Below are 115,343 nucleotides of genomic sequence, written 5' to 3'. Positions count from 1 at the left end.
CGTTCGCGGTCATTTTCGTAAGCTTGCTCGCTTTAGGCGTCAATAACGCCTTCGCGATTGCGCTGCTCGCCGGCATTCTCGACGTGCTGCCTCTGCTCGGCGTCAATACGCTGTTCATTCCATGGGTCATCTATTTATTTATCGTCGGGGACACCTCGCTGGCGATATGGCTAACGGGGTTGCTTGTCTTCGTTACCCTTACGCGGCAAATTCTAGAGCCCCGGATAACCGGCCAGACGATCGGCGTGTCCGCCTTTACGATGCTTGCCTTCATGATGGTCTCCTTGTCGTTGTTCGGAGTCGCGGGACTCATTCTCGCTCCGATCCTGATGATTCTGCTGAAGGCATTGTACGATCAAGGCTACTTCCACCGTTGGATCCGGTATCCGAAGGAAGAATTCACCGTCGCTCCGTTCGAGCCTCAGCCTGCTCGTCCCGATCTCGAAGAGAATCCATAATATCGCCGAACAAAGCCGAGGCGCGATTGCGCAAGCCGGCCGGCTGGTTTTCAATAAGCACGGCAACCGCATAGCGGGGAGTCCCTTCCGCAGGCCCGTAACCGATGAACCAATGATCGTTGCGGGCCTTAAGCTTGCCTGCGAGCTCCGCCGTTCCCGACTTGCCCGCCAAAGGCCATTTAGCGTTGCCGAGCGCGCTCTCCGCCGTCCCGTCCGTTACAACCGCCCTCATTTGTTTCAGTACGGCCGCCGCTGTCTCGGGACGTATGGCTCCATACGAGGACGGAGCGGATTGCGGGGGCAACGCGGCGAACAAAGCCCCGTCGCCATAACGGATTTCCGATACGATCCGCGGAGAAGCGACTTTACCTCCATGCAGGAGCGTGACGACGAGGTTAGCCGCTTGGAGCGGCGTCAAGCGTACGTCCCGTTGCCCGATACCCGTTCCGGTTCTCACGCCTCCGTCTTCCGCCGCCTTGCGGCTGGAGAATATTTTTCCGCTCTCCTCTTCCCCCAATAGACGAAGCGGCTTTCCATCCTTGAAAGCCTCCGAATTCCACCCGATTTGCCTGCCCAGTCCCAATCTATCCGCCGTAATTTGCAGCCAAGCGGGATCCAGATGCTCCGCTAGCATCGCAAAGGCGACATTGCATGATTGAGCGTATGCCTCGGCCAGCGTCAATACCCCATGCCCGCCCTGAAGCCAGCATTTGAGTCCGTAGCGGTCGAATTCCCCGTCGCAACGAAACAAATCGTCCAGCTTCGCCGTACCCGAATCGAGGGCAGCCGCCAACGTAACCGTTTTGAACACCGAGCCGGGCGGAAAAGCGGTCAGGGCATGATTCCGTTCATCCGTCCCTTCCGCGCCGATTCGATACGGATTGAGCTTCGGGAGAGAAACCATGGTCAATATATCCGCTTGACGGACGTCCAGAACGACCGCCGCCCCTTGCTTAACACCCGCTTTCTCCATGAGCGCAGCAACGGCCTCCTGCATGCCATGGTCGAGGGTCGTATGAACCTGCAGAGGAAAATGGGCATTGTCGGGAGTCGTTAGACGTACGCCCAAGCCGGAGAGAGGTCTTCGTTGCGCATCGGTAAGCCTTACCGCCTCCGTCGGACCGATGCCCCGTATGAGCCTATCGAGCGACTTCTCAAGACCTGAGCCCCCGATCCCGTCTGTCTCCTTGATTTGATTTCGTGCTAATTGGCTCGCATATAACCGGCTAAGCCGTTCCGGATGCTGCGATACGTAACCGATGGCATGGAGCGGCTCGGAGCCGTCCGGATATCTATTGCGGTACGGTAGCGCGAATACGCCGTTCAAGCCTGCGGACGCAACGGCGCTCGCCTGTTTGTCCGTCAGGTTCGCCGCGACAGGGGACTTGTGCGCCCTCCACATCGCGGGCTCTTTCAAACTATCCAACCAATTGGATAAGCTCTCGCCCGTCGTTCCCAAAGCAGCGGCCAATTGATTGATCGAAGCCTCCGAGCCTCTTGGCATTCCGCCAGTTGGAAAAGCAACCAGCCCGTTTACCGTCCGGTCCGTCAGCAAATACCCGTTCCGGTCCAGAAATCTTCCTCTACCCGTATCGATCACGAGCTCATCGGAATGCTCCAGCACCGCCTGACGGGCGATCGACGCGCTTGGTTCCGCTCTCCCCCGACCCGATCCCAGTTGAACCCAAGCCAGTCGAAGCGCCGCGATGGCGAACAAGCAGACGAGAATCAGCAACATTTGAAAAGCGCGATAGGCAAACCGATTCGACATTTTGCTTCCCTCCGTCCATTCCTCCTTTTCTCATTGTTGCCGTATTTCGGGGATTCCAAAATATACAGGGTCCGGCAGATAACACGCGCTACTCCTCTTCCGACGCGACCATTGAGCATGGGATGCCTCTCTTTCGGCGACTGGCGGAGGGCGGACTCTCATCAGTGGGACGCGCGGTACCATTCTTTCGGCGATTGGTGGGGACGGACTCTCAACAGTGGGAAGAGGTACCTTACTTTCGATGAATAGCGGGGGTGGATGATCAACAGTGGGACGAGGTACCATTCTTTCGGCGATTGGCGGGGACGGACGCTCATCAGTGGGACGCGGTACCATTCTTTCGACGATTGGCGGGGACGGACTCTCATCAGTGGGACGAGGTACCATTCTTTCGGCGATTGGCGGGGACGGACGCTTAACAGTGGGACAAGGTACCATTCTTTCGGCGAATAACGGGGACGGGCTCTCAACAGTGGGACGAGGTACCATTCTTTCGACGAATAGCGGGGGCGCATGCTCAACAGTGGGACGAGGTACCATTCTTTCGACGAATAGCGGGGGCAGATGCTCAACAGTGGGACGAGGTACCATTCTTTCGACGAATAGCGGGGGCGCATGCTCAACAGTGGGACGAGGTACCATTCTTTCGACGAATAGCGGGGGCAGATGCTCAACAGTGGGACGAGGTACCATTCTTTCGACGATTGGCGAGGACGGACTCTCATCAGTGGGACGCGGTACCATTCTTTCGACGAATAACGGGGACGGACTCTCAACAGTGGGACGAGGTACCATTCTTTCGACGAATAGCGGGGGCGCATGCTCAACAGTGGGACGCGGTACCATTCTTTCGACGATTGGCGAGGACGGACTCTCAACAGTGGGACGAGGTACCATTCTTTCGACGAATAACGGGGACGGACTCTCAACAGTGGGACGAGGTACCATTCTTTCGGCGATTGGCGAGGACGGACACTCATCAGTGGGACGCGGTACCATTCTTTCGACGATTGGCGAGGACGGACTCTCATCAGTGGGACGCGGTACCATTCTTTCGGCGATTGGTGGGGACGGACGCTCAACAGTGGGACGCGGTACCATTCTTTCGACGATTGGCGAGGACGGACTCTCATCAGTGGGACGCGGTACCATTCTTTCGGCGATTGGCGGGGACGGACTCTCAACAGTGGGACGCGGTACCATACTTTCGACGAATAACAGGGACGGACTCTCAACAGTGGGACCAGGTACCATTCTTTCGGCGATTGGCGAGGACGGACTCTCATCAGTGGGACGAGGTACCATTCTTTCGACGACTGGCGGGGACGGACGCTCAACAGTGGGACGAGGTACCATTCTTTCGACGAATAGCGGGGGCAGATGCTCAACAGTGGGACGAGGTACCATTCTTTCGACGATTGGCGAGGCCGGACTCTCATCAGTGGGACGCGGTACCATTCTTTCGACGACTGGCGGGGACGGACGCTCAACAGTGGGACGAGGTACCATTCTTTCGACGAATAGCGGGGGCAGATGCTCAACAGTGGGACGAGGTACCATTCTTTCGACGATTGGCGAGGACGGACTCTCATCAGTGGGACGCGGTACCATTCTTTCGACGAATAGTGGGGGCGCATGCTCAACAGCGGGACGAGGTACCACTCTTTAGGCAAACAGCTCCGGCGGCTCTTCGTAACCTACAAATAAAGGAGCTGCCTCAAGGCTACCAAGCCTTGAGGCAGCTCCTGCATTCAGAGCGCACCTATCTATTAAGTTACCGTAAATCGGGAGAGCGACTCGCGAAGCTGGGTCGATACCGATTCCAATCGATTGGACAGCTGCACCAAGCCGTCGCTGATGCCAAGCTGCTCATTGCTGAGCGAAGCGACCTGCTCCGAAGTAGCGGACGCTTCCTCGGCGACAGCGCTCACGTTGCTCATTGCCAGCGAAAGCGTCGATTGAGCGGATTCCAGCTGCCTGACCGAGACGGTCGCCGAATCCAACCGGCCTACGAAGCTCGACATGTTGTCTTGAACAGCGACGAAAATCTGATTCGCTTCGCGCACCGATTCGATCTGCTCTTGGAAAATCGGATATGCCAGAGACAGTACGGCTACCGTCTCGTCGATTTCGCGCTGAATCGTTTCGACGATTTCGCCGACGACTCCGATCGACTGACGGGATTGGTCCGCCAGCTTGCGTATCTCGTCCGCAACGACCATGAAGCCTTTTCCGGCCGTACCCGCGCGGGCCGCCTCGATTGTGGCGTTCAACGACAAGATGTTCGTCTGCTTCGTCATATTGCCGAGCACATCGAGAATTTTTCGGATCGAACGCGTACTGTCCTTCAGCTTGTCCACCTTTTCAACCATGGAGCGAGTCATTTCTTCCGTCTGACCCGTCTTGTTGATCAGAGTGTCCATGTAATCCGAACCGCGGCGTGAAGCTTCCTCCACTTCGTTGGCCGAATTGCCCATCTCGACGTTGGAGGCGATGACCGTCTGAACCTGGGTACCGATTTCGGACGTCATATCCGTCCCCTTCTCGGACTCGAAGGCGAGATTCGTTGCGCCGTTGGCGATTTCTTCCGTAGCGATGGCGATTTCCTTAGCCGCTTCGGCCGTCTTGCGCGAAGCGTCCGTAAGCGAGGTTGCCGTATCGAGAACTTCTTTCGCCGAGCTGTTCGTCTGACGAACCAAGGTCGTAATCTCTTCCATCATACGATTGAAGCTGTCCGCCACTTGACCGATTTCGTCTTTTTTGCGAATGGTCGAACGAACGGTCAAGTTTCCTTTTTCCCCTCGTTCATGAGCGTGCGAAGCTGTACGAGCGGTCTGCCAACCGTCCGAAGCACGATCAAGCCGATAGCCGCAGCTATAAGCGCCGCAAGCAACGACATCAGCCACGTCAAGTTGCTGATCGCCTTCGCGTCCTTCACAAGGCTCGATACCGGAATATTGCCAAGCAGAGTCCAATCGCTCGTATCCATCGTTCCGGCGGTAGACAGCATTTCTTGGTCGTTCTCTTTAATCGTAGCCGTACCGGATTCCCCCGGCAGCTCGAACGAATATTTTGTGCCCAGCTTCCCATTGTCGGGCCCGTATACGATGCACCGTCCTGCGAGACGATGTAGCTCGAGCTTCCTTCGCCGAATTGAACGGTTTGCATGAGCGAATCGAGTACCGCTGCTTGATTTCGATGAGGAGGTAATATTGTTTCCCGAGACTCAGGTAGCGTCCGACCGCAAACGTCGGAAAGGTGCGAGATCCGTCGACCCCTTTTGTCATCGTCGGAATCCATACCGCTTTTCCGCTGCCCTCCTTGATTTTCTCCAGAATAGGCGTGCTCGTAAGACCTTCTCTACGCAACGTGCCTCCCGTTGTCATAGTCTGGTCCTTCTCATTAACCGGCACGAGGGAGATCGATTCGAGCGTGCTGTCCGACATAGCCATTCCGCTCATCTTCTCGGTCAGCTTGCGAGACATATCGAACTTCTCGTAATCGTCGTTCGCGGCGGCGAGCGTATTAATCAAATCGGTAAAGCCGCTATCCGTAATAAATTGCAGTGACAGCCGCTCGTACCCGTCAAACAGCAACGAGAACTTGCCTGCCGCTTGCTCGGCAGTCTGCCGGCTCGCTTCCGCCACCTTATTTTTAATGATTGAGCTGGATTTCGAATAGGAGAAAATACCTAGTGTAACGACGCACGCCAAAATACTGCAAAAAATAAGCAAAAACAGCTTCATTCCAACCGAGCGAACCGGATTCTCAAATCTCTTCCCCTTCAACTTCCCCCCAATACGCTGAGTTAAACCACTTGCAGATTTGGTTTTGGCTTTCCAATTGTCTGTCTTAGTCAGATCACGCCACGACTTCTTCATACACTGTTACACCTCCGGTACCAAAGTGAAGACTGTCGGCGGCAACAAAAAAACTGTCGAAAGTCCCAAGAAAGCGTGTCGTTGGCCGCCTTTCAGACAACGATTTTGCTTACTTTGACTACATTCGACAGCTGGAATGAAAATCCTTTGCACTAAAGTCCTATTTTGTGCACAAAGTTTCCCTGTTTAGCCGATTCTTTTTCGCATAATATCCAACGGAGCTACTGGATGTTCCGTGCGAAAGCGGATTAATTGAAGCGGATGACGTGCGACCTCAAGACTGTTTCCTTCGACATCCGTCATATCGCCGACCCTCTGAACGAACCGGCGGCCACGGGACCGAAAAACTCCACTTCCATTCCAGGGCGGAAAAAGTTGCGCTGCTGGACGGTCGCGATTCCGGTATCCTCGTCGTATTCGGTTACGACGGCCGCAAAATCGAACGGAGCCGCCTTCTCTTCCGGCTCGTAAATATGCTCCTCCGCTCCGGGAGTTGTATAGAAAAAGCCGGTGTTCAGCGGGCGGTTCGCCGCCTTGCCGATATCCTCCAGCCATTCCGACCTAAGAGCGTAGCCTTCGGGATTGTCCATATACGAATCGATTGCCTGCCGGTAGGCATTCACGACCGAAGCGACATAATGGATGCTTTTCATCCGTCCTTCGATTTTGAAGCTGTCCACTCCGGCATCGATCAAGTCGGGCAAATGGTCGATCATGCACAGATCCTTGGAGCTCATCGTGAACAGGTTCATCTCCGGATCGGCTACGCTGCGTTCGTCCGCTTTCAAATCGTACTTCCAGCGACACGACTGCAGCAGCCGCCCCGATTGGAATCGCGGTCGGTAAAATGATTGGATAGAACGCATCGTCCCGATACCGAGGAGCACATCGCGCCGTGGATAAAAACCTCCAGCTCGATATCGACGCGTCGCTTCATTTCGCGAATTTCGTCCATCGACGTCTCGCGGGCGAGAACGACGCGCGGAAGCCCTTCTTCCTTCAAAAACGAACCGCTTGCCAATTCATCGTCGACTGCTGGTGCTTAGATGGACCTCCAGCTTCGGAGCAACCTGCTGAGCCGTCTCAACGATAGCGGATCGGCGGCGATAATGGCGGAAATACCGCATTTTCAAGCTCCTTCAAGTAATCGGCCACACCGGCCAGATCCTCTTGATGGCGTAAATATTCGTGGCGACGAACACTTTGGCTCCGTATTTGGCGGCGAACTCGACGCCTTCCCGCATCTCATCGAAGCTGAAGTTGTCCGCGTTGGAGCGAAGGCCATATTGTTGTCCGCCGATATAGACGGCATCGGCTCCGTAATGAACAGCGAACTTAAGCTTTTCCAAGCTGCCTGCGGGAGCAAGCAATTCAGGCTTCGCAAGTCTGGCACGGGTTCCCGCGAGCCTTGGCTGATCGTGTGAGAGAACGGATGACATCGGTTCTTCTCTCCTTTTCATTCTTGAATCAATACACCTGTTCCTTATACAAAAATCCGAAACCGAGCTCCTCTCCGGATGCTGCAAGCCCGAATCCGATTCAAACGCGTTCGTCGAACTTATAGCTGTCGGATTTGCGACGAGACGATCGATTGCTCTCGGTAAGCTCGAAGAACGGTTTCGTTTATACTCTTCGTCTTAAGCAGCGCTTCGACATACAGGCTGGTCCACTCGGCCTGCATACAGCTCGGGCAGAGCTTCCAGCAGACAAATATCGTCCGGCTCATCACATGAGTGCCGTTGCATCCTCATAGACGGGGAATCTCTCGTCCGGCCTTTCCATTTCGACCAGAAACAGTCTTGTCCGCGCTCTCTCCACCAGAGTCGCTCGCGCCGATATGCTGCAAACGGCACTCATGTGATGAGTCGGACGATATTTTGTTGCTGGAAGCTCTGCCCGAGCTGTATGCAGCCGGGAGTGGACAGCTGTATGTCGAAGCGCTGCTTAAGACGGAAGAGTATAACGAGACCGTTCTTCGAGCTTACCGAGAGGCAATCGATCGTCTCGTCGCAAATCCGGACAGCTATAAGTTCGACGAACGCGGTTTGAATCGGATTCGGGCTTGCAGCATCGGAGAGGGAGCTCGGTTTCGGATTTTTGTATAAGGAAAGGTGTATTGATTCAAGAATGAAAAGGAGAGAAGAACGATGTCATCCGTTCTCTCACACGATCAGCCAAGGCTCGCGGAAACCGTGCAGACTTGCGAAGCCTGAATTGCTTGCTCCGCAGGCAGCTTGGAAAGCTTACGTTCGCTGTTCATTACGGAGCCGATGCGTTATATTCGGCGGACAAATATGGCCTTCGCTCAACGCGGACAACTTCAGCTTCGATGAATGCGGGAAGGCGTCGAGTTCGCCGCCAAATACGGAGCCAAAGTGTTCGTCGCCACGAATATTTACGCCCAAGAGGATCTGGCGGTGTGGCGATTACTTGAAGGAGCTTGAAATGCCGGTATTTCCGCCATTATCGCCGCGATCCCGCTATCGTTGAGACGGCTCAGCAGGTTGCTCGAAGCTGGAGGTCATCTAAGCACCAGCAGTCGACGATGAATTGGCAGCGGTTCGTTTTTGAAGGAAGAAGGGCTTCCGCGCGTCGTTCTCGCCCGCGAGACGTCGATGGACGAAATTCGCGAAATGAAGCGACGCGTCGATATCGAGCTGGAGGTTTTTATCCACGGCGCGATGTGCTCCTCGGTATCGGGACGATGCGTTCTATCCAATCATTTTACCGACCGCGATTCCAATCGGGGCGGCTGCTGCAGTCGTGTCGCTGGAAGTACGATTTGAAAGCGGACGAACGCAGCGTAGCCGATCCGGAGATGAACCTGTTCACGATGAGCTCCAAGGATCTGTGCATGATCGACCATTTGCCCGACTTGATCGATGCCGGAGTGGACAGCTTCAAAATCGAAGGACGGATGAAAAGCATCCATTATGTCGCTTCGGTCGTGAATGCTACCGGCAGGCAATCGATTCGTATATGGACAATCCCGAAGGCTACGCTCTTAGGTCGGAATGGCTGGAGGATATCGGCAAGGCGGCGAACCGCCCGCTGAACACCGGCTTTTTTCTATACAACTCCCGGAGCGAGGAGCATATTTACGAGCCGGAAGAGAAGGCGGCTCCGTTCGATTTTGCGGCCGTCGTAACCGAATACGACGAGGATACCGGAATCGCGACCGTCCAGCAGCGCAACTTTTTCCGCCCTGGAATGGAAGTGGAGTTTTTCGGTCCCGGTGGCCGCCGGTTCGTTCAGAGGGTCGGCGATATGACGGATGTCGAAGGAAACAGTCTTGAGGTCGCACGTCATCCGCTTCAATTAATCCGCTTTCGCACGGAACATCCAGTAGCTCCGTTGGATATTATGCGAAAAAGAATCGGCTAAACAGGGAAACTTTGTGCACAAAATAGGACTTTAGTGCAAAGGATTTTCATTCCAGCTGTCGAATGTAGTCAAAGTAAGCAAAATCGTTGTCTGAAAGGCGGCCAACGACACGCTTTCTTGGGACTTTCGACAGTTTTTTTGTTGCCGCCGACAGTCTTCACTTTGGTACCGGAGGGTGTAACAGTGTATGAAGAAGTCGTGGCGTGATCTGACTAAGACAGACAATTGGAAAGCCAAAACCAAATCTGCAAGTGGTTTAACTCAGCGTATTGGGGGGAAGTTGAAGGGGAAGAGATTTGAGAATCCGGTTCGCTCGGTTGGAATGAAGCTGTTTTTGCTTATTTTTTGCAGTATTTGGCGTGCGTCGTTACACTAGGTATTTTCTCCTATTCGAAATCCAGCTCAATCATTAAAAATAAGGTGGCGAAGCGAGCCGGCAGACTGCCGAGCAAGCGGCAGGCAAGTTCTCGTTGCTGTTTGACGGGTACGAGCGGCTGCACTGCAATTTATTACGATAGCGCTTTACCGATTTGATTAATACGCTCGCCGCCGCGAACGACGATTACGAGAAGTTCGATATGTCTCGCAAGCTGACCGAGAAGATGAGCGGAATGGCTATGTCGGACAGCACGCTCGAATCGATCTCCCTCGTGCCGGTTAATGAGAAGACCAGACTATGACAACGGAGGCACGTTGCGTAGAGAAGTCTTACGAGCACGCCTATTCTGGAGAAAATCAAGGAGGGCAGCGGAAAAGCGTATGGATTCCGACGATGACAAAAGGGGTCGACGGATCTCGCACCTTCCGACGTTTGCGTCGGACGCTACCTGAGTCTCGGGAAACAATATTACCTCCTCATCGAAATCAAGCAGCGTACTCGATTCGCTCATGCAAACCGTTCAATTCGGCGAAGGAAGCTCGAGCTACATCGTCTCGCAGGACGGTGGCATCGTATACGGGCCGACAATGGAAGCTGGGCACAAAATATTCGTTCGAGCTGCCGGGGAATCCCGTACGGCTACGATTAAAGAGAACGACCAAGAAATGCTGTCTACCGCCCGAACGATGGATACGAGCGATTGGACTCTGCTTGGCAATATTCCGGTATCGAGCCTTGTGAAGGACGCGAAGGCGATCAGCAACTTGACGTGGCTGATGTCGTTGCTTGCGGGCTTATAGCTGCGCTATCGGCTTGATCGTGCTTCGGACGGTTGGCAGACCGCTCGTACAGCTTCGCACGCTCATGAACGAGGGGAAAAAGGAAACTTGACCGTTCGTTCGACCATTCGCAAAAAAGACGAAATCGGTCAAGTGGCGGACAGCTTCAATCGATGAGAAGAGATTACGACCTTGGTTCGTCAGACGAACAGCTCGGCGAAAGAAGTTCTCGATACGGCAACCTCGCTTACGGACGCTTCGCGCAAGACGCCGAAGCGGCTAAGAAATCGCCATCGCTACGAAGAAATCGCCAACGGCGCAACGAATCTCGCCTTCGAGTCCGAGAAGGGGACGGATATGACGTCCGAAATCGGTACCCAGGTTCAGACGGTCATCGCCTCCAACGTCGAGATGGGCAATTCGGCCAACGAAGTGGAGGAAGCTTCACGCCGCGGTTCGGATTACATGGACACTCTGATCAACAAGACGGGTCAGACGGAAGAAATGACTCGCTCCATGGTTGAAAAGGTGGACAAGCTGAAGGACAGTACGCGTTCGATCCGAAAAAATTCTCGATGTGCTCGGCAATATGACGAAGCAGACGAACATCTTGTCGTTGAACGCCACAATCGAGCGGGCCCGCGCGGGTACGCCGGAAAAGGCTTCATGGTCGTTGCGGACGAGATACGCAAGCTGGCGGACCAATCCCGTCAGTCGATCGGAGTCGTCGCGAAATCGTCGAAACGATTCAGCGCGAAATCGACGAGACGGTAGCCGTACTGTCTCTGGCATATCCGATTTTCCAAGAGCAGATCGAATCGGTGCGCGAAGCGAATCAGATTTTCGTCGCTGTTCAAGACAACATGTCGAGCTTCGTAGGCCGTTGATTCGGCGACCGTCTCGGTCAGGCAGCTGGAATCCGCTCAATCGACGCTTTCGCTGGCAATGAGCAACGTGAGCGCTGTCGCCGAGGAAGCGTCCGCTACTTCGGAGCAGTCGCTTCGCTCAGCAATGAGCAGCTTGGCATCAGCGACGGCTTGGTGCAGCTGTCCAATCGATTGGAATCGGTATCGACCCAGCTTCGCGAGTCGCTCTCCCGATTTACGGTAACTTAATAGATAGGTGCGCTCTGAATGCAGGAGCTGCCTCAAGGCTTGGTAGCCTTGAGGCAGCTCCTTTATTTGTAGGTTACGAAGAGCCGCCGGAGCTGTTTGCCTAAAGAGTGGTACCTCGTCCCGCTGTTGAGCATGCGCCCCCACTATTCGTCGAAAGAATGGTACCGCGTCCCACTGATGAGAGTCCGTCCTCGCCAATCGTCGAAAGAATGGTACCTCGTCCCACTGTTGAGCATCTGCCCCGCTATTCGTCGAAAGAATGGTACCTCGTCCCACTGTTGAGCGTCCGTCCCCGCCAGTCGTCGAAAGAATGGTACCGCGTCCCACTGATGAGAGTCCGCCTCGCCAATCGTCGAAAGAATGGTACCTCGTCCCACTGTTGAGCATCTGCCCCCGCTATTCGTCGAAAGAATGGTACCTCGTCCCACTGTTGAGCGTCCGTCCCCGCCAGTCGTCGAAAGAATGGTACCTCGTCCCACTGATGAGAGTCCGTCCTCGCCAATCGCCGAAAGAATGGTACCTGGTCCCACTGTTGAGAGTCCGTCCCTGTTATTCGTCGAAAGTATGGTACCGCGTCCCACTGTTGAGAGTCCGTCCCCGCCAATCGCCGAAAGAATGGTACCGCGTCCCACTGATGAGAGTCCGTCCTCGCCAATCGTCGAAAGAATGGTACCGCGTCCCACTGTTGAGCGTCCGTCCCCACCAATCGCCGAAAGAATGGTACCGCGTCCCACTGATGAGAGTCCGTCCTCGCCAATCGTCGAAAGAATGGTACCGCGTCCCACTGATGAGTGTCCGTCCTCGCCAATCGCCGAAAGAATGGTACCTCGTCCCACTGTTGAGAGTCCGTCCCCGTTATTCGTCGAAAGAATGGTACCTCGTCCCACTGTTGAGAGTCCGTCCTCGCCAATCGTCGAAAGAATGTACCGCGTCCCACTGTTGAGCATGCGCCCCCGCTATTCGTCGAAAGAATGTACCTCGTCCCACTGTTGAGAGTCCGTCCCCGTTATTCGTCGAAAGAATGGTACCGCGTCCCACTGATGAGAGTCCGTCCTCGCCAATCGTCGAAAGAATGGTACCTCGTCCCACTGTTGAGCATCTGCCCCCGCTATTCGTCGAAAGAATGGTACCTCGTCCCACTGTTGAGCATGCGCCCCCGCTATTCGTCGAAAGAATGGTACCTCGTCCCACTGTTGAGCATCTGCCCCCGCTATTCGTCGAAAGAATGGTACCTCGTCCCACTGTTGAGCATGCGCCCCCGCTATTCGTCGAAAGAATGGTACCTCGTCCCACTGTTGAGAGCCCGTCCCCGTTATTCGCCGAAAGAATGGTACCTTGTCCCACTGTTAAGCGTCCGTCCCGCCAATCGCCGAAAGAATGGTACCTCGTCCCACTGATGAGAGTCCGTCCCGCCAATTCGTCGAAAGAATGGTACCGCGTCCCACTGATGAGCGTCCGTCCCCGCCAATCGCCGAAAGAATGGTACCTCGTCCCACTGTTGATCATCCACCCCCGCTATTCATCGAAAGTAAGTACCTCTTCCCACTGTTGAGAGTCCGTCCCCACCAATCGCCGAAAGAATGGTACCGCGCGTCCCACTGATGAGAGTCCGCCCTCCGCCAGTCGCCGAAAGAGAGGCATCCCATGCTCAATGTCGCGTCGGAAGAGGAGTAGCGCGTGTTATCTGCCGGACCCTGTATATTTTGGAATCCCCGAAATACGGCAACAATGAGAAAAGGAGGAATGGACGGAGGAAGCAAAATGTCGAATCGGTTTGCCTATCGCGTTTTCAAATGTTGCTGATTCTCGTCTGCTTGTTCGCCATCGCGGCGCTTCGACTGGCTTGGGTCAACGATCGGTCGGGGGAGAGCGAACCAGCGCGTCGATCGCCCGTCAGCGGTGCTGGAGCATTCCGATGAGCTCGTGATCGATACGGTAGAGAAGATTTCTGGACCGAACGGGTATTTGCTGACGACCGGACGGTAAACGGCTGGTTGCTTCCAACTGGCGGAATGCCAAGAGGCTCGGAGGCTTCGATCAATCAATTGGCCGCTGCTTTGGAACGACGGCGAGAGCTTATCCAATTGGTTGGATAGTTTGAAAGAGCCCGCGATGAGGGCGCACAAGTCCCCTGTCGCGGCGAACCTGACGGACAAAACAGGCGAGCGCCGTTGCGTCCGCAGGCTTGAACGGCGTATTCGCGCTACCGTACCGCAATAGATATCCGGACGGCTCCGAGCCCCTCCATGCCATCGTTACGTATCGCAGCATCCGGAACGGCTTAGCCCGTTATATGCGAGCCAATTAGCACGAAATCAAATCAAGGAGACAGACGGATCGGGGCTCAGGTCTTGAGAAGTTGCGCATCGGTAAGCCTTACGCCTCCGTCGGACCGAGTGGCCCGAATGAGCCTATCGAGCGACTTCTCAAGAACCTGAGCCCCCGATCCCGTCTGTCTCCTTGATTTGATTCGTGCAATTGCTCGCATATAACCGCTAAGCCGTTCCGGATGCTGCGATACGTAACCGATGCATGGAGCGGCTCGGAGCCGTCCGATATCTATTGCGGTACGGTAGCGCGAATACGCCGTTCAAGCCTGCGACGCAACGGCGCTCGCCTGTTTGTCCGTCAGGTTCGCCGCGACAGGGACTTGTGCGCCCTCCACATCGCGGGCTCTTCAAACTATCCAACCAATTGGATAAGCTCTCGCCCGTCGTTCCCAAAGCAGCGCCAATTGATTGATCGAAGCCTCCGAGCCTCTTGCATTCCGCCAGTTGGAAAAGCAACCAGCCCGTTTACCGTCCGGTCCGTCAGCAAATACCCGTTCCGGTCCAGAAATCTTCCTCTACCCGTATCGATCACGAGCTCATCGGAATGCTCCAGCACCGCCTGACGGGCGATCGACGCGCTTGGTTCCGCTCTCCCCCGACCCGATCCCAGTTGAACCCAAGCCAGTCGAAGCGCCGCGATGGCGAACAAGCAGACGAGAATCAGCAACATTTGAAAAGCGCGATAGGCAAACCGATTCGACATTTTGCTTCCCTCCGTCCATTCCTCCTTTTCTCATTGTTGCCGTATTTCGGGGATTCCAAAATATACAGGGTCCGGCAGATAACACGCGCTACTCCTCTTCCGACGCGACCATTGAGCATGGGATGCCTCTCTTTCGGCGACTGGCGGAGGGCGGACTCTCATCAGTGGGACGCGCGTACCATTCTTTCGGCGATTGGTGGGGACGGACTCTCAACAGTGGAAGAGGTACCTTACTTTCGATGAATAGCGGGGTGGATGATCAACAGTGGGACGAGGTACCATTCTTTCGGCGATTGGCGGGACGGACGCTCATCAGTGGACGCGGTACCATTCTTTCGACGATTGCGGGACGGACTCTCATCAGGGACGCTCATCGACAGTGGACCAGGTACCATTCTTCGGCGATTGGCGGGACGGACGCTTAACAGTGGGACAAGGTACCATTCTTTCGGCGAATAACGGGGACGGGCTCTCAACAGTGGGACGAGGTACCATTCTTTCGACGAATAGCGGGGGCGCATGCTCAACAGTGGGACGAGGTACCATTCTTTCGACGAATAGCGGGGCAGATGCTCAACAGTGGGACGAGGTACCATTCTTTCGACGAATAGCGGGGGCGCATGCTCAACAGTGGGACGAGGTACCATTCTTTCGACGAATAGCGGGGGCAGATGCTCAACAGTGGGACGAGGTACCATTCTTTCGACGATTGGCGAGGACGGACTCTCATCAGTGGGACGCGGTACCATTCTTTCGACGAATAACGGGGACGGACTCTCAACAGTGGGACGAGGTACCATTCTTTCGACGAATAGCGGGGGCGCATGCTCAACAGTGGGACGCGGTACCATTCTTTCGACGATTGGCGAGGACGGACTCTCAACAGTGGGACGAGGTACCATTCTTTCGACGAATAACGGGGACGGACTCTCAACAGTGGGACGAGGTACCATTCTTTCGGCGATTGGCGAGGACGGACACTCATCAGTGGGACGCGGTACCATTCTTTCGACGATTGGCGAGGACGGACTCTCATCAGTGGGACGCGGTACCATTCTTTCGGCGATTGGTGGGGACGGACGCTCAACAGTGGGACGCGGTACCATTCTTTCGACGATTGGCGAGGACGGACTCTCATCAGTGGGACGCGGTACCATTCTTTCGGCGATTGGCGGGACGGACTCTCAACAGTGGGACGCGGTACCATACTTTCGACGAATAACAGGGACGGACTCTCAACAGTGGGACCAGGTACCATTCTTTCGGCGATTGGCGAGGACGGACTCTCATCAGTGGGACGAGGTACCATTCTTTCGACGACTGGCGGGGACGGACGCTCAACAGTGGGACGAGGTACCATTCTTTCGACGAATAGCGGGGGCAGATGCTCAACAGTGGGACGAGGTACCATTCTTTCGACGATTGGCGAGGCCGGACTCTCATCAGTGGGACGCGGTACCATTCTTTCGACGACTGGCGGGGACGGACGCTCAACAGTGGGACGAGGTACCATTCTTTCGACGAATAGCGGGGCAGATGCTCAACAGTGGGACGAGGTACCATTCTTTCGACGATTGGCGAGGACGGACTCTCATCAGTGGGACGCGGTACCATTCTTTCGACGAATAGTGGGGGCGCATGCTCAACAGCGGGACGAGGTACCACTCTTTAGGCAAACAGCTCCGGCGGCTCTTCGTAACCTACAAATAAAGGAGCTGCCTCAAGGCTACCAAGCCTTGAGGCAGCTCCTGCATTCAGAGCGCACCTATCTATTAAGTTACCGTAAATCGGGAGAGCGACTCGCGAAGCTGGGTCGATACCGATTCCAATCGATTGGACAGCTGCACCAAGCCGTCGCTGATGCCAAGCTGCTCATTGCTGAGCGAAGCGACCTGCTCCGAAGTAGCGGACGCTTCCTCGGCGACAGCGCTCACGTTGCTCATTGCCAGCGAAAGCGTCGATTGAGCGGATTCCAGCTGCCTGACCGAGACGGTCGCCGAATCCAACCGGCCTACGAAGCTCGACATGTTGTCTTGAACAGCGACGAAAATCTGATTCGCTTCGCGCACCGATTCGATCTGCTCTTGGAAAATCGGATATGCCAGAGACAGTACGGCTACCGTCTCGTCGATTTCGCGCTGAATCGTTTCGACGATTTCGCCGACGACTCCGATCGACTGACGGGATTGGTCCGCCAGCTTGCGTATCTCGTCCGCAACGACCATGAAGCCTTTTCCGGCCGTACCCGCGCGGGCCGCCTCGATTGTGGCGTTCAACGACAAGATGTTCGTCTGCTTCGTCATATTGCCGAGCACATCGAGAATTTTTCGGATCGAACGCGTACTGTCCTTCAGCTTGTCCACCTTTTCAACCATGGAGCGAGTCATTTCTTCCGTCTGACCCGTCTTGTTGATCAGAGTGTCCATGTAATCCGAACCGCGGCGTGAAGCTTCCTCCACTTCGTTGGCCGAATTGCCCATCTCGACGTTGGAGGCGATGACCGTCTGAACCTGGGTACCGATTTCGGACGTCATATCCGTCCCCTTCTCGGACTCGAAGGCGAGATTCGTTGCGCCGTTGGCGATTTCTTCCGTAGCGATGGCGATTTCCTTAGCCGCTTCGGCCGTCTTGCGCGAAGCGTCCGTAAGCGAGGTTGCCGTATCGAGAACTTCTTTCGCCGAGCTGTTCGTCTGACGAACCAAGGTCGTAATCTCTTCCATCATACGATTGAAGCTGTCCGCCACTTGACCGATTTCGTCTTTTTTGCGAATGGTCGAACGAACGGTCAAGTTTCCTTTTTCCCCCTCGTTCATGAGCGTGCGAAGCTGTACGAGCGGTCTGCCAACCGTCCGAAGCACGATCAAGCCGATAGCCGCAGCTATAAGCGCCGCAAGCAACGACATCAGCCACGTCAAGTTGCTGATCGCCTTCGCGTCCTTCACAAGGCTCGATACCGGAATATTGCCAAGCAGAGTCCAATCGCTCGTATCCATCGTTCCGGCGGTAGACAGCATTTCTTGGTCGTTCTCTTTAATCGTAGCCGTACCGGATTCCCCCGGCAGCTCGAACGAATATTTTGTGCCCAGCTTCCCATTGTCGGGCCCGTATACGATGCCACCGTCCTGCGAGACGATGTAGCTCGAGCTTCCTTCGCCGAATTGAACGGTTTGCATGAGCGAATCGAGTACCGCTGCCTTGATTTCGATGAGGAGGTAATATTGTTTCCCGAGACTCAGGTAGCGTCCGACCGCAAACGTCGGAAAGGTGCGAGATCCGTCGACCCCTTTTGTCATCGTCGGAATCCATACCGCTTTTCCGCTGCCCTCCTTGATTTTCTCCAGAATAGGCGTGCTCGTAAGACCTTCTCTACGCAACGTGCCTCCCGTTGTCATAGTCTGGTCCTTCTCATTAACCGGCACGAGGGAGATCGATTCGAGCGTGCTGTCCGACATAGCCATTCCGCTCATCTTCTCGGTCAGCTTGCGAGACATATCGAACTTCTCGTAATCGTCGTTCGCGGCGGCGAGCGTATTAATCAAATCGGTAAAGCCGCTATCCGTAATAAATTGCAGTGACAGCCGCTCGTACCCGTCAAACAGCAACGAGAACTTGCCTGCCGCTTGCTCGGCAGTCTGCCGGCTCGCTTCCGCCACCTTATTTTTAATGATTGAGCTGGATTTCGAATAGGAGAAAATACCTAGTGTAACGACGCACGCCAAAATACTGCAAAAAATAAGCAAAAACAGCTTCATTCCAACCGAGCGAACCGGATTCTCAAATCTCTTCCCCTTCAACTTCCCCCCAATACGCTGAGTTAAACCACTTGCAGATTTGGTTTTGGCTTTCCAATTGTCTGTCTTAGTCAGATCACGCCACGACTTCTTCATACACTGTTACACCCTCCGGTACCAAAGTGAAGACTGTCGGCGGCAACAAAAAAACTGTCGAAAGTCCCAAGAAAGCGTGTCGTTGGCCGCCTTTCAGACAACGATTTTGCTTACTTTGACTACATTCGACAGCTGGAATGAAAATCCTTTGCACTAAAGTCCTATTTTGTGCACAAAGTTTCCCTGTTTAGCCGATTCTTTTTCGCATAATATCCAACGGAGCTACTGGATGTTCCGTGCGAAAGCGGATTAATTGAAGCGGATGACGTGCGACCTCAAGACTGTTTCCTTCGACATCCGTCATATCGCCGACCCTCTGAACGAACCGGCGGCCACCGGGACCGAAAAACTCCACTTCCATTCCAGGGCGGAAAAAGTTGCGCTGCTGGACGGTCGCGATTCCGGTATCCTCGTCGTATTCGGTTACGACGGCCGCAAAATCGAACGGAGCCGCCTTCTCTTCCGGCTCGTAAATATGCTCCTCCGCTCCGGGAGTTGTATAGAAAAAGCCGGTGTTCAGCGGGCGGTTCGCCGCCTTGCCGATATCCTCCAGCCATTCCGACCTAAGAGCGTAGCCTTCGGGATTGTCCATATACGAATCGATTGCCTGCCGGTAGGCATTCACGACCGAAGCGACATAATGGATGCTTTTCATCCGTCCTTCGATTTTGAAGCTGTCCACTCCGGCATCGATCAAGTCGGGCAAATGGTCGATCATGCACAGATCCTTGGAGCTCATCGTGAACAGGTTCATCTCCGGATCGGCTACGCTGCGTTCGTCCGCTTTCAAATCGTACTTCCAGCGACACGACTGGCAGCAGCCGCCCCGATTGGAATCGCGGTCGGTAAAATGATTGGATAGAACGCATCGTCCCGATACCGAGGAGCACATCGCGCCGTGGATAAAAACCTCCAGCTCGATATCGACGCGTCGCTTCATTTCGCGAATTTCGTCCATCGACGTCTCGCGGGCGAGAACGACGCGCGGAAGCCCTTCTTCCTTCCAAAAACGAACCGCTTGCCAATTCATCGTCGACTGCTGGGTGCTTAGATGGACCTCCAGCTTCGGAGCAACCTGCTGAGCCGTCTCAACGATAGCGGGATCGGCGGCGATAATGGCGGAAATACCGGCATTTTCAAGCTCCTTCAAGTAATCGGCCACACCGGCCAGATCCTCTTGATGGGCGTAAATATTCGTGGCGACGAACACTTTGGCTCCGTATTTGGCGGCGAACTCGACGCCTTCCCGCATCTCATCGAAGCTGAAGTTGTCCGCGTTGGAGCGAAGGCCATATTGTTGTCCGCCGATATAGACGGCATCGGCTCCGTAATGAACAGCGAACTTAAGCTTTTCCAAGCTGCCTGCGGGAGCAAGCAATTCAGGCTTCGCAAGTCTGGCACGGGTTCCCGCGAGCCTTGGCTGATCGTGTGAGAGAACGGATGACATCGGTTCTTCTCTCCTTTTCATTCTTGAATCAATACACCTGTTCCTTATACAAAAATCCGAAACCGAGCTCCCTCTCCGGATGCTGCAAGGCCCGAATCCGATTCAAACCGCGTTCGTCGAACTTATAGCTGTCCGGATTTGCGACGAGACGATCGATTGCCTCTCGGTAAGCTCGAAGAACGGTCTCGTTATACTCTTCCGTCTTAAGCAGCGCTTCGACATACAGGCTGTCCACTCCGGCTGCATACAGCTCGGGCAGAGCTTCCAGCAGACAAATATCGTCCGGACTCATCACATGAGTGCCGTTAGCATCCTCATAGACGGGGAATCTCTCGTCCGGCCTTTCCATTTCGACCAGAAACAGTCCCTTGTCCGCGCCTCTCTCCACCAGAGTCGCCTCGCGCCCGATATGCTGCAAGTAGCTTTCGAGCAAATTGCGATGTGAGTGATAAATGTTCGTCATTCCGTGAACTTGAATTTGCACTTCAAGCTCCACATTCCGTTTGAAGTCGGCGATTTCCTCTTCGTTGAGCTCGCGGGCAAGCACGGCCCGAATCGCTCCGCGCCGTCCCCAGTATCCGGCCGCGGCCGAATTCGTTCCGGTCATCTCTGCATTCCAGTGCAGCTTCAAGGAGGGAGCGAATTCCCTTGCGTTCAATAGCACCGCCGGGTCGCCGAACGTGATTGCATCTGCGCCGGCAGCGGCTGCCGACCGCAAATACGCCGGCAGTGCAGACAGCTCTTCATTGCGGAATAGCTTGCCCGCGTTTACGTAAGCTTTCCCGCCGCGCTCATGAATGAGCGCAATGACTTCCTTAAGCTCGTCCTCGCGAATTTCGCCGGGCAGCCGCATTCCGAACCGGGATTCCCCAATCAGAATGGCAGTCGCTCCAGCTTCCAAATATTTGTCCGCCTGGGCTGCGGATCCCGCCGAAATCAACAGCTCCAATCGTGTGTCCGTCGTAACCTTGCCCATTATTCAACCTCCGGGAAATCCGAAACCCGGCGCGACGCAAGAGCCGGCCTCCTGAATAAAGGAAGCTCGCTCTTGCATCGGGTTCGCCGGGTCGGGACGCGCTTAGCGCGGTTATTTCTTTTTAGCGTTTTTTTCGTTCTTTTCGCTTGCTTGAATATTTTTTTGATGCTGACGGTAAGTAGACGCGAACAAATGCGTGTTCGTGCCGTCCTTCTTCGTTACGTAGTAGAGGTAATCGTTGTCGGCCGGATACAGAGTCGCCTCGATCGATTGTAAGCTCGGGCTCGCAATCGGACCCGGAGGAAGACCCGGATGCAAGTACGTATTGTAAGGACTCTCGACCTTGAGATCCTCCGTCAGCAGCTTTTCCTTCTGCTTATCGAGCAAATATTGAACCGTAGCATCGATCTGCAGCGGCATCTTCTTCTTGATCCGATTCTCGATAATGCCCGCCACGATGGGACGCTCTTCGTCGATAACGACTTCCCGCTCTACGAGAGAAGCAATCGTCAGCATCTGATGAACGGTCAGCCCGCGCTCTTCAAGCACGGTCTCCCAATCCTCGGGAAGCTGATCAAGCTTGCGGTCAAGCTCGGAAAGCATCCGGTTCAAAATATCGGTCTCGGAGCTGCCGCTCTTCATCTCATACGTATCCGGGAACAAGTATCCTTCCAGCGGATACCGTAAATTGCCGTTCGCCGAAATATCCTTGAGCCAGATGGAGCCGTTAAGCTTCGTTAGATCGTTTGCGGCTGCAAGGAACGAATTTTTGTCGACTCCCGCGGCTTCCGCAATTCGATCCGCCATCTGCTTGATCGTATAGCCTTCCGGAATCGTAAATCGAATCGTCGCCGCCGCAATCGTCTCGCCGCTATTGAACTTCGCCACGATCGTTTTGTTAGCCATTCCCGGAGTCAGCGCATAGTCGCCCGCTTGAAAACGAGAGCCTTCGTCATTCAGCTTAAGCCATGCTCCGAATAAAGTGGCATTACGAATAAGGCCGTTTTGCTCGAGCATTTCCGCGACCTTTTTCGCCCGCATCCCCTTGCTGATCGTTACTTGAACCGGCGTATCCGATACCGCGACCGGACGAAGTCCGTTCCAAACGTAAAATATTACGCTTCCCGCGAAAATCAACACCAGGCTGAGAGCGATCAAAAACGACCAGAGCAGCACGCGAGGCTTGCGCCGACGATAGGCGACCTTCTGCTCGGGCGGCCGCTCGGGATTGCCCGAACGGCGCGCGCGTTCCAGCGGCACCCGGCTGGTCAACTCATCGGCAAGACCGTGATACGTCTCCGTTGCGGCAGCCGCTTCTCCGGGTCCGTTCTTCTTTTCTTCAGAAGCCATTCGCCGATCGCCCGGCTCCGGCCCGTTCTGTTGCTTGACGGAAGCTCTGCGTTGCTCTTCCCCGTAGATCGAACTCCATCCGTCTACTTTCGGTTCGTCGTCTCTGTTCAAATCTCTTCCCTCCGGCGAGCCCGTTCTCGGCGAAAAAGAGCGGTCGCCCGCTCTTCGTTCTTCATGCTCAGGGCTGTTCGTCGCTGCCGAACTGCAAATCGTCGTAGGCTTCGGCAGCCCGTTCCCATTCTTCATCGTCTTCGACGGTTTCGAGGTCGGCCTCGCCGTCCGCGCCGCGAACGATTCGGAATACCTCGATATCGCCATCCTTCGCCATCGCTTCCGACTGGAGTATCGCGTATTCGCGATCTCCGGCGGCGATTTCGGCCAATATCCGGTAAGCTTGCGGCTTTCCCCCGTTCGCAGTCAATTCGACGCTGTCGCCGTACTGCTGCTTTAAGGAGCTCACTCCGCCTTCTCCCCGCCGAATTCCCCCATCAGCGTATTGAACGTTTCTTCGACGATTTCCCATTCTTCTTCGGACTCGATCGGAAACAGCTGGATTTCCTCGTTCTCTTCCTCGTAGCGGAAAGCGAACACTTCCTGCTCCTCTTCCGTGTCCTCCTCGGGAACGACCATCAAATATTTGCGGTCAGTACCGTCGTCCAGCTCGAAGCGCATAATGACTTCAAAAGCTTCTTCGTTGCCTTCGTCATCCGGAATATAAATAATCTCTGCCTCATCTTCGTGCAGATTTTGTTCGTCCGCCATCTTGGGTCAGCTCACTTTCCTCTTGAATCGAGATAATTTTGCAGCAATAAAGCGGCCGCCATTTTGTCCACGACAGCCTTCCGTTTGCGCCGGCTCACGTCGGCTTCGAGCAACGTTCTCGTCGCGGCGACCGTCGTCAGCCGCTCGTCCCACATATGAACGGGCAACGATAGTGTCCGCTTCAGCGTCTCCGCGAATTCGATGCAAATTTCGCCACGCGGCCCGATCGTGCCGTTCATATTCTTGGGAAGACCGACAACGATCGCTTCGACATCGTTCTCCTTCACCAGTTGGCCGATCCGGCGGATGTCGTCGCCTTCTTGCTTGCGCTCAATCGTCTCCATGCCTTGAGCGGTCCATCCGAATGCGTCGCTCAGCGCAACCCCTATGCGCCGATCGCCGTAATCAAGCCCCAGAATTCGCATGAATTACCGGTGCTGACCGAGATAGAAGCGAACCAGCTCTTCGATCAGCTCGTCGCGCTCCTTCTTCCGGATCAAGCTGCGCGCATTATTATGACGCGGAATGTAGGCCGGGTCACCGGACAGCAAATAGCCGACGATCTGATTGATGGGGTGATATTCCTTTTCCACTAGAGCGTCGTAGACAGTAAGCAGGATTTCCCTGGAAGACATCTCGTGCGGATCCGCAACGACGTCAAACATGACTGTCTTATCGAGTTGATTTTTGTCCGACGAACTCATACTCCGGCACCTCTCTTTCGAAAAGAGCAGCTCTCTTTCATGCACTCATCATAACACATTCCATACCGGACAGGAAATTGATGCCTAACCGGAAGTTTTGTCGATTGGCCGGAAGTTTCGTCAAATTCGGCCGAATTGAATTACTTGGACGCCGTCTGAGCGAGAACGAGCTGTTCCGCGGCAGCCAACGCCTCGGCCAGCTTGGACGGTTCCTTGCCGCCCGCTTGCGCGAGCTCCGGCTTGCCGCCGCCTCCGCCGCCGCATATCGCAGCCAGCTCCTTGACCATTTTGCCCGCGTGAAGTCCTTTGCTTGTCAAGTCGGAAGTTACAGCGACGATCAGATTGACTTTGTCGCCGTCAATAGCTCCGAGCGCCAGCACCGCCGAGCCGAGCTTCGCCTTCAATTCGTCCGCGACGCCGCGCAAAGCGTCCATTCCCGTCGCGTTCACTTGAGCGGCCAGCAACGTTACGCCGCCTACCGTCTTCGCGCTGCCGGCAAGATCGGCCGCTTCGAGACGGCTCAGCTTGCCTTGCAACGACTCGACGTCGCGCTGCAGCTGGCGGATGTCGCCTTGCGCCGCCTCAACCCGCTTTGGAACGTCGGCCGCTCCGCATTTCAACAAAGCCGCCGCTTCCTTCAACGTCGCAAACTGCTCATCCAAGTAAGCGTAAGCGTGACGGCCCGTCAATGCTTCGATCCGGCGCACGCCTGAGCCGATGCCGCCCTCGCTGACGAGCTTGAACAGACCGATTTGCTCCGTATTGCGAACGTGGCAGCCGCCGCACAGCTCAAGAGAGTAGTCGCCCACTTTTACGACGCGAACGATATCGCCGTATTTTTCGCCGAACAAAGCCATTGCGCCGAGCGCCTTCGCTTCCGCAATCGGCTTGAAGGAAATATCAAGCTCGGTGCCGAGCCAAATTTGTTCGTTGACCCGGCGTTCCACATCGGCAAGCTCCTCGGCCGTTACGGCGCCGAAATGCGAGAAGTCGAAGCGAAGCTTATCCGGATCGACGAGCGAGCCGGCCTGGTTGACGTGCTCGCCGAGCACTTCCTTGAGCGCCTTGTGCAGCAAGTGGGTTGCCGTATGGTTGCGCACGATGTCCGCGCGCTCAGCCGGATTAACCGTTGCGGTTACGGTATCTCCTACTTGAAGAGTACCGCCCGTTACCGTCACCTGGTGCAAATGCTGGCCATGGGGAGCTTTGCTAAGGCCGTCGACCGTCGCCAGAACGGCTGCGCCTTGCAGCGTGCCGCGGTCGCTCACTTGGCCTCCGCTTTCGGCATAGAACGGCGTGCGATCCAATACGACAAGCACCGTCTCGTCAGCTCCGGCGCTGTCCGCGAACGAATCGCCGACGACGATCGCAAGCACCTTCGCCTCTGCCGCAAGCGCGTCGTACCCCACGAACTCACTCTTGTCTGTGTACTCCGACAAGACGCCGCCTTGCACCTTCATGCTGCCGACGTCTTTGCGAGCCGTACGAGCGCGCTCCCGCTGCTCCTCCATCGACGCGTCGAAACCTGCGCGATCGACGGTCATCCCTTGCTCCGCTGCGTAATCCTCCGTCAAGTCGAACGGGAAGCCGAACGTATCGTAAAGCTTAAACGCGTCCGGACCGGAAATTTCAGTTGATCCCGCAGCCTTCGCTTTGTCGCACAGCTCCGCCAATATGGACAGACCTTCTCCGAGCGTCTTATGGAACTGCTCTTCCTCGGTGCGGATCACCTTCTCGATGAATTCGCGTTTTTCCACGACTTCCGGGTAGTAGCTTCCCATTACTTCCCCTACGGTCGACGTCAATTCCCACAGGAACGGACGGTCGATGCCCAGCACTTTCCCGTAGCGGACGGCGCGGCGAAGCAATCGGCGAATAACGTAGCCGCGTCCTTCGTTCGAAGGAAGCACGCCGTCGCCTGCGGAGAACGCAACGGTGCGGATGTGGTCCGCCACAACCTTGAGAGCCACGTCATAGTCTTCGCGTTCCTTGTACTTCACTCCGGCAATCGCGCTCGCGCGCTCGATGATCGGCATGAACAGATCCGTATCGAAGTTGGAGTCGACGTCCTGCACGATGGAAGCGAAGCGCTCAAGACCCGCTCCGGTATCGATGTTCTTATTAGGGAGCGGCGTATAGCTGCCGTCCTTGTTGTGATTGAATTGGGAAAATACGAGGTTCCATACTTCCAGAAAACGCTCGTTCTCGCCGCCCGGCGTACATTCGGGATCGCTAAGATCGCCGTACTTGTCGCCGCGATCGTAGAAAATTTCGGTGCACGGGCCGCACGGGCCTTCGCCGATGTCCCAGAAGTTATCCTCTAGCTTATAGATGCGCTCGGCCGGCAAGCCGATTTTCTCGTTCCAGTAGCGGAACGCCTCTTCGTCGTCCGGATACACCGTCACGGACAGACGGTCGGGATCGAAGCCGATCCATTGCGGGCCGGTCAAAAACTCCCAAGCCCACTCGATCGCTTCTTCCTTGAAGTAGTCTCCAATGGAAAAGTTGCCGAGCATTTCGAAAAACGTATGGTGACGACGCGTTTTGCCCACGTTCTCGATATCGTTCGTGCGAATGCATTTTTGCGAGTTGGCGATCCGCGGATTTTCCGGCTTCACCCGACCGTCGAAATAAGCTTTCAGCGGTGCCATCCCCGCATTGATCCAGAGCAGGGACGGGTCATTGTGAGGGACGAGCGAGGAGCTCGGCTCGATTTGGTGGCCTTTGCTTGCGAAAAACTCCAGCCATTTGGCGCGAATATCGGCTGCTTTCATCTTTGTCATTGCGGCGAATGCCTCCTCTAAAGTTCGAAAAAAATAAAAAAACGCCCCTGAATCAGGGACGAATTGCTTCGCGGTACCACCCTGGTTATCGCCATCGTTCGTCACGATCGCGATCTCCTCATGCGGCTGTAACGGGCCTCCCGGCGGCTCTTCGGGCCGCACTCTGAAACCGGCTTCCCAGCGTCCTTCGCAACGAAGATTTTTTCAGCCAATCGCCGTTCGCGATCGCCGGGCTCCCCGACGATCTTCGAAAGCGTCGAAATCTTCTCTCTGGTTTGCGGTCTACGCGGTACTCTTGTTTCGTCAACGCATTGCATATCGTCCAACAAATAGATTATAGACAACGAATTTCAGCGCTGTCAAACGGTTTTTCGGCGAATGTAATAGGCGAACACGTGCTGGACGACGACCTTCAGGGCGGCATAGAACGGGACTGCCATAATCATTCCGATGATGCCCGCCAGCTCTCCGCCGACTAGCAGGACGAAAATAATCGTAAGCGGATGCATATGCATCGATTTTCCGACAACCTGCGGACTGATGACGTTGCTCTCGAGATTTTGGCAGACAATATTGACGATTGCGACGAGCAGCACCATTTTCCAAGAAACCGTCGTTGCCATGACCAGAGCCGGAAGAGCGCCGAAAAACGGGCCCAAATACGGAATAATATCGAAGAGCGACACGAACATAGCCATCAGCAGCGGGTAAGGCATGCCGATAATGAGGTAGCCTATATACGCCAAAACCCCGATGCACAGCGACACGATGAACTGACCGCGAATGTAGCTTCCCAGCGCCGAATCGATATCCTTCAACAGCCGTACGGCTTGTTTCCGACGGGCTCGGGGCACGTATTGGATTGCAGCCCTCTCGAATACGTCCATGTCCTTCATAATATAGAAAGCGAGAAACGGAACGATCATCGCGATGAACAGCACGTTCATAACGGCTCCGATATTGTTGAGGAAATCGGCGATCCGCTCCTCGATCTGCTTCTCCAGACCGGCGATGGAACGGTTAATCCCGTCTCTTACGCTGGACGGCAGCAACCGATTGTTATTGAAGTGGTCGACAAGGCTTTCCGCCTTCATCGTCAAATTGGGCATATGCTCGTTCAATTCCTCAACCTGTCCCATGAACATCGGAATAACGTTCATAAGCACGACGACGCAGCATGTAATAAACACGGCATAGATGAGCAGTACGGCGGCCGTTCGGGGTACTTTTCGGTCATGCAATAGGTTGACGATCGGGTTGAGTACATACGAAATGACCATTGCCACGAGAAAAGGAGCCAGCACCGCCTTGAGAAAATCGTAAACGGACAGCAGCATAGGGCGGACGAGCATAATGAGATACAAGGTCAGGAGACCTAATATGACGTACACCATCAATGAAAACAAGCGGTTTTGGGTAAACCGGTTCATCTCTCCACCCCCGCTTTTCGGCGCTCCTTCTCCAGTATATGTACTTGTCCCCCGCCCTAAACCATCGGCGCGAAAGACGGCAAACAAAAAAAGTCCCCGGCTCTCTGCAGAGAGACACAGGGACTGCATGGCGTTAGCTTAAGTGTTACATGCCGCCGGCATGAACTTGAGGCACCATCGGCTCCTCGAAAAACAAATCGTCCAGCGAGCTAAGCGTACCGTCTTCTTCAACTTGGTATACCGACATTTTATCGCCGTTTACCGTCAGCTCGATAAAACAGCTCCAACAATAGAACTGGTGGGATCCGATTTTTCCGATATCTTTGGAATTGCAATTCGGGCATCTCATCATCCGTCTTCACCTATCACTTTCCGAGTATGGTCTCTCTCCAAAACCCGCTCGCATGAGGCGGGTACCAGGATGGCATCCTCGCCCAGGATGACGTTCTCGGGACCGTCGGGCAAATAGAGCCGCCTTCGTCCTTCAAATACATCCGCAAGAAAACCGTCCGTTAATTCGTATCCTACTAATGGTGTACCCTCAGAATCTTTAAAATAAACATCCGCGACTTTGCCGAGCTCGATTCCGGCAACCGTATAGACGGGCATTTCCTTCAAGCGGACAACTCCGCCGTTAAAGGTGCGCAGCAGTTGATTTCTGTCGATCGTCTCGACCGCGCCGCTATCCCGAATGAGCAAGGCGTCTTCGCCGCAGGATACGATGTTGTCCCACTTGATGGCCTTCACCGCTTTGCTGAGCCATACCCGGGTATCCAATACGACACCCGATAGCCGCCAAAACTCGTCGAACCAAACGTCCTTCACTTTTCCGGACGACCTTCCGCTCATTTGCAGCACCGGAAGTCCGATTAATTGCTGGGCTTGAATCGTTGCCGGCACCCCCGAATACTAGGCGCCTGCTAGTAAATACGCATACGCGCCGAAATGGTTGCAATAATTTTTGCCGTTTCCTTCGTTTCTTCCGTAGTATTGCCCAAACCGAAGCTGAAACGAACGGCGGATGCAACCAAATCGCGCGATAAATTCATAGCGCTGAGAACATGGGACGGCTTTAGCGAACCCGACGTGCATGCCGAGCCCCCTGAAGCGGCTACTCCGGCCAAATCGAGATTCATAAGCATGTTCTCGGATGGAATACCAGGAAAGCTCATGTTAAGGACATGCGGAAGACGGCTTGCGGAATCAGCGGGACCGTTCACTACGAACGATTCCGCGCCGATCGCTTGCTCAAGCTCGGTCAGCAGAGATTGCCGCAGCTCTTCCGCATGACGGCAACGAAGCTCCCGTTCGGCCTCGGCCAGCTTCGCCGCTGCCGCGAACGCAGCAATGCCAGCCACGTTCTCGGTGCCCGCTCGTCGGTTTCGTTCTTGCGAGCCGCCGAGAAGCATAGGACGAAACGACGTGCCTTTGCGTATATAGAGCAATCCTACGCCCTGCGGGCCGCCGATCTTGTGAGCGGATAAGCTCATCATATCAACGGGCAAATTCGCAAGATCAAGCTGAACATAGCCTAGAGCCTGCACGGCGTCGACGTGCATGACCGCTCCTCTGTCGCGAGCGACAGCTCCGATCTCCGCGATCGGCTGGAGTGTACCGACCTCGTTGTTGCCGGCCATAACGCTAACGACCGCCGTCTTATCGTCGATTGCGGCGGCGGCATCCTCAACGGATACGCGCCCCGTATCGTCAACGGGCAGCACGGTGAGCTTAAAGCCTTGCTCTTGCAGATTATGGCAAGTATGGAGCAGCGCATGATGCTCCACGGCCGTCGTCACAATGCCGTTGCGCCCCCGCGCCAATTGGGCGTTGGCTGCGCCGACGAGCGCGGCGTTGTCGCTCTCCGTTCCTCCGCCCGTAAAGACAAGCTCGGACGGCGAGCAGCTAAGCAACGAAGCAATCGCGTCGCGCGCAGCCGTCACGCGCGATCTGGCCGCGCGCCCGAACGAATGGAGACTGGACGGATTGCTCGGTCCCGCTCCCGCGGTATTCAAATAAGCCTCGAGCGACTCCGCCCGCATCGGCGAAGTGGCCGCGTGGTCGAAGTAAATCGAGGTCATGCCGCTCACCTTCTCGTCAAATGTAGAACATATAGCTGTCAGGCTGTCCGGCGTCCTTGTAGGAAATGAGGTCGGCCAGGTTTGTCGAATCGAGCACTTCCGCGATGCTGTCGCGAATGCGGAGCCACAAATCCCGCTTGGCCGGATCGTCTTCCTCCGTAAAATCGACAGGGCTGATCGGCCCTTCCAATATACGAATAACGTCTCCGGCGGAAATCGTTTCCGGATCTTTCGACAATATATAGCCGCCGTAAGCTCCCCGCACGCTCTTGACCAGTCCGGCGTTGCGAAGCGGAGCGATCAATTGTTCCAAATAATGCTCGGAAAGTCCGTTTTTCTCTGCGATGCTCTTAAGCGAAATCGGACCTTCGCCGAATTTGGCCGCAAGCTCCATCATGATTGTTAAGCCGTAACGGCCCTTAGTCGATATTTTCAAAGAAAAGCACAACCTTTCTCGCCCACAGCACGGAATGAGTCTTCTATTAACATTCTCGGAAGTCTTCCCATCCGGAAATAGGGGTATCCCCATGTTATCACTATGTTAACACAACTAACTTCTTTGTGGGCAAAAAATACGTTACATATTCATGTCAAGACGATGTTTTTTCTCGGATTTCGGCATTCTTCCTCCGTTACGGTGTCGCTCAGCGTGTGAATGACGGTCTTATATGTTACAATAAGGGGCACTTACGGACGAAAGAAAGAGCAAGGAGCGATCAAAAATGGACGACATTCGGTTTGAGGACCCGTCATCCGTGCGCGTTGTCGTAGGCATGTCCGGCGGCGTAGATTCGTCAGTGACGGCGCTGCTGCTTAAGCGGCAAGGATTCGATGTCATCGGGGTGTTCATGAAAAACTGGGACGATACGGACGAGAACGGCGTATGCACGGCGGAGGAAGACGCGGAAGACGTGCGGCGCGTGTGCGATCAGATCGGCATCCCTTACTATACGGTCAATTTCGAAGCGGAATATCGCGACAAAGTGTTCGAATACTTCCTCGAGGAGTACCGGCGGGGAAGAACGCCCAATCCCGACGTTATGTGCAATCGCGAGATCAAATTCGGCGACTTTTTGCAAAAGGCGATGGACTTGGGAGCGGATGTCATTGCGACGGGCCATTATGCGAGAGTGGAGCGAGTCGACGGACAATACCGCCTCTTGCGCGGAGTCGACGGCAACAAGGATCAGACGTATTTCCTGCACGCGCTGAACCAATCGCAGCTGTCTCGGGCCATGTTCCCGATCGGACATCTTCCGAAGCCGGAAGTTCGCCGCATCGCGGAAGAAGCCGGGCTGGCTACGGCAAAGAAGAAAGACAGCACAGGGGTATGCTTTATTGGCGAACGGAATTTCAAAGAGTTTCTAAGCCAGTATTTGCCCGCCAAGCCGGGGAATATGGTTGACATCCTAACCGGAGACGTCAAAGGCCGGCATGACGGGCTTATGTATTACACGCTAGGCCAGCGGCAAGGGCTCGGCATTGGCGGCTCCGGCAACGGCGAGCCGTGGTTCGTCGCGGACAAGGATCTGGCGAGCAACGTGCTGTATGTCGTGCAAGGCGAGCGTCATCACAGCCTGTACTCCGTCGGTTTGACGGCGACGGGAATCAATTGGATCAGCCCGGATGCGTTGAGCGGCCCTCTGCGCTGCACGGCGAAGTTTCGTTACCGGCAGCCGGATCAAGGCGTTACGTTGACGCTTACTCCGGAAGGCGACTTGAACGTGGAATTCGACGCGCCGCAGAAAGCGATCACGCCGGGCCAAGCCGTCGTCTTCTACGACGGCGACGTTTGTCTGGGCGGCGGCACGATCGACAAAGTACGCAAGCTCGAGCCTTCCGCAGCCGGGCTGTAAAGTCGCTAGCGAGGAAAAGAGGCAGCTCCCGCCGTGTAAACGGCCGGATAGCTGCCTCTTTGTTGTTTAGTCGTGTAGCCGGCGCCTTCGAACATTTGTATGGTACCTCATCCCACTGTTCGGCGGCGTTCCGCAACTTCCGGCGAATGTATGGTACCTCATCCCACTGTTCGGCGCTTTTCCGCAACTTCCGGCGATTGTATGGTACCTCATCCCACTGCTGGGCGCCGTTCCGCTACTTCGCGGAGATTGTATGGTACCTCATCCCACTGCTGGGCGCCGTTCCGCTACTTCGCGGAGATTGTATGGTACCTCATCCCACTGTTGGGCGCTGTTCCGCAACTTCCGGCGATTGTATGGTACCTCATCCCACTGTTCGGCGCTGTTCCGCAACTTCCGGCGATTGTATGGTACCTCATCCCACTGTTCGGCGCTGTTCCGATACTTTGCGGCGATTGTATGGTACCTCATCCCACTGTTCGGCGGCGTTCCGCAACTTCCGGCGAATGTATGGTACCTCATCCCACTGTTCGGCGCTGTTCCGCAACTTCTGGCGATTGTATGGTACCTCATCCCACTGTTCGGCGGCGTTCCGCAACTTCCGGCGAATGTATGGTACCTCATTCCACTGTTGGCACTGTTCCGCTACTTCGCGGAGATTGTATGGTACCTCATCCCACTGTTGGCGCTGTTCCGCTACTTCGCGGAGATTGTATGGTACCTCATCCACTACGCCGCCATTCGCATGAGCGGAGCGCCGGACTTCCCAAGCGCAGGCTGCGGATGGGACGAAGCTTTTCGAAGCAGACCATTCTGGAACAATACCATTGCGACGGCGGGTTCGAGCGTATCCAACTGGGCTAATTGCACAACCTTGGCGACGTCGCCATCTCGATAAGCAGTCGCCAATGCCCGCAGAATAGCTCTCATTCCCTCGTCTTCCGGAAGCGGCAGCGCATTCCCGCTCAGCTCCTTGCGAACGGAGCCAAGCGAAGCGCGCGCGCGATGATGCGCCGCTTTCACCGCGCCTTCCGACAATTGAAGCCGTAAGGCCGTCTCCGCTATGGAAAAGCCGAATACGTCGCGAAGCAGGAACACCGATCTCTGCAAGGAAGACAAATGCTTGATCAAAGCCTGAAAAGCGGCCTCCACCTCGAAAATGGCCGAATCAGACAACGCAGCTGCCGGGGCGTCCGAATTTTGGATTTTCACCCGTCTCCATTCTCTTCGCGATCGGTCGATCCATGCGTTTTTGGCGATTCGAAGCAGCAATGCCTCCGGATTCGCGTGGCTAAGCCCCGTCTCCGACCCAAGCACTTTCAGCCACACCTCCTGAGCCAAATCGTCCGCATCCCAAGCTGTTCCCGACAATGACAAGCAATAGCGCTGAACAACAGCTTTCAATCGCTCCATAGCCTCGTTTTCAAGCTCTCGTATTGCAGCTTCCTCCGAATGGATGTCGATCATCCCGTTCACTCCCTCGCCGCGTTTTTTTGCTGCTGTTTATCCTTGCTGACAAAATACTATCGTTCTTAAGCAAACGAACGGGAACTTCAAAAGGATACGCCCCGTTCCAAAAAATAATTTCCGCAAGAGACCCGTATCTTTCTCGTGCCTTCTTTCGTTTACGGGTTGAAATCAAAATGAACGGCACTTGCCGAAAATGGAGGTTGCTACGAATGAGCGCTTACGTACCCTACGTAGTCGAGCAGACGAATCGCGGCGAAAGATCCTACGACATTTACTCCCGCTTGCTGAAGGATCGCATCGTCTTCCTCGGCTCGGCCATCGACGACCAAATCGCCAACAGTATTGTGGCGCAGCTGTTGTTCCTCGCGGCGGAAGATCCCGACAAAGAAATTCATCTCTATATTAACAGTCCGGGAGGCTCCACGTCCGCAGGTTTTGCCATCCTAGATACGATGCAGTTCGTCAAGCCGCCCGTTCATACGATCTGCACCGGGATGGCCGCGTCCTTCGCAGCCATTCTGTTGCTGGCCGGAGCCAAAGGAAAGCGGTTCGCCTTGCCGAACAGCGAGATCATGATTCACCAGCCGCACGGCGGGGCCCAAGGGCAAGCGAGCGACATCGCCATCAGCGCCAAACGAATTCTCGGCGTCCGCGAAAGATTGAACCGAATCGCCGCGGATCGAACCGGTCAACCGTTCGAAAAAATCGAAAAGGATATGGATCGAGATTACTTCATGTCCGCCGAAGAAGCGCTCGAATACGGGATCATCGACCGGGTCGTTACTTCTCTGTAAGCTCGAAACGATACAAAAAGGCCATGCGAGCGCATCCGCGCCAGCATGGCCTTTAATTTGCCATCCATTATCCGAGACGGTCCATCTCTTCGTCGCTGATCTCGAAGTTGTGATAGACGTCCTGCACATCGTCGTTGTCGTCGAACGCTTCCATCATCTTGAGCAGCTTGTCCGCATTATCGCCTTCGGAGACGATCGTGTTAGGAGCTAGCCATCGGATGTTGGCCGACTCGAAAGAGTAGCCCGCTTGCTCCAGCGCCGCCTTCACGTTCAGAAAATCGGCCGGCGCCGTCAGCACCTCGAAGCTTTCCTCCGTGGCGACGACGTCTTCCGCTCCGGCTTCCAGCGCTTCCATCATGACCGTGTCTTCGTCGCGGTCAAAATCTTCCCGCGAGACGACCAGAAGCCCCTTCTCGTCGAACATATAAGAAACGCAGCCGGACTCTCCGAGATTGCCGCCCCGCTTATTGAAGACTGCGCGAACGTCTGCAGCCGTCCGGTTGCGATTGTCGGTCAAGCATTTGACCATGATCGCGACGCCGCCCGGTCCGTAGCCTTCATACAATATCTCTTCGTAATCGACGCTGTCGGTTCCGCCGGCCGCCTTCTTGATCGCCCGTTCGATATTGTCGTTCGGCATCTGAATCGCCCGTGCGCTCGCGATTGCAGTCTTCAGTCCTGCGTTCGCATCCGGGTTCGTGCCGCCCTTGCGCGCTTGTACGTAAATTTCTCGCGCCAGCTTCACGTACTTGTTATTTTTGGCTTGGTCGGCCTTGCCTTTCCGACCGGCAAACAGCTTGAATTTTGGCATAAAACTCCGTACCTCCGCGAAACTTCAGAATCGAATAATCCGAATCCAGTGTACCACTTGATCGACCGGGCGGTCAAAACGTTCCTATGTAAAGCGAAAGCCCCCGGCGTGTAGCCTGGGGGCTTCGTTGCTCTCGTTCGTGTTATGAAAATAAGTCCACGCTCGTGCGCTAGACTTACAGTTTCACCACGTTGGATGCTTGAGGACCACGGTTGCCTTGCGTAATTTCGAACTCAACCGCTTGACCTTCCTCCAATGTTTTGAAGCCGTCGCCTTGGATAGCGGAGAAATGAACGAATACGTCGTTGCCGTCTTCTACAGAGATGAAGCCGTAACCTTTCTCTGCGTTAAACCACTTAACTGTTCCTCTCAAATGAAAAACCTCCTAAAATCTCGCCGTAGTTCGGCGAATGTAGTCATTATAACCGAAGGCTTTGGAAGTTGCAATATGTTGTCGGGCAAGGGTTTCAAGGTTTTTTTGCAAGCGTTAAAACAGGGCTTCGCACGGGTGTGAACGGCAGCGAGGATTCCGACGTTTTCGCGATGGCAATCTCCTTGATTTGATCCAATAAAGCAGACAAATAAGGATAAGGCTCCCATTGAAGCGTCACCATCGGATAGATGCGAACTTCGCCTCCAGGGCGAACGACTCTGAGCAATTCCTTCAACGCCGCCAGATGAAAAGCTTCGTCGAACATGGGGTCGGCCCCGTACAAAAATAAAAAATGGCTGCAAAGCGCCAAAGAAAACGAGCCGTCCTCGAACGGCAGTCGGGGCAGGGAAGCCGGTACGTAACGGCGTCTTGCATCCTCCCGCGCATAATCCTCGGCGAACGCCCTGTAAGATTGCTCTCTTAGCTGCCGATGCTTTTCAGGCGATCCGTAAAAGCTCCAGTCGAACGCTCCCGCGTTGGCGGCAAGCTTGGCGGACGAAGTATCGATTTCTTTCCGTACGATCCCCAACACCTCTTCCGTTGCAGCGGCATACAACGGGTCGGCTACGACGGCTTCGACGCCCATCGCGTTCAATTGCGCGGTAAAGGAGGAACCTCCCCCGCCTACGTCCAGTACGGCTCCGCGTCTCAAATCGTCGTCGCTCAGTCCGAACATCGCTATGTACTCTCTGTAATCGCGACACGTCGAGGCGACTCCTACTTGCGGATATGCGGCTGGCTTCGATTGTTGCTCACTCATTTTCGCTCGGCTCCTCTCGGCTCGTCAAAACTCGTCTGATCTCGTCTCGTCTTGAACTTCGGTCCCGTTGCCGGGATTTCGATATAGAATCTCACCATTTTCCAATCCTGTCAACGGCTCGCTTCGGTCGAACGTTGATTTCTTGGGCTATCTCTTCTATGATGAGAAAAACGGCAATCGAATGCCAAAATCAGGAGTGACCCATGTTCAAGAAACATATTATTTATAAGCATGACAATTACAATATGCTCACTGTCGAAGTGCAAGGAAAAACGCTCGTCGTCCGGGAAATTTCCGATCAATGGGGCGAAGAATGCCACAACTTTATTAGCCGTCCCGAGATGATGGAGTGGGCAAGACGAAGGTTTCGCCCGGACGACTTCCCGGGAGGCGAAGAAGCTTACAATCAGACGATCGACGCCCTTCGTTCCGTATAACAGCCGATCCTTTAGGAGGACTCTCCAGCCATGCCGTCCGATTCCAATCTCGTATTTATTATCGCCGCCTTCGCGTTCGGGGTCGTCCTGATTCTGACGAAGGAACGGCTCCCTGCTCCGATGAGACGGGGAATAGCCATTACGGCGGCGCTGTTCGTCGCGTTCGCATTTTTCCTGATCGTATACAGCTTCATGATGGCAGGCCTTTAAGCCGCGCTGCAGATGAAGCCTGATAAACCGATCCGGCAGGGACATACTATTCCGGCAACCATTATTTAGGTACCGGAGGCGCCCGAATGAAGCCGTATGTCCAGCCCGCCGCCGTTCTGGCGGCGTTGTCATTCCTAATAGCGAGCGGTCACGCACCGGCAACGACGCAGCCGCGCGCAGCCGTCGCCGTTCCGGTCCGCGAACACATACCAAGGAGGTTGTCCCCGTCTATGAGTCAAGTGCCGAAAAGAAGCGAAACGCCGAAAGAGCACCGGTGGGTGCTGGAGGATCTGTATGCGAATCAAGCCGCATGGGATGCCGAATACGCCAAAGTCAAACATCTGACGAAAGAAATTGCCGGTTTCCAAGGCAAGCTGAAGGATGCCGAGACGATCGCCCGCTGCTTCGCGCTGGAAGACGACTTGTCCTTGCTCGCCGAAAGATTGTACGTATACGCGAACATGAGCCACCACGAAGACACCGCCGAGCCCAAATTTCAAGCTTTGTCCGAGAAATCCAAAAAGCTCAGCGTCGAAGTCAACGAAGCTCTCTCGTTTATTACTCCGGAAATTTTGGCTTTCTCGGAGGACGAGCTGAGAAAGCTGATCGCCGATCCGACGCTGAATAAATACAAGCGCACGCTGGAAGAAATGCTGCGGGAAAAGCCTCATATTCTGTCCAAGAACGAAGAAGCGCTGCTGGCCCAAGTCGGCAACGTTTCGCAGGCTCCGAGCACGATCTTCAGCATGATGAACAACGCCGACATGAAATTTCCGAAGGTCAAGAACGACAAAGGCGAAGAAGTCGAGCTGTCCCACGGCCGCTACATTCAATTTCTGGAGAGCAGAAACGCGGAAGTCCGGCGCGACGCCTTCAAAGCGATGTACGATACATACGGCAAATGGAAAAACACGCTCGCCGCTACTTTAAGCGCCAACGTTACCAAGAACCTTTTTTACGCGAAAGCCCGTCATCATTCGTCGGCGCTCGAAATGTCGCTGTACGGCGACAACATTCCGCAGTCGGTGTACGACAATCTGATCGGTACGATTCATGAGCATCTGCCCTTGATGCACAGATACATGGCGCTTCGCAAAAAGCTGCTGAAAGTCGACGAGCTTCACATGTACGACCTGTTCACTCCTCTCGTGGAAGAGTTCGACCTGGACATTCCCTACGAGCAAGCGACCAAAACGGTATACGACAGCCTTGCCCCGCTCGGCGACGATTACCGCAAGGTGCTCAAGGAAGGGTTCGACAACGGCTGGATCGACATTTACGAGAACGAAGGCAAACGAAGCGGCGCTTACAGCTGGGGAGCGTTCGGCACCCACCCTTACGTTCTGCTGAACCATAAGGACAATCTGAACAGCATGTTCACGCTCGCTCACGAGATGGGCCATGCGCTCCACTCCTATTACTCCGACGGCAACAACGAGTACAGGGACGCGCAATACACCATTTTCCTGGCCGAGGTCGCTTCCACGCTTAACGAAGCGCTGCTTATGGACTACTTGCTGAACAAATCGACCGATCCAAAAGAAAAAATGTACCTGCTCACCTACTACGCCGACCAGTTCCGGACGACGGTGTTCCGCCAGACGATGTTCGCCGAGTTCGAGAAAATCATCCATGCGAAAGCGGAAGAAGGCGAAGCGTTAACGCCGCAAGAGCTGTCCTCGATCTATTACGACTTGAATCTCAAGTATTACGGGGACGGAATGGTCGTCGACAAGGACATCGAGATGGAATGGGCCCGCATTCCACACTTTTACACCAGCTTTTACGTGTACAAGTACGCGACCGGCTTCTCGGCGGCGACGAGCTTCGCCAAACAGATTCTCGACGAAGGCAAGCCTGCGGTAGACCGTTATCTCGGCTTCCTGAAAAGCGGCGGAAGCGACTATTCGATCAACATTCTGAAAAAAGCCGGGGTCGACATGTCGTCTCCCGAGCCGATTCGCCAAGCGATGAGCGTGTTCGAAGGGCTGATCACGGAGATGGAAAAGCTGACGGACGGCAAATAAAGCTCCGGAACGACGGCTATCAGGAAAGAGGCTTGCGGCTTCGCACGCCTCTTTCTCCATAATGGGGAGGGAATTGGATATGGAACAATGGATTTATCCGATCGGAAGATTCGTGAAGCCGGCGACGACGTCGGACGACGAGCGCGAACAGCGGGTACGAGCCGTCTCCACGGCTCCCGCCGCGTTGCGCGCGGCAGTCGAAGGGTTGACGGGGCAGCAGTTGGACACCCCTTATCGCGAGGGCGGCTGGACGGCTCGTCAAGTCGCCCACCATACGACCGACGCGGCTATGACGGGCTATACGAGATTCAAGCTTGCCTTGACGGAGGACAACCCTACGGTAAAGACTTTCGAGGAAAACGCTTGGGCGGCGCTCCCGGATTCGATTGGATTGGAGCCCGAGGTGTCTCTCTTGCTGTTCGAATCGCTGCAAACCCGCTTCGACGCCGTGCTTCGCGAGCTTCCAGCCGAATCGTTCTCGCGGCCGTTCCTTCATCCCGCGAACGGCGAGATGACGATCGACCAGCTCCTTGCCTATTTCGCTTGGCACGGCCATCATCATGCCGCCCAGATCGCAACGCTTCGCAACCGCATGGGCTGGTAATCGATCATAAGGGTCCCGTCGGGTCGCAACGGCCTGCGGGACCTTCTCTATGTCTCTGCCGCTTCCTTAACGATACGCCAAGCTTCCAGCCGCTCCTCGAGACCTCTGTACTTCGGCGTCGGAATAGGACTTGTGGAAGGAAGCTTGAGCACCTTGCGTTCGGCGATTTCCGCCGTATGTCCGAAGTGCTTCAGAAGCTCCGCATGCGATTTTGCGCCGTTGCACACTATCGTCTTCACCCGAGGATATTGCCGGAGAAGTCCGGGAATATCGTTGGGCACGACATCCCTGATATCGCTGTCGAGACTCCCTTCCCGCTCGCACTGCGCGATCGTATCCCACAACGCGATCCCTTGCGAGCGCGCGAACGCGATGCGGTCCTCATAACCCGCGTCCGGCGGCCGATCCGCGAACAATCCGTATAAAATCGCCCATAGATGGTTGCGGGGATTGCCGTAATATTGCTGTATTCTCAGCGATGCCGTCCCCGGCATACTTCCGAGAATTAGAATTCGGGACCGCTCGTCCACGACGGGCGGAAACGATTGTACGCTCATTGCCGAGGCCCCTTTCACTCATGCAGTCTAATCGTTCTTTTTATTTGTTCCCGTTAAAGCATTGCGTTAAAATGAAGGCTGTCCACATTTTACATCAGAAAAGGGATGCTGTTCTTGCTTATCCGCTCTTTTTTATCGCAGCGTTCTCCTCAGCAAGTGCTCGTCGTCGGGTTTCTGCTGCTTATCGTCGTCGGCTCGATCTTATTATGGCTGCCGGTGTCGTCGCGGGACGGCCATGACATTAGCTTTCACGACGCTCTCTTCACCGCAACCTCGGCCGTCTGCGTGACGGGACTGACGGTCGTGCCTACAGGGCAGACTTTCTCCTTGTTCGGGCAAATCGTCATGATGATTCTCGTCCAGATGGGCGGAATCGGCTTCATGACGATGACGACGTGGTTCGCTCTCGCGCTCGGCAAACGAATATCGCTCAAGGAACGGCTCATCATTAAAGAATCGCTTAATCAAGCCAATACGGAAGGCATCGTCCGGTTAATTCGCAAGGTCGTGCTCTACTCGCTGGTCGTCGAAAGCGCGGCAGCTCTTCTGTTCGCCTTGCGGTGGTATTCGGAAATGGGCCCGGCCAAGGCGCTGTATTACGGTCTCTTCCATTCCGTATCGATCTTCAATAACGCAGGCTTCGACTTGTTCGGAGGCTTGGGAGCTTACGTTAACGACGTTCCGTTCAATATCGTGTCCATCGTCCTTATTCTGCTCGGCGGCGTAGGCTTTATCGTCATGTCCGATCTGATCGACTATCGGCGAACGCGGAGGTTTTCGCTTCATACCAAGGTCGTGCTCGTCTTTTCCGGCTTGCTGTTCGCCTTCGGCGGCTTCGTGATCTTCCTGTTCGAATATACGAATCCGGTCACCTTCGGGCAGCTTGGCGACGGCAGCAAGCTGTTGTCCGCCTTCTTCCATTCCGCCAGCCTGAGATCGTCGGGCACGAGCACGGTCGATATTTCTTCAATGCGGCAGGCGACGCAATTTTTCATGATCATCGTCATGTTCATAGGAGCGGCGCCGGGCTCAACGGGCGGCGGCATCAAGATCACGACGTTCGCGGTGCTCCTCGCCGCCGTCTGGACTCTTCTGCGCGGGCGTGAGGACGTCGTCCTGTTCCGCAACCGGCTGTCCAAGGATCTCGTCTACAAAGCGGTCACGTTCACGATGGTCGGACTGGCGCTCGTTATCGTACCGACAATGATCTTATCCGTGACGGAATCGGGGTCTTTTCTAAGCATCCTGTTCGACACCGTATCGGCTTACGGCACGGTCGGACACAGCATGGGAGTCGCGAACGAGGACTTGTCCGGCTTTGGCAAAACGCTGCTGGTCATCCTCATGTTCGTCGGGCGGCTCGGGCCGGTCACCCTCGCCTATGCGCTCCATAACAAAAAGCAGAGAAAGACGCTGTTCCGCTATCCCGAAGGCAAAATCATTATCGGATAAATCAAAAGGCGTTCGTCCCCGACTTCGGAGGATGAACGCCTTTTTCTTCTAAAAGCATAAACGGTGCCATTGACTAAACTAATGATATTAGTTATTATGCTAATATAAGTAGTTTACGAAGGGAGTTTTCGATATGAAAACGACGAATCTAGGCGAAGGCGTAACCCAGCTCTCCTTCTTCTCTTCCTGGTTCCCGATCAATTGCTGCCTGGTGGAGGAAGTGGACAGCGTTACGCTAATCGATGCTGCGATCCCTCCTTTAGCATCGGGACTTTTGCAGGCGATCCGCCGAACCGGCAAGCCTCTCGGCCATATTGTGCTCACGCATGCCCACAACGATCATATTGGAGCCGTCGGTGCGCTCAAATCCGCCTTTCCGGAGGCCAGAATCGTCATCTCCTCCCGCGATGCCCGCATACTGGCGGGAGATGTATCCTTGGAGCCGCATGAAGCCCAGACGCCCATTAAAGGCGGCATTCCGAAAAAGCCCCCGTTCGTGCAGGACGTTACATTCGAGGAAGGCGCACGCATCGGCTCGCTGCAAGCTGTCGCGACACCCGGCCATACGCCAGGCCATTTTGCCTTCTGGCATGAAGCGAGCGGGACGGCGATCGCGGGAGATGCGATGTCCACAAGAGGCGGCCTGTCCGTAGCCGGACGAATGCGGCCGTCGTTCCCGTTCCCCGCTTGGGCGACCTGGAGCGCCGAAACGTCCATCGCCAGCGCACGTAAGCTGCTCGCCATGACGCCGAAAGCTCTCGTCGTCGGCCACGGTCCGTCGCTGCATAAACCTGCCGCCGCCATCATCCGTGCTATCGAAGAAGCGGAAGCCGCTCTGACAAGGAGAAACAAACGATGAGAATCCGACTGACGCCCGAACGAGTTCTGGAAGCCGCCGCCGATATCGCGAATAACGAAGGCTTGGACAAAGTGACATTGGCCGCCGTCGCAGCGGCTCTAGGCATCAAAACGCCTTCCCTATACAATCATGTCGCAGGGCTTGAGGATTTAAGGATGAAGCTGGCGGAGATCGGAGCTCGCAAGCTGCGCGAGCGATTGACGGAAGCGGCGATCGGACGGTCCGGCGACTCCGCGCTAATCGCGGTGGCGAAAGCCTATGCCGCATTTGCCGGCAAGGAGCCCGGCATGTACGAGGCGTTGAACCGGCTGCCGGAAGCGCCGTCCGCGTTATTTCAGACCGAATCCGACCTTATTTTGCAGCTTCTTGTCCGGCTAATGGAGCATTACGAGTTGAATGCGACGACGACCGTTCATGCGGTCCGGGGTCTTCGGAGCCTCATTCACGGGTTCGCTTCTCTCGACGCTCTCGGCGGGTTCCGCATGTCGGAAAATAAAGACGACAGCTTGATCTGGGCCGTAAGTACCTATTTGAAGGGATTGGAAAAATAACGAGGCTTTTCCCCTGGAACAGGCAGGATTCGACAACTTTCAGCACGAATAAGGATAAAGATACCTTGTAAGGAGTTGTTCCTATCGTGCTGAAGCAAGAGCTGACCCCCGAACATTTGCTTCGTATCATATTCGACTATACTGCGAAGATAGCAAGCGAAACGAAGCTAAACTCGGTTCTCGTGCTTATGGCGAACATGGGCCGGGAAATGATCTTGTCCGACCGTTGCACGGTATGGCTGATCGACGCGGTTCGCGAGGAGCTGTATACAACGGTCGCGCACGGCGTGGACGAAATCCGCATTCCGTTCGGCAGCGGCTTCGTCGGAACAGCCATCGAGACGGGCGAATCGATTATCGTCGAAGACGCCTACAACGACCCGAGGTTTAACCCCGACAACGACCTCAAAACCGGTTATGTGACCAAATCGATCATATCGATTCCATTCCGGAACAATGAAGGAAATATAATCGGTGCTTATCAGGCCGTCAATAAAATGACCGAGAGCGCAGTCTTCACGACGCGTGACTTGGACATGCTGTCGCTCGCAGCCTCCTATGCGGGCAAATCGCTGGAGTCCGTTCTGCTGCACCAGGAAATCGTAGATACGCAGCGCGAGATCATCTCCACGATGGGCGAGATCGGCGAGATCCGCAACAAGGAGACGGGCAATCACGTCAAAAGGGTAGCGGACTACTCCTATGTGCTCGCGCTGGGGCTTGGCCTAAGCGAATACGAAGCGGAGCTGCTCCGCACCGCTTCTCCTATGCACGACATCGGCAAGGTCGCTATTCCCGACGCCGTGCTGCTTAAGCCCGGCAAGCTGACAGACGAGGAATACGATATTATTAAGTCGCATACGAAAATCGGGCATCAGCTGCTCAAGGGCTCCCGCCGCGAGCTGCTCCGCACCGCTTCGATCGTAGCCGAGCAGCACCATGAGAAATGGAACGGCACGGGTTATCCTAATGGGCTTAAAGGCGAAGACATTCATATTTACGGGCGAATAACGGCGGTAGCCGACGTCTTTGACGCGCTAAGCGCGGAACGGGTATACAAAGCCGCATGGCCAATCGAAAAAATCGAAGCCCTGTTCCTCGAAGAACGAGGCCGACATTTCGACCCCGCCGTCGTCGACGTTTTTTTCGAGACGCTTCCTAAGCTGCTTGCCATCCGTGAGCAATTCTCGGACAAATAACATAGCAAGAGGCTGATCCGCGGTCTCAAGCGACCTGTGCGGAGCAGCCTCTTTTTTATGCTTCCAGCTTAATGGTCGCGGTGCCGACCGACTCTTCGTTCCACCTTACTTCAAGCATATCGCCGTCCTGAAGCGCTCCGACTCCCTGAGGCGTTCCCGTGAACAGCACGTCGCCGGGTCCGAGCCCGTAATGCTTCCCGTAAATTCCACCAATTGCTGCAATCCGAACACCATATCCCGCACGTTGCCGCGCTGCGCTTCTCGTCCGTTTATTCGCAAACCGAAATCCGCCTCCGACAAGGCCGCTTCTCCAGGAAAGGCCATCCAACGGCCGATCGGAGCGGAGCTGCGGAAGCCTTTGGCGGCGAGCCACGGCTGTCCTTTGGCTTTCAGCTTGTCTTGCACGTCGCGCAGCGTCAGATCCAATCCGACCGTAAAGCCGACGATCAGGTCGTCTGCCTTCATGCCCGGTTCATACGCTTTGCCGATCAGGAGAACCAGCTCGGCCTCGTAATGGACGGAGCCGAATGCTCCCGGCAACAGAACGGGACGACCGTCGAGCGGGACGACGGCATGCGTCGGCTTCGTGAACAGCATCGGGGAAGTCGGCACCTCATTGCCCATTTCGGCGGCATGAAGCCTGTAATTTCGTCCGACACAGTATACATTGCGAATATTTTGAAAAGAAGCGAATTCGTTCATTGCGATTCAAAGCTCCTTCGATTGGACGGCCGCGACCCAGCGATCCGGGTAGTTCGTGCAAATTTGAAAAGGCTCGGGACGATTCGTCAGCAGCCGCAAGTTAGCCGGGTCGTTCACCGTCCAAACCATCACCTCTATGCCTGATTGCGCCGCATCGCGCAGCAGCTCAGGCGTTAGATGAGTGTAGCCGATCGACAAATATCCGGCATCCAGCCGCTTAAGAATATCGATCAAATTCGGAGGATTGCCGTCAATAATGAGCCCAATCCGAATAGTCGGGTCGGCCCGCCGCACTTCGCGAAGCAATTGCTGCTCGAAGGAGGTTATGACGACATCGGCCTCCATGCCCGGGAACGAATCGTCTCAAGCGTCCTCGCCGCCAAAATCCGTCGATCGTCTCCGTCATCCTTCAGCTCGATATTAAGGTTGCAGCGGCCGGCTGCCAACTCAAGCACCTGCGCGAGCGTCGGAACTCCCTCTCCCGCGTAGGAAGAGCTGAACCAGCTTCCCGCGTCCAGCTTGCCTAGCTGCTCGGCGGTGCACTCCATAACCTTGCCCTTCCCGTTCGTCGTACGCTTCAAGGTGCCGTCATGAATGACGACCGGCACTTCGTCTTGGGACAAATGAACGTCCAATTCCATCCAATTGACGTTAGGCTCTCGAAGCGCCATCTCGAACGCGGCCATCGTATTTTCCGGCGCGGCGCCCGACCAGCCCCGATGGGCCACGCATGGATGCAGTCGGCTTCGTTCCTCTGGCGTCATGGCTGCCATCCCCTTTTTCCATTTGCGACGATCGATAACAACCCACCAAAGCTTGAACCACAGCTTACTTAGCCTCAATATGACCGTTCTCCTTCACGATAGCTCCGTAAGATAGATCATTCAATCGGTTCAGTATTTCCTTAGCCGCCTCCGGTTCCATCGGCGCAGGCTGCGATTGCTTGGAAAGCATCGGGTTAAACGCAAGCTTGCACTCGCCGTCGGCCGCGCATTCCGCCTGGAGAACCCCGTTTCGGACGTCTTCGGATTTCCCGTCGTCGAGAACACGAAGTTGCCCAGGCTGTACGCGATCCACTTTCCTTTGTAGGCTTCGAACCCTTGCAGCACGTGCGGGTGACTCCCGATCACGAGATCGGCGCCCGCATCGACAAACGCATGACCGAGCGTCTTCTGCTTATCGTCCGGTCGTTCCGCTTTCTCGATGCCCCAATGGACGAGAACGACGACCAAATCTGCGTTGCCCTTCGCTTCCCGGATGGCGGCAATCACTTTCGTAGGATCGTAAGCTTCCGCAAGCCCCGGATGGTTCGTTCCCGCTTTCCAATCGGTTTCCGGCACGACTCTCGTAACGCCGATGAAGCCGACGGTCAGCCCGTTTCTCTCCAAATAACGGGGAGTGTAAGCTTCCGCCGCATCGGCGCCCGCGCCGACATGCGGAAGCTGGATGTCGTCCAGAGCGTCCATCGTGTCGCGAAGACCGACCCAGCCGTAATCCAGCGAATGGTTATTCGCCAAGCTTAAAACGTCGAACCCGGCATCCTTAATCGCCGGGAGCGCTTCGGCGGGTCCCCGAAACAAATACTGCTTGTTTTGCGCTGGATCGCCGCGGGTCGTTATCGACGTCTCCAAATTCCCCGCCGTCAAATCCGCCGCTTCGAGCAGGCTGCGCGCTTCCCGATAAGGGTAATCGTATCCGTATTTGTCCATCAGCTCCGCCACTCTCGCCGCCGGCAAAATATCGCCGACGAAAGCGAACGTTACGCTCCCGGAGCGGTCGCCGGTCTCCTCCGGTGTCGGAGAAGCGAGCGGCGACGGAACGGCCGCCGAAGACTCCGTCGGAGCCGCGGGGCTCGTTGCCTGCGACTCCGCAGGCGGCGCCGTTTCGGTGCGCGGCTTGTCGACCGTCCCCCGGTTCTCGTCGCCGCGAAGCTCGCTCCATACCCAGACGGCAGCGGCAATTACGGCGGCAAGCAAAATCAAATTAATGACGAGCCATCTGCGCAGCTTGTTCCGATTTCGTTGACGCGTTCTCCGATGCGATTGAGAGCGGGAATAAGGCATGAAGTCGCTACCTCCGTAAAGTTCTCTTCACGCATTATAACATAGAAGAAGCCGTCCCTTAAGGTTATCTTGGACTAAACGGGCGGCACAGAATTCGTGCGAATTGTGTAGCTAGAGCATCAGAGGGACGAGGTACCATACTTTCGGCGATTGGCGGGTGCGGGCGCTCTACAGTGGGACGAGGTACCATACTTTCGGCGATTGGCGGGCGCGGGCGCTCTACAGTGGGACGAGGTACCATACTTTCGGCGATTGGCGGGCGCGGGCGCTCTACAGTGGGACGAGGCACCTCACTTTCGGCGATTGGCGGGAGCGGGCGCTCAATAGTGGGACGAGGTACCTCACTTTCGACGATTGGCGGGCGTGGGCGCTCAATAGTGGGACGAGGTACCTTACTTTCGGCGATTGGCGGGCGTGGGCGCTCTACAGTGGGACGAGGTACCATACTTTCGGCGATTGGCGGGCGCTCTACAGTGGGACGAGGTACCTTACTTTCGGCGATTGGCGGGCGTGGGCGCTCAATAGTGGGACGAGGTACCATACTTTCGGCGATTGGCGGGCGTGGGCGCTCAATAGTGGGACGAGGTACCATACTTTCGGCGATTGGCGGGCGTGGGCGCTCTACAGTGGGACGAGGTACCCTACTTTCGGCGATTGGCGGGCGCGGGCGCTCTACAGTGGGACGAGGTACCTTACTTTCGGCGATTGGCGGGAGCGGGCGCTCAATAGTGGGACGAGTACCACCCGTTGCCGAGAGAAGCGACTCCGAAAGACAAAGAGGCTGTCCCTCAGAGACAACCTCTCCTATAAGTTGTATCCTTCGCTGCGTTGGAAAGTTAGGAACGAAGGATTACAGATTTAGCGTACTCGGCGCTGCCGTAAAGACCTGCGTCGTCTCCGAGAAGAGGAGGCACGATCCGCAGATGCTCCCGCAGCAATGGATGAAGCCTTTCGGATATGGCCGCGGTCAACGGCTCGAAAAAGACGCTTCCCGCGGAGGCTACCCCCCGCCCACGACGATAACGTCCGGGCAGAGCACCGCAATGACGGGAACGAGCGCTTGCGACAGCCAATTGGCGGTTCGCCGATAGATTTCGATAGCCATGGAATCCCCTGCCCGGCAAGCTTCCGACACATCCTTCGAGGTCAATTCTCCCAGCCTGTCGGCAGAAACCCGCGCGGAGAGAGGACCTTCCCATCCTTCCGCAATGGCATCTCTCGCCTGGCGAGCGATTCCGGTAGCCGAAGCGACCGTCTCTATGCAGCCTTTCATCCCGCAGCCGCACACGTATGGAATATCGGGAAACGTAATATGTCCGAGCTCTCCGGCCAAGTTGCCCGCTCCGTCGTGAAGCCTGCCCTGGCTAACCCAAGCCGAAGCCATCCCGGTGCCAAGGGTCACCCCGAGCACGTGCGGCAAGTTTTGGCCCGCTCCTCGCAGCGACTCGCCGTATACGATCATTTTGACGTCATTCTGAACGGTGACGGGCACTCCGGTCAATTCGCCCAGCCGATCGCTTACAGGCGTACGGGACAAGGGCAGGTTAGCCGCGTCGACAAGGCCTGCGATCGGATCGATAAAGCCGGGAAGCCCGAGTCCGATCGCCCCAAGCCGTTCCCGCGCAACGCCCTCCGCATCCAACAGCTCGGTGGCAAATCCTGCCAATTGGAGAAGCAGACCGTCAGCGCCGCGTCTCTTTTCCGTAGGTGTTTTTATTTTACGTACCAATGTTCCATGGGAATCGAACAATCCCGCAACAACGTTCGTGCCGCCGACATCCATGCCGAGAACATAACTCATACTTAAGAGTCCGCCCTTCCGATTTCCGCAATAATGACTGATTGGCGAGCTGTGCCAACGCTGTCATCATAGCAGGTTTTTTCTCGTATGCGCAAACATAGATTGGCTCTCCGGACTGCATATAAGTTATCGTCAATTTGCGTGCAAGCGAACTCCCCTATTGCCAAGTTGATTAGTATTCCTTGACAGGAATATTCCATATCGAGTATATTGAAATCAAGATTCAGGCAACTAACAAACGGCGCTTGGCCGGATGCTTGCCGGGAATTCCGGGACAAGCCGTTCACAACGCCGGAAAAGCACCTGCAACGACTGCAATCGCAAAGGCGATAATCCCCGACTCTACATTTCAGGAGGAATTCGTACCCATGTCGAACAAAATGACTCTTAAGGCAGAAGGTCAAGAGCTGACGCTCGAGCGCGTATTCGAAGCGCCGCGCGCCCTCGTATTCAAAGCGTTCTCGGAGGCCGAGCATCTGAAGCGCTGGTGGGGCCCTCGCGGCTGGACGCTTACGGTTTGCAACATCGATTTTCGCCCGGGCGGCGTCTGGCACTACTGCATGAAATGCATCGACGAGAATCAAGGCGATTACTTCGGCTTCGAATCATGGGGCAAGGCTATCTACCATGAAATCGTCGAAGTGGAGAAAATCGTCTATGTCGACTACTTCTCGGATGCCGAGGGCAATGAATCGGATGCGATGCCGTCGGCCCGGATCACAATGACTTTCGTCGAGCAAGATGGCAAGACGAAGCTTGTTAGTCACGCCCTTTACGAGTCGGCCGAAGCGCTCAAAACCGTGTTGGAAATGGGTATGGAGCAAGGGATCGCCGAAACCTGGGATCGCCTCGCCGAGCATCTGCAAGACGTGCAATAACCGTTCCTGCAACAAAAAGTCCCGGCGTTGTCGGGGCTTTTTGTTATGTTCGTTGCACGCAAGGCGGTGGTCGGGAGCACGAGGCCCCCTCGATTATGCGAAAAAGCGGCGGGCGAACGCGAGAACGGTCCCATAGTCCGAATCGGGAGCGGTGAAGATCGGGATGCCTTGAGATGACGCTTTTTCGAGGAATTCGGTGGAGTGGGAAGAAGTTTGAGCTGCTGAAAAATCGAGTGGTTCGGGGGCATCCGAGGCTGCAAATGCTTCGATTGCTTCGGAGCTCTCTCGGGTTGTCGAGGCTCCGAGAACGTTGCAAGCTTCCGGTGCAGCAATAGCTTTGACAGCTGCATTTTCATGGGGAAATCGCGTCAAGATTGCGACAACGTTGGGCAACGCCAACAAGTCCGCGTCCTCTGGACCCCGGAGCATGACGATTTTGGGATATGCTGCGTTTTTGAAGCCTTCCACAATGAGAGCTTCGACGCTGCGGGCGGCCATTCCTTCTGCTAGCTGTGCCAGCTCGGAGGGCCGTTCCTCGAACCAAGCGGTTCGAGCAGCCGAAGTAATGGCGGTCGCCGCCGCTCCCGCTTGTCTGTGCTTCCATGTGTCGGTGCCCGGAATATCGGGCTCGAAATCGTGCGCGTCGCGCTTGAGCGTGCCTACTCTCAGCCCCAGCTCCGAAAGCGTGCGCACGATTTCGCAGACAAGGGTCGTTTTGCCGGCGTTTTTGTAACCGACGATTTGAATAATGCGCATCGTTCTTCCACCCTCCTGTCGATGCCGGTATGTGTTGCGGCTAGAGCCGAATAGCTTCGACCAGTTCACCCTGCGCGAAGCCTTCCTTCGTCGGGGGATGACGATCAGGCAGTCGGCGCCGACGATCGTCGTCATGAGGCTCGATTTGTCGTCGCCGGTCGGCCGGACATAGAGAGTGCCTCGGCTAATTTCCGTCCGACTTCGGATAAACCGAGTGTAGGCGTTCACTTTCGGGAACGACTCGGCCAGACGGGCCTCGAATCGTTCCGGTAATGGCTCGGAAGAGCCTAGCATCGTTCTTATGACGGGAAGCGCGAACAAGTGAAAGCCGACAAAACACGCACCGGGGTTGCCGGATAGCGCAAGCAGCAAGCGGCCTTCGCCCGATTCGGCGGCTGTCGTCGGGCTTCCCGGTCTCATCGCCACTTTGTTGAACAGCGTTCGACCGTCCCAGCGAGCGAGCAAGTCGACCATAATATCGTAATCGCCGACGGACACGCCGCCGGTCGTCAGCATGAGATCCGCTTCGGCGAGCCCTCGTTCGACGAGCGCTTGCGCGGCGTGAACGTCGTCGGGCACCCGGCCGAGAACGACGGGCTCCGCCCCCGCTTGCTTGACCAGCGCTTCGAGCATGATGGAATTGCTGTTGCGGATGCGGCCGGGCTGAAGCGGCTCGTCGACTTCAAGCAGCTCGCTGCCGGTCGACAGAATGGCGACCTTGGGCTTGCAGACGACCGGTACGCGCGCGAAGCCGCAAGCGGCAAGCAAGGCGGATTCGCCTGCGAGAACGACTTGTCCTGCCGTCAGCAGCTTCTGCCCGGCGGACATCTCGCAGCCGACGTCGGCGACGTTGCGGCCTGCCGGAATGGGATGGGCGATAGCTACCAAGCTCCCATCGCCCCCCTCCGTCGCTGGGCGGGTCATCTCCAGCATTACGACCGCGTCGGCCCCATCCGGAACCATGCCTCCGGTCATAATGCGCGCCGCTTGCCCTTTTGCGATTCTCCGTGCAGGAACGGCGCCGCAAGGGATCGCTTCTACGACGCTTAGAATCGCAGGCTCATCGGGCGTCGCCAGCAGCAAATCCTCGGTGCGAACCGCATAGCCGTCCATCCCTGAACGCCGAAACGGAGGAAACGGCTCGGTCGCATGAACGTCCTCCGCAAGACGTCGTCCCCAAGCGTCGCTCAGCGAAACGATCTCATTTTCCAGAGGTACGGCTCTTTCGAGCAAAATTCGCTGCGCTTCTTCCGGTTGAATGGTATGTCTTCGAAATTTCCCGGCTTCGGCGGGCGTGGTCGGCAATAGCATGGGAGTCGCGGGCTCCTTTCGTTTGCATCGGAGAAAAGCGTGAAATCATTCTATACATCGTAAAACGATTTATATACTCGTTCGTATTGCTCGGGAGTATCGACGTCGTCGGCGAACGTTGTGGCAATTCCATGCTCGGCGAATTCGCGTTCCTCGACTGCGATCCACTCGATCCGATCCAGCAGCGACAGCAGCCTGCGCTCTCCTTGGCGAAGAAGCTCTTCCGCGACGGCCGCAGCGTCGCGGTCATAAACCGCGTGAAGCGGCTGAAGTCTTCCCCGATTCGGGGAAGAGCGGCCAGGTGGCGAACGGCCGCAGCGTTTCGCTCGGGCCCGTTCGGGAGCTCGGCGGCGAAGCGGCCTTGCTCGCCGCCATTGACCGAAGCGAGCCGATCGGCCAGCCATGCGGCAGCGCGAGGATCGGGCGCTGGCTGGTCGCAGCCGAGCAGCCAAACGAGACGATGGGAAGCAGCGGACAATCCGGCGTGCAGACCGGCAAGCGGACCTTCCCGCACGAACAAATCCGGCGTCGTTCGCACGACCGGGCCGGGAGGAGAATTCGCCGCCAAGTCGGATGCAGCTTCGGTTAAGCTCGAAGCAAAGGCTTCGTCGTTAGTAACGACGACGATCTCGTCCGCCCACTGCGAGACGATGCGAATTTGCCGTTCAATGAACGTCTCGGCTCCGAGCGTCAATTGCGCCTTGTTGACTCCGCCCATCCGACGACCGGCGCCCCCGGCCAACAAAACCGCCGATTTCCGCACCTCTCCGCCCTCCCCCTTTTTCCGTCATCCTAGCAAGTTGGTATCATTGTATCCCCACTCCGTCTTCGTGACAACCCTCTTCGGCTCAATCCACACTCCCGCGTACGGAAAAAGCCCGACCGACAATGAAAATGTTTGCCGATCGGGCCTGATTATGATTTAGCTTCGGTGTTTAACCGATGTACAAGCGATTTATTAGCCAACAACTACTAGGCATCGTAGATTCACGCTCTCCCGCCGACTTAAGCAGCCCTTGGCTTCCTGCCTTCGCAGATTTCCGCTCCTGTATGACTGCTTACAAGCCCGCCAATATCCGAGCCGCTGCATCGCGGCCCTGGGAGACGCAGTCCGGCAGGCCGACGCCGCCGAAAGCGGCGCCAGTCGCCCATACGCCGGGCAGATCGCGCGACAGCCCCTCGCGGAAAGCCGCGATCGCCTGCACATGACCGACCGGGTATTGCGGCATCGCATGCCGCAGCCGACTGATCTCGACGAACTCCGGCGTCGCGTCGATCCCCATGTAATGCCGCAAATCGTTGCGGACAGCCGCAGTCATTTCCTCGTCCGACAGCTCGACCTTCGCTTCGTCGCCCGCCCGGCCGACGTAACAGCGAACGAGCCGCTTGCCTTCCGGCGCGGTATGAAGCCATTTTGCCGAAGTCCACGTGCTTGCCGTTATATGACGGCCTTCCGTCTTAGGAACGAGAAAACCGGAGCCGTCCAGCCGATGATGGAAATCGGCGGCATCGTAAGCCAGAACGACATTGGCGACCGAGACGTAACGAATCGCCTTCAACGCCATGACGTCCGCATGAGACTCAAGCAGCGCTGCCGTCGCGTACGCAGGCAGCGTAAACAGGACGTCATCCGCCTCGACCGTGGAGCCGTCTCCCATTCGGAGCACATATGCCCCTTCCGATCCCGCCAACGATACGACCTTGGAATCCGTGCGAACCCGGCAGCCTTCATCCGCGCGCAGCCGGGCTTCCAGAGCCTCGATCAGCGAGCTCAAGCCGCGGCGAAACGTCAAAAACGCCGTCTTCGGCACGAAATCCGGCAGCCCGATCCCCGCGCCGGTCACTCCCGCCGCTGCCGGAGCAAGACGCGCCGCCATCATGCCGCGCATCAAGCTGCCATGCTTCGCCGCCAAATCCGCAAATTGCGGAAACGTCGCTTTAAGCCCGAGCGCGTACAAATCGCCGGCGTGAATACCGGCAAGCAGCGGTTCGCACAGCCGCTCGACCATTTCCCGCCCGAACCGGCTTTCCAAAAATTCGCCGACCGAAACGTCGTCATCGATCGGATCGACCGGAAGCCGCAGCTCGGCCAATGCGCGTTGCTTGCCTTCCGGCGACAGCAAGCCCGTTCGCGCCAAGCCGCCGAGATCGGCCGGTATGCCGAGATTCAAGCCCGCCGGCATCGGATGCAGCTTGCCGCTCCCGGCCATATACGTTTTGCGAGCCGCCGGATTCGTGCCCGTCAGCTCCCGCTCCAGGCCCAGCTCCTCCGCGAGCCGATACATCGCGACCTTCCTCGCCAGGAACGAGTCCGGCCCCCGTTCGATAACGAAGCCGTCCTTCCGCAGCGTGTTCACGATTCCTCCGAGACGAGCGGAGCCCTCAAGCACCGTCACATCCACGCTCTTCCCCTGCTCTTCTGCCAGCCGCCGCAAATAAAAAGCGGCGGAAAGGCCCGTTAACCCTCCGCCTACTACCGCCACTCTCTTCATCGTGTTCATCCTTCCTTATCGCCGGTCAGAGCCGCCAGCACCGAATCGGCCATCGCCCGCATGTACTGCGGATCGTCGTTCAGCATCGCAATGCGCTCCAGCCTGATCCCGCGCTCCTCGGCAAAACGCCGCGCTTCCAGATCGATGTCGTACAGCACTTCCAAGTGATCCGATACAAAGCCGACGGGTGCGACCAACAAAGAACGCGCACCTTCGCGACCGAGCGTGTCTATCGTCTCCAAAATATCCGGCCCGAGCCAAGGCTGGCCTGTCTGGCCTGCGCTTTGCCAGGTGAACTGCCATTTGCCGACTTTTGCTGCCGCAGCAATCGCCCGCGACGTCTCCAGCAGCTCCTCGGGGTACGGATCGTTCAGCTCCAAAATTTTCTCAGGAAGGCTATGCGCGCTGAACAGCACGAGCGCTTCGTCACGCTGTTCGCCAAATCGGTCCAGACCGGCCGACACCCGTTTCGCCAGAGCGTCGATCAGCTCGGGGTGCAAGTGGTAATGCCGAACGAACGTCATCGCCACGCCTTGCTTCTCCGCTTCCTCCTGCGCCCGCTTGATGTAGCCGCCGACGCTCATCGAGGAATATTGCGGCGTAAGCACGATGCCGACCGCTTCCTTGATTCCGTCCGCCGCCATCGCAGCTACGCCGTCCTCGATAAAGGGCGAGGAATGCTTCAGCCCCTGATAACAGACGAATCGACCTTCTCCGGACAGCTCATTCAGCGTCGCTTGCAACGCCTTTACTTGCCGGTTCGTATTTTCCCGCAGCGGGAACACCCCGCCGACAATGGAACGATACCGGCTTGTCAAATCCTCCAGCTGCTCGGCAGTCGGCGGATGGCCCCGGCGAATGTGCGTGTAATACGCTTCGACGCCTTCCAGACTCTCCGGCGTGCCGTATGACATAACGAGCACGCCTACCCGGTTGTCGACATCTCCCCGCTCACTCATTTCGCCACCCCCGAATTCAGCTTCTCTCCCGAATACTCATGAATATAAGCAGTCAGCTCGCGAAGCTTTTCCAATGACGCCTCGGGGTACAAGCCGTGACCAAGGTTGAAAATATAGCCGTGCTCAGTCGTTCCCTCGTCGATCAGGAGGCGGGCATGCTCTTTGATAACTTCCATCGGCGCGGTCAATATGTAAGGATCCAGATTGCCTTGAATCGCGAACTTGCCGCTCGTGCGTCTACGGCCTTCGGACAGAGGAACGCGCCAGTCGAGACCGATCACGTCCGCTTCCAGCTCTGTCACATGAGGAAGAAGCTCTCCGGAGCTGACGCCGGGGAAGTAAATTTTCGGTACATCCAGGTCCTTCAAGCCCGCGAAAATGTTCTGCACATGCGGAAGAACGAATTCCCGAAAATCGCGCGGGGCGAGAGATCCGACCCAGGAGTCGAACAGTTGAACCGCCTCGGCTCCGTGCCTGATATGCGCTCTCAAATATTCCGTCGCCAGGTCGGCCAGCTTGCCCATCAGGCGATGCCACACTTCCGGTTGACCGTACATCAGCGTCTTCGTGTTAATATACGATTTGGTCGGACGCCCTTCCACGATATAGCTCGCGAGAGTGAACGGCGCGCCTGCGAACGTAATGAGCGGTACGTCGAGCTCCTTGCGCAAAATTTCTATCGTCGTCAGAACGTGGGACAGATCGCCCTCGATATCCGCGGGCTTTAGCCGATCGACGTCGGCGACTGTCCGCACAGGGTTGTGAATGACCGGGCCGATGTCCTTAACGATATCGAAATCGATGCCGATCGAGGCTACCGGGTTCATAATGTCCGAATAAAGAATTGCCGCGTCTACGCCTAGCTTCTTCACGGGCATCATGGTGACTTCTGCGGCAAGCTCGGGCTGCCGGCATATTTCAAGCAGCGAATACTTCTCTTTTATTTTGCGATAATCGGGATCGTAGCGGCCGGCTTGGCGCATGTACCAGACCGGAACCCGATCGACGGATTGACGTCTGCACGCGCGCAAAAAACGGTCTTTGTCGCTCATTGCGAATGACCTCATTTGCATTGGATTTAGCTTTCACTGTCTCCATTATGCCCTTTTTGCAAACGCCGAACAACCGAATGGACCGCGCTTAGTTTGACAATAGTTTGACAATGGCGGCTCCGGGTTTCGGTTATCGTTGTGATATACTGGCTCTACGTCGGTTTTTCGAGCAAAGGAGATTCACATGCAGCGATGGCAAATCAACCTGGCGGTTCTATGGTTCGGCAACTTTCTCGTGATGGCCGGAATGACTATGATCATTCCTTTTTTGTCTCTCTATTTGAAAAAAGACTTCGGCTTGACGGATTCGCATGAAATCGGGGTGTGGGCGGGGCTTATTTTCGCTTCCAACTTCACGACCTCGTTTTTGTTCCAGCCGATCTGGGGCAAGCTTTCGGATAAATACGGACGCAAAATGATGCTTCTGCGCTCGGGATTCGGCATGTCGATCGTTATGGTGCTGATGGGCTTCGCCCAAGCTCCGTGGCATCTGCTTGCGCTGCGAATGCTGAACGGCGTCATATCGGGTTTTTCGCCGGCGGCGGTGTCTCTCGTCTCCTCGACAACGCCGAAGGAAAAGATGGGCTTCGCTATGGGAACGCTGCAATCGGGGGGCACGGCCGGCACAATTCTCGGCCCTTTTATCGGGGGCTTGCTCGCCGACAGCCTCGGGTTCCGCCCCATCTTCTACATAACGGGAACGTTCCTGTTCCTGGCATCGACATTGTCCTGGATCATGGTGAAGGAAAACTTCGACCGCGACGCAGCCGCTCACACGCCTCAGCAAAGCGTTCTGACAGGGCTGAAAAGTCTGATGGCGATCCCGCAGCTGCCCGCGCTGCTCTCCGTCACGTTCCTCATCCAGTTCGCCATGCTCAGCCCGATGCCGCTCATACCGCTCTACGTAGAGAAGTTGCACGGAACAGAAGCGAACCTCGCTTTTTTTGCAGGCTTTGTCGGATCGGTAACGGGACTGTCCAACATGGTGTCGTCCCCGCTGCTTGGACGGCTGGGTGACCGGATCGGTTCGACGCGCATTCTGATTATTTCCCTTGCCGGTGCGGCGTTCATGCTGATCCCGCAAGCATTCGTCGGAACCGTCGGCCAATTGCTCGTCTTCCGATTCCTGCTCGGCTGCTTCTTGGGAGGAATGATTCCGACCGTCAACGCGCTCATTCGAAGATATACGCCGGACAATATGGTAAGCCGCTCCTTCAGCTTTAACGGCAGCTCTCTCGCCTTGGGCAACATGATCGGGCCTGTCGTCGGCGGGGCTCTGTCCGGACTCATCGGCATCGAAGGCATTTTTATCTTTTCGGCTTCGTTGCTGCTGGTGACATGCGTCTGGGCTTACCGAACGCTTCGCTCGCCGGCGCGTTCCTCCGGCGAATTCAGGTAGCGCGCCGAGTTACTGCTAAGGGTATATAGTCGGATTTTCGGCGGAGTTGCGACGGTTCGAGGCACTACTCTGTCTCACAGTCGAAGATTCGGCGCAGATGTGGCGGTTAGCGGCTCATCTCCGGCTCGCAGGTCGAATATCCGGCGCAGATGTGACGGTTAGCGGCACAATTCCGGCTCGCAGCCGAATATCCGGCGCAGATGTGGCGGTTAGTGGCACTACTCCGGCTCGCAAGGCGACCTGAGCAGCAGCGGTGCCGTTTACAAAATTCGCGCCAATGCCAAGCCGTCGTAAGCGGGAAGATGGACGCCGGCCAGACGCCGATCCTGGGCAATGAGCCGGTTAAATTCCCTTACGGCGAGCACGGAAGGTCCCATTTTGCCCGGATCGACCGTCCGTCCGCGCAGCAGCGTATTATCGGCGGCTATGACGGCTCCCACGTTGCCCAGCTTGATAGCCCATTCCAAATAAACGGGATAATTTTCCTTGTCCGCGTCAATAAAGAAAAAGTCGAACTTGCGTCCGTCTGCGTGCAATCGTTCCAAGGACGCGGACGCATCGCCAACCATATACTCCGCCATTCCTTTGAACCCCGCCTCTTCCACGTTTGTCCGTGCAACCTCCGCATAATCCGCGCGCAGCTCAAGCGAAGTCAGCCGCCCGCCTTCCGCAAGTCCTTTTGCCAAGCAAATGCCGCTATAGCCTCCCAAGGCTCCGATCTCCAATACCGCCCTCGCCCCGCTTAGCGACACGAGCCACGTCAACAGCCTGCCGTATCCCGGCGCGACCGAAATGGCAGGCATCCCAAGTCGGCTCAGAGTTTGCTCGACGCGGCTCAAGTCGGGGTCTTCCTCGTATAACGAATCAAAATAATGTTCCGGAGAACGTTCCATTCTGACACTCCTCCTATATTGACCGTGCAGATCGCTACTTTTCGTTAGTTCGCGTCGTTTTTTCCATTGTAGCGAAATTACGCGGCGGATCAAACGACTGTTTGTTTTGGGACAACCTAAGAGATATACTAATTTTGTTTGAATTGCTTTACATTCCAATTACAATTTCATTACAAATACGTTTACAATCGACAAAAAAAGGAAGGGCGCGTGCTTCATGCTTACGCAATTGCAAGCCGTAGCGAAGAAAGGTCTTCGCCTGTCGTTCGATGGCATCCGAATCGGATCGGTGTGGGGAACGGCGCTGCTCGTCTTGTCCATGCTATTCAAGCTCGAATGGCTCGATCATCAACTGGACGTCGGCGGAATGAACCATTGGAAGTGGATGGTCAATGCGGGGGCTATGCTCATCGCGACGTGCTGGCTCGCTCTATTGGGACCGCGCGCCCGCGCCATCGCCATTACCGTGCTCGATCTGGCGCTTACTTTCGTCATTTTTTCGGACCTTATTTATTTTCGCTATTTCAAGGACTTCATCTCCATCCCCGTTCTGCTTCAAGCCGGCCAAGTAAGCTCGCTGCAGGACAGCATCTGGAGTCTGATTTACCCGGGCGACTGGTGGCTGTTCGCCGACATCCCCGTTGCGATCGCTCTGACGATCACGCTGCTATGGTGGATGCGCAAAAACTCGAAAGCTTCGCTCTATTATCGCAGCAAGCCCCGCAAGAAGCTATGGCTCAAAGGCGCTCCTGCGCTGCTCGTCCTGGCTGCCGGAATTATTCTGATCAGCTATCCCGTTCAGGTGCAAAAAAACGGATGGGCCAGCGGCTTGTTCGTCGGAAATTGGTGGAACGTTCCGATCTACAACGTGACGGGTCTGTTCGGTTTCCATGGCTACGATTCTTATCGATACGCCAAGGAGCATTGGTTCGGAGACGGCATTTCGAAAGCGGACTATGAGGATGCAAAAGACTGGTTCGACGATCGGAAAAAGCTGCAGGAGCAGATGGAGTCGGAGCCTTTGTACGGGAAGTACGCAGGGAAAAATATTATTCTCATACAGGCAGAAGCGTTCCAGACGTTCGTGATCGGACAAGAGCTCGGCGGTCAGGAGATTACTCCGAATTTGAATCGGCTGATCTCGCAAAGCGTCTACTTCCCTAACTTTTATCATCAGACCGGACAAGGCCGAACGTCTGACGCGGACTTCATCACGAGTTGCTCGCTGCATCCGTTGCCTACAGGCTCTGTCTTCATTAGGTTCGCAGGCAACGAATTCGATTGTCTCCCTTCGATATTGAACGAAGCGGGCTACGACACGACGGTTCATCACGCCTACGACGGAAGCTTCTGGAACCGGAACAATATGTATCACAACATGGAATACGCTCAATTTTACAGCGTCAAAGATTACACGATCGATGAGCCGATCGGCTGGTCGCTGGGCGACAAATCGTTCTTTCGCCAGACGGTACAGCAAATCAAGGAGCGCGGGGAAAAACCGTTCTATACGTTCGCTATTTCCTTGTCCAGCCATCATCCGTTCAAATTGCCGACTTCGTCGACCAAATTCAATGTCGGAGAGTTTACCGGCACAACTTTCGGCTACTACTTGCAAGCGGCTCATTACGTGGACGAGGCAATGGGCGATCTGATTGAAGATCTCAAGCAGAATGGCTTGTGGGACGATACTATTCTGATGTTTTATGGGGATCATGACAATTCGCTGTATGACATGAAGCCTTATGAGAAGCTTCTAGGCCGTTCCATGACCGATCTTGAGAAGGCGGAGGCGGTTCGCCGGGTTCCGTTTTTCATCCATCTTCCCGGTGACGACCAAGCAGGAACGACGATCGACAAGGCGGTCGGTCAGCAGGATACCGCTCCGACGCTTTTGCATCTCCTCGGCATTCCGGTCAAGGATCGGTACATGATGGGCATCAGCATGCTATCGAAAGCGGAGAAGCCAGTCATATTCCGCAACGGCGAATATACGGACGGCAAAGTGTACTACGTCCCGGGCAGCGACGGTCTGCCGGAGCACGGGGAGTGCTTCTCCGTTCCGGCCTCGGAGAAGCTGGAACCGGCCGTCTGCAAAGCTGGCGCGGAAGCAGCCAAGAAAGCGCTGGCGGTATCCGATCGCGTCGTGGAGAACGATCTTATCGCGAGATTCCGCAAGGACGATGCGGAGAAGCGTTAAGGCGCGGGGTGGCCGGGGATCGGTAAATTAGCCGAGGCTCGCCTGGTTATAGAGTTGTTGCGGAGCTGGGATCGGCGAATTAGCCATGCTTCGGCGGGTTATTAGTTGTTGCGGAGCTGGGATCGGCGAATTAGCCATGCTTCGGCGGGTTATTAGTTGCTGCGGAGCTGGGATCGGCGAATTAGCCATGCTTCGGCAGGTTATTAGTTGCTGCGGAGCTGGGATCGGCGAATTAGCCATGCTTCGGCGGGTTATTAGTTGCTGCGGAGCTGGGATCGGCGAATTAGCCATGCTTCTGCGGGTTATTAGTTGCTGCGGAGCTGGGATCGGCGAATTAGCCATGCTTCGGCGGGTTATTAGTCGCTGCGGAGCTGGTTTCGGCGAATTAGCCGAGCCTCGGCGGGCTTTGATTTCAATGAAGCAAAAAAGAGGCCCCCGGCCTTCATCAATATGATGAAAGCCGGGGGCCTCTTCGTTGTGGAAAATTACTTCACATATTTGCTTGCTTTTTCTACAACCTCATCCTCGGTCGGAGCCGTTACGTATCGTCCGTTAATAAACACGAACGCGCTGCGCTGGCAAGGTCCGCAATAGGACTTGCAAGCGACCTTCACTTCCGTGCCCGGAACTAGCTTCTGCAGCTTCGAGACGAGCGTCTTTACCCTCACGTGGCGGCATTTATCGCATATCCGAATGTCGTTCGCAGGCTGGGATGCGGTCATCGGCTCGCTGGTCGTAAAATCAACGGGCGACGGATTAGTGGTCGCCATGATTTCCCTTGCTCGGATTCGTGATAGCAAAGCCTTCCTGAGGCAAGTAGAAGTAATCGATCTTCACGCCGTCGAGAAGATCCTGATCCTCGCCTTTAGGCAGAAGGACGTCGATCCCTTTGTCCGTCGAAACGACTTCGTCCTCATCGGTCGGCTTATCCAGCTCAAGACCGTAATGTGCATGATTCCCATGCTTGTGCGCAATAACGACACGCACCATGAGGTCGGCATTCTCAGGCTTGTCCAGTTCGCGTCTGAGCGCGGTGGCGGCGTTGCGAGTAATTTTGCATTTCATATGCGTTCCACTCCCGTCTTGTTCTCGTTCTATTGTAATGAAACGAATAGTGGCGCGCAAGATGCGAACCGTTATTCAAACGGTGAACGGAGACCAAATTTTTCTTTTTATTTTTCCCCAAGTCCATATTTGCGTTCCATTGCCCGTGCGTACCAGCCTGCGGCAAGCGCCGTGAATGCGGCATCGTCAATCGGCATGAAGGGCATGAAGTCCGGAAGCACCCAATAGAGGGCAACCGGCACTATGAACAGCAGCTTGTCCATCACTGTAACGTTAGAAGACCGCAATACCCGGAAAACCCGAGAAGGAAGATGACGCCAAAGACGAAGCCCCTTTTTTAGCGACACGGACTTGCCTCCCTAATTTGTAAATAAGCCGACGGGGACGTTTGCCCTAAGTGTACCCCGTCGGCTTTCATTCGAATCCATTCTATTCATGCACAGTTTCATCGCCGGCTAACGCAAGCGCTTCTGTCAGCAATTTTACCACATCGTCGTAGATTTCCGAAAATGCGTCGAGCGGCAGCGGATTGCGGCCCATCCAACTTCAACCGTAAAGCCCGGACGACGAAAAGCGTGAATGAACCAATCCTTGTACCCGGCATCGCTCCCCGACAGCTTCACTGCGTTGTATCCGGAAGCGTTCGCCAGCCTATTCGCCCATCGTTCCGACTCCGGAGGCTCCTCGTCGCGATAGTTCCAATAAATTTCCTCGCCTTGCGAATGAAGCGACAGAACGGCATGAAAATCCATCCGCTCCGTAAATTCGGCAATCGCCCTCGCTTCCGGCTCGCTCAGCGGCGACGGTCCCCCGTAATCTCTCGGCCCCGGTCCAGCGACGCTCCTTCGCGCCTTTTCTTCTTCCCAGCCCGCGGGAAATTGATCGTTCAGATCGACGCCGTGCACATTCGCTTTCCACCTGTGAAAACGAGCCGAGCCCCGATTCATCGCAAGCAGCTCGCTGTAGTATGGATGCGATGCGAATAAGCCCGTTTGAGCAAGCTCTGCTCCGTCCGGATTGAGCATCGGCACGATCCAGAGCGACGTCTTCCTGAAAAGGCTCGCGGCGTTCTGTCCGCCAAGCGCCCCTCGCCTTCGGCATGCCCGAGCGTAATCCTCAGCGAACTTCATCAAGAGCAGCGAAGTGATCCATTCGTTCGCGTGACAGGAGCCGTTGAAATGCCAGCGGAAAGGTCCCTCCCCAATGCGAAGAGCGTGAATAGGCTTACCCAGAACGCTTCGGCCGATAGAATCGACGCTGACGAACGGAAAGCTGCGCTTGATGCGAATCAAATCCTTCGCCAATTGATCGGGGCCGTACTCTGCCGAAGTATGAACGATCGTATCCGCCCGGCCGGCGGGCAGCTCCAACTGTTGACCGGCTTCCGGCTCATCCTCTCCAAGCTCGGGGTTGCACGCCCTCAGCCTTTCGGCCGAGCAGCCGCAAAACATAGCTACGCTTGCGATCGTATCTCCCGTTCGGCATACATATCTGCGCGGAAGGCGCGCCGGAACATGAACAAGCTCGCCCGGAACGGGAGACTCGCCTTCCAGCCATTGCGGATTCGCGGCGCGGAGAGCCGCATGGGATACTCCGAAGTTCATCGCAATCCTCCTGGACGTATCGCCTTCCCGAACGACATAAGTAAGAAGATTCACCCGTATCCCTCCAAACCCGCTTCGATTCAGGGCTATATAGGTGTACGTCCGTTGCCGTTCCGATATGACGACCCGTTGTGGGGGATATGCCAAACGACCGGCGACAGCCGAATTTGCGCTCCGAGCCAGGCTTGGGCGATTTCCTGAAATTTGCGCGGTTCGCCGCTGCAAAAAAACTGGTGAATCGGCCGTTCGTCTCTGCCCGCAAGCTGATTGTTCTCGTGTAGAATGGTGCTTATTTCGCGAGCCGTTTCGTCTGCCGAGCTAATTAGATGAACGCTTTCACCCATATAAGAGGAGATCATCTCCGATAAAAAAGGATAGTGCGTGCAGCCTAAAATGAGACAATCCATCGGAACGCCCCGCAGCGCTTCCAGCGATTCGACGACGATAGATCTCGTCTCCTCCGAATGAAAATCGCCGTCTTCCACAAGCGGTACGAGCTTCGGGCAAGCCAAGCTGACGATCTCTACACGAGGGGACAGACAACGAAGCGCATGATCGTATGCGCGGCTCTTAATCGTGCCGTCCGTTCCGATCACGCCGATTTTCCCCGTTTTCGACTTTCCGATTGCCGCACGGGCACCCGGATTAATGACGCCTATGACGGGAATGCGTACTCGCGCGCGGATGTCCTGTAGAGCAACCGCCGTCGCGGTATTGCAAGCGATGACGATCATTTTCGGCTTGTATTGCGACAAATAATCGACGATTTCGCGAGTAAACGCCAAAACTTCCTCTGCCGCCCTTGGTCCGTAAGGAGCTCGCGCGGTGTCCCCGAAATAGATGATCTTCTCCCTGGGAAGCTGGCGCATGACCTCTTTGACTACGGTCAGTCCTCCAACGCCGGAATCCAGGACCGCGATCGCACGCTGCACGGTAACACCGCTTCCTTCATGTAATGTGATAACGATACGAGATAAAATATGAGCTGCGTCCGAAAAGTGTACCGCAATATTCGCGCAGACAGAGGCGCTTAGCCGTTTCATTTTGAAAAAAACGAAAAAAAGGAGGGAACGGATGAATCCGCTCTCTCCTTGGCTTCGAACTATCTTATTACAGCGCCTGCCGCTCTTCATCCGGACTTGCCTCCGAGGAAGCGGCGGCTTCCTCGACGGCGGCTTCGCTGCCCCGGCGGGAACGGATATCGGTAACGAACCGGCTAGCGGCCTGTTTCGCGTCCGATGCGAATTCGGACGTTCTGCGAGCCAGCGATTGCACGGATGAACCGGCTTGACGGCTAAGATCGGCCGTTTTTCCCCCTACTTTTTGCGCAGTGTCTGCAATGTCCTTGCGCAACTCCTTGCCCGATTTGGGGGCGAACAGCAGCGCCGTTATCGCGCCTGATACAGCCCCAGTCAATGCGCCCCATAGAAACGTTTTGACTACTTTTTTGTCAGCCATGTTCGTTCACTCTCCTTGTGTAGCATCTGCATTCGCAGCGGAGGAACGGGGAGCTTGGTTCGAGCCGGACGACTCGGCGTGCAGACCGGAAATCCGACCGCGCAAAAATCGCTGTACGAATCCCCTTAGCTCGAGCCAATCCGATCCGGATTCCGCGCCGGAGCTATCGGCTTGCTTTGACGCCGCAGCTTCGTTCGGACGGAGGCGATCATGCCAAGCGGCCGTCAGCCGGGTTGCCGTATGCGCGGCATTTCCGGCAGCCGTGCCGAGAGCTCGCGCACCTTCGGCTAGCGTCTGAAACCCCTGCAAGCCGGCTTTGCACGAAGCGGCCGCTGTCCGGGCTTCGAACGCGAACTCGCGGCATTCCGCCAACGCTTCCGCCGCGTTGATTTCGAGCCGCTGTGCCGTCTTTTCCAGCCTGCGCAACGATCGGTGCGCCGCCGCCGCTCCAATCGCGACCGCTGCCGCGATTACGATCGCCGCCAAAGCAATTGCGTATGCCGCCACGTCCCATGCCATCGAATACTCCTCCTGCCCTCCCCGCAACTCCGGGCGAATGCCCATGCGGTTAATGACATTATAAGTAGGAGCGGCTTGTCTTGACACAGCGGACGGGCCGTTTGTTTTGCCTCTGGAATGCAAACGAAGCTCGCTCTGCCTGATAGGAGAGGGATGAACTTTTGCCATGATTGAAGGGAGACTTACATGCTCTCGCGGCAATCTCGAATCTCCTGCCAACTTTCGCTGATGCTCCGCCTTTATAAGTAACTTTCTCATTGCTCCTGCTGCCGCCCCGGTTGCAATGTAGCTGCGTGGGCTGCACGGCGAGTCAGCGGCGATTTAGCCTTACTGCGGCGGGTTACTGGTGCGACGCGGCGAGTCAGCGGCGATTTAGCCTTACTGCGGCGGGTTACTGGTGCGACGCGGCGAGTCAGCGGCGATTTAGACTTACTGCGGCGGGTTACTGGCCCGACGCGGCGAGTCAGCGGCGATTTAGCCTTACTGCGGCGGGTTACCGGATCAGACAATAAAAAAAGCCCGATCGCTCCAACATCGCGACCGGACTTTCCTTATTTGTCGCCCGCTTGCGCGGGACGAATCGCATACGTGCAGCGTGCGCCGCCGTCGGCCAGACATTCCGTCCGCTCCACGTCGGCGTCCAGCAGCCTTTCGAACAGCTGCTTTTCGCATTTGCACGCTTGCCTGTACCGATTTGCCACTTGGGCAACCGGACAATTATATTCATAGAGCCGGAATTCGCCCGTTCGCTCGTCAAGCTCCCATTCCGACATGTAGCCGCCGCCGTTCTGAATCGAAGACAGCTCTGCGACTCGTTCCTCAAGCGGCTTGTGCTGCATCCGATCCTTGTAACGAGCTTCCAGCTTATCCCTTCGACCTTCGAACATCCGATCGATGACGCCAGCTCCGCCATCCTGATCCTCCAGCTCGGATAACAGATCGAGCGTCAGCTGGGAATAGTTTTTCGGAAACAATTCGTCCGCTTGCTCCGTCAACGAATAACGGTACATTGGACGTCCCATTGGCTGACGAACGAGCAAAGACGCTACGAGACCGTCGCGCTCCAGCATCTGGATATGTCGACGGACCGCCATCTCGGTTATACCCAGCGCCTTGGACAGTTCATTGATGCGTCTGTTTCCTTGCATCTTCAACAGCTGAAGAATTTGATTTCTCGTCGACGTTTCTTCCTGCGGCAGCATGGCGCATCCCCCCTCGTCCTTCGACAGCAGGGGACAGTGGCACAATCCGCGCTGTAGTCAGTTGACTCCCATTGTAACGGAATTGCGGCAAAGCGTAAATCTCCGTTTGGGCAGGCGCATAGAAAAGCTTTGAAGCTTAACCCAATTCCTTGGCCAAATAACCTCTAACCTGGATGGCGAAATCGTTCAACAGCGCGGGAAGCGCCGCCGACAACGGGTGAAGCTCGCGCCGGGGCCAAGTGTCGTATTGCTGCACGAGCGCCTTGCGGAGCGCTACCAGTTGCGTCAACGGGACAGACACCTCGGGAGAAATGACCTGCTCGGTAGCTATAATTTCGATAATATCCTCGTAGCTGCTCGCGTCCCGCATCAGAAAGCCGTCAATAAGAGCGCTGCCGATGTCCGTGACGATCTCGGCGGCAAGATGAAGAGCTCGTTCCTGCGCCAACCCCTCAGCCAGGGTTCCCCTCCAATCCGAAGCCGCAGCGGCAAGCGCTTCGACGATTTCGGGAATGCAGTTCAAGCGGGAGTCGATGCCTTCCCGGTTCACATAGTACATCGGAAAGAAGCCCCCTTTTATTTATTCCGTTTGCGTTTTCCCCGTATTTTCAGCCAAACCGTCATTACGACGGCGCTAATGAGAATGACCAGCAAATAAGTCATCATTTCGAACGGGTCTCGCATGCTCGCGGTATCCAACGTGCCTCTTCCTTTCCGTATTAGCTTACGTAGTCCACGCTAGCCGAAGCTTCCCGGACGGACGACATATGCTCGATCACTTTTTTATGAACCGGATGGATCTGGTAAGCGTTGAGATCGTCCATCGAAGCAAACCTCGTCACGAGCCCGATGTGGTAAGAACGTTCCGAGTGAATAACGTCGATGCCGACCTCGATGGATTGAAGCTGCTCGATTTTCCCTTCCATATCGCGCAGCACTTGAGCGGTGCGCTCGACGCTCTCCGGACTGCCGTCTTTAAGCTTGAACAATACGATGTGCGTAATCATGAATAGTATCCCCTCTCATTATTGTCGAATGTGAAACGGCTTGAGCGCCATTCGCCGAACGCATGAGCGGCGAGAACGACGCGCATACTACGAAAATCAACGGCCGCGTGCCCGGCAAGGGCATCGCCGCTTGGCGGAAGGACGGTTCCCATGCGTTATACCCTAACCTTGGCCTGTACGATAATCGGCATTGCGTTGTGCTTGTTCAATTATTCAGGCTACGATCCGCATAACATTTTCTTCCTCATGTTCAGCGTTCCGACGTGGTTCGTCGAGCTGTTCGGCGACATCCACCGGGTGAACTTATGGACATTGTACGTACTGACGGTGATCAGCTATGCGGTAATCGGTTATCTCTGCGACCGAGGTATTGCAAAAATCAGAACATGGAAGCACCTGTAGCGAAAAAGGAGCCGATGCCGGCTCCTTTTTCATTGACTGCTTCGTTGCGTTATTCCACGATGATTTTTGCGATCATGCCGCCATGGCCTTGTCCGCACATGATGGAACAATGCATTTCGTACGTGCCCGGCTTGTCGAATGTATACTCGACCGACGGTTTGGCGGACTCGAGCTCAATGCCCAAATCCTTGATTTCGGCGCCATGGGTGCCGAGCTTGTTCGAAAATTTGATAACGTAAGACGTGCCTGCTTTGACATGGTATTCTTTTTCGTTGAATTCGAAGTTGGACGCCGTTATTTTCAACAGCTCCTGTCCTTCCTTCAGCCCCTCAGCTTCGTCATGCGGCTTGTCCGGCAAGCCGGTCGCCAGCAAGTAGACGCCCAAGGCGCAAGCTACGGTAATGAATGTGGACATGATCCATTTGTACATCTGACTCTTCCCCTGCCTCATTCGTAAATGTCTACTTCTTATATTACCTAAAATCAGCATTTGAACTCAAGCGGGAACCGAAACGAGGCCGTCAACTTTTTTTCACATTTGACAAAATGATGAACGTTTTCAGCTAATCTTCCGCTTCAGGAATCCGAAGACGGCGGGTCTTTCGGATCTTGACGGTCGCGCAGCACTCTAACGAGCCGCCTTATTTGCGGAGGAAGCGGCAGCCCTATCCTTCCGTAATTTTCTATGACCGAGAGCAGCTCGTTAACCGCATAGAACGCTATCGCTCCTCCCATGATCATATCGGAGCCGAGGAGCACGTCCACTCGGTGGGCAAGCAAAATAACGAGAAGCATGAGCCCCTTTTTAACCATGCCCAAAATCCGGTGTTGCTGTGAAGCCCTTCTCCTTCGCGCAAAGCGGCGATAACGCCGGTTAAATAATCGATGGCCATTAGCACCAGCAGCAAGGTTAGCGATTCCGGCCAAATACCGAACGCGAACGTTATGACAGATCCAAATAAAGCGCATACGAATCCAAAATGCGGCTGCATTCGCGCCACCTCCCATTCCCCAGACAGACTGCTTTTCTCTGTCTTACTTGCATCATATTGAATAGAAATCGGCGAGGTCACGACGTTCTCCCCTGGCGATTTGCGGGAAAATAAGGAGATGGCATCGTTGCGGACAAGTGTTTATAATGAAAACAAAAGTCCGATCAAGAGAGGGGGATTGAAAATGGGCCGGGAGCAACAAATCATCGAACTGATTCGGCGAGATCCGTTCATCTCCCAGCTGGAAATCGCGGAGCAGGTCGGCCTATCGCGTTCCGCAGTCGCCGGGCATATCGCTTCCCTTATCAAGAAAGGCATTTTGCTTGGCCGCGCCTATGTCATGGCGGAGAATGGCGCCGTCCTTTGCATTGGCGGAGCCAATCTGGACAGCAAAGCGATCGGCAAGCGGACGATTCGTCCGGCGTCATCCAATCCCGTCGACGTCACCCAATCTTGCGGCGGCGTCGCACGCAACATCGCGGAAAATTTGGCCAAGCTTTCCTGCCGCACTTTTCTGCTGACTCTTGTCGGCGACGACAAAGCCGGAGAGTGGCTGCTTGAGGAGACGAGGAAAGCCGGCGTGGATACGTCCCCCTCCCTCATGCAGCGCGAAATGAAAACGGGAGCCTATACCGCCGTATTGAATCCGGATGGCGAAATGGCGTTAGCTTTTGCCGACATGGCCATCTACGATCTGTTCTCCCCAAGGCTGTTGCAGGAAAAATGGCCTCATATCGCAGGATCGCAGCTTGTTATCGCGGACACGAATCCGTCGGCGGATAGCCTAGCCTACTTAATCGAGAGGTGCCGCGACGAGAAGCTTCCGCTTTTTGTCGATCCCGTCTCGTCGGAGAAGGCGAAGAAGCTCCCCGAGCGTCTGGAGGGCGTAACCGCCATTTTCCCTAACCTTGAAGAAGCGTGCGAATTGGCCGGGGTGCCGATCACGGACGAGGCCGATGCGGAGTCCCTTGCTGCTGCCATCCATCTGCGCGGCGCGGAGCATGTTTTCGTTACGTTAGGCAAGAATGGCGTCGCGTACGGAGGCGCGGAAGGCAGTCGGAGCTTTCCCGTAATTCCGACCGAAGTCGTCGAAGTGACCGGCGCCGGAGACGCTTTCGTGGCCGGGATCGCTTACGGCATTTTGCAAAACCATTCCTATTCGGAAGCGTGCCGGTTTGGCCTTGCCGCCGCCCATCTTACGCTTCAATCCTCGGAGTCCGTCTCTAGCCGTTTCAACGAAGAAGCTTTGCTTCGCGTACTCGAACAACAGCACGATCAACGACTATGACAAGGGAGAGATTAGCATGAACGCAACGAGCTATCTGACTTTTACCGAAGAGGTACGTGAGGCTTTGCAGACGGGAAAGCCTATCGTGGCGCTGGAAACGACGATTATTTCTCATGGCATGCCCTATCCGCAAAATATCGAAATGGCCAAAACCGTGGAACGGATTATTCGCGACAACGGAGCGGTTCCGGCTACCATCGGCATTATGAACGGAAAAATCAAAATCGGCTTGAACGATGAAGAACTGGAAGCTTTTGCATCGAACGGCCATGTGGAAAAGGTTAGCCGCCGAGACTTCCCTCAACTGCTCGCTTCCGGCCAAATCGGCGCGACGACGGTCGCGGCTACGATGATCGGCGCCGCATTGGCCGGCATTCGCGTGTTCGCGACGGGCGGCATCGGCGGCGTTCACCGCGACGGAGAGACGACGATGGACGTGTCCGCCGATTTGACGGAGCTGGCTCAGACGGATGTCGCCGTCGTCTGCGCGGGTGTCAAATCCATTCTCGATATCGGCCGCACGCTGGAATATTTGGAGACGCACGGCGTTCCCGTCGTCGGTTACAAGACCGATGAGTTCCCGTCGTTCTACTCCCGCGAGAGCGGCTTCGGCGTCGATTTCCGTATCGATACCCCGGAGGAAGCGGCCGTGATGCTGCGTACAAAATGGGCGTTGGGCCTAAAGGGCGGAGCGGTCATCGCGAATCCGGTGCCCGAAGCTTCCGCCCAAAAGCACTCCGAGATGGAAGATGTTATCGGGCAAGCGCTGCGGGAAGCGAACGAGCGGAGCATTACGGGGAAAAAGGTAACTCCTTTCCTGCTCGGTCGAATCAAGGAATTGACCGGCGGCAGCAGTCTGGAGACGAACATTGCGCTTGTCTATCACAATGCCGAGGTTGCCGCCAAGATCGCAGTCGCTTTACACGCGGAAGCTTAAAGCGAATAAGGAAGGACGCGGCTGTCCCAGAAGTAAGTATTAGCTCACTTTGTGGGTAGCCCGCTCGCTAAAAAGGGAAAAAATCTATAAATGGCGGTGCAAGGGAGGTTATCCCTGCACCGCCTTTGCAAATTGTGGGCAAGCGAAAGCCATTCGACCTCTAGGCTCACCTTCGGCAAGCCGCGAAGCAGAAATCGCCGAAATCCTCAGTTGTTTTTCATTTGCCCAAATGTACGGTACCTCGTCCCACTGTTGCGCTCTCGACCGCACATCCCGCCGATTGTATGGTACCTCGTCCCACTGTTGCGCTCTCGATCACACATCCCTCCGAATGTATGGTACCTCGTCCCACTGTTGCGCTCTCGATCACGCATCCCGCCGATTGTATGGTACCTCGTCCCACTGTTGCGCTCTCGATCACACTTCCCGCCGATTGTATGGTACCTCGTCCCACTGTTGCGCTCTCGACCGCACTTCCCGCCGATTGTATGGTGCTGTTAGACTAGAAAGTGGACACGAAGAATCGAGAATGGGAGAATATAATTACTTTCATTCGAGGTGTCCGACATGACGAAGAAATACGACAGAGAGTTTAAGATGCAGACGGTTCAGATGATTCAAGAAGGCAAGCCGATTGCGCAGGTAGCACGTGAGGTAGGCGTCCATGAAAACTCACTATATCGTTGGATTGCCGAGCTCAAACAGGATGGTATGCAGGCTTTCCCAGGAAGCGGTAATCTAAAGCCTGAGGATAAGGCGCTACGCGATTTGCAGAAACAACTTCGTGACTTGCAGGAGGAAAATGAAATCTTAAAAAAGGCAATGCACTACTTTGCAAAAGACCGGCGCTGATTTTTCCGTTTATCTACAAATACCGCTTTAAGCTCCGTGTCGCAAAGATGTGCTCTGTATTTAAGGTTTCCCGAAGCGGTTACTACGCATGGCAAAAAAGCTACGACAAGCGGCTTGAGCGCCGCAAACGCAGAGAAGATTTGGAGCAGAAGATTAGGCGTATATTTCTTGGCTCCAGACGCCTGTATGGCAGCCCGAAAGTAACAGCTGCCCTTCGTACTCGGGGAGTCGTTGTATCCGAGAAACGCGTTGCTCGCTTGATGCAGGTAATGGGGTTAAAATCCCGTACCGTCAAGAAATATAAAGCTACCACGAATTCCAAACACAACCTGCCCGTACATGATAATACGCTGAACAGGAAGTTCATACCTGAGGCTCCCAATCAGGCGTGGGTTACTGATATTACTTACTGCCCGACCAATGAAGGCTGGTTGTATTTAGCGAGCGTCATGGACCTGTACAGCCGTAAAATTGTTGGATTTCACATGTCGGATCGAATGACCAAAGATCTCGTCATTAAGGCGCTAGATCGTGCCTACGCCCAGCGTCGGCCAGGAGCCGGATTACTCCATCACTCCGATCGGGGAAGCCAATACGCCTCACACGAATACCAGAAGAAAATGAAGCAGTACAAGATGGAAGGAAGCATGAGCCGAAAAGGCAACTGCTACGACAATGCCTGCATTGAATCGTTCCATAGCGTCCTCAAGAAAGAACTCATTTATCTTACAAAATTCAGGACGCGTGAGGACGCGAAGAAACAGATTTTTGAGTACATTACATGTTTCTATAATGGTGAACGAATTCATTCAACCATTGGCTATTTATCGCCGAACAGTTACGAACGGGCGTTTTCAAATCCGGCCTAATTTTCTCGATTCTAAGTGTCTATTTTCTTGACAGAGGTTCATGGTGCCTCGTCCCACTGTTGCGCTCTCGACCGCACTTCCCGCCGATTGTATGGTACCTCGTCCCACTGTTGCGCTCTCGATCACGCATCCCGCCGAATGTATGGTACCTCGTCCCACTGTTGCGCTCTCGATCACGCATCCCTCCGAATGTATGGTACCTCGTCCCACTGTTGCGCTCTCGACCGCACTTCCCGCCGATTGTATGGTACCTCGTCCCACTGTGCGCTCTCGACCGCACTTCCCGCCGATTGTATGGTACCTCTTCCCACTGTTGCGCTCTCGATCACGCATCCCGCCGATTGTATGGTACCTCGTCCCACTGTTGCGCTCTCGATCACGCATCCCGCCGATTGTATGGTACCTCGCCCCACTGTTGCGCTCTCGATCACACTTCCCGCAGAATGTATGGTACCTCGTCCCACTGTTGCGCTCTCGACCGCACATCCCGCCGATTGTATGGTATCTCTTCCCACTGTTGCACTCTCGACCGCACTTCTCGCTGAATGTATGTGTATGGTACCTCGTCTCAAAATCGGCAAGAAACCGGTAAATCGTCGTTTTCTTCTCCCCTCTATTGTTTCTAGAACCGGATAAAATAGCTTTCATGGGCGGCAGTCGCAAATGCGCCATCCGCCACTTCGACCGGTTCACCGTCGGTCGCGGCGAAGACGCTCCACGCTTCCTTATTTCGAATACGGCACATTCGACCGGCAGCGGAGCGAATAACCGCTTTCTGCAATCGGCCCCCAGTCCATTCCATATCGACGGTAAATCCGCCTCTCGCGCGCAGCCCGGTCACCGAGCCTTCGCCCCAACTGTCAGGAAGAGCGGGCAGCAGCTCCAGCCCCCCGTCGTGGCTTTGCAGCAATAGCTCCGCCATTCCCGCCGTGCCGCCAAAGTTGCCGTCGATTTGGAACGGCGGATGATCGTCCAGCAAATTCGGCAGCGTCGATCTCGCAAGCAGCGTTCGAACGAACTCGTGCGACTTCCCTGCGTCCTTCAATCGCGCAAACAAATTAATGAGCCATGCGCAGCTCCAGCCCGTATGCCCTCCGCCATTTTCGAGCCGTCCCGTCAACGAAACGCGCGCAGCTTCGATCAAATCAGGACGACTCTCCGTTAACAAATGCGCGGGGTAAAGCCCGTACAAATGGGAAACGTGCCGATGGCCCGGCTCCGCTTCTTCGAAATCCTCAAGCCACTCCTGAAGCTGTCCACGGCTGCCAATTCGAAACGGCGGCAAACGATTCAACGCTCCGCGCAACAGCTCGCGAAATTCGGCGTCGCAAGCGAGCCTCTCCGACGCTTCAATGCAGTTCGCGAACAAATCGCGCAAAATGGAAATATCCATCGTCGTGCCAGCCGACACGCTGCCAATCTGTCCGTCCGGAGCTACAAACCGATTTTCCGGAGAAGTCGACGGACTTGTAACGAGCATGCCGTCCGCCCCTTCAATAAGCCAATCGAGACCGAACAAAGCCGCTCCCTTCATCAAGGGATACGCTCTCTCCCGAAGAAAATCGAGGCTCTGACCAAACAAGTAATGCTCCCACAGATGACGGACGAGCCAGCCGCCAGCCATCGGCCAGAACGCCCAACTGGCGTCTCCGGCCGTCGGACCGGCGCCTCGCCACAGATCGACGTTGTGATGAACCGTCCAGCCGCGCGCCCCGTAATGAATGTTCGCCGTGCGCGCTCCGGTTTCGCTAAGGTCCCGAATCATGTCGAACAAGGGCTCATGGCAATCGCTTAGGCTGCACGTTTCCGCGTGCCAGTAATTCATCTCCGTATTGATGTTCGTCGTATAGTCGCTGCACCACGGCGGCTGTACGTGCGGGTTCCATATCCCTTGCAAGTTCGCCGGCTGCGTGCCGGGCCGGGAACTTGCTATAAGCAAATATCTGCCGTATTGAAAATAGAGAGCTTCGAGCGACGGATCGTTCTCCCGTTCGCGATACAACGATAATCGTTCATCCGTCGGCAATCGTTCGCAATCTGTATCATCGGCTCCAAGCTTTAATGCGACTCGATTAAACTTCTCGCCATGCTCGGCCTTGTGGCGGGCAACAAGCCTATCGTAACCAACCTCCACGGCCGCAGCGATACGACTTCGGCATCGTTCCGCAGGTTCTCGGTCATACGGATCGGGTGTCGCTCCGCAGCCTCCGAAATTCGTTGCAGCCGTCCAGTAGAGAACGAACGATTTCGCGCCGCGGATATGAATCTTTCCATCGCTGTCTGCGCTTGCCGTGCCGCCATCGGCGATAGCTCGCACGCGCATATCGAACGAAAGCCCCCGAGCGGCCTCGTATAAAACCGGGCTCGGATGATCCCCCATGTAATTGTCCGCAACATGGCTTGGCGCCCTTCCGGTCAGCGCTGCCTCCGCCTCTGCCGCTCCGCTCGCCAAATACGGATGCGGAGATTCCATTCCGACGACGGCGTTCAGTTCCTTGCCGGATTCGGCCGTATACCGAATGCCCATCACCTGATCGGGGGCGCTAATCCAATATTCCCGCCGGATGCCCCCGCCGCTATGCGGCCGATGGATAACGGACGCAATCGCCTCTCCCAAATCCAAATCACGCTCGTAGAAGCCCGGCGGCCCGTCCTCACCCGCAAGCTCGACCGTCAGCCCGCCGAGCGGCACGTACGATTCCACGTTTCGCCCTTGTATTTTCTCCTCGATCAATCGCTGTGCCTCGGCATATTTCCCTTGGCTCAGCAATTCCCGAGCCGAAGCTAAATGCCGTCTCGCTTCATAATTGGCGTCGTCTCTCGGAAAACCCGACCAAAGCGTGTCCTCGTTGAGCAGAATCGTATCCTTGCCGACTCCGCCGAACACCATCGCTCCGAGTCTGCCGTTGCCGATAGGCAGCGCCTCCTCCCAGCGGGAAGCCGGCTGCTTGTACCATAATCTCATGGACGTAATCGCCACCTCGCTCACGGACATGAACAAAGAGCCCGAGCGAACCCGGGCTCCTGTCTGCCTCTTTATTTCCAAAGCTCGATACGGTTTTTGATCAATTCCTCGCGAAGCGATTCCGCTTTGTGGACGTTCGCTTTTTCAAGCTGCTTGACATAATCGTCCCAGACGCTGTCGAAGTTTTCCGGTTTCGCCAGAATGGCTTTCGGAATCATCTTCCAAGTGATGTTTTTGAGCTTCTCTTCGATAACCGGAATGTCGCTGTCGCCCGGAATCGGAATGCTCCAGGAAGCGCCCCACGGCTTGACCGGGAATTCCTCCGCTTTCGGGAACAGGTCTTTCCATGTCGTCGCGTTGTAAGCTTTAAGAACTTCCTTCTCGACATCGTTGAAGCCGGCCACGATTTGCTCGGGGAAGTTCGTCGTGTAATAGTTGCCGGTCGGATCTTTGACGCTGTCTCCGTAACGGGCCATCATCGTTACGTAGGAGCCGATACCCGTTTCTTTTTGGAAATTGATGCCGTCATTGATTTTGCGGTCGTTCACCTCTTTAGGAATGACGCGTTTGCCGTTCTCGACATTGTATTGCTTGCCTTCGATACCCCAGTTGACGAGCACTTGGCCTTCGTCGGAAGCGAGGTAGTCAAGGAACTTGATCGTGCGGATCGGATCCGGGTTCGACTTCGAAATCGCGATGCCGGAGCTAGGGTTGTAGCCGGTAGGCCAGAACGACGTGTCTTTGTACTTCTCGTCAAGCGTAACCGGATAGTGGCCGTAGCCTTGATCGAATTTGCCCGCTTCTTTCAACGCTCTTTCGCCGTCGCCGTAGTCCCAATCCTGGTCGATCAGGCCGAGAACACGCCCGGAAGCGATTTTCGCTTTGTATTGGTCGTATTTTTGCACGAAGCTTTCTTTGTCGAGCAAGCCTTCGGCGTTCATGTGGTTAAGCCATCTGAAATATTCTTTTTCTTCCGGACGGAGGTAATGGTACGTTACCTTTTGCGTATCGATGTCGACCTGGAACTCGCCGTCGTCCGGAGCCCCGGTCGTATAGAACGCCGGATTCGTAACGGAGATGTACATATGCCAGTCCTCGGAGTTCAACGTAAGGCCGATGTTTTTGTTGCCGTTCTCGTCTGTAGGATGCTTGGCCAAATATTGCTTGATGGCATTCTCATAATCTTTGACGGTTTTGATTGCCGGATAGCCAAGCTCTTTGACGACGCGGTGCTGCAGCTCGAATCCTCCGCCGGCGTTGAAAGGCTGGTGACCGACGGCATCGTAAGTCGGAATGACATAGATGGACTTGTCGTCAAGGCTGTAACGCAGACGATTCATTTGGTCGCCGAAAATCTTTTTGATGTTCGGCGCGTATTTATCGATCAGCTCCGTCAAATCGAGAACGGCTCCGGCGTCGACGAATTTGCTGATGCTCGTTTTCGCACTGATAACGTCCGGATATTTGCCGCTGGATGCGATCAGGGCGGATTTTTGAATCGGATCGCCGACCGCGAATTCCGCATCGAGCGTTACGCCCGTTTTTGCCGTAATCGCCTTGCCGATATCGTCCTGCATGTTGGACCAGTTCGGGTTCGGGTCTTCGCTGTAGAAACTGAGCGTAATCGGGTCCAGCTTCTCGGGAGAAGCGCTTTCATTAGCGTTGGAATTGGAAGCCGCAGGGCTGCTGGCGCTCGGGCTTGCATTGTTGCCGTTATTATTGCCGCAGCCTGCAAGCAGTCCGGCCGCTAAAGCCGTCGACATCAACACGACCGGCCATTTTCTTTTTGTTGCCATTGGATACCCTCCCGTTAATATGGTTCATCTATTTGTATAACAGGTTGCCCTGTTGCTACCTGGCTTTATCTCCGCGAAGCGAGAAAGGGATTACCCTTTCACCGCTCCGAGAGTCATTCCTTTGACAAAATAACGTTGCAGGAACGGGTAGACGAGCAAAATCGGCAGCGTGACGAATATCGTAATAGCCATCTTGACCGATTCCGGCGATACGGTTGCCATGACCTGGCCCATGTTGCTGCCGTGAATATCGCCGCCATTGCCGCTGCTCGTGCTTTGAAGCACCTTCATAAGCTCGAATTGCAGCGTCGTCAGCGCATCGTTGGAGCCATTGTACAAGTACGTGTCGAACCAGGAATTCCATTGACCGACGGCAAGGAATAGCGCGATCGTCGCCAGAGCGGGCTTCGTCATCGGAAGAATAATCCGCCAATAGATCGTGAAGTCGTTGGCTCCGTCGATTTTGGCCGATTCCTGAAGCGCATAAGGAAGACCGTCGATGAAGGAACGGATTATAAACACGTTGAAGGCGCTGACCAAGCCCGGCAATACGTACACGGCGAACGTGTTCATCATGCCGAGGTCCTTGATCAGCATGTACCCCGGAATCAGGCCTCCGGATACGTACATCGTCAATGCCAGAAACACGGAAACGAATCGGCGGCCCTGAAAGTCGGGACGGGCCAGCGTGAACGCCAGCATGGAGGCGCTGATCAAGCCGAGTATCGTTCCGACGACGGTACGAAGCACCGAAATTTTGAAGCCGGTGATCAAGCCCGTGAACGAGAAGATCAATTTGTAATTTTCAAGCGTGAAATCTCTCGGAAATATCGTTATGCCGCCCCGGACGCTGTCGACCGAATCGTTCAACGAAAGGGCGAGAACGTTCAAGAAAGGATACAGCGTTACGACGGTGACGGCGATCATTGCGACCGCAATCACGATATCCAGAATTCGGTCGGACAGAGGAACGCCCTTCCGCAGCCGATAAGTGCTCACCTGGGTCCCTCCTTCTACATGATGCTTTCTTTGGTGAATCGCTTGAACAAGCCGTTCGCCGTAAAGAGCAAGATGACGGAAACGACGGAATTAAAAATGTTGACGGCGGTACCGAACGAATACCGGCTCATCTGCAGCCCGTATTGCAGCGCGTACAGGTCAAGCACTTGAGAGTAATCCCGAACCATGTTGTTGCCGAGCAGGAACTGCTTCTCGAAGCCGATGCTTATCAAATGGCCGATGGACATAATGAGCAGGATCGTAATCGTGCTCCGGATCCCCGGAAGCGTAATGTGCCAAATTTGCCGAAGCCGGCTTGCCCCGTCCACCCTTGCCGCCTCGTAAAGCTCGGCCCCGATTCCGGATATGGCCGCCAAATAGATGATAGTGTTCCAGCCCATCTCTTTCCAAACGTCGGATACCGTCACAATGCCCCAGAACAGCTTCTCCTGTGCCAAATATTGAATCGGTTCGTCAATGAAACCGAGCCACATAAGGAGATCGTTCACGACTCCGTTGTCCGTCGACAGCATTTTCGAGACGATGCTCGATACGACGACCCACGAAACAAAATGCGGCAAGTACGAGATCGTTTGAACGAACCTCTTGAAGAACATGTGGCGAACTTCGTTCAGCAGCAAAGCGAAAACGATCGGTACGATAAAGCCGGCAATCAAGCCCATGAAGCTCATGGCGAGCGTGTTGCGCATAACCAGATAGAACGTGTCGTCTTGGAAAAGCGTTTTGAACTGCTCGAAGCCGACCCATTGCTGCTCGAAAATCGACTTGCCCGGCTTGTACTTCTGGAACGCCATCAGCCAGCCCCACAAAGGCAAGTAACTGAATATGAACACCCAGACGACAAAAGGCAGCGACATGAGGTACAGGTAGCGGTTCTGGTAGAAGCGGAACCAGAAGCCGCTCCCTTTTCTCGGTGTCTGCGATTTGCCCTGCGGGATCGCTACCCCTGACATCGCTTTCATGCTACCCCTCCTTGCTGTATGTTTACATGATAAAAAATTGCGGCCCGACTCTCTACACGAAGTATCCGGTATAAAATCATGTAAAAATCAGTGAAATTGAGACCTCATTTTTGACAAAAGAAAGACGCGCTCATCAGAGCGCGTCGGTTTGCTGCTTTTTGCGATAGTCGGACGGCGAGGTGCCGACGTACTTGCGGAATTTGCTATGAAAATAATCGACGTTCGTATAGCCGACCCGCTCCGCCACCTGGTACACCTTCATCCCTTGCTCGAGAAGCTCCTTCGCTTTTTCGATTCGAACCTTGTCCAAATAAGTATTGAAATATTGTCCCGTCGTGTTTTTGAACAGCTTGCCCAAATAAGAGCTGTTGTAATTGAACACTTCGGCCAACGACTCCAGCTTCAAGTTTTCGCTGTAATTGCGCTCGATCATTTCGAGCATTTTCTGAATTTGCTTGTCCGTTCCAAAGCTCCGAAGCTCGTCCGCTATTTGCTTGGCCAGCCCTGCAAGACGATCAAGCAATCCGGCGTGCCGATACTCCTTGTATAGATCCATCAGTCGGTCCGAGAATAGATGGCTTTTCTCGCGAATTTCCGGACGGCTCTGGCCGAGCTTCCCGAGCACGGTTCCCATCACCCGTACGAGTCCTGCTTTCATATCCTGCTCGTGCGCTCCCGCCTCCCGCATGGCCGCTCCCGTGGCCAGCAATAACGATGACGCCGCGCTCTCGTTGCCGATATCGAGAGCGAGGAACAGCTTCTCCATCGCAACGGACAAGTCCGGTCCCTCCGCTTCCTCCGGCTTCCGATACGGCTCGGTATGAACAAGGCCGCCGTCCAGCCAGAAGCGATCCTTCATGATGTCCCGCGCCCTCCGGAAAGAGCCGGCCAGAAGCTTCGGCTCCTCCACGACGCCGCCCGAAACGGCAATGAAATCGACTTCGCTATCCGCGCATGCGGCGCTCGTTTGTTTGTACAACGTTTTTAGAGTCGCCCGATCGATCCATTCCGCGTTTTCCTTAAGAATGACTCCCAAGTATTGATCCACGGCAAAAGCGAAGCCTTTGCCCGCAGGCTCCAATGCCTCGTTCAGCTTGTTCTTGATTCGCGCGGGACGGAGGAATCGATATCTGATAAGCTTTGGAGCTTAATCAATACGGCGTCGAAGGCCGGCCAGTCCATGCCCGCTTCCCGTGCCGCTCCTTCGGGAATATCCGCCTCTTCCTCAGCCGTCACAATTTGCGCAATTCGCTCCCGAGTCCACTCTGCCGCTTTCGCCGAACGCTCCTCTTCCATTAGCTTTTTTATTTTGCCCAGCTGCTCGATCAGCTCGTCCTCGTCGATCGGCTTGAGCATATAACCGTCGGCCTTCAACTGAAGAGCCTGCCTGGCATAGTCGAAATCCGCATAGCCGCTCAAGATGAGAAAATGCGGGCTAGCGCTCGATTGGCCCTGTATCGTCTTCATAAGAGTAAGCCCGTCCATACCCGGCATGCGAATATCGACGATGATCAAATCCGGGTTCAACAAAGGCGCCTTCTGAAGCGCATCATAGGCATCCGTCGCGGTGTCCGTTACTTCGAACCCGTGCTCGTTCCACTCTATAATACTTCGGAGCCCTTCGCGAATGAGCGGCTCGTCGTCAACGATCAACACCTTGTACATATTGTTATTCCTCCACCGGAATCCAGAAGGTTATTTTGGTTCCCGTTTGTTTTTCGCTCTCGATACGAAGTCCGGACAGCTCTCCGTAAGTAAGAAGCAGCCTTTGCTGCACGTTGTGCAGGCCGATCCTGTCCGCGTCCTGCTCCTTCAACGACTGCTGAACCGCATTAAGCTTCGGTCTGGAAATGCCGATTCCGTCGTCCTCCACGGTTACTCTCAATCCTCCTTGGCTTAGACGCGCGGTCACGGTTACTTTTCCGCCCTCTACGTTTTTCTCCAAGCCGTGAATAACCGAATTTTCCACGATCGGCTGAATCAGCAGCGGAAGAATGCTCACATTTTCAGCTTCCGGGGCAATATCCAGCTTGTAGTCCAGACGCTCGTCGTGCCTGAATTTCTGAATTTCCAAATAGCACCTTACGATGTCGATCTCTTCCTTCAAGCTGATCGGCTGTCCTTTGAGCTCCAAGTTTTTGCGCATCAGCTTGCCCAGCGTCTTGACCGTCTGGGATATTTCCTTCTCCCCTCTCAAATGCGCCTTCATCCGAATCGATTCGAGCGCGTTATAGAGAAAATGAGGGTTGATTTGGCTGGCGAGCATCTTGAGCTTGATCTCGCTCTGCTTGCGCTCCAACTCGCTCGTTTCCTGGTGGGAACGGGAAACCTCCTCCATCAGCTCCTTGACGTTGCCGACCATTTGGTTGAATTGCCTGGAGATTTGCCCGATCTCGTCGTTCCCGTCCACGGTCAGCTCGGTATTGAAATTCCCCATCGATACCTTGCTGATTTGCTTGCTGAACTTCAGCAGCCTGTTGGTCATAACGGTACAAATAAAATAGATGAGCAGCAGCGCCAAAATTCCGGCAATACCGATAATTTCGAGCCCGACGGTGCTGATCCGATTAGCTTCGCGCACCATCTCATCGATGGCCGAGACGGTAACGATCATAAGCGAATTGTAGCTTTTTTCGGGAGAAAGGCGGTCGATCCTCACCTGGGATTTCCGGCCCTCGATAACCATCTCCCGCGTTCCGGCTTCCTGCCGGGACATCCCATAGCCGAAATGAGTGTCGTCCAGCTTCTTTCCGACCATACTTGGTCGATTGGAGGAGACGATAACTCCGTTCTCGTCCGCCAGAACGATTTCGGAGTCCTCTTGTCGGAGAATGGAGTTCAAATACCCGGTGTTCACGTCGATGGTCAACATGCCGAATGTGCGGGTTTCGGGAAAATAGATGCTTCTGACCAAGCTCAGCATATTGGCGTTATGACGAGAGTCCGTCGGATAATAATACCACCCGATCAGCCCCGCATTTTTCAAAGCGGACTCGTACCAGAACGCCGATTTCGTCTCCGCATTCAAAGGGTAAAATTCCCAGTTGTTCAACAGCGTCGGATTATCCACGTAAAGGTTGATTTTCGAAACTTCCGGATTGAAATCGAGATACACCTTGAATTTGTCGTAATCGCGGTACGCGTCCACGACGTCTATCGTGTTCAAGTAATGAGCGTTCGCGATTTTTTTCAAATCGTTGTCGATCGTCATCCGATTCGACAAACCGATGGAGACGTTCAACACTTCCGATGTTCGGTTTTTGATCCGTTCGATCGTGTTTTCCGACTGCTCGATCGCCTTGTCCAGCGCCGATTGCCGATACTGCTGAACGACAAAAAAACCGACGATCATAAAAGGCAGTATAAAAAAGAGAAAGCAGGACATGACCATCTTGTTGCGAAGCTTCATGTCGTTGAGTTTTCGCATATAACGTTGCAGCGCGGATCCCCCCGAACTTCATAGCTGCGGAAGCGTATTCAAGGTGATTCTAACATGAAGCCCGACTCTATTCCTATGCGGCAAAATCATCCATGTTATTCCAAGCCCTAAATGCGAAGGATTTCTTGTGGAATTGTAAAGGTATTTCCTAGACTGAATCGGATGTTAAAATCGAGCGAAACGGAAAGCGGCTGCTAACCGGCCGACAGGAGGATACCGATTTGATTCGACACTTTGAATATCCGTTCCAAAATCCCGATCTACCGCTCGAAACACGGGTGAACGATCTCGTATCGCGATTCACGCTGGACGAAAAAATCAATTTGATGTGCCAGTACCAGGATGAAATCGAACGTCTGGGCGTTAAGAAATACAAGCACGGCACGGAAGCGGCCCATGGAATCGCTTGGCTCGGAGAAGCTACTTATTTTCCGCAGCCGACGGGGCTTGCCTGCACGTGGGATACCGAGGTGCTCAAGCAAGTCGGCGAGGCGATCGGTACCGAAGCGCGCGGTTTCTATCGGCGCGATCCGGCGAACAACGGCTTGACGCTGTGGGCTCCGACCGTCGACATGGAGCGCGACCCTCGTTGGGGACGTAACGAAGAGGCTTATGGGGAAGACCCCCATTTGACCGGCAAGCTTGCTTCCGCTCTCGTCAAGGGCATTCAAGGGGAGCATCCATTTTATTTGCGCGCGGTTGCCAGCCTGAAGCATTTCATCGGCAACAACAATGAGATCGACCGGGGAGAATGCTCGGTCAGCATCGACCCGCGCAACATGCGCGAATATTATTTGAAGGCTTTCGAAATTCCGTTCACGGAAGGCGGAGCGCAGTCGATGATGACCTCCTACAACTCCGTCAACGGCGTGCCCGCCAATTTGAACCCTCAAGTGAACGACATCGTCAAAAAAGAATGGGGCATGGACGGCTTCGTCGTAAGCGATGCGGGAGACGTGCTCGGCACCGTCAACGACCATCGCTATTACACAACTTACAAAGAAGCGGTCGCCTATTCGATACTGAACGGAATCGACAGTATTACCGACGACCACGGTATATCCAAGCAAGCGATCCGGGATTCCCTCGCGGAAAAGCTGCTGACCGAGAACGACCTCGACGTCGCGCTTCGCAATGCCTTCCGCGTTCGGATGCGTCTGGGCGAGTTCGATCCGGAAGACCGCAATCCTTATGCTTCCATCGACGAGTCCGCCATACTCGCTCCCGAGCACAAGGAAGTGTCGCTGCTGGCCGCGCGCAAGAGCGTCGTCCTGCTGAAAAACGAAAACGAAGCTTTGCCGCTGGATGCGGACGGAGCGGGCAGCATCGCCATTGTCGGTCCGCTTGCAGGCATCGTGTATCGCGATTGGTACAGCGGAACGCTTCCGTACACGGTAACGCCGCTTGAAGCTATTCAACGGAAAATGAACGGACGGGGCCAGGTCGTCTATGCGAGCGGCAACGACCGAGTGAAGCTTGGCGCAGGAGGCAAATATGTCGTTATAGGGGAGAACGGCAAGCTGGCGGCTGCTGCCGATACGGCTTCCGATGCCGAAGTATTCGAGGTAACCGACTGGGGCTGGCGCGCGAATACAATCGTCTCGGAAAGCACCGGTCAATACTTGACAACGGCGGACGATCGGAACATAACGGCCGATTCCAACGAAATCTTCGGATGGTTCACGAAGGAAGTGTTCCTGCTCGACGGCGCGGGCGATGTCAGGCTGAACGTCTCCGCTTGGAATGCCGCCAAGATCGGCATCGTTGAGAACGGGCTGCTCGCCGTCGATCCGGAGCTTGCGGAGGAACGCTCCTCGCTCGGCTCGCCGGAGGAAAAAGCCGCTGCTGCGGCTGGCAATGAAGCAAGACGCAAAGTCGCCTCGGTTACATTCGATGTCGAGAAAGCGGCGGACGGACTTCGCGAGGCAGTCGAAGCGGCTCGCGGCTCGAAGGCGGCGATCGTCTTTGTCGGCAACCATCCTCTCGTGAACGGCAAGGAAACGATCGATCGTCCGGGACTTTCGCTGCCCGAGGCGCAGCTTCGGCTAATTCGCGAGGTTGCCGCGGTCAATCCGAAGACAATCGTCGTCATTGTCGGCAGCTATCCGTTCACGCTGGAAGGAATCGAGGACGAAGTGTCGTCCATTGTGTACGCGTCGCACGCGGGTCCGGAGCTCGGAACGGCTTTGGCGGACGTTCTATACGGAGATTACGCTCCAGCCGGGCGTTTGAATATGACGTGGTATCGTTCGGAAGATCAGCTTCCCGATTTCATGGATTACGACATTATCGCCGGAGAACGGACCTATCAGTATTTCCAAGGCAAGACGCTCTACTCGTTCGGGCACGGACTGACCTATTCGGCTTTCGAATACGACGGATTGGAGCTGAACCGGGAATCAGTTGCAGCGGACGGCGAGGTAGAAGTAAGCTTGAACGTCCGCAACGCGGGCGCTCGCGCGAGCGACGAGGTCGTTCAATTGTACATCCGCGCCGACAAATCCCGTGTAAAACGCCCATTGAAACAATTGATCGGCTTCCGCCGCATTCATCTGGAGGCGGGACAGTCACAGAGTGTTCGATTCAACGTAAAAGCATCCGAGCTTGCGTTCTGGGACGTTACCCGCGACCGTTGGTGTGTCGAGTCGGGAGCTTATACGTTGATGATCGGCCGTTCGTCCGAGGACATCGCAGTTACCGGCTCGTTAACCGTAGTTGGCGAGATCGTGCCGCCCCGTAATTTGCGCCTGCCTACCCCGGCGATTAATTACGACAGCTATTCCGGCGTCATCATCGACGAGTGCAAGGAAGGCGGCAGCAGCACGGCTGCCGTCAGCGGCGGCGCATGGATCGGCTTCAGCGATGCCAAGTTCGCCAAAGCTTCCGGCAGCTTCGAGGCTCGCGTCTCCGCGGCAGAGAACGGAACAATCGAAATCCGCCTGGGAAGTCCGGCCGGCGAAATCGTCGGCGTTTGCGAAGTACCCGCAACGGGAGGCACGCAAGCGTGGCACACGCTGACATGTGCGGTCAACGTACCGGTCGGCCGCCACGAGACGTTCTTGACGTTGAGTGCCGGGCTTCGCTTATCCTCGTTTCGATTTGTCTGAGCGGTTCCCGATGTCCCGAGCCAGATCTGCATCCGCAGATTTGGCTCGGGATTTTTTTGTTAAGTTGGATTTTCTCCAGCTCGCCTCTACGCCGCACAATACCCCGCCGCTAGCCGGCTATTTCGCCGATTCCCCCAGCTGCGCTGTACCGTAACCCGCTCCTTCATGGCTATTTGGCCGATTCCCCCATCTGCGCTGTACGTAACCCGCTTCTTCATGGCTATTTCGCCGATTCCCCCATCCGCGCTGCACCGTAACCCGCTCCTTCATGGCTATTTCGCCGACTCACCCATCCGCGCTGCACCGTAACCCACTCCTTCATGGCTATTTCGCCGACTCACCCATCCGCGCTGCACCGTAACCCACTCCTTCATGGCTATTTCGCCGACTAACCCATCCGCGCTGCATCGTAACCCGCTTCTTCATGGCTATTTCGCCGATTCCCCCATCCGCGCTGTACGTAACCCGCTCCTTCATGGCTATTTCGCCGACTCACCCATCCGCGCTGCACCGTAACCCACTCCTTCATGGCTATTTGGCCGATTCCCCCATCTGCGCTGTACGTAACCCGCTCCTGCATGGCTATTTCGTCGATTCCCCCAGCTGCGCTGTACGTAACCCGCTTCTTCATGGCTATTTCGTCGATTCCCCAACTGCGCTGTACCGTAACCCGCTCCTTCATGGCTATTTCGTCGATTCCCCCAGCTGCGCTGTACGTAACCCGCTCCTGCATGGCTATTTCGTCGATTCCCCCAGCTGCGCTGTACGTAACCCGCTTCTTCATGGCTATTTCGCCGATTCCCCAACTGCGCTGTACCGTAACCCTCTCCTTCATGGCTATTTCGTCGATTCCCCCAGCTGCGCTGTACGTAACCCGCTTCTTCATGGCTATTTCGCCGATTCCCCAACTGCGCTGTACCGTAACCCTCTCCTTCATGGCTATTTCCTCCAGCCTTTTTGCCGAGATCAAAAAGAACGCTAATCAACATCAAAAATAAAAACCGGAGGATATTTCCCCCGGTTCGAGCCTCTGATTGACTATGATTGCAATTTTCCCGCTCGGCTTATCTTTCGGGATCGCGTTGTCGGTTGCCGCCGAACATTCCGGCCAGACCAATCAGGCCGAATAAGCCGAGCCAGCCCCAGCTGCGTCCAGTCGTAGCCTTCGCCCGGTATACGCCGTCCGTGCGCGTATTGTACGCGCGGTAGGCTGAAGGATTGTAGGTGTTCGTGCCGTAGTTGGTTTTGCCGTTATAAACTCCGGTTCCATTCGTGCTGTACGTGTTGTACATTCCGGTGCCGGTTGTACCGTAGGTGCCGTTCGTGTTGTACATGCCCGTTCCGTTCGGACCGGAGCCGTACATCGAATAACCGCTTGGCCCGAAGCCGTTAGTACCCGTAGTCGAATACGTGTTATACGGCGTTGGAGTCGGGCTATCGTACCGGCTGCGGTCGTCCCGACATTCGCGTAAGCCGGAACAACGAGAACAAGGGACAAACAAGCGCCTGCGGCCAAGCTGCCAATCGTCTTTTTCACTCGTGATGCCTCCCTAGTCGTAATGAACTTCCTCTCTAGGTTGTCCCGGGCTCGCGAAATAATCGCATCGAAAAAGCGACAATAAATCCCTCACCGGGAAAGGCGAAAGATCATTGTCGCTCTATAATCGCGATCGGGCTATCCGCACGTCCGCAATCTTACAATTCCACCATTGCTTTAATCACTTTGGACTCGGGCTTCAGCCATATCCGCTCGAATTCGCCAATCATATCGTCGAATGGAGCCCGATGGGTAATGTAACGCTCAACGTCGATGCTGCCGCTTCGCAAAGCCTTCAAAACGTATTCGAAATCTTCGCGGGTCGCGTTCCGGCTGCCCATCAGCGTCATCTCCCGCTTGTGGAATTCGGGATCGTTGAACGAAATGTCGGCTTTGACCAGCCCCACGTAGACGAGCTTGCCTCCGTGAGCGACATATTGGAACGAATCGGTCATCGATCTCGCATTTCCCGTCGCATCGAACACGATGGTCGGATACTCGCCGCCGGTCAGCTCCGACAGAGCTTCCAGCGGATTGTTCAGCGCGTTCACGACAGCGTCAACATTCGCCCAACTGCGGCAAAATTGAAGCCTTTCCTTATTCACGTCCATCGCGATAACGCGTGCGCCCGCATATTTGGCAAATGCCATCACTCCAAGACCGATCGGTCCGGCTCCGATGACAAGCACGTTCTCGCCTTGCTTCGGCTCGGCTCTGCGCACCGCGTGAGCTCCGATAGCCAGCGGCTCGACGACCGCAACCTGATCCAGATCAAGTCCGTGCGCGGGAAGAAGATGACTGACGGGAACGGCGAGCCTTTCCCGCATTCCTCCGTCGATATGCACACCGAGAACCTTCATCGACGAACAGCAATTCGACTTGCCGTTGCGGCATGCGACGCATTGTCCGCAGTGCATATAAGGAACGATTGCTACCGTATCCCCTTCACTCAGACCCGCCGCTCCCTCACTCACGGCTTCGATGACGCCGGCCAACTCATGACCGAGAATGCGCGGGTAGGAAAAGAACGGCTGATTTCCTTTGAATGCGTGATAATCCGTACCGCATATGCCGATCCGTCGTATACGCACGATCGCTTCCCCTTTCGCGAGCTCCGGCTCCGGCAAATGTTCGGTCAGCCGAAAACGATCGACTTCCTCGCAAATGATTCCTTTCATAACCTTTTCCCCCTTACAGTTGGATGCTCTCGTTGTATTCCTCAATTCGGCGCTTGCGGGATGCCCATCCGGCATTCTCTTCGTGCGGAGAAGTCCCAGGAGACGCATTGACGAGCCCGACGCCTTTCTCTTCGAAGTATCGTTTAAGGAGCACTGACAGTAGGAAATAATAACATCGATATCGGCTAGCGGAAGCAGTTTCTCGAACAAGGCGATCGTCAGTTCGCAAATTCCGACAAATCTTCAATACTTAAAGAATCACTCCGTCCTTGAAAATGGCGATTTCGCGGAAGCCGTTCTTCTCGCTGTTCGTACGGACTTCACCGGAGGCGAGCTTCAGCAAATAGTCCCACAAGTCGTCCGTCAACGTCTCCATCGTCCGGTCTTCCAGCAGACGGCCCGCGTTGAAGTCGATCCAGTTCTTTTTGCGCTCGGCCAGTTCGCTGTTAGTCGATATTTTCACGGTCGGAGCCGGTCCGCCGAACGGAGTTCCCCGTCCGGTCGTGAACAGAACGATATGAGCTCCGGCGGCCGTCAGCGCGGTTACCGAAACAAGGTCGTTGCCGGGAGCTTCCACGAGATTAAGTCCGTTTTTGACGACTCTCTCACCGTAATGCTTAACGTCGTTCACGATCGATAGGCCGCCTTTTTGCGTACAGCCGAGCGACTTCTCCTCCAGTGTGCTGATTCCGCCCGCTTTATTTCCCGGGGAAGGATTCTCGTAAATTTCTTGATCGTGACGGATAAAATACTGCTTGAAATCGTTGACCAAATCGACGATCTGCCCAAACACCTGCTCGTCCGCCGCACGGTTCATCAAGATCGTCTCGGCTCCGAACATCTCGGGAACCTCGGTCAAAATGGCGGTTCCTCCTTGGACGATCAAGCGATCCGCTACGGAGCCGACCAGCGGATTGGCCGTAATGCCCGACAAGCCGTCGGAGCCTCCGCATTTGAGACCGAGCTTCAGCTTGGATGCGGGCACCGGCACTCGCTTGAAGGATTCGGCGTATTCGACGAGCTCCCCCACCAGCTCCAATCCCGTCTCCAGCTCGTCTTCGACGGCTTGCGACTTCAGGAACTTCACGCGGTTGGAATCGTAATCTCCGATCGCCTGCTGGAACACCTCGATCTGATTGTTCTCGCAGCCAAGGCCGACGACGAGCACTCCCGCCGCGTTCGGGTGCTGCACGAGAGAAGCGAGCAGCTTCTGCGTGTGGCGCAGATCGTCGCCGAGCTGCGAGCAGCCGAACGGATGGGCAAAATGAAGCACTCCGTCGACGCGCCCTTCGAACATCCGATTCGCTCGGCTGGCGATGTTCTCGCACGTCTTGTTAATGCAGCCGACGGTGTTGATGATCCATATTTCGTTACGGATGCCGACTTCTCCGTTTTTCCTTACGTACCCTTGGAAAAAACGGCCGCCCGCTTGCTCCTCCGAAGGGTCGGTCAGCCCGCCGCTCGCGAAGGTCGGATCGTAGGAGTAGTCCAAAAAGCCCTTCAATCCGGTTCCAAGATTGTGCGTATGAATCCACTCGCCCGGCAAAATGTTCTCCTTCGCCTTGCCGATCGAGTAGCCGAACTTGAGCACGTCGTCGCCCTTGGAGACGGCCACGGCCGCTATTTTATGCCCTTTCGGAACATCGTCCGTCACGGTGAGCTGAGCTCCTTCGCCCAAGTCTAGCCGTTCCCCTCTGTTGATGTCCTTAAGAGCGATAATGACATGGTCTTTGGATGAAAGCTTAATGGTGTTATTCATAAGTTGCAGCTCCTCCCATCTTCGTCCATTGCGCGGCAATGCCGGCAGCCAGTCCGTCAACCTTCGCTAGATCGATACCCCACGCGGCTTCCAGTCGGAGAAAACGCTCCGCGATTCGGATCGGCGGCTGCTTCAGCCTTTCGGCATCCGTCCAAATTTCCTCAAACAAGCCGATAAGACTTTCATCGTCCCGAACGGCGTATTCGGCTCCGGCAAACGTTTTTCCGATGAAGCCGTTACCCGTTGCGCGCACGTTATAGTAACGGAGCAGTGCTGCGAACGCTCGGGCGAGGCCGTCCGGAATCGGCTTATGTTGCTTGCCGTAATGTGCAAGCGTCGGCAAGAGCCGCGTCTTGAATTTGCTTATGCTATTCATCGCTATATCGGATAGTCGGTGACGAATGAACGGGTTGCGAAACCTTTCGAACACGGCGGCTGCGTAGTCGTCCATTTCTTCGCGAGGATACGGCAACGATGGGACGATTTCATTTTCGACCGTCCGCACGACGAAGCTTCCAAGCTCCGAATGCTCCATCAGCTCGCGAACATGGGTCAATCCCGACAAAATTCCGAGCGGGGTCATAAGCGTATGAGCGCCGTTCAGGATACGAACTTTTCGTTGTTGATACGGCCTCAGATCGCGCGTCCAATGTACGTTCAACCCGGCTTGCCGCAGCGGCAACACGTTATCGAGCTCCGGTTCGGCTTCGATCGCCCACAGGTGATAAGGCTCCGCCGTATTCATTTCGCTGTCCTCGTAGCCCCATTCGCCGGACCAGCTTTGCGCCTGTTCGTCGCCGGGATATCCTGTCACGATGCGGTCGACCAAGCTGTTCAAAAACCGATTGCTCGTCCGAACCCATTCCGAGAACTCTCCGGGCAGCCTCCACTCTTCGGCATGCCTCAGAACGCACGCCAGCAGCTCGTCGCCGTTCCGTTCGAGCAGCTCGCAAGGAAGCAGCAGAAGTCCCTTTTCCGTCGAGCCCTGAAAAGCCGCATATCGGCGATAGAGCAAATAAGCGATTTTTCCGGGGAACGATTCGAGCGGCTTGCCTTCCGCAAGAGCTTCGGACCGAAATTTCAAGCCCGCTTCCGTCGTATTGGACACGATGACCCGCAAATCCGGATTTTCGGCTAGAGCGACGAATCGTTTCCATTCGGAATAAGGATCGACCAGCTCGCGAAATACGTTTACGACTTCTTTGCGCTCGACAGTCTCTCCATTCTCAAGCCCCGAATAACCAACGTGTACAATCCGTCCTGACGCGCTAAAGCATCCAGCTTCCGCTTGCCGGACGGACGAGGCTGAGATACCGCTATCGCTCCGTCATACAGCCCTTCCGCACGGCACCGATGGATCATCCAATCGAAAAATCCGCGCAAAAACTGTCCCTCTCCGATCTGAAGTATCGTCACCGGGCTATCGTTCAGGCGTTCCCACCGCTCTCGCCCGGCTTCGTCCAGCGCTGCTCGGCTCAGCTTTGTCATAGCTTGCAGAACTCCTTCGCGTTAAATCCGAACAGCTTCTCCCGGTCGTCTCGCCAATGATGCTGATGAGAATCCAGACGCATGCCAGGTCACCCCTTTTCCTTCATTTTAGCAACTCCATTTCACAATAAAATAGTTTGAAGTTGCAAAAACATACCCGATTTTGATATTTTGAGAATAGGCACCCCAGATCGGAGGTAAGCGTTGTCATGAATCCCATTCGCAAGCAGTTTCGTTCCGACATCGCCTTCCCTTTCGACGTTGCATACAAAAACACAAAGAGCTCACTGAGCGAGCTCCCCGATCATCTTCACGATAGATTCGAACTTGTGTATGTGTACAGCGGAAAAGGGACTTTCTTCATCGATCATACGTTATACGATATGTCCGAAGGAGATTGGTTTCTTCTCCCCGGCAATACGATCCATCGCGCTTTGCCGAACGCCGCGAATCCGGTTACGTCTACCGCCGTTTTTTTCAGCTCGTTGTTAATCCGGCAGTCCTCGATCGGCGAACCTTTCGGATTGCTGCGCTGCTACGAATGGGCCCGCAAATCGAAGACGTACAAGCTGAGGCTGTCCGCCTCGGACGAATCGATGGCGGCCGCCTGTCTGGATGCGTTGCAGGAGGAATTGACGAATCGGCAGCCGGGCTACCGGCATTCCGCGCTTCTTCAGCTTGAGCTCGTCCTTCTCCGGCTGAGCCGAGCTTTATACACTACCGCCGATCATTCGTCCGAAGCGTCCATCGGACCGGATTGGATCAATACGGCGCTGCAGCACATCGACGAAAATCCCGATTCGGACCTGGGATTAACCTCGTTGTCGCGGTTGACATCGGTGAGCGCTGCGCACTTTTCCCGCGTCTTCAAGCAATGGACCGGCATGAACGTGACCGATTACGTCAACGCAAAGAGGATGATTCGCGCAAGCGAGCTGCTGCTCTCCACGGATCAAAGCGTCGCCGAGATCGCCTCCTTATGCGGCTTCGAAAGCTTGCCGCATTTTCACCGCCTGTTCAAAAAGCTCATCGGGCGCACTCCGGCGGCTTACCGGCGAGGCAACCGAATGAATGCGACGGATTCCGTATAAGCTTATTCCACGCGGGCTGGAATTGTGGCGCTTTGAGTCACATCTCGGGCGGTGTGCGGGCGGGGCGGCGGAGTTGTAGCGCTTTCAGTCACATCTCAGGCGGTATGGCGGACGGCCCAGCGGAATTGTGGTGCTTTGGGTCACATCTCGGGCGGTATGCTAGCGTTCCGGCGGACTTGTGGCGCTTTCAGTCACATCTCGGGCGGTATGGTGGACAGCGCAGCGGAATTGTGGCGCTTTGAGTCACTCTCAGGTGGTATGGCGGACAGCGCAGCGGAGTTGTGGCGCTTTGAGTCACATCTCAGACGATATGCGGGCGGGGCGGCGGAATTGTCGCGCTTCGGGTCACATCTCGGGCGGTATAGCGGACAGCGCAGCGGAATTGTAGCGCTTTGAGTCACATCTCAGGCGGTATAGCGGACAGCGCAGCGGAGTTGTGGCGCTTTCAGTCACATCTCAGGCGGTGTGCGGGCGATTCGGCGGAATTTAGCGTTTTGAGTCCTTCCAGCTAAAAAAGCCGCACGAATGCGGCTTTTTCTCATACTTCTATACGCAAGCAATCATAGTTTGAATTTGTTCGCCTGCCGCTTCATATCGTCCGACATCGTCCGCAGCCTTCCTGCCGACTCCTCGATCTCCTCCAAGGAAGCCAACTGCTCCTCCGTTGCGCCCGATATGGTCTGCGCCGCTTCAGCCGTCGTTGACGATACCCGCTCCATTTGCTGGAGAGCCGCCGCAATTTCCTGAGAGCTGGCGGACATCTCTTCGGCGGCAGCCGAAGCTTCCTCCACCTGAGCCGCTACGCTTCGCGTCGCCTGCAAAATACGGGCAAACGCCTCTCCCGTCTCCTGAATCGACGCTACTCCGGTCTGCACTTCGCGCTCGCTTTTGCGCATCGATTCGATCGCGTAACCGATCTCGCCCCTGATCGCTTCGGTCAATCCGGACACTTTGGCCGCCGATTCGTTGGACCTTTCGGCGAGCTTGCGTATTTCGCCCGCCACGACGGCGAAGCCCTTGCCATGCTCGCCCGCTCGGGCAGCCTCGATCGATGCGTTCAGCGCGAGCAAGTTCGTCTGGCCGGCCAGCTCCGATATGGCCCCAGCAATTTCCCCGATCTGCTCGGACCTGTCTCCGAGCCGATGAACGACCGAGCTAAGGTCGACTACCGTACCGCTCACATCGTTCATCTGCTCCGAAGAGCGTACGATCAAGATATGTCCCTTCTCCGCCTCTGCCAACGTCCGCGAGGACGCATCGAACGCAGTCACGGAGGAAGCGGCGATTTTCTGAATGCCTATCGTCATTTCTTCCATCGCTCTGGACGTTTCCTCAATGCTGTGCACCTGCGTCTCGTTATGGGCGGCGAGCTCCGTGATGGCACGGGTCGTCTCGTTCGCCGCGCCGACCGTCTCCGAGATGACGTCCGACAGATGCGCCGACGACGATGCAAGAGAACCAGCGCTTAACGATTGATTGCCTGCCAGCTCCCGGAGATTGTTTTGGAGATGCTGGAAAGCGACCGCCAGCGTGCCGATTTCGTCCTGCCGCTTCGGAACGTAAGCTTCTCCCGTCAGATCGCCCGATGCGATCCGCTCCGCCTGGCCCGCCATCCGAATAAGCGGCCGCGAAATGTGCTGCGCGAACAGCGTCAATAGAATAGCGCCGCCCGCCAAACAAATTCCAAGCGTTAGGAAAATAACATTCACGATATGTCGTTGTCCGGAATTGTAATCCTTCATGTACGATCCGGCCGCGATGGTCCACCCCCAAGCATCGGCTCGTTCCGCATACGCGACCTTCTCCGCCTCCTTGTCGGAATTCGGCAACGGCCAATCGTAATAGGTGAATCCGCCGCCCTCCTGCGCCTTTTTGAGCAAATCTTGAATATAATAAGTGCCGTCCGACGTCTTTTTGTCCCAAATATTTTGGCCTTCCAGCAACGGGTGCGCCAGCAGCAGCCCTTTATCGTCCAGAATGAAAAAGTAACCGTTATCGCCAAGATCGAAATTCCGATTGATCGGGCGCGTATTATCCGTTAGCCTCTCTCCGAGCAAGCTGCTTTTAAACCGTTCTTGAGCCGCCTCCTTCGTCATCAATCCATCCTGAACGGCCTTATCCAGAACGCCGAGCATTTCGCTTGCCAGTCTCACATTGTTTTTCAACCCGTTCTCGATTAAAGCGGTCGTCTCCTCATCGGTTACCTGGTAAGTCGCGAGCCCTAAAGCCGCAATAGGCACAATCAGAAGAAAAGAACAAACAAAGAGCAGCTTTTTGCGTATCGTCAGCATTCTTTTTCCTGCAGCAAAGGTATTCGTCATGGTTCTCATGTCCTCCACTCCGTTGTCGAATCGCTAGGTTTATGGCAATTGGATGATGCTTAAGAGCTAGTTTACCAAACATTAGCATCCCCGACGGACTCGCTTTAGGACGATTATGTGACAGCTTGGATTTTAATAGGCGAAAAATAAACAGATACCCCTTAATCTTCCATAATATTTTCCATTTTCACGTTCTCTTCCAAAAAACGTTGCGAATGTGTAACTTTTTTCGGCGAGGTTTTTGGCTGAGTCGTAATAGAGTGATTTTTTCGTCTTATCTGCACGTTGCGATACGAATGGGGAGGAATAAGACGAGTCTTTGTCGTTATTTTTCTTGACCCTACCGTTTTGAAGGAAACGATGGCGTAATAAGACGATTTTGTCGTCTTGTCCCCTGATCTTGGGTGCGCTGCAAAAGGAATAGAGTGATTTTTTCGTGCTATTACTTTTTGCTCTGCGGTCAGACGGCGGGGGGCCATCACCCGCTCCTTCGAACGGCTGCTGCGAAATTCGGTGACCGCCGCTCGGCATTCTCCCGGCGACTCTGCAGATCGCAGCCGCTCTCGGCTACTCTCCCGCATACTGCAACAAGCAGTTTAAGCAAACATACGGAATGCCCCGCATCCCTATTTGTCCGATCTGACGATTCGCGAAGCCAAGCTGCTTCTCATGGGCCGCTTCGGCATACGCGAAAAAAATAGGTTTACAAATTCATGTAAACCGCATATATTTGTGTTAAAGTTTTTGCGTTAGTGCAACATTTTGTCCCAAGGAAAAGTTATATTTTTTTTGCATTTAAGTTGCGCAAGGGAAATTTATTTTCCCCGGTCTAACAACGAAAGGTGGGATACGCTTGGCGTTCAATGTAAATCGCCCCGTTTCCAGACGGGAAGCGTTAAAATGGGGAGCCGCCGGCGCATTGGGAATTATCGGCGGGACCTTGCTAAGTCCGGGCTCATGGTTTGGAAAAACGGTCAAAGCCATGGATAAGCATGAAGTGCACTCCGCACTCCAGCACCAGAGGCATCAGACGATGGCACACGGCTACGATCCCGGGACGGAACGCACGGCAGGGCTCGACGCCGCCGTCAAATCGTTGACCCAATTCGACTACGGGACGAAAAGCGTTCGGGCGGACGGCCGAACGGTTAGGGAGTATGAACTCGTAGCTGCGGATTCGACGGTCGAAATCGCCAAAGGCATAACGTTTCCGGGATGGACGTTCAACGGAACGATTCCGGGCCCGACCATTCGCTGCACGGAGGGCGACATTGTTCGGATCAAGTTCTGGAACGGCTCCTCGCACCCACACTCCATCCATTTTCACGGTATCCACCCGACGACGATGGACGGAATCGAGCCGGTTCCCTCCGGAACGGAATTCGTCTACGAATTCGAAGCGAAACCGGCCGGCATGCATTTGTATCACTGCCATATTCCGCCGCTTTCCAAGCATATTCACAAGGGACTGTACGGCAATTTCATTATCGACCCGGTCAAGCCCAGAAAGCCCGCTCGCGAGCTCAACATGGTCATGAACGGCTTCGACCTGGATCTTGACGGAGAGAATGAAATCTATACCGTCAACGGGTATGCATTCGCTTTTCAGGCTTGGCCGATCGAGGTCAAAGTCGGAGAGCTGGTTCGGGTTTATTTGAGCAATTTTACGGAATTCGACCTTATTAATTCCTTCCACCTCCACGCCAATTTCTTTCACTACTACGAAGTGGGCGCGGATCCGGAAGCCCGGCCGCTCTATACCGATACGATCATGCAGTGCCAAGGGCAGCGCGGCATTCTGGAGATCGTGTTCCCGGAGCCCGGCAAATATATGTTCCACGCCCACCAGAGCGAATTCGCGGAGCTCGGTTGGATGGGCTTCTTTGAGGCCAAAGCGTGAGGGAGGAAATCGCCTTGAATGGAGACGCTGCTGCCGTAAAACGTCGGACCTCAAAGGTCGTTTGGGTGTGGGGAGCTATCCCCTCTTGCTGCTCGTATTAATCATCTATTTGATCTCCAGCCTGGGAACGGGAATTAAAGACGAGCCCGTTGCGCCAATCGAAGCTTTGAACGTGCAAAAAATCGTTTTGACCGACGAAGGCTTTACGTTAAAAGTGCTTAATTCTGGACCGGACGAAGCGACTATTTCGCAGGTGCTGGTTAACGATGCTTTCTGGAACGTCGAATTTCATCCGAGCGCGACGATCGGTCGTCTGGCCCAGACGGAAATCTTCATCCCTTACGGCTGGGTCGAAGGGGACCCGTATGAGATCAAGCTCATTACGGCCAACGGCTTGATTTTCTCGGGAGAAGTCGCCGTCGCCGCCAAGACGCCCGTACCCGACGGCAATCGGGTAGCTCAATACGCGCTTATCGGCTTCTATGTGGGAGTCATTCCGGTCGGATTGGGATTGCTGTGGTTTCCGTTTTTGCGCAGGTTTTCGGATAGGGGAATGCAGGCGGTTCTGGCGCTTACGGTCGGGTTGCTGTTCTTTCTAGTTATCGACACCTTCGAGGAAGGCCTCGAATTGGGCGCCGAAGCTCCAGGAGTGTTTCAAGGAACCGGGCTCGTATGGTTCGGCGCGCTTTTAAGCTTTTTGTTCCTGCTCGCCCTCGACCAAGCGAATGAACGCAAAGGCTCCGCAAGCGGCAAAAAAATCGCATACAAAATCGCGGGAGGCATCGGCTTGCACAACCTCGGCGAAGGGCTTGCCATCGGCGCGGCTTTCGCCAGCGGAGAAGCGGCGCTCGGAACGTTCCTGATCATCGGATTCACGCTTCATAACATTACCGAAGGGATCGGGATCGCCTCTCCTCTTCTGAAGGAACGTCCGACCTGGAGAACGTTTCTCGCGCTGGCCGCACTTGGAGGCGGACCGGCCATTGTGGGAACGTGGATCGGCGGATTCGTGTTTAACGATACGTTGGCGGCGCTGTTCTTCGGCATAGGTGCGGGAGCTATTCTGCAGGTTATCTATGTCATTGGCAAAATGATCGTTCGCGAGGCCGGCAAAAACGGCCGGCCGGCCGTCTCTTGGACCAATTTCGCCAGTCTGACGCTTGGCATCGCTCTTATGTACGCAACCGCTCTGTTCGTCAGCATTTGATTCCTTTATGAAGGGAGGCATTCGCTATGCCCTTAAACCTCGGTTGGACGGGAATATTGCTTCTTGCCTTGATCGCCCTGCTGTTCTTCGGCCCATCCAAGCTGCCCCAGCTCGGCAGAGCCGTCGGCTCGACGCTGCGCGAATTCAGATCGGGAACGAAGGAATTGATCCAGAGCGACGATCCGGCGGCTCAGCCCAAGTCGGAATCGCGCGAGTAAAAGGAAGAGAGCGCCTTCCCGCAATTGCGAGAATGGCGCTCTTCCTTTTTCCGTCCGTTCTATTCGACGTAATAACGGCTAACGCTCGACCACCGCTCACCCGGCTCCAGCCGGACCAATCCGGTCCGTTCCGGCGGAAGATCGACGTTCGGCGCATTAACCATCCCCGTCTGCGGCTCCGGACAGATGAAGCTCGTGCTGCCCTTGCCGTTGAACACCATCCAATGCTTGTACTCCCGTCCGGCATCGTATACGAATCGAACGTCCGCCTTGCGATCGAACAGGAAAGCTGCATTGCGGCCGTTCTCGGCAGAGTCGGCGGTATAATGATTGTCGAGCAGCGTGTAAAAAGGGTTGCCCCCTTCCCGCAGCTTCGTTTCTCCTTCGTCGAGAGGAAACAGCCGGCCGGTCGGAAGCTGACGCTCGTTAAGCTCCCAGCGTTCGCCGATGGCGATTCCGATCACAACGTCTTCAACTGAGCTTCCCGTAGCGAACGGAACGTTCAACGTCGTATGAAAGCCGAGCATGAAAGGCAGCGCATTCGAGCCTTCGTTCACAGCCTCGAATGCTTGCGTCAGTCCGTTGGAGGACAAGGTGTACGTCTGGGTAAGCGTAACCCGATGCGGGAAAAATTCGAAAGCCGGATGACTTTCGTCCAACCGGCAGCGAACCGTTACGAAGCTCTCCCGCTCCGTACTGCCGAAGCCGACGACCTCCCAAGGGGTTTCATAGACGAATCCGTGCAGATGATTGCCCGTTTCGGGCTCGTTCACCGGAAGCCGATACGTTCTCCCGTCGAATTCGAACGTTCCCGCGTCGTAGCGGTTCGGCGGGAACAGTACGGGAATGCCGTGCAGCACCGGAAAACGAACGAACTCCTTCCACTGCGCCCCTTCTGGCTCGCGTATAAAGCGATAGCCTCGCTCTTCGTCACGGAACGATATGAGATTGCCGCCGATTCCCGGCAGCATAATGGCCGAATAGACACCGTATTTTAGAAATATCGCCGTTTCGTTCTCGTACTTGCCTTCTGTCGCTTCATGATGTCCCATTGTCAGTCCTCCGATGGTGCTTCTGATTGGTCTCCGATGCTATCGAGTATATAAGTCCGGCAATTGACCGTCAACTCGTCCCGCTGTCATGAGCTCCAAGCGTCCACTTTCACCAAATCCCAGGAAGTGATAATGCCGAGCGCCTGCTCCTCCGAATGACCGGTATCCGTTATGATTACAGCCTCGATTTTTTCCCGTTCCCTCAATCTCTCTTCGAACAAATCTTCCACTTCAAGCACATTCGTCCTGCTGGATACGAATACGACGTTATGCGGCGATTCGAACGGAAGCGTATGGTCGATCAGCACCGGGCCAAAATCGACGATAGGCGACAGCCTAAGCTGAGCGGCAATCCACTTGCTGATTCCGTCCTCCGTAATTAAGCCGACGAACGAAGTCCCTTGGTAAACCGGATAGCTTGTAAAAGAGTGCCGTTCGATCGTGGCGAGCACTTCGCTAAGGGGCGTTCCGGCTTGAAAAGCGACCACCGGTCTTGCGGCTATCGTCAACACGTTCTTAGGCCGGGCCAATTGTTCGGAGATCGCTTCGATCTGGGCGACTACCTGCTTGTGAGGGACGGCTATGTAGTGATCCTGGCCGAAGTATTCGTGCACGAGAGCGTTGCGCAGCTTCGCATATTGCCTCAGATTTTCCCGGTTTGCCCGGACGTGCGAATATCGGTCGCTCACCTTGTAGAGCAGAGAGGTGAACGAGTCGTCCCTTTCGTTCGGAGCCAGCTTGCGCAGCTGGGCATGAATTCGATTGAAGGCGACCTCGAACCGGTCAGCTCTTTCGACTTCCTCGCCGCTTAGATAACGTATTTGTTGCGACAAAACCGTCATTCCCCTTTCCCTGTTGCCGATTCTTGATGTCTAGAAGCCCGTCGGCAGATGGATATCGCGCTCCCGGTTCATGTACACCCATGAGCCGTTCTCGTCCAATACCTCTTGACCGAGCTTCAGAATGACTTTTCGTGCCGATTCCGGTTTTTCCGCATTCAAGTATTCGTTCGTTTTTTTGAGGCCGTATTCGAACAGCGTCGCCATTCTGGAATGCTCGGCCACGATGTAGCTGTACGACTGCTGCTGGCTGTAATTGTTGTAAGCGATCGAATAAGCGACCAGCGATGCCGCCGGTATGAGCAGCCAAGAGGCGACGCCGGTCATTTGAAACCAATCGAAAAACAAATTACCCGCGTAAATCGAGAAAATCAGAAGTACTCCCGACACGAACAGCAAGCGAAAACGGGCTGCCGACTTCATTCCCTTCTCTTGGTTGTTGCGGGCGGAATCCACAAAATACATATACTGCTTCCCGATCCAATTGTCCTTCACCCATTGCAGATGATCGTATTTCGGTACCCGATGCGCTTGATTCAAATAATGCTGAGAGCGGATGACGCTGCAAATCCACTCCACCTCACTGCGCTGCTGGGACAAATAAAAGTCGGATACATCCTTCTCGATACCGCTCAACGACCAATAAAATTGAATCCTTAACCCTTCGGCCAGCGCGCGGTAATCGAGAAACTTGCGATGCAGCTCCAGCTTCCGGCCTCTTCTGTACTGGTAGTAAGCCGCGCCAAGCAAGACGGCGTATCCGGCCACAAGAAACGGATACATGCTCATGAATTCGTAGAAGCAGACGAGCAGAACCGCAAGCGTCAGCAAGTTGCGAAATAAGGCCATTCTTTGCTTTTTGAGCCGGATCGCGAATTCGTTGCATCTCTCGTACAGCTTCGCGATCCGCTGCAGCGGTCCCGGAGCGGTTCGGCTTCTCCAGCCCAGCGTATCGTCGCTCGGATCGGTCCGCGTGCGCTTGTTCTCTTCGCGGCGTACATCTTCATTGAACTGCTCGATATGCTGCAAAATTCGGCCGAAAACCTCTTGACCCGTCTCGAACGGAAAATTCGTCGGGTAAATCGGCTCGTCCACCGTCAACGGCTTCAAAATATTCGGATTCGATTGCCGGGGCGTACGGATGCGAATGACGATGCCGCTCGTGACCGGGTCGAGCAGCTTGTTGCTGTCGGTCAATTCGGATTCGATGCCGTCCCGCATGCTGCGAATCGTATAGGACGTTCCCGCCTTGAGCGACGATTTTTCGATGCCGTCCCATAGAGCGATCAGGATGTGACAATATTTGGTTATATGGTCCGATACCTTCGAATAGTAAGTCTCCCTATTCTCGATCACCTGCTCGATCCCTTCCACCGCGGGAATGACGTAATGATGGTCGGCTATTTCCAGCAGATCGTGAAACCTGTCAACCGATTTTTCGTCCGGAAAATGCTTCAAATATTCCAGCTTCGGCATAGGAAGCGGAACGTAAAGCTGAATTTGCAGCCCTTCCATATCGCGAAGCTGGAGCGCAGCCTCCGCCGCTACTTGATCGGCTCCCGCAGCGAGAGGCGACAGTAGAATCATCGGAGTGTTCGGATATTGCCGCGCATAAGATAAGAGTGTTTCTTTAACAAGCTGGCGCAATTTAGGAATTTGCTCTTCAATCAAATCGATATGACCGGTTACTCCGACAAGAATCGGAGCAAGCGTCTGATTTCCCTCGCTCCAGCGGTCTGTCACCGTTAGACCTCCTTAAGCTTGGCGGCGCTTACCTTCACGGTATGCGGCCGCATATCTTGGCTGAAGCTCAGCACGAATGCCGGCGGTACGAAATGAACGATATATTCCCCTTCGATAAGGCTCCAATGCTCGTATTTTCGCAGCAGCCATCGGTAAAACAACGGCATAACCGTACCGTACAAAAGCTCTTCGTCGTCGGCGGCCAGATAGAAGCTTCGATTGCCGTCGAAGCCGTGCGCTTCTTCGAACAGAGCCAGCGCTTCCTCATCGCGCCGGCCGTGCCGATGCACGTACAGCCAGCTCTTCCCGCCTTCGATCTCGATAGGAACGAGTCCTCGCGGAGAACCGGCCGAGCCGCCTACACGCGCGAGGCTGTCGAACAATTCCGCTTCGAAGAAAGCCTGCTCCATTCCGAACGGACTTCCTTGCAGTCCATCCAGCTCGGCAGGAACGGGAGCTTGACCGAACGCCATCTCGTAATAAGCCGCGCCTTTTTCCGATAGTCGGTAGATGTTGCATTTGCGCGAATCGTAAATGATCCGTTCACGGACGACGAAGCCTATCGCATGGAGTCGGGTCATGATTTTTTGGCTGATCGGCAACGGCTGAGACAAATCGAACAAATGTCGCTCCCTGGACGCCCCCGCTCCGCCGATCTTCGCTAGCATCGCCAGCTCCGGCTCGGTCAGCGTAGCGCCTTCGGAAGCCGGGGCCGCTTCGTTCGCCGATTTTTCCGCGCTCTCTCCCGCCGTAAATTCGGTCGTCCACTTTTGCCGTTTTTTCTCTCCCTTGAGCTTCTCCTCTTCCCTGCCGAACTGCTCCGCGGCCAGAATATATCTCTCCATCGTCTGAAGCGCATTCGTACGATCGCCCAGATGGCGGTAGGTTTCGGCCTGAAGGTCGATGGAGAAGAGGATGCCCCCTTCGTTAGCGATGTCGCGGGTTAAGCTCTCTTGCTCCTGCAAATCCTCAAGCGCCCGATGCAGCAGCTCTCTGTCCTTCTTGACGCTGTACAAGCCGATCCGCGCTCTAGCCATGCTGCCCAGCGCCGTCTGCTTATAGTGCGGAAGTTGGAACGGACGCAAAAGGGCAAGCTGCTCGCCGAACGCTTTCATAGCGCTGTCGAAGTCGGAAATCGACAAATAGACGTGGCCTTTGCCATGCAAGGAGCGCTGCAACCCCATCGTATAGCCGATATCGCGGCATATTCCTTCCTGCAGCTCCCTCTTCTTGATCGCTTCCTTCACATATTGGGTGCCGAAGCCCCGGTAAAGAACTTCCCCTTGCATGTCGTAAGCGTCCTGCAATTCCTCGAACAGCCCAAGCTCCTTGCAGATCGTCTCCTTATCCTTCAGAAGCGCCAGCGCTATGTTGGATTTCATCTGGTTGTAATGCGTGCCCTTCTTCTCTTTTTTGATTTTACCCGCGCCGTAAAATTCGACCCGCGCCTGAACGCCGCATATTAACTGCTCCACATGCCGGCTCCGAAACTCTCGATTCAAAGCCTTCTGGTGCTTCTCCGAATATTTCGCTTTGTTGAAATCGCCCAATTTGCAATAAATATCCGATTCGTAAGCAAGCGATACCATAAGACCGTACTGATTGCCGAATTGGTCGCAAATCTGCTTCCGCTCTTCCACGAGCGCTAACGCTTCTTCCAGCGCTCCGGGAATTCCGCAGGCCCCTTTCTCTTTGAGTAATAGCATCTGCTCGCCGAGACACTCTTGAAGCGCATCCTTGTTGCCTGCCGCGATGCATAGGCTGCGAAGCTCGGACAGCTGCTCGTCCGCCTCGTCAAGACGAAACCGCATTCGATTCAGCTTCGCCTGCTTGCTCAAGTAAAGGCGCCGCCCTTCGAAAGTCGGCATAGCCGCCAGCAGCCGCTCAAGCTCTCCGAGATGCTTCTCGGCGCCCGGGTATTGCCCCTTTTGAATGAGAATGTCCGCCATCAAGCCGTGTCCGGCCTGCAAGCCGTCGAGATGCCCGTTATCGCGGCAAAGCTCCAGCTGCGCGGCCACTTTGACCGCGGCCTTCTCGATCCGGCCCCGATTGCGAAGTATTTCCGCTTGGCGATACAGCGATTGCTGCAGCATACGGGTATTTCCCGTTTCCCGGTAGACGTTCTCCAGGAAAACGTTCAGCTTCAGCGCCGGGTCCGGAGAACGGGCCTCCATCCATTGAGCCAATAAGGAAATAAGCGTCAGCGGGTATGTCTCCGGCCGGTTGAACACATCGGAGTACATTTCGGTCAGCCGGATCGGGGTACCCGCCTTTTTCCATGACACTGTCTCGTTTTCGAGCGTCGTCAGATGGATTTTTACATCGTAAGGATCGTTCTTCCAGGCCGCCAGCAAAAAATCGTGATTTTTGTAAAGCTCCTTCAATCGCCCCCACTCTTTGAGCCGTATGAGCTGCCAAGGGAGCTCGTCCAGCTTGCGCTCCATATCCGTCGCGCGCGGATCGCTGTCGAAATAGCGGGCGATTTTTCGTCTGGCCGCAGCGGAAGCCGATTCGTTCAAATATCGGCGCTCGATCGCCTGCTTCATATAGGTGTGATAAATGCGCAGAGGCGCCGACCGGTTCGTCAAGTAAGGCTCGACGGCGACCATGAACGGGGACCAGAAGCTGCTGGACAGCTGCTCCCCCTCTTTCCCCAGCAAATCCCGCAGCTCTTGCTCCAACAGCCCCGAACGGGACACGCCGATAAGCGATAGAGCCTCCTTGACCAATTGACGGCCGGAACCGTCCCCGTATACGCGCTCGTATCTTGCCAAAATCTGATCGTACAAAAGATCGGGAGTCGGCGCTAACAGGTAATCCCCCAGCTGCTTGTCGAAAGAGCCTCGATCCCCGATCAAGCGGATCTCCTCCAACAGCGCGCGAAGATATAACGGGTTCTCGGTCTGCGGAGCCGCTACGATCTGTTCGATATGGCGAGGCTCCAGCTCTTTGCCGTATCGAACCGACAGAAACTGACCGAGAAGATGACGCTTGTCCTCTTCGCCGAGCAAGCCGACCTCCATCGACTCCCAGTCCTCAAGCTCCTCCGGTCCGCTTCGCGTTGAAGAAAGAACAAAACGAATATGCGAGCCCAGCTCGGTCGGAAGCCAGCTGAAAAATTCATGATCGTCGGCATCTTCGAACTGGTTAATGGCATCGATCATTACAATCGTTGTCTCCGTCTCCGGCACGGCGCGCAAGCATTGAAAAAAAGCGTCCCGAAGATCTTTGACATCGAGCGGCACCGGCACGTTCATATCGAATCGGGCATTCAGCTCGCCGATCAGTCGTTGAACGGTGCCTATGCAGCTTGCACTCGTTTTCGTCAGGCCGACGTAATGCTTTACGACATGAATGTCCGGCTCGGACGCCTCGACGCTCTTGATCCAGTGACTGAGCAAGGACGACTTGCCGGAGCCCGAAATACCGTGAACGAGCGCAGAGCGTCTTTGCGTAAGCACTCTATCGTTCAAGCCTTCAAAATAGTCCTTATTGCGGATATAGACGTCGCCGGTCGTGTTCATCGCATGAATCTCGTGCTCGTACCGTTCGCGTTCCGCCGCGTCGGCCGGTCGATCCTGCGGATACAATCGGTCGATCAGCTTCGTGAAATCCTCCAGAACCCATTGGCCCAATTGCCGGCTGTCAGCGAAGCCTTCGCGGCATTGCGCTCCGCTCGACCGAATATCTTGCTTCAATCCTTCTAACAGCGCTTTTCTTTCAGCGGCAAGGCTTTCGGCTTGGGCTTTCCCCAGAGTCAGCTCCTCGCGGGGCGAGATGCGCTCTTCGTACAAATGCCGCTTATCCTCTCTCGTCCTTGTAACGAACGACGGATCGCGGAAATAAAAGTAAGAGTGACTGCTTTCCTGCGGCCTCTGCAACGCGTGGCGAATTTCGATCTCGGTAATCGAACGCCCCAGGTAGGGCTCGATTTCCGGATAATCGCGAAGGAGCTCCTGCGGAATTTCGTGCCTGGAAATAGAACCGTAACGCTCCCCCAGCATTCCGATGAAAAAGGGCTGGCAATTGTCGATCTCCTTCAGGCAGAGCGGCAGAACGAGCCCTTTGTCGACCTGCTCCTCCCGGATGCCCCAACGAAGATCGACCTCGCTCCATACGACGCCGCGTTTGGCGCAAAGGCTGCGCAGCTCGGGGAACACCTTTTGCACCAATTCGTCCCGTTCCTCCGACATATCCAAGAACGTCGACGAGATAAACACGCGAATGCTTCTTACCGAGCGGGGCTGATGGTAGGTACTTGCGGCGAAATTAGTCATCGGGATGAATCTCCTTGGGCTAGAAGCTTGAAATCGGTCGCATTCACTTCCCGCGTAATGGCGGTCACTTGCTTTTCCTTTCCGTTCGTCGTTCTGACGTCTTTATCGTACTCCCGGCTTTGCAAATATCCTTTGAGCCAGACGATATCCCCTTTTTTCAGAGATTGATGGCTCTGCGCCAGTTGATTCCAGCACACCACATGTATAAAGCTCTGTACGCCATAAGCGTTCACGAATACCCGAAGGCTCAAGAAAGGGACCTTGCGCGGACCGTAAGCCGGATTGTAATAAAGAACCTGATCCACTTTTCCTTGCATATGCACACGGTTAAGATCGCCCTTCAGCGGATGAGGAGGCTGATCTTCATGTCTGTATTGCTGAATAACGACCTGGTAGTTGATATGGAATGTCGACTTCGTAACGGTGCGATGCTCGTTCAACGAATATACGCTCTTCATATCGGCTCCGCGTCTTTTGATCGATTGCGAGACATACATCGAATCGTCGGGGATCGCGGGCACCAGGCCTGCATTCAATAGCTTGTTCCAGTTAATAATGGACGTTTTGTTGTAAGTCGGGACTATGTCGGAGGGATATTCGCCGAACAGCTCATAGTAGTTTTCTACGGCTGCCTGATGGAGCGGCTCGACCTTGTAGCCCTTCTTGTCGTAGTTGTTGCTCTGAATGAAGCCTTCCAACCGGATTCGGTCGCCTATCTTGAATTGCTTATGAAATTGATCGTTGCCGAACAAGACAAGATCGAGCTGGTCGATTATTCCTTTGGGGCGGATCGTCTGGAAAGACATATTATAGATCGGAACCGTCGTCATCTTCGGCTGGATCGGGATGTGGAGCAAGGTTCCGGTTAATTCCACATGATTGATGAAGCTATTCTGCGGGTTCGCTTCCACTTGTCGGTCTCCTTATTCGAACGATTGGAAAAAGACGGATTTCACTGAATGAAGCACATCTTATTCGACAAAATAGGTCCGAATACCTCCCTTTTTTATTGCCGAAACCAAAAAAACCGGGAAATTATCCCGGATTTTGGAAAAATCGTTTTTTACTTTTTCAAAGCAATCGTATAGCCTAGCGCTTGAAGCGCCTTCAACGTCTTCATCGCAGTAATCCGGTCGTACTCCCTCTCGCCCTCGGTCAGATCGGCATAAGGCACCAGACCGGGATGATGCTTCAGCGCGTCGTTTCTTTCCGGTCCGTAGGTCCAGCCCTCCGACAGACGCTGCAGCGCCCATTCGTCGTGTGCGTTCTCGGCAAGCTTTTCGGTTAATTCGAGGACATCCTCGCTTAGTACGATCGAAGACGTGTCGATCGGATTCGGCCGATAGGCCATGTTCATTCTCCTCCTAATCGTTCATGCGAGTATAGGAACCGGGATCGATTAACCGTAGATCGACCATTCGGGCTCATTGCCTGTAAAACGAAATAGCTGTGCCGGCCGCTGCGAGAATTGCGTCGAATAAACCGGTGCTCCCTCGGCGTCCAGCGCAGGCTCCAATATTCCTTGGCGGCGAGTCGTCTTGAGCTTGCGTATGAAATTATCTTCCTGAAAGGAAGGTATTATCGTCCGGATCACTTGATATAGCTCGCCTAGCGTAAACTCGTCGGGCAAAAACTGTTTGGCAAGCGTCGTACGAAGAACCTCTTCCTTCAGCTTGTCCAACGCATCCCGGATAATGTCCCGATGATCGAACGCAAGCTCTAGCGATTCCAACGCTTCATCGACCGAAAAGAGCCTAACGTCCGCCGCATCCGTCGCAGCGCGCCGATGCTGCAGCAGCTCTTCGCGCACCATGGAAAAGAAGGCATGCGAGATGATCCAGCCTCTCGGATCTCTGCCGGGCGTACTGTAGACATTCAAATACTGGCAATGGACGTTCTCGACTCCCGTCTCTTCCTCCAGCTCCCGCATCGCCGTCTCGCGAAGCGTTTCCGTCTCCTTCGAGAAGCCTCCGGGCAGCGCCCACATCCCCTCGAACGGCCAAGCCTTCCGCTGGATAAGCATGACCTGCAGCTCGCGTAGAGGCAATGACTTCTGAATCGTATTTTTCGGAGACGACACAATAGTAAAAATGACGATATCCGCCGGAGCGCCATCGGGCGTTCGATAACGTTTGGCGGAATATCCATTATTCTCGGATGGGCTCATGAACGGAATCACCTTACAATCAAGTTAATAATATTATTATGACATAAATGGACAAAGGGCGAAAGAAAAATGTGGCAAAGAGACCCGGCAGCGCTCGCCATGCTCAAGCGCCTGCTGCCGGGTCTTGGAATATGATCGTCATTGTCGCGATAGTCAGCCTGCTCATCTTGACTGTTACTTTCTTTCGCTTCCTCTTCCTCGTAGCGATTCTTTTCTCTTTTCCTCTAGTCCGCGCCGCTGTTCTTCCTCTTCTTCCTCTTCTTCCTTGCGACGCCAATTGCGCATCCTTTATTACTAAATTTCCCCTTTATTTACGTTCCACTTGCAATAGCGTTACTTTTTTGATCGTATACGTTTCTCGTATGACCTCTTCCGAAATGACATTCAGCTTAATCAAAGCAGCTATCTTAGTCGCATCGGCCTTGGACAACAGCCGCCACACGCTCGCATCCGGAAGCGCGTTGTACAGCTTCTGGTCGTCGTACTCTCTTCGCTCCTGCCCGATCAATTTCACCCGAAAATCTCCCGCATCTCTCTCCGTAACATCAAGCCCCGAGCATAGCGTCAGTATGTCTCCGCGCAAATCCGCCATTTCTTGCTCGATTTCCTTATGCTGCTTTTTGAGCTGATAAAACCGCGCTATCTTCTCGTCCATCGCTTTCACTCTCCCTGCCTTCATCTTTATGAAGATTTGGCGATGTTTAGACAACGAAGCGCCCATTTTTCATTGGAGACGGTCGGGCAGATCGGGCAAAACCAAATAATACCGCTCACTCTCGTTCCGCTTGCTTAACCGGCTGAGGCATCGCTATTGAGTTTCGCACACGTCATTCCACCCGCGTAACCGATTCAGGCATGGCTATTGAGCTTCGCACACATCGTTCCATTCGCGTAACCGGCTGAGGCATCGCTATTGAGCTTCCACACTCTCATTCCACTCGCGTAACCGGCTGAAGCATCGCTATTGAGCTTCGCACACATCGTTCCATTCGCGTAACCAGCTGAGGCATCGCTATTGAGCTTCCACACTCTCATTCCGCTCGCGTAACCAGCTGAGGCATCGCTATTAAGCTTCGCACACATCGTTCCACTCGTGTAACCAGCTGAGGCATCGCTATTGAGCTTCGCACACATCGTTCCATTCGCGTAACCAGCTGAGGCATCGCTATTGAGCTTCCACACTCTCATTCCACTCGCGTAACCGGCTGAAGCATCGCTATTGAGCTTCGCACACATCGTTCCACTCGCGTAACCGGCTGAAGCATGGCTATTGAGCTTCACACACATCGTTCCACTCGCGTAACCGGCTGAGGCATGGCTATTGGGCTTCGCATATCCTCTTTACGCCCGCGCAACCGGCTGACTCCCGGTTAACGAGAATGCTTGGCGAAATCACTAACAAACATCGTATATAGAAAAAGACACCCTCCTAAGAAGGTGTCTTTTCGTTTGCCTGGCGACGTCCTACTCTCCCAGGACCCTGCGGTCCAAGTACCATTGGCGCTGGAGGGCTTAACGGTCGTGTTCGGGATGGGTACGCGTGGAACCCCTCCGCAATCATCACCAGACCGATCGTGCGACGAAGTCGTCACAAGCCGCATGGCTGCAGGCTGTATAGCTGCGCTATACGTTGCAGTCGTGCGTTGTTTCAAGGCTTGCGCCCTGAAAACCGGATGCGAAAACGAAATGAGCGAGAAAACATCTCTTACCTGTGTTTGTAGGATAAGCCCTCGACCGATTAGTACTCGTCAGCTGCACACGTTGCCGCGCTTCCACCCCGAGCCTATCAACCTGGTGTTCTTCCAGGGGTCTTACATACTGGGAAATCTCATCTTGAGGCGGGCTTCGCGCTTAGATGCTTTCAGCGCTTATCCCTCCCGCGCTTGGCTACCCAGCGATGCTCCTGGCGGAACAACTGGTACACCAGCGGCGCGTCCATCCCGGTCCTCTCGTACTAAGGACAGCCCCTCTCAAATTTCCTACGCCCGCGACAGATAGGGACCGAACTGTCTCACGACGTTCTGAACCCAGCTCGCGTACCGCTTTAATGGGCGAACAGCCCAACCCTTGGGACCTACTTCAGCCCCAGGATGCGATGAGCCGACATCGAGGTGCCAAACCTCCCCGTCGATGTGGACTCTTGGGGGAGATAAGCCTGTTATCCCCAGGGTAGCTTTTATCCGTTGAGCGATGGCCCTTCCATTCGGTACCACCGGATCACTAAGCCCGACTTTCGTCCCTGCTCGACTTGTAGGTCTCGCAGTCAAGCTCCCTTATGCCTTTGCACTCTTCGCGCGATTTCCAACCGCGCTGAGGGAACCTTGGGGCGCCTCCGTTACTCTTTAGGAGGCGACCGCCCCAGTCAAACTGGCCGCCTGACACGGTCCCTCCACCCGATAAGGGTGGCAGGTTAGAACTCCGATACGATCAGGGTGGTATCCCAACGGCGCCTCCACCTAAGCTGGCGCTCAGGCTTCCAAGGCTCCCACCTATCCTGTACAGACCGTACCAAAGTTCAATATCAAGCTCCAGTAAAGCTCCATGGGGTCTTTCCGTCACGTCGCGGGTAACCTGCATCTTCACAGGTACTAAAATTTCACCGGATCTCTCGTTGAGACAGCGCCCAAGATCGTTACGCCATTCGTGCGGGTCAGAATTTACCTGACAAGGAATTTCGCTACCTTAGGACCGTTATAGTTACGGCCGCCGTTTACTGGGGCTTCGGTTCACAGCTTCGGGTTGCCCCTAACCGCTCCCCTTAACCTTCCAGCACCGGGCAGGCGTCAGCCCGTATACTTCGCCTTACGGCTTCGCACAGACCTGTGTTTTTGCTAAACAGTCGCTTGGGCCTCTTCACTGCGGCCCCCTCGTGCTATTCACACTACCGGGGCACCCCTTCTCCCGAAGTTACGGGGTCATTTTGCCGAGTTCCTTAACGAGAGTTCTTCCGCGCGCCTTAGACTATTCATCTCACCCACCTGTGTCGGTTTACGGTACGGGCACCTTCATCTGGCTAGAGGCTTTTCTTGGCAGCGTGAGCACGGGACCTTCGGTACTGCAATTTTCCCTCCCCATCACAGCTTGAGGTTACGTAGCACGGATTTGCCTATGCTACCCTCTTGCTGCTTGGACGAGCTCTTCCATCCGCTCGCGTCCTTGCCCTCCTGCGTCCCCCCATCGCTCGTAACGATTTACGGTGGTACAGGAATTTCAACCTGTTGTCCTTCGACTACGCCTTTCGGCCTCGCCTTAGGTCCCGACTTACCCTGGGCGGACGAACCTTCCCCAGGAACCCTTAGGTTTTCGGCGGATCAGATTCTCACTGATCTTTTCGTTACTCATACCGGCATTCTCACTTCTATGCAGTCCACCAGTCCTTACGGTCTGACTTCTACCCGCATACAACGCTCCCCTACCCAAGTACATTGCTGTACATGCCATAGCTTCGGTGGTGTGTTTAGCCCCGTTACATTTTCGGCGCAGAGTCACTCGACCAGTGAGCTATTACGCACTCTTTAAATGGTGGCTGCTTCTAAGCCAACATCCTGGTTGTCTTCGCAACTCCACATCCTTTCCCACTTAACACACACTTGGGGACCTTAGCTGATGATCTGGGCTCTTTCCCTCTTGACGACGGATCTTAGCACTCGCCGTCTGACTCCCGAGTATACATACATGGCATTCGGAGTTTGACTGGACTTGGTAACCCTTGGCGGGCCCCGCACCCAATCAGTGCTCTACCTCCATGATGCTTAACCTCGAGGCTAGCCCTAAAGCTATTTCGGGGAGAACCAGCTATCTCCGAGTTCGATTGGAATTTCTCCCCTACCCCCACGTCATCCCAGAGCTTTTCAACGCTCACGAGTTCGGGCCTCCAGTGCGTGTTACCGCACCTTCACCCTGCACAGGGGTAGATCACACGGTTTCGGGTCTACGACCACGTACTTATTCGCCCTATTCAGACTTGGTTTCCCTTCGGCTCCGCCTCTTCAGCTTAACCTTGCACGTGAACGTAACTCGCCGGTTCATTCTACAAAAGGCACGCCATCACCCCTAGATCGGGCTCTGACTTCTTGTAAGCGCACGGTTTCAGGTTCTTTTTCACTCCGCTCCCGCGGTGCTTTTCACCTTTCCCTCACGGTACTGGTTCACTATCGGTCGCCAGGGAGTATTTAGCCTTGGCAGATGGTCCTGCCGGATTCCCACGGGGTTTCTCGTGTCCCGCGGTACTCGGGATCCGTCTCGGAGGGAGCAGACTTTCGACTACAGGGTTGTTACCTTCTTTGACGGGACTTTCCAGTCCTCTTCGTCTACCCTGCTCCTTTGTAACTCCATGTGAGACGTCCCACAACCCCTGAGAGCAAGCTCTCAGGTTTGGGCTAATCCGCTTTCGCTCGCCGCTACTGACGGAATCACTCTTGTTTTCTTCTCCTCCGGGTACTTAGATGTTTCAGTTCCCCGGGTATGCCTCCAATGACCTATGTATTCAGTCAAGGGTAACTGCGCATTACCGCAGCTGGGTTTCCCCATTCGGAAATCCCCGGATCAAAGCCCACTTACGGCTCCCCGAGGCATATCGCTGTTCGTCGCGTCCTTCTTCGGCTCCTGGCGCCTAGGCATCCTCCGTGCGCCCTTATTAGCTTAACCTGTTGCAACTGTTAGCGTTAGCCAAAGGCTAATGCTCCGTTGTCAACTTCTTGATTCACAACTTCCGTTGCAAACCAACAGCAAGTAAGGCGAATGATGTCTTTCGCGCATTTCGTTTTCGCTATCCGGTTTTCAAGGTACAAGATGATACCTAATTGAAGGAATTGATCCTTCAAAACTGAACTCGAGCGCAATACGGATTGCCACCTCGCTGACGCGAGCTGTGGACTTTGTTAGCCCTTGCGGGCTCCTTAGAAAGGAGGTGATCCAGCCGCACCTTCCGATACGGCTACCTTGTTACGACTTCACCCCAATCATCTACCCCACCTTCGGCGGCTGGCTCCCTTGCGGGTTACCCCACCGACTTCGGGTGTTGTAAACTCTCGTGGTGTGACGGGCGGTGTGTACAAGACCCGGGAACGTATTCACCGCGGCATGCTGATCCGCGATTACTAGCAATTCCGACTTCATGCAGGCGAGTTGCAGCCTACAATCCGAACTGAGACCGGCTTTGCTGGGATTGGCTCCGGATCGCTCCTTCGCAGCCCGTTGTACCGGCCATTGTAGTACGTGTGTAGCCCAGGTCATAAGGGGCATGATGATTTGACGTCATCCCCGCCTTCCTCCGGTTTGTCACCGGCAGTCAACCTAGAGTGCCCACCTTAACGTGCTGGCAACTAAGTTCAAGGGTTGCGCTCGTTGCGGGACTTAACCCAACATCTCACGACACGAGCTGACGACAACCATGCACCACCTGTCTCCTCTGTCCCGAAGGAAAGGTACATCTCTGTACCGGTCAGAGGGATGTCAAGACCTGGTAAGGTTCTTCGCGTTGCTTCGAATTAAACCACATACTCCACTGCTTGTGCGGGTCCCCGTCAATTCCTTTGAGTTTCAGTCTTGCGACCGTACTCCCCAGGCGGAGTGCTTAATGTGTTAACTTCGGCACCGAGGGGTGGACCCCCCAACACCTAGCACTCATCGTTTACGGCGTGGACTACCAGGGTATCTAATCCTGTTTGCTCCCCACGCTTTCGCGCCTCAGCGTCAGTTACAGTCCAGAGAGCCGCCTTCGCCACTGGTGTTCCTCCACATCTCTACGCATTTCACCGCTACACGTGGAATTCCGCTCTCCTCTTCTGCACTCAAGTCTCCCAGTTTCCAGTGCATCACGGGGTTGAGCCCCGCACTTAGACACCAGACTTAAAAGACCGCCTGCGCGCGCTTTACGCCCAATAATTCCGGACAACGCTTGCCCCCTACGTATTACCGCGGCTGCTGGCACGTAGTTAGCCGGGGCTTTCTTCTCAGGTACCGTCATCGAATGTGCAGTTAACACACCCTTATTCTTCCCTGGCAACAGAGCTTTACGACCCGAAAGCCTTCCTCACTCACGCGGCGTTGCTCCATCAGGCTTGCGCCCATTGTGGAAGATTCCCTACTGCTGCCTCCCGTAGGAGTCTGGGCCGTGTCTCAGTCCCAGTGTGGCCGTTCACCCTCTCAGGTCGGCTACGCATCGTCGCCTTGGTGAGCCGTTACCCCACCAACTAGCTAATGCGCCGCAGGCCCATCCCTAAACCACAGATTGCTCCGTGTTTCCCAAGCCCGTCATGCGACAGACTTGCGTATCCGGTCTTAGCATTCGTTTCCGAATGTTATCCCAGTCTTAGGGGCAGGTTGCCTACGTGTTAC

The 115,343-nt window shown here is 55.2% G+C and carries 98 protein-coding genes, 3 rRNA genes and 6 pseudogenes (2 of these 107 cut by a window edge); 29 read left to right on the top strand and 78 right to left on the bottom strand.

Annotated features, from left to right (window positions below; translation table 11 throughout):
• Positions 1 to 458, top strand: the 3' end of a protein-coding gene (locus D3H35_RS21200) for an AI-2E family transporter (RefSeq protein WP_119151118.1). The gene continues 679 nt to the left of window position 1, outside the view; 458 of the gene's 1,137 nt are visible here — the last part of the coding sequence; the start codon falls outside the window, past its left edge; it ends in the stop codon at positions 456 to 458.
• On the opposite strand, the gene D3H35_RS21195 is transcribed toward D3H35_RS21200, so the two are convergent.
• The 6 genes and pseudogenes from D3H35_RS21195 to D3H35_RS32700 all read right to left on the bottom strand — a co-directional run bounded on the left by D3H35_RS21195 (position 400) and on the right by D3H35_RS32700 (position 7,549).
• Positions 400 to 2,229, bottom strand: a complete 1,830-nt coding sequence (locus D3H35_RS21195) for a peptidoglycan D,D-transpeptidase FtsI family protein (RefSeq protein WP_119151117.1) — start codon at positions 2,227 to 2,229, stop codon at positions 400 to 402. The two genes, D3H35_RS21200 and D3H35_RS21195, sit on opposite strands and share 59 nt — an antisense overlap.
• 1,769 nt (positions 2,230 to 3,998) lie before the next feature.
• Positions 3,999 to 5,015: a methyl-accepting chemotaxis protein gene (locus D3H35_RS21190; RefSeq protein WP_325050119.1), complete on the bottom strand. Its 1,017-nt coding sequence runs from the start codon at positions 5,013 to 5,015 to the stop codon at positions 3,999 to 4,001.
• Entirely contained in the window at positions 5,012 to 5,239 is a 228-nt protein-coding gene (locus D3H35_RS34255) for a hypothetical protein (RefSeq protein ID WP_325050118.1), read from the bottom strand. The genes D3H35_RS21190 and D3H35_RS34255 overlap by 4 nt, the downstream gene beginning before the upstream one ends.
• A 16-nt stretch (positions 5,240 to 5,255) precedes the next feature.
• Positions 5,256 to 6,017 carry a hypothetical protein gene (locus D3H35_RS21185; RefSeq protein ID WP_147355907.1) on the bottom strand — a complete coding sequence of 254 codons (762 nt, stop codon included), beginning with the start codon at positions 6,015 to 6,017 and terminating at the stop codon, positions 5,256 to 5,258.
• A gap of 279 nt (positions 6,018 to 6,296) precedes the next feature.
• Positions 6,297 to 7,065 (bottom strand): annotated as a pseudogene (locus D3H35_RS32705) (peptidase U32 family protein).
• A 184-nt stretch (positions 7,066 to 7,249) separates the two neighbouring features.
• Entirely contained in the window at positions 7,250 to 7,549 is a 300-nt protein-coding gene (locus tag D3H35_RS32700; protein ID WP_233568035.1) for a peptidase U32 family protein, read from the bottom strand.
• Positions 7,550 to 7,990: 441 nt separating this feature from the next.
• Here D3H35_RS32700 and D3H35_RS30910 point away from each other — a divergent pair, with 441 nt between their 5' ends.
• The 6 genes and pseudogenes from D3H35_RS30910 (at position 7,991) to D3H35_RS32685 (ending at position 11,426) form a co-directional block, all read left to right on the top strand.
• Positions 7,991 to 8,215 carry a U32 family peptidase gene (locus D3H35_RS30910; protein WP_158594210.1) on the top strand — a complete coding sequence of 75 codons (225 nt, stop codon included), beginning with the start codon at positions 7,991 to 7,993 and terminating at the stop codon, positions 8,213 to 8,215.
• 47 nt (positions 8,216 to 8,262) lie between these two features.
• Positions 8,263 to 9,494: pseudogene (locus D3H35_RS21170) on the top strand (peptidase U32 family protein).
• A 530-nt stretch (positions 9,495 to 10,024) separates the two neighbouring features.
• Positions 10,025 to 10,174 carry a hypothetical protein gene (locus tag D3H35_RS30905; protein ID WP_158594209.1) on the top strand — a complete coding sequence of 50 codons (150 nt, stop codon included), beginning with the start codon at positions 10,025 to 10,027 and terminating at the stop codon, positions 10,172 to 10,174.
• A 208-nt stretch (positions 10,175 to 10,382) separates the two neighbouring features.
• The gene (locus D3H35_RS32695; protein ID WP_119151113.1) at positions 10,383 to 10,673 is read left to right on the top strand and encodes a PDC sensor domain-containing protein; all 291 of its coding nucleotides are present in this window, start codon (positions 10,383 to 10,385) and stop codon (positions 10,671 to 10,673) included.
• Between the two features lie 87 nt (positions 10,674 to 10,760).
• Positions 10,761 to 10,829 (top strand): HAMP domain-containing protein, encoded by a 69-nt coding sequence (locus D3H35_RS32690; RefSeq protein ID WP_233568064.1) that lies wholly within the window; start codon positions 10,761 to 10,763, stop codon positions 10,827 to 10,829.
• A gap of 15 nt (positions 10,830 to 10,844) precedes the next feature.
• Entirely contained in the window at positions 10,845 to 11,426 is a 582-nt protein-coding gene (locus D3H35_RS32685) for a methyl-accepting chemotaxis protein (protein ID WP_119151112.1), read from the top strand.
• Between the two features lie 3,023 nt (positions 11,427 to 14,449).
• Here D3H35_RS32685 and D3H35_RS21135 read toward each other — a convergent pair.
• The 15 genes from D3H35_RS21135 to cymR all read right to left on the bottom strand — a co-directional run bounded on the left by D3H35_RS21135 (position 14,450) and on the right by cymR (position 30,653).
• Positions 14,450 to 14,800, bottom strand: a complete 351-nt coding sequence (locus D3H35_RS21135; RefSeq protein WP_119151108.1) for a hypothetical protein — start codon at positions 14,798 to 14,800, stop codon at positions 14,450 to 14,452.
• A gap of 1,772 nt (positions 14,801 to 16,572) precedes the next feature.
• On the bottom strand, positions 16,573 to 18,687 hold the full coding sequence (locus tag D3H35_RS21120) for a methyl-accepting chemotaxis protein (RefSeq protein ID WP_199728557.1): 2,115 nt from the start codon (positions 18,685 to 18,687) through the stop codon (positions 16,573 to 16,575).
• Positions 18,688 to 18,874: 187 nt separating this feature from the next.
• Positions 18,875 to 20,134, bottom strand: coding sequence for a peptidase U32 family protein (locus D3H35_RS21115; RefSeq protein ID WP_119151104.1), 1,260 nt, complete (start codon positions 20,132 to 20,134; stop codon positions 18,875 to 18,877).
• 28 nt (positions 20,135 to 20,162) lie between these two features.
• Positions 20,163 to 21,110, bottom strand: a complete 948-nt coding sequence (locus D3H35_RS21110; protein ID WP_119151103.1) for a peptidase U32 family protein — start codon at positions 21,108 to 21,110, stop codon at positions 20,163 to 20,165.
• A 111-nt stretch (positions 21,111 to 21,221) separates the two neighbouring features.
• On the bottom strand, positions 21,222 to 22,571 hold the full coding sequence (gene mltG, locus D3H35_RS21105; protein ID WP_233568033.1) for an endolytic transglycosylase MltG: 1,350 nt from the start codon (positions 22,569 to 22,571) through the stop codon (positions 21,222 to 21,224).
• Between the two features lie 67 nt (positions 22,572 to 22,638).
• The gene (locus D3H35_RS21100) at positions 22,639 to 22,920 is read right to left on the bottom strand and encodes a DUF1292 domain-containing protein (RefSeq protein WP_233568032.1); all 282 of its coding nucleotides are present in this window, start codon (positions 22,918 to 22,920) and stop codon (positions 22,639 to 22,641) included.
• Positions 22,917 to 23,222 (bottom strand): DUF1292 domain-containing protein, encoded by a 306-nt coding sequence (locus D3H35_RS21095; protein ID WP_119151101.1) that lies wholly within the window; start codon positions 23,220 to 23,222, stop codon positions 22,917 to 22,919. The genes D3H35_RS21100 and D3H35_RS21095 overlap by 4 nt, the downstream gene beginning before the upstream one ends.
• Positions 23,223 to 23,233: 11 nt before the next feature.
• The gene (gene ruvX / locus D3H35_RS21090) at positions 23,234 to 23,647 is read right to left on the bottom strand and encodes a Holliday junction resolvase RuvX (protein WP_119151100.1); all 414 of its coding nucleotides are present in this window, start codon (positions 23,645 to 23,647) and stop codon (positions 23,234 to 23,236) included.
• Between the two features lie 3 nt (positions 23,648 to 23,650).
• Positions 23,651 to 23,926 carry an IreB family regulatory phosphoprotein gene (locus tag D3H35_RS21085; protein ID WP_119151099.1) on the bottom strand — a complete coding sequence of 92 codons (276 nt, stop codon included), beginning with the start codon at positions 23,924 to 23,926 and terminating at the stop codon, positions 23,651 to 23,653.
• Between the two features lie 140 nt (positions 23,927 to 24,066).
• Positions 24,067 to 26,700, bottom strand: coding sequence for an alanine--tRNA ligase (gene alaS / locus D3H35_RS21080; protein WP_119151260.1), 2,634 nt, complete (start codon positions 26,698 to 26,700; stop codon positions 24,067 to 24,069).
• 368 nt (positions 26,701 to 27,068) lie between these two features.
• A complete protein-coding gene (locus D3H35_RS21075) occupies positions 27,069 to 28,139 on the bottom strand; it encodes an AI-2E family transporter (RefSeq protein ID WP_119151098.1) in 1,071 nt (356 codons plus the stop codon).
• A gap of 145 nt (positions 28,140 to 28,284) precedes the next feature.
• Positions 28,285 to 28,491, bottom strand: coding sequence for a hypothetical protein (locus D3H35_RS21070; protein ID WP_119151097.1), 207 nt, complete (start codon positions 28,489 to 28,491; stop codon positions 28,285 to 28,287).
• A complete protein-coding gene (locus tag D3H35_RS21065; protein WP_233568031.1) occupies positions 28,488 to 29,039 on the bottom strand; it encodes a PRC-barrel domain-containing protein in 552 nt (183 codons plus the stop codon). The genes D3H35_RS21070 and D3H35_RS21065 overlap by 4 nt, the downstream gene beginning before the upstream one ends.
• Before the next feature lie 20 nt (positions 29,040 to 29,059).
• The gene (locus D3H35_RS21060) at positions 29,060 to 30,217 is read right to left on the bottom strand and encodes a cysteine desulfurase family protein (protein ID WP_119151096.1); all 1,158 of its coding nucleotides are present in this window, start codon (positions 30,215 to 30,217) and stop codon (positions 29,060 to 29,062) included.
• Between the two features lie 16 nt (positions 30,218 to 30,233).
• A complete protein-coding gene (gene cymR, locus D3H35_RS21055) occupies positions 30,234 to 30,653 on the bottom strand; it encodes a cysteine metabolism transcriptional regulator CymR (RefSeq protein ID WP_119151095.1) in 420 nt (139 codons plus the stop codon).
• A 286-nt stretch (positions 30,654 to 30,939) separates the two neighbouring features.
• Between cymR and mnmA the strand changes: the two genes are divergently transcribed.
• Positions 30,940 to 32,073 carry a tRNA 2-thiouridine(34) synthase MnmA gene (gene mnmA, locus D3H35_RS21050; RefSeq protein WP_119151094.1) on the top strand — a complete coding sequence of 378 codons (1,134 nt, stop codon included), beginning with the start codon at positions 30,940 to 30,942 and terminating at the stop codon, positions 32,071 to 32,073.
• A 729-nt stretch (positions 32,074 to 32,802) separates the two neighbouring features.
• On the opposite strand, the gene D3H35_RS21040 is transcribed toward mnmA, so the two are convergent.
• The gene (locus D3H35_RS21040) at positions 32,803 to 33,540 is read right to left on the bottom strand and encodes an RNA polymerase sigma factor (protein WP_119151092.1); all 738 of its coding nucleotides are present in this window, start codon (positions 33,538 to 33,540) and stop codon (positions 32,803 to 32,805) included.
• 212 nt (positions 33,541 to 33,752) lie between these two features.
• Between D3H35_RS21040 and clpP the strand changes: the two genes are divergently transcribed.
• Positions 33,753 to 34,337 carry an ATP-dependent Clp endopeptidase proteolytic subunit ClpP gene (gene clpP / locus D3H35_RS21035; RefSeq protein ID WP_119151091.1) on the top strand — a complete coding sequence of 195 codons (585 nt, stop codon included), beginning with the start codon at positions 33,753 to 33,755 and terminating at the stop codon, positions 34,335 to 34,337.
• A 67-nt stretch (positions 34,338 to 34,404) separates the two neighbouring features.
• Here clpP and D3H35_RS21030 read toward each other — a convergent pair whose 3' ends face one another.
• The 3 genes from D3H35_RS21030 to D3H35_RS21020 form a co-directional block, all read right to left on the bottom strand.
• Positions 34,405 to 35,148 carry a YebC/PmpR family DNA-binding transcriptional regulator gene (locus tag D3H35_RS21030; RefSeq protein ID WP_119151090.1) on the bottom strand — a complete coding sequence of 248 codons (744 nt, stop codon included), beginning with the start codon at positions 35,146 to 35,148 and terminating at the stop codon, positions 34,405 to 34,407.
• Positions 35,149 to 35,323: 175 nt separating this feature from the next.
• Positions 35,324 to 35,521 carry a cold shock domain-containing protein gene (locus D3H35_RS21025; protein ID WP_027088130.1) on the bottom strand — a complete coding sequence of 66 codons (198 nt, stop codon included), beginning with the start codon at positions 35,519 to 35,521 and terminating at the stop codon, positions 35,324 to 35,326.
• A 94-nt stretch (positions 35,522 to 35,615) separates the two neighbouring features.
• Complete coding sequence (locus D3H35_RS21020; RefSeq protein ID WP_119151089.1) at positions 35,616 to 36,341, bottom strand: class I SAM-dependent methyltransferase; 726 nt, start codon at positions 36,339 to 36,341, stop codon at positions 35,616 to 35,618.
• Positions 36,342 to 36,544: 203 nt separating this feature from the next.
• On the opposite strand from D3H35_RS21020, the gene D3H35_RS21015 reads away from it, so the two are divergent.
• The 4 genes from D3H35_RS21015 to D3H35_RS21000 all read left to right on the top strand — a co-directional run bounded on the left by D3H35_RS21015 (position 36,545) and on the right by D3H35_RS21000 (position 39,619).
• A complete protein-coding gene (locus D3H35_RS21015; RefSeq protein WP_119151088.1) occupies positions 36,545 to 36,778 on the top strand; it encodes a hypothetical protein in 234 nt (77 codons plus the stop codon).
• Positions 36,779 to 36,808: 30 nt separating this feature from the next.
• Positions 36,809 to 36,988 (top strand): hypothetical protein, encoded by a 180-nt coding sequence (locus D3H35_RS21010; RefSeq protein WP_119151087.1) that lies wholly within the window; start codon positions 36,809 to 36,811, stop codon positions 36,986 to 36,988.
• A 230-nt stretch (positions 36,989 to 37,218) separates the two neighbouring features.
• Entirely contained in the window at positions 37,219 to 39,015 is a 1,797-nt protein-coding gene (gene pepF, locus D3H35_RS21005) for an oligoendopeptidase F (RefSeq protein WP_233568063.1), read from the top strand.
• Between the two features lie 79 nt (positions 39,016 to 39,094).
• Complete coding sequence (locus D3H35_RS21000; protein WP_119151085.1) at positions 39,095 to 39,619, top strand: YfiT family bacillithiol transferase; 525 nt, start codon at positions 39,095 to 39,097, stop codon at positions 39,617 to 39,619.
• 47 nt (positions 39,620 to 39,666) lie between these two features.
• On the opposite strand, the gene D3H35_RS20995 is transcribed toward D3H35_RS21000, so the two are convergent.
• Entirely contained in the window at positions 39,667 to 40,176 is a 510-nt protein-coding gene (locus D3H35_RS20995) for a DNA-deoxyinosine glycosylase (RefSeq protein ID WP_119151084.1), read from the bottom strand.
• Between the two features lie 114 nt (positions 40,177 to 40,290).
• On the opposite strand from D3H35_RS20995, the gene D3H35_RS20990 reads away from it, so the two are divergent.
• The 4 genes from D3H35_RS20990 to D3H35_RS20975 all read left to right on the top strand — a co-directional run bounded on the left by D3H35_RS20990 (position 40,291) and on the right by D3H35_RS20975 (position 44,237).
• Positions 40,291 to 41,628 (top strand): TrkH family potassium uptake protein, encoded by a 1,338-nt coding sequence (locus D3H35_RS20990; protein ID WP_233568030.1) that lies wholly within the window; start codon positions 40,291 to 40,293, stop codon positions 41,626 to 41,628.
• A gap of 133 nt (positions 41,629 to 41,761) precedes the next feature.
• Positions 41,762 to 42,487 carry an MBL fold metallo-hydrolase gene (locus tag D3H35_RS20985; RefSeq protein WP_119151082.1) on the top strand — a complete coding sequence of 242 codons (726 nt, stop codon included), beginning with the start codon at positions 41,762 to 41,764 and terminating at the stop codon, positions 42,485 to 42,487.
• A complete protein-coding gene (locus tag D3H35_RS20980) occupies positions 42,484 to 43,038 on the top strand; it encodes a TetR/AcrR family transcriptional regulator (RefSeq protein WP_119151081.1) in 555 nt (184 codons plus the stop codon). Before D3H35_RS20985 ends, D3H35_RS20980 begins: the two co-directional genes overlap by 4 nt.
• 86 nt (positions 43,039 to 43,124) lie before the next feature.
• The gene (locus tag D3H35_RS20975) at positions 43,125 to 44,237 is read left to right on the top strand and encodes an HD domain-containing phosphohydrolase (protein WP_233568029.1); all 1,113 of its coding nucleotides are present in this window, start codon (positions 43,125 to 43,127) and stop codon (positions 44,235 to 44,237) included.
• Positions 44,238 to 44,292: 55 nt separating this feature from the next.
• Here D3H35_RS20975 and D3H35_RS20970 read toward each other — a convergent pair.
• The 5 genes and pseudogenes from D3H35_RS20970 to D3H35_RS20950 all read right to left on the bottom strand — a co-directional run bounded on the left by D3H35_RS20970 (position 44,293) and on the right by D3H35_RS20950 (position 48,803).
• Positions 44,293 to 44,939: pseudogene (locus D3H35_RS20970) on the bottom strand (fumarylacetoacetate hydrolase family protein).
• Positions 44,940 to 44,945: 6 nt separating this feature from the next.
• On the bottom strand, positions 44,946 to 45,284 hold the full coding sequence (locus tag D3H35_RS33635; protein ID WP_267901415.1) for a glycerophosphodiester phosphodiesterase: 339 nt from the start codon (positions 45,282 to 45,284) through the stop codon (positions 44,946 to 44,948).
• On the bottom strand, positions 45,263 to 45,781 hold the full coding sequence (locus tag D3H35_RS33630; RefSeq protein WP_267901414.1) for a glycerophosphodiester phosphodiesterase: 519 nt from the start codon (positions 45,779 to 45,781) through the stop codon (positions 45,263 to 45,265). Before D3H35_RS33630 ends, D3H35_RS33635 begins: the two co-directional genes overlap by 22 nt.
• A 51-nt stretch (positions 45,782 to 45,832) precedes the next feature.
• Positions 45,833 to 47,002 carry a CapA family protein gene (locus D3H35_RS20960; RefSeq protein ID WP_233568028.1) on the bottom strand — a complete coding sequence of 390 codons (1,170 nt, stop codon included), beginning with the start codon at positions 47,000 to 47,002 and terminating at the stop codon, positions 45,833 to 45,835.
• Positions 47,003 to 48,002: 1,000 nt separating this feature from the next.
• Positions 48,003 to 48,803, bottom strand: coding sequence for an ROK family protein (locus D3H35_RS20950; protein ID WP_119151078.1), 801 nt, complete (start codon positions 48,801 to 48,803; stop codon positions 48,003 to 48,005).
• Positions 48,804 to 49,171: 368 nt separating this feature from the next.
• Here D3H35_RS20950 and D3H35_RS20945 point away from each other — a divergent pair, with 368 nt between their 5' ends.
• Positions 49,172 to 49,681, top strand: coding sequence for an SRPBCC domain-containing protein (locus D3H35_RS20945; protein ID WP_119151077.1), 510 nt, complete (start codon positions 49,172 to 49,174; stop codon positions 49,679 to 49,681).
• Positions 49,682 to 49,774: 93 nt separating this feature from the next.
• Here D3H35_RS20945 and mobB read toward each other — a convergent pair whose 3' ends face one another.
• The 5 genes from mobB to hemE form a co-directional block, all read right to left on the bottom strand.
• Positions 49,775 to 51,748, bottom strand: a complete 1,974-nt coding sequence (gene mobB, locus D3H35_RS32680) for a molybdopterin-guanine dinucleotide biosynthesis protein B (RefSeq protein WP_233568027.1) — start codon at positions 51,746 to 51,748, stop codon at positions 49,775 to 49,777.
• Positions 51,639 to 52,511 (bottom strand): molybdenum cofactor guanylyltransferase, encoded by an 873-nt coding sequence (gene mobA / locus D3H35_RS20930; protein ID WP_119151075.1) that lies wholly within the window; start codon positions 52,509 to 52,511, stop codon positions 51,639 to 51,641. The genes mobB and mobA overlap by 110 nt, the downstream gene beginning before the upstream one ends.
• A gap of 295 nt (positions 52,512 to 52,806) precedes the next feature.
• Complete coding sequence (gene hemG, locus D3H35_RS20925) at positions 52,807 to 54,249, bottom strand: protoporphyrinogen oxidase (protein WP_119151074.1); 1,443 nt, start codon at positions 54,247 to 54,249, stop codon at positions 52,807 to 52,809.
• Positions 54,246 to 55,199, bottom strand: coding sequence for a ferrochelatase (hemH, locus tag D3H35_RS20920; RefSeq protein WP_119151073.1), 954 nt, complete (start codon positions 55,197 to 55,199; stop codon positions 54,246 to 54,248). The genes hemG and hemH overlap by 4 nt, the downstream gene beginning before the upstream one ends.
• Complete coding sequence (gene hemE / locus D3H35_RS20915; RefSeq protein WP_119151072.1) at positions 55,196 to 56,251, bottom strand: uroporphyrinogen decarboxylase; 1,056 nt, start codon at positions 56,249 to 56,251, stop codon at positions 55,196 to 55,198. The genes hemH and hemE overlap by 4 nt, the downstream gene beginning before the upstream one ends.
• A 184-nt stretch (positions 56,252 to 56,435) precedes the next feature.
• Here hemE and D3H35_RS20910 point away from each other — a divergent pair, with 184 nt between their 5' ends.
• A complete protein-coding gene (locus tag D3H35_RS20910) occupies positions 56,436 to 57,650 on the top strand; it encodes an MFS transporter (RefSeq protein ID WP_119151071.1) in 1,215 nt (404 codons plus the stop codon).
• Between the two features lie 260 nt (positions 57,651 to 57,910).
• On the opposite strand, the gene D3H35_RS20905 is transcribed toward D3H35_RS20910, so the two are convergent.
• On the bottom strand, positions 57,911 to 58,543 hold the full coding sequence (locus D3H35_RS20905) for an O-methyltransferase (protein WP_119151070.1): 633 nt from the start codon (positions 58,541 to 58,543) through the stop codon (positions 57,911 to 57,913).
• A gap of 217 nt (positions 58,544 to 58,760) precedes the next feature.
• On the opposite strand from D3H35_RS20905, the gene D3H35_RS20900 reads away from it, so the two are divergent.
• Complete coding sequence (locus D3H35_RS20900) at positions 58,761 to 60,743, top strand: LTA synthase family protein (protein ID WP_119151069.1); 1,983 nt, start codon at positions 58,761 to 58,763, stop codon at positions 60,741 to 60,743.
• A gap of 485 nt (positions 60,744 to 61,228) precedes the next feature.
• Here the strand turns inward: D3H35_RS20900 and D3H35_RS20895 are convergent, their stop codons facing one another.
• From D3H35_RS20895 to D3H35_RS20850, 11 genes are all read right to left on the bottom strand, one after another.
• The gene (locus tag D3H35_RS20895) at positions 61,229 to 61,465 is read right to left on the bottom strand and encodes a YuzB family protein (protein ID WP_119151258.1); all 237 of its coding nucleotides are present in this window, start codon (positions 61,463 to 61,465) and stop codon (positions 61,229 to 61,231) included.
• A gap of 34 nt (positions 61,466 to 61,499) precedes the next feature.
• On the bottom strand, positions 61,500 to 61,808 hold the full coding sequence (locus tag D3H35_RS20890; protein ID WP_119151068.1) for a HesB/IscA family protein: 309 nt from the start codon (positions 61,806 to 61,808) through the stop codon (positions 61,500 to 61,502).
• Between the two features lie 107 nt (positions 61,809 to 61,915).
• Positions 61,916 to 62,155 (bottom strand): hypothetical protein, encoded by a 240-nt coding sequence (locus tag D3H35_RS20885; RefSeq protein WP_119151067.1) that lies wholly within the window; start codon positions 62,153 to 62,155, stop codon positions 61,916 to 61,918.
• Between the two features lie 135 nt (positions 62,156 to 62,290).
• Positions 62,291 to 63,466, bottom strand: coding sequence for a M14 family metallopeptidase (locus D3H35_RS20880; protein ID WP_325050117.1), 1,176 nt, complete (start codon positions 63,464 to 63,466; stop codon positions 62,291 to 62,293).
• Positions 63,467 to 63,498: 32 nt separating this feature from the next.
• Entirely contained in the window at positions 63,499 to 64,344 is an 846-nt protein-coding gene (gene racE, locus D3H35_RS20875) for a glutamate racemase (protein ID WP_119151257.1), read from the bottom strand.
• Between the two features lie 178 nt (positions 64,345 to 64,522).
• On the bottom strand, positions 64,523 to 64,870 hold the full coding sequence (locus tag D3H35_RS20870) for a YtxH domain-containing protein (RefSeq protein ID WP_119151066.1): 348 nt from the start codon (positions 64,868 to 64,870) through the stop codon (positions 64,523 to 64,525).
• A 6-nt stretch (positions 64,871 to 64,876) separates the two neighbouring features.
• Positions 64,877 to 65,389 (bottom strand): hypothetical protein, encoded by a 513-nt coding sequence (locus tag D3H35_RS20865; protein WP_119151065.1) that lies wholly within the window; start codon positions 65,387 to 65,389, stop codon positions 64,877 to 64,879.
• 551 nt (positions 65,390 to 65,940) lie between these two features.
• Complete coding sequence (locus D3H35_RS20860; RefSeq protein WP_119151064.1) at positions 65,941 to 66,591, bottom strand: helix-turn-helix transcriptional regulator; 651 nt, start codon at positions 66,589 to 66,591, stop codon at positions 65,941 to 65,943.
• Between the two features lie 136 nt (positions 66,592 to 66,727).
• The gene (locus D3H35_RS20855) at positions 66,728 to 67,150 is read right to left on the bottom strand and encodes a DUF86 domain-containing protein (RefSeq protein WP_119151063.1); all 423 of its coding nucleotides are present in this window, start codon (positions 67,148 to 67,150) and stop codon (positions 66,728 to 66,730) included.
• A 17-nt stretch (positions 67,151 to 67,167) separates the two neighbouring features.
• Complete coding sequence (locus D3H35_RS33625; protein ID WP_267901413.1) at positions 67,168 to 67,290, bottom strand: hypothetical protein; 123 nt, start codon at positions 67,288 to 67,290, stop codon at positions 67,168 to 67,170.
• Between the two features lie 20 nt (positions 67,291 to 67,310).
• Positions 67,311 to 67,598: a Dabb family protein gene (locus D3H35_RS20850; RefSeq protein ID WP_119151062.1), complete on the bottom strand. Its 288-nt coding sequence runs from the start codon at positions 67,596 to 67,598 to the stop codon at positions 67,311 to 67,313.
• A gap of 150 nt (positions 67,599 to 67,748) precedes the next feature.
• On the opposite strand from D3H35_RS20850, the gene D3H35_RS20845 reads away from it, so the two are divergent.
• Positions 67,749 to 68,000 (top strand): hypothetical protein, encoded by a 252-nt coding sequence (locus D3H35_RS20845; protein WP_119151061.1) that lies wholly within the window; start codon positions 67,749 to 67,751, stop codon positions 67,998 to 68,000.
• Positions 68,001 to 68,049: 49 nt separating this feature from the next.
• Here D3H35_RS20845 and D3H35_RS20840 read toward each other — a convergent pair whose 3' ends face one another.
• Positions 68,050 to 68,430: a cupredoxin domain-containing protein gene (locus tag D3H35_RS20840; RefSeq protein WP_119151060.1), complete on the bottom strand. Its 381-nt coding sequence runs from the start codon at positions 68,428 to 68,430 to the stop codon at positions 68,050 to 68,052.
• A gap of 146 nt (positions 68,431 to 68,576) precedes the next feature.
• Positions 68,577 to 68,893 (bottom strand): annotated as a pseudogene (locus D3H35_RS20835) (phage holin family protein).
• Positions 68,894 to 69,176: 283 nt separating this feature from the next.
• Here D3H35_RS20835 and D3H35_RS20830 point away from each other — a divergent pair.
• Positions 69,177 to 70,280: a carbohydrate kinase gene (locus D3H35_RS20830; RefSeq protein ID WP_119151059.1), complete on the top strand. Its 1,104-nt coding sequence runs from the start codon at positions 69,177 to 69,179 to the stop codon at positions 70,278 to 70,280.
• Positions 70,281 to 70,296: 16 nt separating this feature from the next.
• On the top strand, positions 70,297 to 71,217 hold the full coding sequence (locus D3H35_RS20825) for a pseudouridine-5'-phosphate glycosidase (RefSeq protein ID WP_119151058.1): 921 nt from the start codon (positions 70,297 to 70,299) through the stop codon (positions 71,215 to 71,217).
• Between the two features lie 44 nt (positions 71,218 to 71,261).
• Here the strand turns inward: D3H35_RS20825 and D3H35_RS35385 are convergent.
• Positions 71,262 to 71,447 (bottom strand): annotated as a pseudogene (locus D3H35_RS35385) (transposase); the annotation flags it as partial.
• A 337-nt stretch (positions 71,448 to 71,784) separates the two neighbouring features.
• Here D3H35_RS35385 and D3H35_RS20815 point away from each other — a divergent pair.
• Positions 71,785 to 72,938, top strand: a protein-coding gene (locus D3H35_RS20815) for an IS3 family transposase (protein ID WP_267901361.1) whose coding sequence is annotated in 2 segments (ribosomal slippage) — positions 71,785 to 72,037 and positions 72,037 to 72,938 — 1,155 coding nt in all. Because the reading frame shifts where the segments join, the coding sequence is not laid out codon by codon here.
• Between the two features lie 622 nt (positions 72,939 to 73,560).
• Here the strand turns inward: D3H35_RS20815 and D3H35_RS20810 are convergent.
• The 7 genes and pseudogenes from D3H35_RS20810 to D3H35_RS20780 form a co-directional block, all read right to left on the bottom strand.
• Positions 73,561 to 75,903 carry a glycoside hydrolase family 95 protein gene (locus D3H35_RS20810; RefSeq protein WP_119151256.1) on the bottom strand — a complete coding sequence of 781 codons (2,343 nt, stop codon included), beginning with the start codon at positions 75,901 to 75,903 and terminating at the stop codon, positions 73,561 to 73,563.
• A gap of 71 nt (positions 75,904 to 75,974) precedes the next feature.
• Positions 75,975 to 77,699, bottom strand: a complete 1,725-nt coding sequence (locus tag D3H35_RS20805; protein ID WP_119151057.1) for an ABC transporter substrate-binding protein — start codon at positions 77,697 to 77,699, stop codon at positions 75,975 to 75,977.
• A 90-nt stretch (positions 77,700 to 77,789) separates the two neighbouring features.
• Positions 77,790 to 78,626 (bottom strand): carbohydrate ABC transporter permease, encoded by an 837-nt coding sequence (locus tag D3H35_RS20800; protein WP_119151255.1) that lies wholly within the window; start codon positions 78,624 to 78,626, stop codon positions 77,790 to 77,792.
• Positions 78,627 to 78,712: 86 nt separating this feature from the next.
• Positions 78,713 to 79,681, bottom strand: a complete 969-nt coding sequence (locus tag D3H35_RS20795) for an ABC transporter permease (protein WP_119151056.1) — start codon at positions 79,679 to 79,681, stop codon at positions 78,713 to 78,715.
• A gap of 133 nt (positions 79,682 to 79,814) precedes the next feature.
• Positions 79,815 to 80,111, bottom strand: a pseudogene (locus D3H35_RS34945) (helix-turn-helix domain-containing protein); the annotation flags it as partial.
• Positions 80,112 to 80,770: 659 nt separating this feature from the next.
• On the bottom strand, positions 80,771 to 81,346 hold the full coding sequence (locus tag D3H35_RS20785; RefSeq protein ID WP_119151054.1) for a response regulator: 576 nt from the start codon (positions 81,344 to 81,346) through the stop codon (positions 80,771 to 80,773).
• Between the two features lie 4 nt (positions 81,347 to 81,350).
• Positions 81,351 to 83,108 (bottom strand): sensor histidine kinase, encoded by a 1,758-nt coding sequence (locus D3H35_RS20780; RefSeq protein WP_119151053.1) that lies wholly within the window; start codon positions 83,106 to 83,108, stop codon positions 81,351 to 81,353.
• Positions 83,109 to 83,341: 233 nt separating this feature from the next.
• Between D3H35_RS20780 and D3H35_RS20775 the strand changes: the two genes are divergently transcribed.
• Positions 83,342 to 86,227 carry a glycoside hydrolase family 3 protein gene (locus tag D3H35_RS20775; RefSeq protein ID WP_233568026.1) on the top strand — a complete coding sequence of 962 codons (2,886 nt, stop codon included), beginning with the start codon at positions 83,342 to 83,344 and terminating at the stop codon, positions 86,225 to 86,227.
• Between the two features lie 86 nt (positions 86,228 to 86,313).
• Here D3H35_RS20775 and D3H35_RS33620 read toward each other — a convergent pair whose 3' ends face one another.
• From D3H35_RS33620 to D3H35_RS33615, 7 genes are all read right to left on the bottom strand, one after another.
• Positions 86,314 to 86,445, bottom strand: coding sequence for a hypothetical protein (locus D3H35_RS33620; RefSeq protein ID WP_267901412.1), 132 nt, complete (start codon positions 86,443 to 86,445; stop codon positions 86,314 to 86,316).
• Positions 86,446 to 86,615: 170 nt separating this feature from the next.
• Positions 86,616 to 87,164, bottom strand: coding sequence for a hypothetical protein (locus tag D3H35_RS20770; protein WP_119151052.1), 549 nt, complete (start codon positions 87,162 to 87,164; stop codon positions 86,616 to 86,618).
• Between the two features lie 127 nt (positions 87,165 to 87,291).
• Positions 87,292 to 87,591 carry a hypothetical protein gene (locus D3H35_RS20765; protein ID WP_119151051.1) on the bottom strand — a complete coding sequence of 100 codons (300 nt, stop codon included), beginning with the start codon at positions 87,589 to 87,591 and terminating at the stop codon, positions 87,292 to 87,294.
• 331 nt (positions 87,592 to 87,922) lie between these two features.
• The gene (locus tag D3H35_RS20760; protein ID WP_119151050.1) at positions 87,923 to 88,942 is read right to left on the bottom strand and encodes a zinc-binding alcohol dehydrogenase family protein; all 1,020 of its coding nucleotides are present in this window, start codon (positions 88,940 to 88,942) and stop codon (positions 87,923 to 87,925) included.
• A 250-nt stretch (positions 88,943 to 89,192) separates the two neighbouring features.
• Entirely contained in the window at positions 89,193 to 90,701 is a 1,509-nt protein-coding gene (locus tag D3H35_RS20755) for a UxaA family hydrolase (RefSeq protein WP_119151049.1), read from the bottom strand.
• Positions 90,694 to 91,956 carry a tagaturonate reductase gene (locus tag D3H35_RS20750; RefSeq protein ID WP_267901426.1) on the bottom strand — a complete coding sequence of 421 codons (1,263 nt, stop codon included), beginning with the start codon at positions 91,954 to 91,956 and terminating at the stop codon, positions 90,694 to 90,696. The genes D3H35_RS20755 and D3H35_RS20750 overlap by 8 nt, the downstream gene beginning before the upstream one ends.
• A complete protein-coding gene (locus tag D3H35_RS33615; RefSeq protein WP_119151047.1) occupies positions 91,893 to 92,189 on the bottom strand; it encodes a hypothetical protein in 297 nt (98 codons plus the stop codon). Before D3H35_RS33615 ends, D3H35_RS20750 begins: the two co-directional genes overlap by 64 nt.
• A gap of 209 nt (positions 92,190 to 92,398) precedes the next feature.
• Between D3H35_RS33615 and D3H35_RS20740 the strand changes: the two genes are divergently transcribed.
• Entirely contained in the window at positions 92,399 to 93,280 is an 882-nt protein-coding gene (locus D3H35_RS20740) for an AraC family transcriptional regulator (protein WP_119151046.1), read from the top strand.
• Between the two features lie 560 nt (positions 93,281 to 93,840).
• Here the strand turns inward: D3H35_RS20740 and D3H35_RS20735 are convergent.
• Both D3H35_RS20735 and D3H35_RS30390 read right to left on the bottom strand, forming a co-directional pair.
• The gene (locus D3H35_RS20735; RefSeq protein ID WP_119151045.1) at positions 93,841 to 95,610 is read right to left on the bottom strand and encodes a methyl-accepting chemotaxis protein; all 1,770 of its coding nucleotides are present in this window, start codon (positions 95,608 to 95,610) and stop codon (positions 93,841 to 93,843) included.
• Positions 95,611 to 95,762: 152 nt separating this feature from the next.
• A complete protein-coding gene (locus D3H35_RS30390) occupies positions 95,763 to 96,080 on the bottom strand; it encodes a hypothetical protein (protein WP_147355906.1) in 318 nt (105 codons plus the stop codon).
• Positions 96,081 to 96,583: 503 nt separating this feature from the next.
• Here D3H35_RS30390 and D3H35_RS20730 point away from each other — a divergent pair.
• From D3H35_RS20730 to tatA, 3 genes are all read left to right on the top strand, one after another.
• Positions 96,584 to 97,501, top strand: coding sequence for a multicopper oxidase domain-containing protein (locus D3H35_RS20730; RefSeq protein WP_199728578.1), 918 nt, complete (start codon positions 96,584 to 96,586; stop codon positions 97,499 to 97,501).
• Between the two features lie 85 nt (positions 97,502 to 97,586).
• On the top strand, positions 97,587 to 98,708 hold the full coding sequence (locus D3H35_RS20725) for a ZIP family metal transporter (RefSeq protein WP_233568025.1): 1,122 nt from the start codon (positions 97,587 to 97,589) through the stop codon (positions 98,706 to 98,708).
• Between the two features lie 26 nt (positions 98,709 to 98,734).
• Positions 98,735 to 98,926 carry a twin-arginine translocase TatA/TatE family subunit gene (gene tatA, locus D3H35_RS20720; protein ID WP_119151042.1) on the top strand — a complete coding sequence of 64 codons (192 nt, stop codon included), beginning with the start codon at positions 98,735 to 98,737 and terminating at the stop codon, positions 98,924 to 98,926.
• Positions 98,927 to 98,985: 59 nt separating this feature from the next.
• On the opposite strand, the gene D3H35_RS20715 is transcribed toward tatA, so the two are convergent.
• From D3H35_RS20715 to D3H35_RS20660, 11 genes are all read right to left on the bottom strand, one after another.
• Positions 98,986 to 99,978 (bottom strand): aldose 1-epimerase, encoded by a 993-nt coding sequence (locus tag D3H35_RS20715; RefSeq protein ID WP_119151041.1) that lies wholly within the window; start codon positions 99,976 to 99,978, stop codon positions 98,986 to 98,988.
• Between the two features lie 86 nt (positions 99,979 to 100,064).
• Positions 100,065 to 100,811 carry a CBS domain-containing protein gene (locus D3H35_RS20710; RefSeq protein ID WP_158594208.1) on the bottom strand — a complete coding sequence of 249 codons (747 nt, stop codon included), beginning with the start codon at positions 100,809 to 100,811 and terminating at the stop codon, positions 100,065 to 100,067.
• A gap of 39 nt (positions 100,812 to 100,850) precedes the next feature.
• Positions 100,851 to 102,560, bottom strand: coding sequence for a hypothetical protein (locus D3H35_RS20705; protein ID WP_119151039.1), 1,710 nt, complete (start codon positions 102,558 to 102,560; stop codon positions 100,851 to 100,853).
• 2 nt (positions 102,561 to 102,562) lie between these two features.
• Positions 102,563 to 106,837, bottom strand: a complete 4,275-nt coding sequence (locus D3H35_RS20700) for a DUF4062 domain-containing protein (RefSeq protein ID WP_119151038.1) — start codon at positions 106,835 to 106,837, stop codon at positions 102,563 to 102,565.
• Positions 106,834 to 107,748 (bottom strand): single-stranded DNA-binding protein, encoded by a 915-nt coding sequence (locus D3H35_RS20695; RefSeq protein WP_119151037.1) that lies wholly within the window; start codon positions 107,746 to 107,748, stop codon positions 106,834 to 106,836. The genes D3H35_RS20700 and D3H35_RS20695 overlap by 4 nt, the downstream gene beginning before the upstream one ends.
• Before the next feature lie 152 nt (positions 107,749 to 107,900).
• The gene (locus D3H35_RS20690) at positions 107,901 to 108,188 is read right to left on the bottom strand and encodes a RyR domain-containing protein (RefSeq protein ID WP_119151036.1); all 288 of its coding nucleotides are present in this window, start codon (positions 108,186 to 108,188) and stop codon (positions 107,901 to 107,903) included.
• Between the two features lie 48 nt (positions 108,189 to 108,236).
• Positions 108,237 to 109,004 carry an NUDIX domain-containing protein gene (locus tag D3H35_RS20685; protein WP_119151035.1) on the bottom strand — a complete coding sequence of 256 codons (768 nt, stop codon included), beginning with the start codon at positions 109,002 to 109,004 and terminating at the stop codon, positions 108,237 to 108,239.
• 307 nt (positions 109,005 to 109,311) lie between these two features.
• On the bottom strand, positions 109,312 to 109,659 hold the full coding sequence (locus D3H35_RS20680) for a hypothetical protein (RefSeq protein ID WP_119151253.1): 348 nt from the start codon (positions 109,657 to 109,659) through the stop codon (positions 109,312 to 109,314).
• Between the two features lie 796 nt (positions 109,660 to 110,455).
• Positions 110,456 to 110,572 (bottom strand): 5S ribosomal RNA (gene rrf / locus D3H35_RS20670).
• 150 nt (positions 110,573 to 110,722) lie between these two features.
• A 23S ribosomal RNA gene (locus D3H35_RS20665) occupies positions 110,723 to 113,651 on the bottom strand.
• Between the two features lie 255 nt (positions 113,652 to 113,906).
• A 16S ribosomal RNA gene (locus tag D3H35_RS20660) occupies positions 113,907 to 115,343 on the bottom strand; it runs 116 nt beyond the window's last position.
• Together the 16S, 23S and 5S rRNA genes form the textbook arrangement of a ribosomal RNA operon.

It is taken from the genome of Cohnella faecalis (assembly GCF_003570905.1).
Lineage (GTDB): Bacteria > Bacillota > Bacilli > Paenibacillales > Paenibacillaceae > Cohnella > Cohnella faecalis.
The sequence above is the reverse complement of the archived record's forward strand: the minus strand, read 5'-3'. Positions and strand labels throughout refer to the sequence as shown.

Bases quoted from the DNA above. Each gene is read 5' to 3' on its own strand.
- D3H35_RS21195 (WP_119151117.1), bottom strand. From the start codon at position 2,229: ATGTCGAATCGGTTTGCCTATCGCGCTTTTCAAATGTTGCTGATTCTC.
- D3H35_RS34255 (WP_325050118.1), bottom strand. From the start codon at position 5,239: ATGCTGTCTACCGCCGGAACGATGGATACGAGCGATTGGACTCTGCTT.
- D3H35_RS32700 (WP_233568035.1), bottom strand. From the start codon at position 7,549: ATGTCATCCGTTCTCTCACACGATCAGCCAAGGCTCGCGGGAACCCGT.
- D3H35_RS32695 (WP_119151113.1), top strand. From the start codon at position 10,383: ATGCAAACCGTTCAATTCGGCGAAGGAAGCTCGAGCTACATCGTCTCG.
- D3H35_RS21135 (WP_119151108.1), bottom strand. From the start codon at position 14,800: ATGTCGAATCGGTTTGCCTATCGCGCTTTTCAAATGTTGCTGATTCTC.
- D3H35_RS21120 (WP_199728557.1), bottom strand. From the start codon at position 18,687: ATGAAGAAGTCGTGGCGTGATCTGACTAAGACAGACAATTGGAAAGCC.
- D3H35_RS21115 (WP_119151104.1), bottom strand. From the start codon at position 20,134: ATGTCATCCGTTCTCTCACACGATCAGCCAAGGCTCGCGGGAACCCGT.
- D3H35_RS21110 (WP_119151103.1), bottom strand. From the start codon at position 21,110: ATGGGCAAGGTTACGACGGACACACGATTGGAGCTGTTGATTTCGGCG.
- D3H35_RS21095 (WP_119151101.1), bottom strand. From the start codon at position 23,222: ATGGCGGACGAACAAAATCTGCACGAAGATGAGGCAGAGATTATTTAT.
- ruvX (WP_119151100.1), bottom strand. From the start codon at position 23,647: ATGCGAATTCTGGGGCTTGATTACGGCGATCGGCGCATAGGGGTTGCG.
- D3H35_RS21085 (WP_119151099.1), bottom strand. From the start codon at position 23,926: ATGAGTTCGTCGGACAAAAATCAACTCGATAAGACAGTCATGTTTGAC.
- alaS (WP_119151260.1), bottom strand. From the start codon at position 26,700: ATGAAAGCAGCCGATATTCGCGCCAAATGGCTGGAGTTTTTCGCAAGC.
- D3H35_RS21075 (WP_119151098.1), bottom strand. From the start codon at position 28,139: ATGAACCGGTTTACCCAAAACCGCTTGTTTTCATTGATGGTGTACGTC.
- D3H35_RS21070 (WP_119151097.1), bottom strand. From the start codon at position 28,491: ATGATGAGATGCCCGAATTGCAATTCCAAAGATATCGGAAAAATCGGA.
- D3H35_RS21060 (WP_119151096.1), bottom strand. From the start codon at position 30,217: ATGACCTCGATTTACTTCGACCACGCGGCCACTTCGCCGATGCGGGCG.
- mnmA (WP_119151094.1), top strand. From the start codon at position 30,940: ATGGACGACATTCGGTTTGAGGACCCGTCATCCGTGCGCGTTGTCGTA.
- D3H35_RS21040 (WP_119151092.1), bottom strand. From the start codon at position 33,540: ATGATCGACATCCATTCGGAGGAAGCTGCAATACGAGAGCTTGAAAAC.
- clpP (WP_119151091.1), top strand. From the start codon at position 33,753: ATGAGCGCTTACGTACCCTACGTAGTCGAGCAGACGAATCGCGGCGAA.
- D3H35_RS21030 (WP_119151090.1), bottom strand. From the start codon at position 35,148: ATGCCAAAATTCAAGCTGTTTGCCGGTCGGAAAGGCAAGGCCGACCAA.
- D3H35_RS21020 (WP_119151089.1), bottom strand. From the start codon at position 36,341: ATGAGTGAGCAACAATCGAAGCCAGCCGCATATCCGCAAGTAGGAGTC.
- D3H35_RS21015 (WP_119151088.1), top strand. From the start codon at position 36,545: ATGTTCAAGAAACATATTATTTATAAGCATGACAATTACAATATGCTC.
- D3H35_RS21010 (WP_119151087.1), top strand. From the start codon at position 36,809: ATGCCGTCCGATTCCAATCTCGTATTTATTATCGCCGCCTTCGCGTTC.
- pepF (WP_233568063.1), top strand. From the start codon at position 37,219: ATGAGTCAAGTGCCGAAAAGAAGCGAAACGCCGAAAGAGCACCGGTGG.
- D3H35_RS21000 (WP_119151085.1), top strand. From the start codon at position 39,095: ATGGAACAATGGATTTATCCGATCGGAAGATTCGTGAAGCCGGCGACG.
- D3H35_RS20995 (WP_119151084.1), bottom strand. From the start codon at position 40,176: ATGAGCGTACAATCGTTTCCGCCCGTCGTGGACGAGCGGTCCCGAATT.
- D3H35_RS20985 (WP_119151082.1), top strand. From the start codon at position 41,762: ATGAAAACGACGAATCTAGGCGAAGGCGTAACCCAGCTCTCCTTCTTC.
- D3H35_RS20980 (WP_119151081.1), top strand. From the start codon at position 42,484: ATGAGAATCCGACTGACGCCCGAACGAGTTCTGGAAGCCGCCGCCGAT.
- D3H35_RS33635 (WP_267901415.1), bottom strand. From the start codon at position 45,284: ATGGAGGCCGATGTCGTCATAACCTCCTTCGAGCAGCAATTGCTTCGC.
- D3H35_RS20960 (WP_233568028.1), bottom strand. From the start codon at position 47,002: ATGCCTTATTCCCGCTCTCAATCGCATCGGAGAACGCGTCAACGAAAT.
- D3H35_RS20950 (WP_119151078.1), bottom strand. From the start codon at position 48,803: ATGAGTTATGTTCTCGGCATGGATGTCGGCGGCACGAACGTTGTTGCG.
- D3H35_RS20945 (WP_119151077.1), top strand. From the start codon at position 49,172: ATGTCGAACAAAATGACTCTTAAGGCAGAAGGTCAAGAGCTGACGCTC.
- mobB (WP_233568027.1), bottom strand. From the start codon at position 51,748: ATGCTATTGCCGACCACGCCCGCCGAAGCCGGGAAATTTCGAAGACAT.
- hemG (WP_119151074.1), bottom strand. From the start codon at position 54,249: ATGAACACGATGAAGAGAGTGGCGGTAGTAGGCGGAGGGTTAACGGGC.
- hemH (WP_119151073.1), bottom strand. From the start codon at position 55,199: ATGAGTGAGCGGGGAGATGTCGACAACCGGGTAGGCGTGCTCGTTATG.
- hemE (WP_119151072.1), bottom strand. From the start codon at position 56,251: ATGAGCGACAAAGACCGTTTTTTGCGCGCGTGCAGACGTCAATCCGTC.
- D3H35_RS20910 (WP_119151071.1), top strand. From the start codon at position 56,436: ATGCAGCGATGGCAAATCAACCTGGCGGTTCTATGGTTCGGCAACTTT.
- D3H35_RS20905 (WP_119151070.1), bottom strand. From the start codon at position 58,543: ATGGAACGTTCTCCGGAACATTATTTTGATTCGTTATACGAGGAAGAC.
- D3H35_RS20900 (WP_119151069.1), top strand. From the start codon at position 58,761: ATGCTTACGCAATTGCAAGCCGTAGCGAAGAAAGGTCTTCGCCTGTCG.
- D3H35_RS20895 (WP_119151258.1), bottom strand. From the start codon at position 61,465: ATGACCGCATCCCAGCCTGCGAACGACATTCGGATATGCGATAAATGC.
- D3H35_RS20890 (WP_119151068.1), bottom strand. From the start codon at position 61,808: ATGAAATGCAAAATTACTCGCAACGCCGCCACCGCGCTCAGACGCGAA.
- D3H35_RS20870 (WP_119151066.1), bottom strand. From the start codon at position 64,870: ATGGCTGACAAAAAAGTAGTCAAAACGTTTCTATGGGGCGCATTGACT.
- D3H35_RS20865 (WP_119151065.1), bottom strand. From the start codon at position 65,389: ATGGCATGGGACGTGGCGGCATACGCAATTGCTTTGGCGGCGATCGTA.
- D3H35_RS20860 (WP_119151064.1), bottom strand. From the start codon at position 66,591: ATGCTGCCGCAGGAAGAAACGTCGACGAGAAATCAAATTCTTCAGCTG.
- D3H35_RS20855 (WP_119151063.1), bottom strand. From the start codon at position 67,150: ATGTACTATGTGAACCGGGAAGGCATCGACTCCCGCTTGAACTGCATT.
- D3H35_RS20850 (WP_119151062.1), bottom strand. From the start codon at position 67,598: ATGATTACGCACATCGTATTGTTCAAGCTTAAAGACGGCAGTCCGGAG.
- D3H35_RS20845 (WP_119151061.1), top strand. From the start codon at position 67,749: ATGCGTTATACCCTAACCTTGGCCTGTACGATAATCGGCATTGCGTTG.
- D3H35_RS20840 (WP_119151060.1), bottom strand. From the start codon at position 68,430: ATGTACAAATGGATCATGTCCACATTCATTACCGTAGCTTGCGCCTTG.
- D3H35_RS20830 (WP_119151059.1), top strand. From the start codon at position 69,177: ATGGGCCGGGAGCAACAAATCATCGAACTGATTCGGCGAGATCCGTTC.
- D3H35_RS20825 (WP_119151058.1), top strand. From the start codon at position 70,297: ATGAACGCAACGAGCTATCTGACTTTTACCGAAGAGGTACGTGAGGCT.
- D3H35_RS20810 (WP_119151256.1), bottom strand. From the start codon at position 75,903: ATGAGATTATGGTACAAGCAGCCGGCTTCCCGCTGGGAGGAGGCGCTG.
- D3H35_RS20805 (WP_119151057.1), bottom strand. From the start codon at position 77,699: ATGGCAACAAAAAGAAAATGGCCGGTCGTGTTGATGTCGACGGCTTTA.
- D3H35_RS20800 (WP_119151255.1), bottom strand. From the start codon at position 78,626: ATGATCGCCGTCACCGTCGTAACGCTGTATCCTTTCTTGAACGTTCTC.
- D3H35_RS20795 (WP_119151056.1), bottom strand. From the start codon at position 79,681: ATGAAAGCGATGTCAGGGGTAGCGATCCCGCAGGGCAAATCGCAGACA.
- D3H35_RS20785 (WP_119151054.1), bottom strand. From the start codon at position 81,346: ATGTACAAGGTGTTGATCGTTGACGACGAGCCGCTCATTCGCGAAGGG.
- D3H35_RS20780 (WP_119151053.1), bottom strand. From the start codon at position 83,108: ATGCGAAAACTCAACGACATGAAGCTTCGCAACAAGATGGTCATGTCC.
- D3H35_RS33620 (WP_267901412.1), bottom strand. From the start codon at position 86,445: ATGAAGAAGCGGGTTACGTACAGCGCAGATGGGGGAATCGGCCAAATA.
- D3H35_RS20770 (WP_119151052.1), bottom strand. From the start codon at position 87,164: ATGAAGGAGAGGGTTACGGTACAGCGCAGTTGGGGAATCGGCGAAATA.
- D3H35_RS20765 (WP_119151051.1), bottom strand. From the start codon at position 87,591: ATGTACGGCTCCGGTCCGAACGGAACGGGCATGTACAACACGAACGGC.
- D3H35_RS20760 (WP_119151050.1), bottom strand. From the start codon at position 88,942: ATGAAAGGAATCATTTGCGAGGAAGTCGATCGTTTTCGGCTGACCGAA.
- D3H35_RS20755 (WP_119151049.1), bottom strand. From the start codon at position 90,701: ATGAATAACACCATTAAGCTTTCATCCAAAGACCATGTCATTATCGCT.
- D3H35_RS33615 (WP_119151047.1), bottom strand. From the start codon at position 92,189: ATGACAAAGCTGAGCCGAGCAGCGCTGGACGAAGCCGGGCGAGAGCGG.
- D3H35_RS20740 (WP_119151046.1), top strand. From the start codon at position 92,399: ATGAATCCCATTCGCAAGCAGTTTCGTTCCGACATCGCCTTCCCTTTC.
- D3H35_RS20735 (WP_119151045.1), bottom strand. From the start codon at position 95,610: ATGAGAACCATGACGAATACCTTTGCTGCAGGAAAAAGAATGCTGACG.
- D3H35_RS30390 (WP_147355906.1), bottom strand. From the start codon at position 96,080: ATGGCCCCCCGCCGTCTGACCGCAGAGCAAAAAGTAATAGCACGAAAA.
- D3H35_RS20730 (WP_199728578.1), top strand. From the start codon at position 96,584: ATGGATAAGCATGAAGTGCACTCCGCACTCCAGCACCAGAGGCATCAG.
- tatA (WP_119151042.1), top strand. From the start codon at position 98,735: ATGCCCTTAAACCTCGGTTGGACGGGAATATTGCTTCTTGCCTTGATC.
- D3H35_RS20715 (WP_119151041.1), bottom strand. From the start codon at position 99,978: ATGGGACATCATGAAGCGACAGAAGGCAAGTACGAGAACGAAACGGCG.
- D3H35_RS20700 (WP_119151038.1), bottom strand. From the start codon at position 106,837: ATGACTAATTTCGCCGCAAGTACCTACCATCAGCCCCGCTCGGTAAGA.
- D3H35_RS20690 (WP_119151036.1), bottom strand. From the start codon at position 108,188: ATGGCCTATCGGCCGAATCCGATCGACACGTCTTCGATCGTACTAAGC.
- D3H35_RS20685 (WP_119151035.1), bottom strand. From the start codon at position 109,004: ATGAGCCCATCCGAGAATAATGGATATTCCGCCAAACGTTATCGAACG.
- D3H35_RS20680 (WP_119151253.1), bottom strand. From the start codon at position 109,659: ATGGACGAGAAGATAGCGCGGTTTTATCAGCTCAAAAAGCAGCATAAG.